A 104,267-nucleotide genomic window follows, 5' to 3' on the forward strand; every position below is an offset into this window, starting at 1 on the left:
GCAGTGAAACGCAGTTGCGCCGATGGTAGTGTGGGAGTTCCCATGTGAGAGTAGGTCATCGTCAGACACTTATTTTGCTTTTATCTTTTTCGAAAAGATGAAGATAAACGTTAGAAAAAAGCCCCGTCCTTTGGACGGGGCTTTTTTCGTTTGGGTGCTTTATTACTTTAGGTTCATTCTTAGCGTCTTTCACGCCATATGGCCAGAAAATCACTCACCGTCCGCTGTGATTGGCTCGTGCTCGATAGCCTGCCAGCTGCAATTGATAATGGGGTTAGTGGGTGCTGCTGAAGGCTTCGATGTGGATCTGTTGGCGTTTGGCCCCTTGGATAAAAGCAGATTTAGCAACGGCATTCAGTAAAGGTTCGCTGCCTGCTAACCATAAACGCTGTAGCTGCAGCTGTGGCCAGTTGAGCTTAAGGTAAGTGGCAATTTCAGCTGTGGGGTTGTCGAACAGGGGCAACTGATGAAGGTGAAATTGTGGGTATTGCTGCGCGAGGGTGCGCAGTTCTGATTCTAGGTAGAACTGTTGCGGCTGGCATGCGTGGATCAGGTTGATGTCGGCTTGATGACCATGCTGCAGTGCTTGCTGTGCCAGACCATACAGCGGCGCTAAGCCGGTGTTGTGGCCAATCAACAGCAGCGGTTGTTGTGCTGAAACGGCGTTGTAGGTGCAATCGCCGTGGGCGCTAGAAAGCAGAATCGGATCCCCAACTTGCAGCTGTTGCGCTAGGTGGCTGAATTGACCACTGGGGCGACACTCAATATGCACTTCGATATACGCTTGCTGTGGCGGCACGCTGGCGATTGAGTAGCGTCGTTGGACATTGTTGATGTTCAGCTGCAACGATTGGCCTGGCTGGAATGGAATTGGGCTGGAAAAGCGTAACCGCAAGACATTGGCGGTCAGCTGATCTGTGGCGAGTATTTTGCTGTGGTAACGGCAGGCTAATGGTGGGCGCTGCACGGTTAGATCGGTTGTGGGTACACAACTGCATGGGAGAAAGTATCCCTGAGCTTGTTGCTGGCTGCTGAGCCCCTGCTGAGCGGTTCGCCCTGGTTGGCCTTGCGTGCATTGCATTAGGCAGGCTTGGCATACGCCTGAGCGGCAGCCATAGGGTAACTCGATGCGCTGCTGGAGCAAGGTGTCGAGTACGGTTTCGCCTTGAACGTTGGGGTAGTCTTGCTGTTCAAAGGTGATGTTAGCCATTGGAGGAAGCGCCGCTGTTGTCCATATCCGTTAATGGTGGGCGAGGTGTGATGAAATTGCAACGGATCAAAAAAGGGCCCTTTCGGGCCCTTCTGGTTAACCGTTATCGGCTTAGACTGGCTGGTAGCCACCTTCGATGCCTTTGGTCGCGATAGCGACAGCATCGTGGGCGTGCAAGCTTTCTAAGTGATTTACTTGTAACCAAAAATCCAACATTTGTGGCTGCTGCTCAAGGGCGTATTTAACCCGGCGAGCGGCATCTTCAACGAACATCAGGTTTTGACCATTCAAGCGCGCAAACTCTTGCTCATCTTCTCGCTTTACCGTGGCTTGAACTGGCGTTTTGAGGGCGTGTTCAACCGCAGTTACGATGCGGGCGATAGGTAAGCCGCTGTCATCATCGGCCAGTTTTACTTTTACCTGTGCGATGGAACGCTGGCTGTGCGGCGTAGCCACAATCCCTTGGGTGCTACCAAGCCACTGCTTAACGACTTCCATATCGACCTGCTCTTCGCCGTGGAACTTGTGTTCGAAGGCTTCTTGGATCAGCTGGCGTGCTAAGGCGGCAGAACATGGGCAGGTTGAGGAGTAGGCAATATCAACCTGCATCTCGATAGTAAGTTGCCCCTGCTCCATCCGGCCAGTGAGTACAACGGGGTAGTTACGCCAGCCGTGGTTATTGGACAGCAACGCTTTACTGCGAAGATGGTAATCGAAGCTGAAACGAACGAACGCTTTATCAGACAGGTCGTCGTGGCTGCTCAAAAAATCCTGCAGCAACGCTTTCAGGCTGCTCAGATCTAAGGTGCTGTCCATCGACATCTTGTCGAGCGCCACGTACAAACGGGACATGTGGATCCCTTTGGCGTGGGCTTGCGGCAAGTTGACGTATGCTTCTACACGGGCGCTGACTTGGCGCGGCGCTTCGTTATCGGCGGTAACCAGAATTGGCAATTCAATCTGGCTCATTCCTACCCAATCCAGCGTGCCACTGATTTGGGCTTGGCTGCTGCTGGCCACATCGGGCATCGCAGTGGGTAGAGTAGGGTTTTCTGTCATCGTCACTACCATCAAACTTCGTTAGGGCGGCAAGTATATCACGGGGGAAAACAAGGCTCATTGGGAAAAACCGAATGAGCCTATAGCTTTTGCTGAGAAATGCGTGCGGTTAACGTACGGCCGAGAACGGTCGCAGCCACGGCTGATCCGGTGCGGTCGTAAGTTGTTCTAACGCTTGTTGGGCTTGCTGCTCATCGCTGAAGCTGCCCCAAAGCACCTGATACCACCCATTGCTTTGTTTAATTTGCCAAGGTTGTGGCAGCTGATGCTGCTTAATAAAGGCGCTGGCGCTGTCCCGTGAGCGGGCGGCAGCCACTTGCCAGGTTAGGTGATCACTCGGTTGTTGGCTTAACCAATCGTCGCCAGGTGCCGCTGGGGCACTGACTGCTGCCGGGATTGTCTGTGGTTTAAGGTTCGGTACCGATGGCGTGGCAACTGGCGTTGGTGCCGTTAGACTTTCGCGACGCAAGTCGGCTACTCGGCGCGGGATCGGCTGACCATTACTGAGATCCGATGGCATATCACGGCGGCCTAATTCGGCCGAACGTTCGCTGGGGTACTGCCCTGCTAACAGTAAGTACACCGGTTTACCGGCGCGCATTACCTTAGTTTGAGTTAACGACATCTGTGGGTATTGCTGTTGCAATGACGCCAGTTTGAAGGCTTTGCTACTGGCGGCGACTTGCAGCACGTAGTCGTTGGCCGACATGGTATTAAGCCGATCTGAGCTTGGACGCAAGATCAGGCGGGGATCGGGTTTGGGGACGACAACTGGCGTCGGCTTTGCGATGGCAACGATGGCTTTCCCATTGGCATCTTGCAGCTGGATCTGCCAGTTTTTGCGATCTTCACCGCTAGGGCTGATGTTCAGTGGGTACAGTGGAATGGCGCTGCTTAATTCCCGCTTGCGCATCTGCTCTGGATTGGCGATTAAGTAATACTGACCGGGGCGCAGTCCAGGAAAGAAGAAGTTCCCTTCGCCATCGGTACTTACCGAGGTGATCCGCCGCTGCGACAAATCGGTAATGTTGAGTTCCAGTTGAGCGATGCCGTTGCCGTGTTGATCGGTTACTTGGCCGTTCACGCTGCTGATCATCACTAAAGCCAGATCAACCACGTTGCGTTCGCCGGCGATAGGCATAATTTCCATTACGCCGTTACGCAGGGTCATGCCTTGTGGCAAAGCTCGACCACTGATCCCAAAGCGATAGAGGTTGTTGGCGGGCACCTGCTTGAGCATGACGGTGCCGGTGTCATCACTGACTTGGCGCGGCCAGCTTGGGGCGGCATCAATGGTGATCCCGGGTAGGGGTTGATCGGTGCGATCGAAGCGGCCGTTGTTATTGCTGTCGCGGTACACCCGCACGGCAATATCTGCCACCTGGGGGCGGAAGCCCGCGCTCAGATCGCTGTTGCGGTTGTCACGATAGTTGTAAGCAAAGGTGGCAGTACCGTTGAGCTGCCAGTCGCCGCGGTTATCAATGCCACTTTCTAACCCTAGGGTCAGCCACTGATAGCGATAGGCAATTTCATGGGCAAAGCCAAAGGTGCTTTTCGCCTCGCCGGGCTTGTCGTAATACAGCTTGGAATGGTTATTGACTGGGCCTAATGGGCGCCAGCGCAACCGAGTTTCCATATCCCGTAAGCCTTCGCCCCACTGGTAATTTAGGTGGGTCGACAGGTTCCAATCAAAACCGTTGGTGGCCAGCAGCAGTTCGCCACGGTGGCGGCTTAAGGTGTCGTCGCTCCGGCCATCGTAGCGATAGATGTGGCTGAAGCTTACCGGGCCAAATTGGCTCGATAATCGATTGGATAACACGCTGTAGTTGTCGCCGACTTTGGGGGAAGCCAACTCGCCGCCTAAGGCGTATTGCCAACCGCCAAAGCGCCAAGTTTGCCCCTCTAACCACAGTTCACTGTTGCTGCTTAGGGCAGGGTTTAAACCGCTATTGAGATCGGTGGCCATGTCACCGTTGTTGCGGTGGCTGGCCCGAATAAATAGGTTGTCGCCAAGAGGGCGGCTAAAGCCAGCAAAGTAAGCGGTTGCGTCGTCGCCATTGATCAGTTCTAACTCCAGCTGGCTTTTCCACAAACTGAAACTGGAATTGATGCCGTAATAGCTTTCAGTGCGATCGGGGTAGCGGGTAACGGGCTTCAGCGGGCTATCCGGATCCTCTGGATCCTCCGGTAGCTGCTCTTCAAATGTTGGCAACGCTAAGGTTTGGCTTTGGACGATGACGCCCAGATCCCACCAGTCGGTGATGCCGTAGCTTAAGCGCAGCCCAGTTTGGCTCAGCGAGCCTAAATCGTCGCGTTCATCGGGCTTACGGTCATTAAAGACGAAGGACTCGTTGTCCATGTAGAGCACGTTATAGCTGAACTGGCCAGCATCCAACTGATTGCTGTTGTTGATGGTTTTACGGCGTACCTGGTGCTCGCCATTAACCCCAAACAGGTGCATTTCAAATACGTTAGCGCCGGCCAGTAAGGGCTGTTCACTAAAGAAGTAGCGACCGGAATTTGCTGCTTGGGTGATCGCCATCAACACGCCATTGCGGTACAGGTGCACTTCCCAAAATGGTGGTGCGTTGCCCTCGATGGTGGTGACTCCAAACTGGTGTTGGCGACCGTCGCCAATTTGAAAACCAAAGCCTTCGTTTGCCCCTTGCAGCAAGTTATCGCCAAGGTAGCTGATGTCGCCTAATTGATACTGGCCTAAAGCAAAGCCCCAGTCGCGGCTGTAATCGTTCAGATCACGGCTAAAGCGCAGCCGATATTCGCTGCGTTCTTTGGCTAATTTATTGTAATTAAATTCGTAGCTTTGCTGGGCCAGATCGCCACTGGCGATAAAGCCGAAACGATAGTCTTGAGTAAGGATGTCGTCGCCAACGATGGCGGCATTACTAAAGCCCAGTACGGTTGGCTTACTGGCGGCAGCGTAGTTGTGGGGGTGGATAGGATCAAAGCCACCACTGTGAAAATTTTGCTGTAGCCCTAATCGAGCACTATTGGCTTGCTGGGCTTTTAATTGCTCGACTGCGGGCAGCGGGTTGTCGCTGGCCACCATCAAACGGTTCGCGGACTGATTGAAGTTGAGCCGCAGTGGCAAGATGCGTTCAATTAAGCGGGCGTCGATGTACAGATCGGCGCTGTCGCGGCCCCAAACTTGCTGCGGATCGATGTCGAAGCGTTCAAAGCCACGGCGGGCTTCTTCGGCAAAGATATCTAATAGGAAATTACTGTTCTCGCCACCGATCCAGCCATTGGCTTTGGCTTGCACGGCATCTACCCGAATGTCTAAGCCGACGGCAGCGCTTAACGCTTGCAGTGGCACCAGATTTTGGTTGCCTTGACGGTAGACGACGATCGCTTGCGGCAGCTCTTGTTCTTGGCTAACCAAGGTAAAAGTGCGCGAGGTCGATGCCTGCAGGGGGATCTCTTGGGCTTGGGCTGGACCACTGAGTAACAGCAGGCCAAACAGCGCTAAAGTGGGAGCTCGCATCAAGTAATTTTACATCAATCGGTGGAATAGAGGTTCGGGGCTAAGGATACCAGTTAATCCCTGCCCAAACAGTACGCCAATAGGACTTTTGCTAAGGAGCTAAAGATTCTACACTAGCGTTGATTACTATAACTAAAACATCGACGTTTCAAGGGGAAGCACTATGGCTCCAGCAGGATATGAGCAGCTCGATACGGTAACTTTAGATCAATATTGCGATGCAATTGGTGCGGCGGTTTTAATGAAGTCGGTCACCTTGTTTGAACAGATGGCACCGGAGTACCTAAACACCGTGGCGAGCGCCATTGCGGCCGACGACAAAAAGGCGATCACCTCTGAAGCGCATAAGCTCAAAGGGGCGGCGGGATCGGTTGGGTTAAAGCGGATCCAGTTGCTGTCGGAAAAACTGCAGTGCGGCGATGAGCCCGAGTGGCCAAGCCAGTTTAAGCAGTGGTTTAGCCAAATTACTGAGCATTACGATGCCGATGTTGCCAGCCTAAAAGCCTACCTTGCTGAGAAAGGCTAACCATTGCCCATAAAAAAAGACCGCCGATTGGCGGTCTTTTTTGTGGGTGCTGGATACTTACTCGTTACCCAGATCACCACAGAAACGGTAACCTTCGCCGTGGATGGTCGCGATGATTTCCGGCGTCTCTGGGTTGCTTTCGAAGTGCTTACGGATGCGACGAATGGTTACGTCAACCGTGCGGTCATGAGGCTTCAGCTCACGGCCAGTCATCTTCATCAGCAGATCACCCCGAGACAAAATTTTGCCTGGGTTTTCAACGAAGTGCAGTAAAGCACGGAATTCAGAGCGCGGCAGTTTGAACGGTTCGCCCAACGGGCTGATCAAAGAGCGGCTGTTGATCTCTAAAGTCCATTGGTTGAAGTGGTAAAACTCAACCTGTGGGCGTTCTTCAGTTTGACGAGACGCATTAACGATGCGGTTTAACAGGTTACGTGCGCGGATGGTCAGCTCACGTGGGTTAAACGGCTTAGTGATGTAATCGTCGGCACCGATTTCCAGGCCCAAGATTTTATCTACTTCGTTGTCGCGACCGGTCAGGAAGATCAGCGCAATGTCGTCTTTTTCGCGAAGTTCGCGAGCCAGCAACAAGCCATTTTTACCTGGCAGGTTGATGTCCATGATAACAAGGCTGATTTTACTGCTCTTCAGCGCGTTGTGCATCTCCTCACCATCAACTGCAACGGTAACGTTGTAGCCTTCGGCTTCGAAAATGCTTTTCAGAGTGTTGCTAGTAACAGCTTCGTCTTCGACGATAAGGATGTGCGGATTTTGCATTTGGGCTACCTAAAAAGCACGATTCAATACAGAACTACGACGCGCGAATTGTGTGGGCGTCGTTAAGCATAGGCAAAGTCCCTTTTGATGCCACAATTGGCACGTCCTACTGCGTCATCTGTATTGCAGATGAAGAGGCGTGGCGCTTGTGCCATGTCGATAGGCATAAAATACCGAAAATCGATTAACCGTTGTTCGTTTTTGTTAACAGATTACTTAAATCGTTAACTCGGTCACATCTCTGATGCCACTGCCAGCAGACAGGATGATCAGGAGATCGGCAAGACACGGTATTGGCAAATTCCTTTCGCCACTAATGTGTTGTTGGGCAATATTTTACGGTGAGAATGTTACAAAGTCACAAACTCTTGCGAATGCTGCGACAAGATGTGATCAAGTTCCGTATTTGATGTGGCCGAGCAGAGGGTAACTCTAGCGAACTCAGTAATTTACAGTTACTTATAATTTGCATTTCTGGTTTGATTCACCGCTTGAGTTTGACTTAGCTCACGTCAATACGGTTTATTGAGTTGGTAAAAAAAGCATCAACAGAAGAGGTGCAGTGCCTAGGTAGCCCCAATGAAGCGCGAATGAGCTGATGATTTGGGGTGAGGGAGCGTACTGCCGAGGTTGGCGATGGCATGCGACATCATCAATCGACCACTGGGGCTGAATCCTCAGGGTTGTCACCATTATGGATTAGGTGGAGAGCTTCTGGAAAGTCGAACCAAGCCAAGTGCTTGGGGCGCGGCCCAGACTCTCCGAACACTTAGGGTTCGGAGCATGACACAACACACATCTTATACCGTCGCCAAGTTTGGCGGCACCTCCGTGGCGGATCACCTCGCCATGCAACGCTGCGCTGACATCGTCATAAATGATCCCGCCGTAAAAGTGGTGGTGGTCAGTGCCTCCAGTGGCGTGACCAATCTGCTGGTTGCTTTAGCGGCAGGTCGGTTGACGGAGCCACAGCGGCTTGACTGCCTCGCCCAGATCGCCACCATTCAATATCAGATCCTTGATGCGTTAGCGCGACCGGCGCCATTGGCGGCGTTGATTGATCAATATCTGGCCCAGATAGATAAGCTCAGTAAGCAGCGCCAACAAGCCTGCGAGGATGGCGCGGTGAGTGATGCGCTGTTGTCATTGGGGGAAGCCTGTTCTTCGGCGTTGTTTGCGGAAGTGCTGCGGCAGCGACATCATCCGGCGATCTGTTTTGATGCGCGCCAAGTGATGCGTACCGATAGCCATTTTGGCCAAGCCGAGCCGGATCTGGTGCTTGTGAGCGATCGAGTGCAACAGCTGCTGCAGCCGCTCTTGGCGCAGCAGGTTGTGGTTACCCAAGGCTTTGTGGGGGCCGACAGTGATGGCCACACCACCACCCTTGGTCGTGGTGGTTCCGACTACAGTGCGGCGTTGTTAGCTGAAGCGCTGCAGGCGGAAGTGCTGGCGATCTGGACCGACGTGGATGGGATCTACAGTTGCGATCCTCGTCTGGTGCATGACGCCAAGCCGATCCCCGAGCTCTCTTTCGATGAAGCCGCGGAAATGGCCACCTTTGGTGCGAAGGTGCTGCACCCTGCCACGATATTGCCGGCGGTACGCAGCGGTTGTGCGGTGTTTGTGGGTAAAAGCCGCGCCCCAGAGCAAGGCGGCACTTGGATCCGCCAACAGGTGCAATCCACCCCAGGATTTCGAGCACTCAGCCTGCGGCGGCAACAAACGCTGCTCACGGTGCACAGCCTCAACATGCTGCACGCTCGCGGCTTCCTTGCCCAGCTGTTTGCCATCTTAGCCAAGCATCGGTTGTCGGTGGATCTGATCACCACATCGGAAGTGTCGGTGGCGCTAACGTTGGATAACACCGGCTCCAGCAACAGCGGTTCATCGTTGATCAGCGCTGAATTGCGGGCCGAGTTGGAAACCATGTGCCGCGTGGAAGTCACCGAACAGCTGGCGCTGGTGGCGGTGATTGGCAATCAGTTGGCCACGACCGCGGGCGTAGCTAAGCAGGTATTTGAGGTGTTAGAGCCCTTTAATATGCGGATGATTTGCCAAGGGGCCAGCCCACATAACCTGTGCTTTTTAGTGGATGGCGACGACGCTGATGCGGTGGTGCAAAGCCTGCATCAGCGTTTATTGCCAACTTAAGGGGCTATCTGGCGATCGATCGGTTGGCTCAGTGACAGCAGGGTTTCGGTGGATTGGATTTCGGTAATGGCCTGAATTTGATCCACCAGCAATCGGTGTAAGGCGTCAATGTCGCGACAGCGGATCTTAATAAACAAGCTGTAATGGCCGGTGGTGTAATACGCCTCGGTCACTTCACTGAGGGCCTCTAACTTGGCCAGCACCGCAGGGTAGTCACCAGCGGCTTTCAAGTTGATGCCAATAAAACAGCAAACCTGATAACCCAGTGCTCGTGGTTCGAGCAGCACTTGGGTGCCACTGATGATCCCCGCTTGTTTTAACTTCTCGATCCGCACATGAATGGTGGCGGCGCTGACCTGAAAACGCTTGGCCAGTTCGGCGTAGGGGATCCGTGCATCCCCTTGCAGCGCATTCAGGATCTGTTTATCCAAATTGTCGATTCGATGGGAATTGAGTTGGTTTTGGTCACTATTTTGAGGATTCATTATCAGATGAGCTTTGTTTTTCAATAAACCAAACTATACAAGCTTATTTGTTGTTGGATCTATTGTTTAATTGGCCTTTTGGTTTGAGTATAGATCCCAGAACGCAATATTTATTAAGGGATCGCCATGAAACACTCCTACATTGAAACCCAACGCCAAATTCAATTCGCTCGCCAGTTTTTCAGTGAGCAACTGGCGCAGCAATTGGGGCTGGTTGAAGTGCAAGCGCCGATCCTGTGTGAGGCCGACAGTGGCATTCAAGATGGCTTGGCTGGGCACGAACAAGCGGTGCAGGTGGCGGTAAAAGCGATCCCAGATAAGCGTTATGAAGTGGTGCATTCGTTGGCCAAATGGAAGCGTGCCACCTTAGGTCGTTATCAGTTTGCGGCTGGCGAGGGCATCGTGGCACAGATGAAAGCCCTGCGCCCCGATGAAGACAGCATTGGTGCCAAGCATTCAGTTTTTGTTGATCAGTGGGATTGGGAACAAGTGATGGCCACCGACGAGCGCAGCATCGCGGGATTAACCAAGCGCGTTGATGCCATCTGGGCGGGGATTAAGGCCACCGAAGATGCCTTAGCGCAACGGTTTCAGTTGCCACTGCAGTTGCCGGAGTCACTGCACTTTATTCATGCGGATCAGTTGCGGGCGCAATACCCAGAGCTAACGCCAAAGCAGCGTGAAACGGCGATCTGCCGCGAACATGGGGCGGTGTTTGTTGTAGGCATTGGGGCCAAATTGGCCGATGGCGAAGCCCACGATGTACGTGCCCCAGATTACGACGACTGGAGCAGCGAAGGTGAGTGGGGCCAAGGCCTGAACGGCGATCTGCTGGTGTGGCACCCGCAGCTGCAAGATGCGTTTGAGTTATCGTCGATGGGGGTGCGCGTGGACGCCAGCGCGTTGCAGCGTCAACTGGCACTGGCCGAGCGTCAACAAGATGCGACTCTGCCCTGGCACCAAGCGTTGTTGGCCGGTGAGTTACCGCAAACCATTGGCGGGGGCATTGGTCAATCGCGGTTAATGATGTTGTTGCTCGGCAAAGATCACATCGGCCAAGTGCAGTGCGGTGTGTGGCAAGAGGCGTGCGCGTTGCGATTGTAACCCCCCCGCAACTAATCAATCCTTGCGCGGATAAGGCGCAGCCCATTACCGCGCAGGGGGTTACACAGCCATAAAAAACGCCAGCATCATTGCTGGCGTTGTGGTTGGTGCGTGGTTGTTGGTTGCGATTAACCGCGACGACGACGCGCTAACAGTGGCAGTAACAGCAAGCTGAACCAGCCTAAGCTACCGCTGGAAGAGCTGCCCCCATTGGCTTGGATCACCGGTTGATCGGCAACATTGGCGGTAACGGTAACGGCATTCGAATCCGCGGTGCCATCGTTGGCTACAGCGCTAAAGCTGAAGGTCGTGGCGGCATCAACGTCCGGGGCGGTAAAGCTTAAGGTATTGCCTTCCACGTTGAAGTTTACCTCTGGCCCTTCGGTTTGCGTTACTGTCCAAGTTAAGTCATCGCCATCCACATCGGTTGCTAAGAGCTCGATGGTGGTAATGCTGCGTTCGCTAACGGCGGCGGCCTCTGGTGCTGTCGCGACCGGCGCATCATTCACATTCGCGACCATCACTTCAACGGTGGCGCTGCCAATCACATTGCCTTCGGCGTCAGCGGCTTCGTACTCAAAGCTGTCGGTACCAAAGAAATCCGCGTTAGGCAGGTAGTTGATGGTCAGATCGTCGTTAACCGTGGCAGTCCCGTTCGCCGCAGCGGTTTTAATGCTGATGGCGGTAGGTGCTGGCCCGGTGATGTTCAGCAACTGCAACGATTCCATGGTTTGACCGTTGTGGCTGGCGTGCATGGTCAGTGGCACGGTAACCACATCGCTGTCGTTGCCAATCACATCAAGGGTTGCAGCCATCTCTTCGGTGGCGTCTGCCACGTCGTCCATGGCGACATCAAGCTTATCCCCAGTCACATCAACTTCGATGCCAACGGTGCCACCCACTACGTTCGCGATCTGCACGTAGCTGTCAGAAACCGGAGCATCGCCAGTGCCGTTGTAATACACGCTGGTGCCTAAGCCACCACTGATGTCTTCCACCCCAACGGTGAGCGAGGTAGGCAAGGCGCCTAAATCAACGTAGTTAAACCAGTTATCACCAATCTTATCGCCGTAGCCTAAGAACACTTGGAAGGTGTAGCGGTTGTCGCTGCTGTCATTCCAAACCGCAACGTTATTCCACTCGACCACGATGTAGTCGCCTAAACCAAACAGGTGAATGCTGCCGTCGCCGCTGTCGCCCTCGGTGCCGTCATTAAGATCAAAGTCGGTCCAAAACGGCGCAATAACATTGTTTGGGGCAATGTCACTGGGTAAATTTTGGTTGGCGAAAGTGCCCGTGGTGTCTTGGCCGACCCCTGGGATCAGTAAGCCGTTATCCGAAATCGTGATGCCAGTGTAGATCTGACCGTTGTATTCAAACGGTGGCAGGTTGTAGCTGGCGGTAAATTCATCACAGCCATCGCTACAAGGTACTTGGTTGGCGGCTGAGCCAAAGCTACCAATGCCCGTTGCTCCTTCTAAGGTGGCCGTTAGCACGGACGGATCAAGGCGTCCCACCCAGCTGATGAATCCGGCCTCTTCGTTGATCTGCTGACCGGTGGTGGTATTGCCCGTGGCAGTGATGGTGGCAGAGTCCGCCACCATACTGGCCCCTTCGGCCACACTCAGACGCAGCGAGATGGTATCGGCAAAGTTTTTGTTGCTGAAATTGGCGTTAATGGTGGTGCTTTCGCCATACGCAACGGTGTTGGTGTCGGCGCTGAAGCTTAAGATGCTGGCGTCATTGGACGACTCTGGGTACACCGCAATTGGCATGTGCGCATTGGTGTCGCCGCTCAGCATCACTTGGCCAAATAACCAACCGTCTTTGTCTGAATAGGTGGTATCCAGTGAAACGGTAAACTCGGCGGAAGCCCCAGGGGCTAAGGTGACCGAGGCCGGCATAATGCTGACCTCGGCGCCTTCGGCTACGGCGCTCAGATCCCAGCTGCCCTCAGCGTCACTGCGGTTGGTTACGGTAGCGGTAAAGGTGCAGTTAGAGACACAAGATGCGTTGGCAAAGCTGGCTTTGTCGAACGTTAAGGCCGCGTCTTTGGCCGCATTCAAGTCAAGACGACCGGCACCAACATCGAAGGGATCGGCTGGCGTCGCAGCGTCTTCTTTGGTGAGGCCAGTAGCCATCGAACTTGAGGTCAGTGCGGTTTTAATTTCAACAGCGGACCAATCTGGGTGCATGGCACGCAGCAGAGCCGCAGCACCAGCAACGTGTGGGCTGGCCATTGAGGTGCCAGATAAGGTGGCGTACACGTTGCCTTCTTGGCCAATTTCATCTGGCGACATTGCAGACAAAATGCTGCTGCCTGGGGCAGCGATGTCTGGCTTCAAGATATTGGGGTTGCCGTTGGGGCCACGGGAGCTGGTGCCAGCGGTGTTATCGGCAAATTCCGGATCAACAATGCGGCTGGTGGTGGCACTGATGGTGGCGCTGATGCCTTCCCCCGTCAGTTCGGCCAGAGCGGAGGTGCCGCTTTTCTGGCTGATCATCACTGCAGGAATGGCGGTGTCACCCAGCGCCATCGTGATCGGTTGTCCGTCGCGGTTGTTGTATACCACAACCGCGACGGCACCGGCTGCAGCCGCGTAATCCACTTTATCTTGGAAGTTACAACTGCCCCGGCTGATCATCGCGATGGCGTCTTTAAAGCTGTCATCGGCAAAAGGTTCACAACCTTCAAAGTTGGCTTCTGCGACGGCCAAGGCGCTGATCACCGGCGCGGTGACGTCTTCAGACAGCTGTACGGAGCCACTGCCTTCAATGGAAAGCACACCGGTTAGGGTGCCAACCGCAACTTCATTGGCAAAGAAACGGCCATGGGTGGTGTTCGCAACGGTGATGCCGGATTCGATGCAACCGGGGCAACCGATGGTTTGAGCCCCGGCGCCATCGTTACCCGCGGCACTGACCACCACCACACCGGCGGCTTCGGCGGCTTCAAACGCTTGTGCGTATGGCGAGGTGGCAGGATCGGCACCCGCACCGCCGCCCCAAGAGTTGTTGATGACGTCGGCGCCATCATTCACCGCGTGCTCCAGAGCTTCGAGCAACATGGCATTCGAGCCGGATGCGCGGGTAGGATCCGAGGCGGTGGCGTACAGCGCTTTGTACGCCATCAAGTACGCGCCAGGAGCCACACCAGAGATGGTGACGTCTTGCCCCTGGAATTGAATGTCGGTGGTGTTACCCACTGCGGTACCGGCAACGTGGGTACCGTGGCCATCAAAGCCCAACGGGCTCATGTTTTCTTGCGCGGCCACAGGGAAGGTCGGTGCCGACCAGCGTGCCACGATCAGTTTGTTGTTACAGAAGCTTTGATCGAAGGTGGCACAGTAATCGTTGCCCGGTAGATTTGCGGGTGCCTCGAAGCCTTCGTCATCAAACAGATCGCTTTCAGGGCGGATCCCAGAATCGATCACCGCAACTCGAACGCCTTTACCGGCGTTATCACGATCGCCCAGCTCAGCCCAAGCTGCGGCGGCGTTGATCAGTTCCAGAGATTGATCCATCTGGGTGTAATACATCCGTTCTGGATAAACGGCGGCCACCCCAGGCATGGCTGCAATCTGCGCCATGGACACGCCAGGCGCATGAATGCTCATGCCGTTAAATACGGTTTGGAAGTTACGCTCGACTTTGGCGTTAGGTAAGCGTTGGCGTAAATCGCTTTGGAACTGCTTTTGCAGGCCGATCAGGTGCTGGCGATAGCTCGCCGCAGCCGGAGATTGCAATTGAATCTTATCGCTGCCGCTGGCCGCAGTTGCGGCGAAACCGGGCACATTGCCTTGGTAGGTCGCCAGTGGCTGATCAGCCAACTGAACAATAAAGCGACTGCGACTTTGGTTGATGGCTTGGCGGGTTTCTGGCTTGTGATTTTGAGTGTAAGACAACACTTCAAAGGCATTGTTAGTAACGGGAGCGAGGTGGGTGGTCGGGCCTGCGACAGCAACCCCAGACAATCCCATGGCAACCGCCAGTGCAATTTTTGTTTTCATCCGTTTTCCTTCCTTGTTGTTGACCAGAGCGACCGCAAACTGCACTGGGCGACTCGTTATAACTACGAGTAAAATGTTTTTAACACACTGGCAACATGGATGCGATAACAGAATTTGGGATAAGAAAATGCTAATAGATTAGTGCTTCTGTCTGTGTTTTGTTGAATTACGAAGGAATGACGCTGGCAGGACGTGGGGTAGGAAAATAACGGCGACCCCTTTCGGCGCGGCGACAGTGGTTTGCGCCGAAAGGGGAAGAGCGCAGCGCGGCGTTGCTGACGCAGATTGTCAGCGAAAGCCAAATTGGGGCTAGTCGAATGGGCAGGGCGCCACCAGCTCGATCCGTTCACCGCTGCTGGGCTGATCGAAACAGAGCGTATGGGCGTGCAAAGTTAATCGTTCGCTGGCGGCAAACGCTTGCTCGTGGGCGTAGAAGTAGTCGCCCAGAATCGGGTGGCCAAGCTGCTGCATGTGCACCCGCAGTTGGTGCGAACGGCCAGTAATTGGGGTGAGTTCGACCATCGAGCTGTGCTCATCTTGGCTCAGTACCTTGTACTGGGTTTGCGATGGCTTGCCGTTTTCGTAGCAGACGATCTGTCGGGGGCGATTGGGCCAGTCGCAGATCAGCGGCAGATCCACTTCCCCTTCGCTGTGCTGTGGGTGGCCCCATATGCGCGCCAAGTAAGTCTTGCTGGGGGTGCGCTCGCGGAATTGGCGTTTTAAATCGCGCTCGGCGTCTTTGGTTAACGCCACGATGATCAACCCCGAGGTCGACATGTCCAAGCGATGCACTTCAAAAATCTCGCCAAACTGCTCCGTGGCGCGGCTGTAAACGCTGTCACGGTGGGCAGGATCGCGGCCGGGTACCGACAACAGTCCAGAAGGTTTATCCACCACGATGATGTCTTGATCTTGATAGAGCAAGGGCAGGTAGGGATCGGTGGGTGGCTGGTAACAAAATGGCTGCATAACGGGCTCCACAACGGCTGAGGGCGGTCACAGTAGGGAAACTGCGGCGTTGATGCAAGCCTTTAAAGCAGGTCGCTGCCGTTGGCAAACAGGATGGCGAAGGTCCACACCACAAAGGCCAGTGGCAGGTGCACTAGGGCGTAGAACAGGGCGTCGAGTTTGGTCATGCTGCGCTCGTCCAGCATCAGCAATATGTGCAGCAGTGCCACCAATGGCAGGGCGGCGTACAGTGGCCACATAAACAGTGGCGCACCGGGCCAGAATAACCGTGCTGTAATGGCAATCAACACCATCAATATCGTTACCGCTGGGGCGGCGCCGATCCGTACTTGGCTGGGGTACCATTGCAACATAGTGAATTCCTATTTCGGTTTGCGTGCCACCAGTTGCGCGCTGCAACGTTGCGGTGCTGGGTGGATCCCTTCACGGTAGTGGATTTGTTCCCAGCTGGCAAAGGCGGCAGCCAGTTCATTGGGCTGCAGCAGGAAGTTTGGGTTGCTGGGACGGCCAAAGTGTTGGGGGTGCGCTTGGGTGAAAGTTTCATACACGATAAGGCCGCCGGGCAGTATCGCTTGCGCCAGCCACGGCAGCAGCGGCCGGTGCAGATAGTGAAAGCCTAAGATGGCGGCAAAGCGGCGTTCAGCAAAGGGGTTGTGGCCATCTTCTAAGTTCTGCTGCCAGATCACCGCGCTGCTGCCTTGGGCCAGTGCTTGCTGCTCAACCCGTGCAAGGGCATCGCGGTCACGGTCAACAAACCACACGCTGTGGCCCGCCGCCGCAACGCGCAAGCCGTTGCGGCCACTGCCACAGGCCAGATCCAGCACTGGCCCATCCGGCAAGCGGTTAAACAGCTCAAGGTGATCCAACAACAGGGCGCTGGCGGTGGGGTTTTGGTGGGGCATTAGCCTTTGATCTCCTTACCGCGCAGCACACGTCGATGCCACAGGGAATAGTGGCGAAATTGGCTGGGGCCGTGGGCGATAAAGACCGACAGCAGCGCGATAAAACTAAAAATATAAGGGGCGAATTGTGGGTAGGGGTAACACAATGCCAGCAAGCCGACTTTGCCGATGGTGCAGGCGCCTTTCAGTTGCACCGCCCATAAGGGCGCCCGCCAGATCTCCCACGCCATCAGCAAACAGCCGCTGCTCATCGCCACTATCCACCAGTTACGCCACAGGGCGTTGTCTAAGCCATACAGAAAGCCTGCGGCGGCGCCCATCAATCCCAGCACGTGGGCGGCTCGTAGGCTGGTTTTCCCCAAACGCAGCACATAAAACTCAAAATCGCTGACCGGTTTGCTCATCGAACTCTCAGATATAAAAAAGGCAAGGGGCCATTGTCGGTGCCACCTTGCCTAAGCTCAAGTGCGTTGAAGGCTTCTGCCTTCGTTAAGCGCTAAATTGGCCGGAAGTTTGCTCTAGCTGCGCCAATACTTGCAGTCCCAATTCCAGCCAGCCTTCGGCGTTGAGGGCGATTGGGCGAACTTGCTTCACCTGTTCAATCGCTTGCTCTGGTGGCAACTGTTGCAGCTGCATCACCAAATAGGCCATCAACAAGCCGGTGCGATCCTTGCCACTGCGGCAGTGGATCAAGATGGTTTGACCGGCGTCCAGGCGGGGCTTAAGCAGGGCCCAAGCGTGGGTTAAGCCCTCTAGGCAGCGCTGGGGATCACCGGCCTGAGGGGGAATGTTTGCAGGCAGCTCAATGTGCAGGTGCTCTAACTGATGTTGTTCTAGCTCGGCGCGATCCACGCCAGTGGCGTCGTTAAGCGACACCACCAGCTCAATGCCGGCATCGGCAAACTCACCGGGTTGCCACGGATCTTTATTTGGGCCACTGCGCCCAGCGATCTGCCCTGGTACCAACCAAAACAACTTATCCATTACTGCGATTCCTTTAACATTAAAAAACCGGTCAATTATGACTGGGTTAACCGCTCTAGACTGGCACTTAATCGGTCCAGTTCCAATCGCAACTCGGTAATGTGATCCGGTTCGCCATTTGGGGCTATCCGTTGGTAAAGCTGTTCACGGGCGGCGAACAGCGGCGCCTTCAAATGGTGGCCAGCGACGGTTAAATAGGCCAGTTTGGCTCGCTCATCGTCGGGATCACTGCGCCGCTCAAGCAAGCCTTTGCCCTCTAGGCGTTTCAAGATTGGCGTGACCGTGGCGGCCTCCAATTCGGTTTGCTGCGCCAAGGTTTTCAGTTTCACCCCATCTTGTTGCCACAGTGCCAACAGCATCAGGTACTGCGGGTAGGTGAGATCAAACTGCAGCAGCAGTGGCCGAAACAAGCGGCTCATGGCGTGGTTGGCGCGATACAGCGAAAAACACAGCTGGTTAGCGAGGGTGGGTTCGGTCATGGCGGGATCCTTGTGTGATGCCGCCACTATATCGAGAAAAATGATCTTCGCACAAATAGTTTGCGCCCTAACTAATTTGTCGGATAGAGTGATAATCAATAGCGTAATTGATAACGCCTTACCCTTCGTCAAAGGAGCGACACCATGAGTCAGCAGTTTAAAGGATGGCAGTTTCAGCAGTACCCGGTCGGTTTGCCGGATCACAGCACCGTCAGTTTGGTTGAGCAACAGCTGCCGCCAATCGCGGCGGGGCAGGTGTTGATCCGCAACCAGTGGTTGTCGGTGGATCCCTACATGCGTGGCCGTATGATTGATGCCAAAAGCTACGTGCCGCCGTTTCAGCCGGGGCAGCTGTTGGAAGGCGGCGCCGTTGGCGAAGTGATTGAATCCAATCACAACGATTTCCCCGTCGGCAGCCAAGTGATGCACATGCAGGGTTGGCGAGAACTGGCGATCAGTGACGGCAGCGATTTAACCCCAGTGGGTGGCCACGGTTTGCCGCTGCAAAGCTACTTGTCGATCATGGGCCTGACCGGCTTAACCGCTTGGGCTGGCTTGAATAAAGTGGGCCAGCTAAAAGCCGGTGATGTGGTGTTTGTGTCCGGTGCGGCCGGTGCGGTTGGTTCGATTGTGGTGCAGCTGGCGAAACTGGCGGGCGCCAAGGTGATTGGTTCGGCGGGCAGCGATGAAAAAGTGGCGTGGTTGACCGACACCTTAGGCGCCGATGCGGCCTTTAACTACAAGCACAGCACCGATTTAGGCCAAACCCTGCGTGAGTTAGCGCCAGAGGGGATCAGCCTGTTCTTCGATAACGTGGGGGGCGCGCATCTGCAAGCGGCCATGGCCAACATGCAGGACTTCGGTCGCATCGTTTCCTGCGGCATGATTGATCAATACAACGCTGCAGCCCCAGTGGCGGGGCCAAGCAACATGGCCGAATTTATTCGTCGCCGCATTCGCATGCAGGGCTTTATCGCCTTTGACTTTATGGCCGACTTCAACGAGTTTGCCGCCGAAGTGGGGGGCTACTTAGCCAGTGGCAAGTTGCACAACCCTGAAACGGTCCTGACCGGAATCGAATCCACCTTTGATGGTTTCTTGGGGCTGTTTAGCGGTGCCAACACCGGCAAGATGCTGATCAAGCTGTAACTCTCGCGTTAGGCAAGGCCAACACGCCGCGATCTGATCGCGGCGTTTTTGTGCCTGCGTTCTATTCTTGTTGCAGGAACAATTACTCAGGCAGGGATCGCCATCTGGTGGCTGGCAACAGTGCTGGCGCTTAGCGCCACCGTAGAGCCGGAAAACAAATTGGGCAATCGCTCGCAGATCTCCGGCGGTGAAGTGGCGGAGCATCTGCTCGATCCCGGCCTGAATGTGCGTGGCATTGTGCCACTGACGCCAGCGGCCAGCGCGGAAGTCAGCCCCACCATGGAAGCGGCGAACCCAGTATCCCCAACGGCCGACACAGCATCCGCTGTCGCCGCAACTTCTGTCGTTAGTGTGGCGCCACCGAAGCGGCTGGGAGAGGGCCAATTTAGCCAGTGGTTGCCGCAACATCTGGCGATGGCAAAGGCGGCCTGGCGCTATTTTGAAAAACAGTACCAACCGCAAACGGGGCTGGTGAACTCGGTGGCTGGATACCGCGAAGCCACGCTGTGGGATGTGGCCAGTGTGCTGGCGGGCAATCTGGCGGCGCTGGAGTTTGAACTGATCACCCCGGCGCAATTTAGCCGCCGCACCGACACCCTGCTCACCACCTTAATAGAGCTGGCGTTGTACGACGAACGGCTGCCCAATCGCAGCTACCATACCGACAGCGGCAAGCCGGTGGTGTCGAACCTTTCTAAAGTGCGCAACGGCAACGGTTGGTCGGCGTTGGACATCGCTCGCACCTTGGGCTGGCTGCACATTTTGCAGCAGCGGCAGCCGCAGTATGCGCCGCAGGTGGCGAAGATCCGCGCCCGCTGGCACACCCAAGAGCTGGTGAACGGCGGCGAACTGCAAGGGGCGCGCTACTACAGCAAATCTGGCGAGCGTCGCTACCAAGAGGGACGCATTGGTTACGAACAATACGCGGCGCTGGCGTTGTCGTTGTGGGGGTTAACCCCCAATAAGGCGTTGCATCGGCAGGCCAGTAAGCGGGTGAGTGTGGCTGGGGTGTCGTTGCCGGTCGACATACGGCCACGGCCATTTTTAACCAGCGATCCTTTCTACTTGGCGATGTTGGAATTTGGGCAGCAGGCGCAACCGCTGCGGTTTGAAACCGAAGCGATCTATCTGGCGCAAAAACAACACTATTTAGCCAGCGGCGAGATCCACTGCTTTGGGGAAGACGCCATCAGCTGGCCGCCGTGGTTTCTCTACAATAACCTGCACTTTTTCGAACACGGCTGGCACAGCACCGATTATCGCGGCAGCAGCAGTAAGCAATCGCAGCCCCTGAGCGCTAAGTGCGCGGTGGCCTTTGGGGTGCTGGGCAGCGACGAGTTTGCCACCGCGTTATGGCAGCAAGCCAGCCAGTTGTACCGAGACAAAGGCTGGTACAGCGGGGTGATGGCCGATGGCCGTGTGAACACCAGCAGCAACTTAAACACCAATGCGGTGATCCTGACCGCGCTGCTGTATGTGCATAACGGCAATCGGGGCTTACTGCTGCCGCCGTTAACCGCCACTGCCGCGTTGGCGCAGCAACCCGCCACCGTTGATTAGCCCGATGGTGGCGAACTCGTGCTTAGGGGGGCGTAGCCCAGTTGCTTTGCGTTATCGCTTAGAACTGGCGTTGAAGCCACTCGTTCAGCGCTTAGAACCACTCGTTCATCACCACATGGGTGGTGATCTTGGTGACCTCATCCCAGCTTTCTATCTGTTCGCGAATGCTGTGTAAGCGTTGCATGGATGGCGCCCGCACCAGCAACAACAGATCAATCTGGCCGCTGATCCCGTGGCAGCTTTGCAGTTCGGGGTAGAGCCGCAGCTTTTGCGCCATCAGCTGGCAACTTTTCTGATTGTGCTCAATCTCAAAATAGGCGCTAACGTCGCTGGCGGCACTGGCACGCACCGAGACGCGATAGCCTTGGATCACTCCGCTTTGTTCTAACTTCTTGAGCCGATCCGCCACTGCACTGCGAGACAAATTCACCTGTCGTGCTAACGCCGATGTGCTTTGGCGGGCATCCAAACGCAGGGCGGCGATGATCCCCTGATCGTACTGATCCAGCGGTGACATATTGGCTCCTTAACATTCACGGCCACAACCGTGAAATTAACGGTCAGTTCCGTCAACTTGGTGAAGAGATAGTCCGTATACTGTGCCTCACAATGTCCCCATCTGGAACCCCAATGACACAGTTAACCCCCACTATTACCCGCTGGCAGGGCGTCGGCTTGCTCTCAACCGCGTTGCTGGGCACCAGCGTCTTTCTCCTGCCGCAGCTAACCGTGAAAATGGCGGCGGATGGGGCGCTGTTGGCGTGGGGGATCTTGCTTTTGGCGATGTTGCCGGTGGCGTTGGTGTTTGCCAAATTAGGCCAGCGTTACCCCGATGCTGGCGGCCCCGCCACCTTTGTTGGCAACGCCTTTGGGGAGCGTGCCGGTGCGGCCATTGGCTTGCTGTTTTTAGCGGTTGCGCCGATTGGGTTGCCAGCGGCGATGATGATGACCTTGGCGTTTGCGGATGCGCTGGTGCCGATGAGCGCGGCCACGAAGTTGGCGCTAGGTCTGGGCCTTAACGGACTGATGCTGGCGCTGAATTACCGTGGCCTGCAGCTGTCGGGCAAGCTGCAGTTTGGCTTAACCGTGGTGATCATGGCGATTTTTGCGCTACTGGCTCTGACCCACGGCGACAGCCTGCGTCTGCCCCAGTGGCCGGGGCAAGCGATGTCGCCCGTATTGGCGGCGACTGGGGTGGCGATGTGGGCGTTTTTGGGGATTGAAGCCTTCGCCCACCTGTCGGCGGAGTTTCAGGATCCCAAGCGCGACTTTTTGCCTGCGATGATGTGGGGCACGGTGATCGTGGGGCTTATCTATCTGCTGGGTACCGCCTTGGTGCTGGATCTGGGCGCGGCTCCATTGGCGATGGCAACGTTGTTTGATCAAAGCTTTGGCGCTGGTGGGGCGTGGGTCATCGGTGGCCTTGGGGTGCTGGCAGGGTTTGCCACCATGAACACCTATTTCAACTCAATGGCGCGGCTGCTGTGGAGCCTAGCAGGCCAAGGCTATCTGCCCCAAGGCTTAGCGCAGCTAAACAGCGCTGCGGTGCCCGCGCGGTCGATGTGGGCACTGGCGCTGCTCCAAGCGGGCTCGTTGCTATTGGCGTATCTGCTGGAATGGGATTTTGAACATCTGTTGGCGCCATCCAACGGGATCTTTGTGTTGGTGTACTTACTGGCAATGCTGGCGGGCTACCGCTTATTAAGCCGCAGTTTCAAATGGGTGGCCGCCTTTGGTGCGGTGCTGATCATGGTGTTGGGTTACAGCATCGGCATGCAGATGTTGTATGCCGTGGTGGCGCTGGCCGTGGCGATCGGGTTGCTGTGGCTGCAACCCAAGCTGAAAGCGCGCGCCGCGCCAAGTGGCAATTCGGTTTAAATAGAGTTGGTGAAACTCAAAAATCAGCGATAATGCTCGCTGATTTTTTTAGGTAGCCCACCCGATGCGTTTAGATAAATACCTGGCCGACAACACCGAACTGAGCCGCAGCTTGGCCAAGCGCGAGCTGAAAAACGGCACCATCACCTGCGATGGCGTCATGGTGAAAAGTTCCAGCTTCCAAGTAACCGAAGACACCGATGTGTGCTGGAACCATGAAACCGTTGGGGTTATTCACACCCGCTACCTGATGCTGAATAAGCCGGTGGATACGCTCTGCTCTAACATCGACGAAGTGTACCCGTCGGTGTTGGGGTTGATTGATCTGCCGTTAACCGAACGCCTGCGTATTGCTGGCCGCTTGGATGCCGACACCACGGGGTTAGTGTTGCTGTCGGAAGATGGCAAGTGGTGCCATCGCATCACCTCACCCAACTACCAGTGCCCGAAGTGCTATCGAGTGCAACTGGCCGAGCCACTGTGCGCCACGGCCGAAGCGCAATTAGCGCAGGGCATTGAACTGCACGGGGATGGGTTAACGCGCCCAGCCAGTTTAGAGCGCCTAAGCGATACCGAGGTGCGATTAACCATCAGCGAAGGCAAATACCACCAAGTGAAGCGAATGTTCGCTGCCCTTAACAATCGCGTGGTGGGCTTACACCGTGAGCAAGTGGGCGCGGTCACCCTAGATGAATCGCTGGCTCCGGGCGAATGGCGAGCGTTAACCCAAGCGGAGATCGACGCCTTTAATCGCTAATTTCTACCGAGTGCGCCATTAGGGTATAGGGTTAAGAGTATGGTTAACCTTGTAGGAGCTGCGGTGATGACCCAATGGCAGCGTGTTGTGATCCCGCTACTGCTGTGCAGCAGTCCCGCCTTGGCCGATACCCTAGTGGATGCCAGCGATCCCGATAATCTGATGGTGCTGATGCAAGCCCACGGCGATGCGGTGGTGGAACGGGATGCGCAAGGGGATCCACTGATTGTGGGGCAATACAACGGCGCCATCTACACCGTCAGTTTCTATGGGTGCGAGCAGGGCCGCGATTGCCGCGATCTGATCTTCAACGCCGCATGGCAGAACAACGGCGTTGATATTATCGAGCTGAACGATTGGAACAGCCGCAGCCGTTACGGCAAGGCGTTTTTTGATGAGCTTGGGGATCCCACCATCGAGATGGCGGTTAACCTGAACTGGGGGGTGAGCCGCGATAACTTCAAAGACACCATTGAATGGTGGTTTGCCTCGATGCACCATTTCTCAGAACAGATCGGCTATTAAGGCGCCAGTGGTTTGTCGAATCCCTTGCCGCAGAGCGAACTTAGCAATCCTGTAACCCTGTAACCCTGTAACCCTGTAACCCTGTAACCCTGTAACCCTGTAACCCTGTAACCTAGGTATACGAGGGCACCGCTTGTGCCCCGAGTAACAGCGGCGTTTTGGGCCCTGCTTCATACGCTGCCCAGCTCACTGGCAGCCCAGTTTCAGTTCAGGAAACGCAATTCTTTCTCGCCAAGCCAAGCCAAGCCCATTTAGCCAAAACTCAACCCAAGCTCACTGAGATAGCCCCAACGTTGCCGAACTAACCTCAGCATCGGCCGGGTTATTGGCCGTGCCAATCCAGTTGCAGTTGATGCTGGCGGATGGCGCCGCTGCCGTTGGCGTTGTGCCCCTGTTCGTACCACGATAACGCGCCTTGATGGGACAACCGCAGCACCGTTGAGTTGCGGGTGCCGTACTGTTCCGACTGAATAAACACCGACGACAACAGCTGTTCCATCGGTTGGGCTAAGCCGGTGTTGGGCAGCTGCTCCGGATCCGCTTGGGCGCGATCGTGCAGCAGTGCCAACAGTTGTGGATCGCTGCCGTGGGGCCGCAATTGGGCAAAGCCCTGTTTTAACCGCGCGAGCTTAGGCCACGGGGTATCCAGCAGGTGGTTACACAGACCATATTGCCCAGGGCTGAGAGTTTGGATCTTAGGCTGGGTTGAGTCGCTGCGATTGGAGTGATAGTGCAAGCCGCCGCCATCCAACAGCAGCAGGTTATAACCTTGGTAATCTTGGCCGTGTAAGCCAGCAACAAAATCCACGGCGTTGATGTCGCTGCTTAAGTAATCGCGGATCAGATCGCCACGGCTGCGTGGGGCATCCTTAGGCGGAAAGGCACGAAAGTTCGTCACCAGCGCCAGCTTGCCCCCTAGGCTGGCGCCCATCCAGCTGCCCCCAGCCTGTAAATCTTTGCCGGCAAACAGCCGTGGTTGCTGCGGCCAAAAGTGCGGTTCTTGGCTTGGGCGTTGATAAAACTCATCGCGGTTGGCGATCAAAACCAAGGGCGTTTGTTGCTGTGGTTGCCAATCCCAGGCGCAAATACACATAGCAATCCTTGTTAGCGAATATGCTGTTATCGAACCAAACTGAAGCTGTTATGGCAACCGCTATGATGGCGTTGGATTGTAAGAGGAGTCAGCCATGTCTGCAGAATATTGGGAATGGGTGGGCTATGCCGCCTCGGTCTTAGTGGCCATCTCACTGATGATGTCCGACATAAAAAAACTGCGCTGGTGGAATCTATTGGGCTGCTTGCTGTTTGTTGCTTACGGCAGCGCGATTGGTGCTTGGCCGGTGGCGTTGGTGAATGGCTTTATTGTCTGCATTAACATCTACTTTTTGTTCCAGATCTACCGCGGCGAATCGGAACAGCACTGATCCTACAGCGTGGCGCTGCCGCGGGGGCCGTTAGCGCGCATGGCCATGCCGTTCGCTTAAACAGCACGGCAGCGGCAAGCGGCAGCAAAATCGCTTAGATCCCAAGGGCAGCAACCGGATCGGGATGAATAAAGCGGTAGCCCAAACGCTGTTTTAGCTTGTCGCAGTTGATCAAGCGGTAGGGCTTGGGCTGGGTGTTGAACAGCGGTGGCGGCAGCTGCGCCATCGCGCAAGAGGCGCCATACAGGGCGCGGCGAGACGGGTGTTGATCGGCACAGGCGTTAAAAGTGTCGCCCCACGCTTTGTGCTCAATGATGGCGCGGATCACGCCGATGCAGTCATCGCGGTGGATCATGTTAACCGGATCGTCGGCACCGGACAGAGGCTTGCCGGAAAAGTAGCGTCCGGGTTGGTAATCGCCGCCAATCAATCCAGCAAAGCGCACAATGGTACTGACAAAGCGCGGATCGGCGCTAAACGCCTGTTCAATATCAAGCCAGGGGGTATCGCTGAACGGCGATTCAATGCGTACCGCATCGGCTTCCACTACGGCCTGATTGGCTTGGGGGTAAACCGCGGTGGCGCTGGTAAACAGCACTTTAGACACCGGCGAAAGGGCGATGGCCTCAGCCACGTTTTGCAGTTGGCGCAGGTAAAACTGAGGTTGGTCGTCGCCGCTGCTTGGCGGCAGCGTCACAATGGCGATGTCGGCTTGCAGGGCTGGCTGCAAGGCGGTGGCGTTGCTGGCGGTTACGTTGAGCAGATGCGGTTGCATGCCCGCCGCTTGCAACAGTTTCACCTTGGCGGCGGTGGTGGTGGTGCCGTGAACGGCGTAACCGGCGCGCACCAGTTGTTGCCCCAGTGGCAGTCCCAGCCAGCCGCAGCCGATGATAGAGATGGTGGTCATAGGTGTTCTTCTTTAACAAGGCGGTGTGATGATTACGTGCGCGGTTGCCGCTTGGGGTCAGCGGAGGTCGCGCCTTCAGTGTGTGAGTGCGGTGAAGGCCCAAGCGAGGCCGTCGCACGGTGCCACACCGACAAAAAAGGGGGCCGAGGCCCCGCTTAACTGGTCGAACTTGCAGTGGATGATGCAGCAGACCGTGCCGTGCGGCAGGGCTTAGCCTGCCGCGATGGCTGGGGTTAGAAGCTGTAGCTCACCGACAGACCTAAGTTACGGCCAGGTTGGGTGTAGCGATCCAGATCGCTGCTGCCCGCTTCGCGGCCAATCACGTCGTTCCACACCCAGTACTTCTTATCGGTGATGTTAAAGAGCCCGCCGCTGATCTTCAGCTGTTCGGTGACGTTGTAGAAGGCGGTTAAATCCACCACGGCGTAGCCCGCGCTGGCGAACGGTTCGGCGCTGGCGGTGGCGATGTCGCTTTTGTCTTTGCCTGCGGCCGCGACCACGGTAAGGGCGCCACCGTAGGTGCCGTCGACGTTAAGGTAATCCAAGCCAACCACGCCATTCAGTGGGCTGACGGTGTTCAGTGGTTGGTTGTCGGTGTCGTTATCGCCTTCGGCGTAGGCCACGGCCATGTTGACGCTCAGCCCTTCCAGTACTGAATCCAGCCACCACTGGCCTTTAAATTCGACCCCTTTGATGCTGGCTTTATCGATGTTCTGGTATTGGGTTACGCCGTAAGGGAACTCTGTGGATGGCAGGCCAACATCCACAATAAATTTGTCGTATTCGTTGTTAAACAGCACCAATTCCGCTGCGCCTTGGTCACCATTAAAGCGCAAACCTAATTCGTAAGAATCGCTCTCTTCCGCTTCCAGATCGGGGTTTGGCATCCACGCGTAGCCAACCATGCGGTTTTCAAAGCTGTAGTACAGCTCTTTCAGATCCGGCGCACGGAAGCCTTGGGCGTACTGAGCAAACGCGCTCCAGTTATCGTTGAACTGGTACAAGGCGCTGATGCGGCCAGTAACGGCGTCGCTGTTGTGATCGTCAAAGCTGTCGAAGTCGCCGTTGTACTTGTCGTCGATGGTGGCTTCAACGTTGGTGTCGTCGTAGCGCAAACCGGCGGTCACGGTCAGCTGCTGCCACTGGATCTGATCCTGTAAGTAGAAGCCAAACACGGTGGATTCCGAGGTGGGTGAGTAACGCTCGTAGCTCACCTCTTCAAAGCGGCCATCCAGATCGCGGTCGTGGCGGTTGGTTTTCAGATCTTCCATTTCGGTGATCTCAACATCGCCACCGTAGCTGAAGGTGTGGGTTACGTTGCCGCTTTGCAGGGTTTTGCTGAAATCGAGCTTGAACTGCGTGTTGGTTTCACCGTAATCGCGGCGCAGCTGGCGATCGTAAGGAGCGCCGCCAAATGGGCTGGTGTAGAGGTTGTCGGTGGCTTGTTCCGATTGGGTATCTTGGTAGCCCAACTGCCACGCCAAAGTATCAAACAAGACGGTGTTGGCATCCCAATCGTGGTTGAGGGTGATGCGGTAACGGCTGATGTCATCTTCGTTGTGGATGTTCTGGTAGGTTGTGCCTTGTTGGCTTAAGAACGCGCCTGTGCCGGTGCTGCTGTAGTGCTCGCCGGTGAAACCCAGCTGATGCTCACCCAAGGTGATCTTAACTTTGCCCAGCAGCGAATTGGATTCGTTGTCCAGCGGGTTGGCTTTGGTGCGGCTGCTGCCTTCCCCGCCCACGCTGCCTTGGTTCTCCAGTTCGTCGCCGTCACGGCGCACGTACTGCAGCATGCTTTCGACATTGCCGCTGCGGTTGGCGACCACCAGAGTTTCCGCAAAGCTGTTGTCTTCGCTAAGGTAGCCCACTTTAAATTGGCCACCAAACCCATCGCCTTGGCCAAGGAAGTCGGCCGGATCCTTGGTGGTGTACGCCACGGTGCCGCCGATGGAATCACTGCCATACAGCGACGACGACGGCGACTTGGTGATCTCAACCTGTTTCAGGGTTTCCACATCCACAAAGTTGCGGCTGGATTCCATCAGCCAGTGGCCCGAGTCGTAGCCATTGGCTTGGCTAACCCCATCCACCATGATCTTAACGCGGTTGCCTTGAATGCCACGAATGTTGAAATCCTGCAAACCACCACGGCTGCTGCCGGTAACGCTTACGCCCGGCTCGTAACGCACTAAGCGGCTGATGTTGCTTACCTGCTGCTCGGCGATCTGTTCGGCGTCGACGACGGCCATGGCGGCGGCGACGTTATCGGTGGTTTGCTCGCTGGTGCGGCTAGCAGAAACCACCACATCATCAAACAAAGTGGCTTTGGTTTGCTCGGCAGCAGCGGCACCGCTGGCGAGTGCAGCAACAATGGCAATGGCCAACGGCTTCGGGGTGATAGGCATGATAATTCCTTTAAATGACAACAACGGCTAAACAATTGCGGCTGATAATAAAAACGATTCGCATTTAGATCAAGTTACTTTGCAAATATTTTTATTGAGCAAAAAAATCAACGATTTAAATAGAAGGTGAGCCTTGCAGGCCACGCCCAAGTGGCAGCCAATTGGCCACCACTATGGGGTTGGGTACCGGGCAACTGGCGAACGCCAGTGGGGTTACAGCACTACGGGGGTGCCGTGGTTGGGATCGGTTACTAGGGTGGGTTGGTAGTGCCACACTTGTTCGATGGTGTGTTCGGTTAACACGCTGCTGGCGCTGCCTTGGGCCACGATCTGGCCTTGGCTTAACACCACTAACTTATCGGCGTAGCGTGCCGCCTGGTTGAGATCGTGCAGCACCGCAATCACGGTGTAATGGCGTTGGTGTGCCAACTGCTGCGCCAAGGCCAACACCCGATGTTGCTGGGCCAGATCCAGCGCCGAGGTGGGCTCGTCCAGCAACAGCAGCGGTTGCTTGGCTTGGGCCAGTTGGGTTAACACCCGCGCCAGCTGCACCCGCTGTTTTTCACCGCCAGAAAGAGTGGGGTAACGCCGTGTCAGCAAGTGACCCACGTCCACCTGCTCAATGGCATCGGCCACGTACTTAGCGGATTGCGCTTGGCTGGCCTGCAACGGAAACAGCCCCATCTCGACCACCTCTTGCACGGTAAACGGGAAGCTAAGGCTGTTGTGCTGGGGCAGCACCCCCAGCTCGCGCGCCAGTTCAATGCGCGGCCATTGCTGCATCGGCTTGCCGTGCATGCTGATGTGGCCCGCGCTGCAGGCCACATCGGCACTGATCGCTTTGAGCAGGGTACTTTTGCCAGCGCCATTGGGGCCAAGCAACGCCGTGACCTTGCCGGCTTCAATCTGTAAATCCAGCCCCGACAGCAGGGGTTTATGGCCAATGTTTACGTGCAGATCAGAAACGCTGAGTAAGCTCATCATCCCCCCAAGCGGTTGCGTTGATTCAATAACAGCGCCAAGAAGAACGGCGCGCCCAAGATGGCGGTGACTAAGCCCACCGGCATCTCTGCCGGGGCCATCCAAGTGCGTGCCCCCAGATCCGCCAGCAATAAGATGGCTGCGCCCAAGGCGGCACTGAGTGGCAATAACGTGCGGTGATCGGGGCCAATCATCATCCGCACCAAGTGCGGCACCACCAGCCCAACAAAGCCGATCATGCCGGCGGCGGCCACGGCAATGCCAACCCCAAAGGCGGTCAGCATGATCAGTTTGATCTTCAGTTTTTCCACTTCAATGCCAAGGTGACGGGCTTCGGCTTCCCCCAGCAACAGCGCATTTAACGCCGCCGCTTGGCGCTGAAACTGCCACGCCAAAATCACCAAGGCGACAAAGCACAGGGCGATGGAGTGCCAACGGGCGGCGGATAAGGATCCCATCTGCCACAGGGTCAGATCCCGCAGCGCGGTTTCATCGGCGATGTAGGTTAAAAAGCCGATGCCGGAGCCGGTCAGCGCCGAGATAGCGACCCCCGCCAGCAGTAGCATGGTGACGGAAGTGCCGTTGCGGCTGTGGGCCAAACGGTAGATGGCTAAGGTGGTGACTAAGCCACCGGCGAAGGCAGCAAAAGGCACCGCGAATTCACCGGCGTTAGGGAACAACACAATGAATATGGCCGCGCCCAACGCCGCACCGGAGGAGACGCCGATGATGCCGGGATCGGCTAAGGGGTTACGAAACAACCCCTGCATGACCGCGCCACACTGCGCCATTAAGGCGCCAATGGCGATGGCCAGCAAAGTGCGCGGCAGGCGCACATTGCTGATCACCAGCTGTTCGTGGGGCAGCAGATCGGGGCTTTGGCTTTGCGCGGCCCAGGCCAGTACCCCTTTCAGTCCAGCCAGTGGCTCGATCGCCAACGGGCCGGTTACGATCGACAGCAGGCTTATCAACAACAGGCTTGCCAGCAATGGCAGCCATAATAAGCGGGCGTTTGCGGGCATTAGTGGATCTCCACCAAGCGCTGTGCCAGTGCTTCAACTTCGGTTAATGCGCTTGGGCCTAAACCGCCCATCAGCGCGCTGGCAGGCAATTTGTGGATCTGTTGCTGTTGCCCGGCGGCGGTGAATTTCAGCAGCGGCAACTCTTTTAACAGCAAGTTGGCGCTGTCTACCTTGTCGCCATCTTCGCTTGGTTTGGTAACCAAAATCAGATCGGGGTTCATCTTCAACAGGGTTTCTTGGTTAATGGTTTTGTAGCCGCTAAAACCGGCGCCATTGATGCCACCCGCCAGCTTAATTAACCGATCCGCAGGGGTGCCATCGCCGCCTAAGCGCGGGCCACGATCGCCACGCAGCAACATAAACAGCACCGTGGGTTGGCGCTGCAGTGACTCGCGCAATGCCACGATGTGATCCAGCTGGCCCCGCAGTTGCTGTCGCAGTGGTTCGGCTGCGTCGTTGCGATCCAGCAGATCCGCCACCACGCCAACGTTATTCAACAGCTGCTCTGGGGTGTCGGCGCTTGGCAGTACCTGCACGTTAATGCCCGCATCGCGCAGCACATTTAAGCTGGTTTCTGGGCCCATCTCTTCACTGCCCATCACCAGATCCGGTTTGGTGGTCAGCAAGCCTTCAGCCGACAGGGCGCGGTGGTAACCCAGCTCGGCGATGTTGTCGCGACTGATCGCGGTTTTACTGCCCATGTCGATGCCCACCAATTTGGTTTCGGCGCCCAAGGCCAACACCAGTTCGGTTAAGCCATAGCCGACACTGACCACGCGTTCTGCGGCGACGGTTGGCAGACTGGTGAGGGCGAGTAAAACGGCGCTGCTGGCCAGTTTGGTTATTGAATTCATGATCATTCCTCCATCACGATTTGGGTTTGGTCGATCCGCTGCGCTTGCAGCAGTGCCAGTAATTTCATTAACGGTTGCACCGGCGCTTGGCTGTCGGCAGCCACCACCACGGTGCGTTCTGGGTGGGCTTTATGGGCGGCGATAAAGGCGGCTTTGAACTGGTCAAAATCGCCAAAGGGTTGTTGGTTGAGGGCGTAGTAAGGCGCTTGCGGCAGTACGTTTACCGCCAGTGCGTGACCGTCGTTCAAGTTCACTAGGCTGGTTTCTTGCTGCTGCGGCACGTCAACCGGCAACGCCATCAGCTGGGTGTTGGCGGTTAACAGCAGAAACACCAACACGATAAAGATGATGTCGATCAGCGAGGTCAGATCGATCTGCTCGCTGAGGCCCGAGGACGGCGGTTGACTGCGGATCACGCCTGCATCTCCTGTTGGCTGCGCGGCGCGATCCCGGCCAACCACAGATTGAGGTGATTCAGTACGTGTTCCATCTTCGCCAGTTGGCGCTCGGCCCACAGATTCAGCAGATGGGCCCCGCCAATGGCAGGCAGGGCGATGCACAGCCCTGCGGCGGTGGTGTACATCGCTTGGCCAAGGCCGCTGGCCAGCAGTGCGGGGCTGACTGGGCCATCGACGCTGCCGATGGCGGCAAACATGTCGATTAAGCCCAACACCGTGCCCAGCAGCCCCAACATCGGACTGATGATGCCAATCACCATCAACAAACGCAGGCCACTGCTTAGGCGGCGGCGCTGCTTTTGCAGCCACACTTGGGCGATCTCTTCGCGCAGGCTTTTCTCTTGCTGAGCGTGGCTGAGCAACATGGCGGCCCCTTGGCACAGCAAGCTGGAATGGCTGGCCAATTGCTGCTGCAGCACGTCAATCTGCAGCGGCTGGCGGCACTCTAAGCGCTTCAGCCATGGGGCGCGGCGCCCGCTGGTGAACAGCACCAGCACGGTGCGTTCAAGCAAAATAATTAAGCTAAGACTCAGACAGATAAACAGCGGCCAGGCCATAGGGCCAAGCTGTGCGATGGAGTGTTGAATAAACGCCATGGGGTGCTCGTGGTTCAGTTAAGGGCGAAACGCACTGGGATCTGCACCCGAGATGGGTGGCCGATGCCATTGCGGGTTAGCGGCATAAATTGCCACTGCTGTACGGCGGCAAGCGCGGCGCGGTCGAGGCTGTTAAAGCCACTGCTGCTGAGCATCACCAGTTTGGTTTGGGCGCCTAATTCATCCAGCCACACCTCGATTTGGGTGGTGCCTTGCTGGTTGCGTTTGCGCGCCAAACGCGGGTATTTCGGTGGCGTTGGTGGCTGGCGGAATACCGGCTTATCCAGCTGTTCAGGTTGCAACTTGGCGCCTTGTTTACTGGCGCTTGGGGTTGCGACGGGCTCGGCTACCGGTTGCGGCTTGGGTTCTGGCTGTGGTGCCGGTTCGGGCTCAGGTTTCGGCTCAGGTTTGACGATGGGCTTCGGCACTGGCTTCGGTGTTGGTTTTGGCTGAGGTTTCGGCTGCGGCTTGGGTTCCGGCTTGGGTTCTTGCTGAGGCGTTGGCTTAGGCTTGGGCTCGGTGGCCAACCGGGCGGTGGTGATCGCCACGGTAACGCTATTACTTACCTGACCGCTGGCCACGGCGGCAGGCGTTGGGGTATCGAATGAGGCCACCACACACCCTTGGATCAGGACGGTGGTAAGGGCAGCGGCAAGGTAGCGTTTTGGGGTCACGGTAATGGCAGTTGCAAGCAATGATGGCGGCAGCATAGTCGCAAATGGAGATCAAATGCAAATACAAATAATTCGTATTTGATCTAAATCTAAAAGTGTTTTACATTGCGCCCCACTGACCACCCTAGAGCGCCGTTTTAGCTTGTTGCTTGGTATATCAAGTTGATAGCAGCAGCAAACGCCGCCGTTGTTCGGAGTGACGATGCCAAATTTGGCTTTGCAGGACGACACCATTACCGGCAAGGACTCGCCGGATCCGCTCAAATTCGCCTTTGAGCAAAAGCGCAGCGCCCACGCCGGTGGCATGAGCATGCCGCCGCTGACGGCCGACGCAGCCCAGCACAAACTGACCGAGCTATTAGGGCAACCTGGCCGCGCCGGTAAGCGCCGGGCGCTGTACATTCACATCCCTTTTTGCCGCGTGCGTTGCACCTTCTGCAGCTTTTTTCAGTACGCCTCTAGCAAGAAGCTGGTGGATCACTACTTTGAGCTGTTGCTGATTGAACTGAAGCGCAAAGCCAACACCGAATACGCCCGCAGTGCGCCGTTTCAAGCGGTGTACATTGGCGGCGGCACGCCAACGGATCTGAGCGCCGAGCAACTGCGGATCTTAGGCCAAGCGGTGCGGGATCATTTCCCCTTAAGTAACGACTGTGAATTCACCCTAGAAGGGCGCTTAAACCGCTTCAGCGACGACAAATTTGTTGGGGCGTTGGATGGCGGCATCAATCGGTTCTCGTTTGGGGTGCAAAGCTTCAATACCGAGGTGCGTAAAGCGGCCAAACGCTTAGACGACCGTGATTACATCATCAATCGTTTGCAGCAGTTAAGCGCCGCCGACGAAGCGCCGATCGTGATTGATCTGCTGTTTGGCTTGCCTTACCAGAGCGAATCGATCTGGCGCCAAGATCTGGCCGATGTGATTGAATCGGGCGTCCACGGGGTCGATCTGTATCAACTGATCGACTTGCAAGGCACGCCCATGCTGACCCACTGTGAACAGGGCAAGGCACCGCCACCGGCCAGCACCACCTTTAAATCCGAGCTGTATCGCCTTGGCGATCAGCACATGGCGCAAGAGCGTTTTCGCCAGATCAGTTGCAGCCACTGGGCGCGGGATCACCGCGAACGCAGCCTGTACAACTCAATGGTGAAATTTGGGGCTGAGATCCTGCCGATTGGCGCCGGAGCAGGTGGCAACTTTGGCGGCTTTGCCACCATGCAGCCACGGGACATCGACCAATACCAACAGCTGCTCGACGCCCAGCAATGGCCGAGCGCGATGGTGCTGCCCAAAACCGAAAATGGCCTGAAAGCCAAACTGGTTGGGTTGTGCGATGAAGGCGGCATTGCCAGCCGTGCCATTGGCGACACCCTGTTTAAGCAAGCTAAGCCGCTGTTTGCCGTATGGCAGCAACGAGGGCTGGCTACCGTGACCGATCGTCGAGTGGATTTCACATTGGCGGGCCGTTTTTGGCAGGTCAACCTGTGCAACGGCTTACTGAAATTTTTAGATACCACCAAGCAACACGCGCCACAGGGCGCCATGGAGAAAAGCGCATGAACCCATTATCGACTCAGATCGCCGAGCAACTGGACGGCAACCCCGGTTTGATGCCCGCCCAGATCGCCGCCGAACTGAACTGCAGCGAATTTGATGTGGTCGCCAACCTGCCTGCGCCGATGGTGGCGCTGCTGCCACGGGATCAACTGGATCCGTTACTTGCAGAGCTGCCGCAGTGGGGCAACACCACCACCATTATCTCGGTGGCCGGTTGCATCTTTGAATTTAAAGGGGCGTTTCCTCGCGGCAAATATGGCCACGGTTACTACAACCTGATCACCAAAGGCGACGGTTTGCATGGCCACCTAAAACTGGACGTGGTGACCGACATCGCCTTGGTGAGCAAGCCATTTATGGGATCAGAAAGCCACAGCATTCAGATGTTCGATGGCAACGGCGCCATCGTCTTTAAAATCTACTTAGGGCGCGATCGCAAACGGGTGTTGATCCCAGAACAAGTGGCTCGCTTTACCGAGCTAAAAGCCGAACACAGCAGCCAAGCCGCCTGATAAGCGCCAACCGGACGAGGTTATTGATGGACCAAGCACAAAAAAATGAACGCTTAAGCGGGCGCCTGCTGCCAGAGATTGAGGCGTTTAAACACAGCCGCCAAACCCTGCTGCTGGCCAGCATCGATGACGCTGGGTTGCCGAGCGTAAGCTACGCCCCTTATGCGGTAGATGAAGCGGGCTTTTATATTCAGATCAGCGATTTGGCCAAGCACGGCAAAAACCTAAAACAGTGTAAAAGTGTCTCGGTGATGCTGCTGCAAGATGAAGCGGAAGCCAAATCGGTGTTCGCTCGCAAGCGCTTAACCTTTGACGTGACCGCAGAGCACTTAAGCCGCGATAGCGACGATTTTGTGGCCGGTCGGGCGGCGTTAGTGGCGCGCTTTGGCGAGATGGCGGAAAACCTGTCGGCGCTGGGGGATTTCAACATGTATCGGTTGGTGCCAAGCAAAGGCTTATACGTGAAAGGCTTTGGCCAAGCGTTTGAGATTGGCGGCGCAGACATGAGCCAAATCAACTGGAAAACCGGCGAAGGCAAAGGCCACGGCCACGCGCAACCCGCGTAACCCTCGCCACTGTTGGTTACGCTAGGGCGCCGACCCTCCCTTAGGCGCCCTTGGCATTGCACCACCTCTCTTCCCCCCCCTGTTTATCTTGAGATCTGTTATGTCCCACACCACCTCCGTTCCTGTTTGGATCTTGGCGTTGTTGCGCCCTCATTGGCGCCAAGCGTTGTTGGCCGCCATCGCCTTGCTGCTTGGTTCGCTCAGTTGGTTGGCGCTGGGGCAGGGAGTGAAGTATCTGGTGGATCAAGGCTTTGGCAGCAGCAACGGCAGTGGCAGCGACACCATTGATGCGGTGATGCTGGGGATCTTAGGGCTAAGTGGGATCAGCGGCGTGGCGGCGTTTTTTCGCTTCTACCTGATGACGTGGTTGGGGGAGCGGCTAAGCGCCGACATTCGCCAAAGTGTTTACGCTCACCTGCTGACACTGTCGCCTCAGTTTTACCAAAACACTCGCACTGGCGAGGTGATCTCGCGTTTCACCAGCGACACCACGGTACTGCAACACGCGGTGGGGATGAGCCTGTCGATGGCGCTGCGTTCCAGCGTCACCATTATTGGCGGCTTGGTGATGATGCTGCTGGCCAGTGTCGAGCTTACCCTCTACGTACTGTTAGCGGTGCCAGCGGTGTTGGTGCCGATTAAGTTGTTGGGCAAAAAGGTGCGCCGTTTTGCTCGCCGCAGCCAAGATGCGGTGGCGCAGATCAGCGTGCATGTGGATGAAAGCCTGCACGCCATCCACACGGTGCAATCCTATGGCCACGAAAGCGAAGCCCAGCGCGGGTTTGAGCAGCGGGTTGAGGCGGTGCTGAGCGCGGCCTCGAAACGGATCTATTACCGCGCGTGGCTGGTGGCCAGCGTAATGACCCTAAGCATTGGAGCGATCACCATCGTGGCGTGGTTAGGGGCGCATAAAGTGCTTAATGGCGCCATGAGCGCCGGTGAGATCTCCGCCTTTTTGTTTTACGCCCTGGTTACCGCTGGTGCCGTCGCCACCATCAGTGAAGTGTTGGGGGAAGTACAGCGTGCCAGCGGCGCCGGCAGCCGCTTACTGGAACTGTTGAATAGCCCGGTAGACATTGTCGCACCAGTGCCAGCCACGCCATTGCCGCAACCGCTGCAGGGGCAACTGATCCTGCGGGATCTGTACTTTGCTTACCCCAGCGATCCACAGCAGCACGCCTTGGCGGGATTAAATTTGCAGCTGCAAGCGGGGCAGCGCACCGCCATTGTTGGCCCCAGCGGCGCGGGCAAATCCACCTTGCTGCAACTGTTGCAGCAGTTCTATCGGCCGCAGCGGGGGCAGATTTTACTGGATGGGATCGATCTGGCCACGGTGGATCCTCATCCGCTGCGACAGCAGTTTGCCTTGGTGCCACAGCAGCCGGTGATTTTTGCCAGCAGCGTGCTAGACAACATCCGTTATGGCCGCCTAGAGGCCAGCGACGACGAGGTGTATGCCGCCGCCGCTGCCGCCAACGCCAGTGAGTTCATCGAACAATTGAGCAACGGCTACCACACCGAACTGGGCGAGCGCGGCGTGCGCTTATCCGGCGGCCAAAAACAGCGCATCGCCATTGCCCGAGCCATGTTGGCGCAGCGGCCTTTGTTGCTGTTAGACGAAGCCACCAGTGCCCTAGACGCGCGCAGCGAACAACTGGTGCAGCAGGGGCTTGGCCGGTTAATGGCAGGCAAAACCAGCTTAATCATCGCCCACCGCCTCGCCACCGTGATGGACGCCGATCGCATCGTCGTGCTGAATCAAGGCCGCATTGAAGCCATCGGCACCCACCAACAGCTGCTGCAACAAAGCGCCCTGTACGCCGAATTAGCGCAACTGCAATTGGTGGGGTGATGTTGGCAGAGTGCCGAGGTTCGATGAGTGCGCAGGTTTGATAAGTGCGTAGATTCGATGAGTTCGTAGGTTTGATTAGCCGCAGGCGTAATCGAACAAGGGGTGGGCGCAGCGGCAGCGGATTGGCACAAGGGTTATGCACATCAGCTTGGTACGTGCGCCATGCCATCGCGCTGCTGTCCGTTACCCCCCACTCGGCCGTTTTTGCAGTTTGCGCTGCAGGGTGCGGCGGTGCATGCCCAGCTGGCGGGCGGTGGCAGAGACGTTGCCGTTGTTGGCGCTGAGGGTTTGATGCAGGTGCTCCCACTCGAGCCGTTCTGGCGACATCACGATCTCGGTTAGATCCTCAACCTGTGGGGCATCGCCGTTCAGTGCTTTTAACAACGATTTGGTGTCGGCGGGCTTGGCGAGGTAGTCGTCGGCGCCGCGGCGCATCGCTTCTACCGCGCTGCTGATGCTGGCAAAGCCGGTTAACAGCACCAGCCGCACTTTGGGCAGGGCGCAGCGCAGCGGTTGGATCAGTTCTAGGCCGCTGTAACCGGCCAGGTTCAGATCCAGCAGGATGTGGCTGGGCTGGGTTTGCCGCGCTTGCACCAGCGCATCGCAAACCTGATGCACCTGAATGCAGTCGTAGCCGTGCTGGCTTAAACGCCGTGCCAGCGTACCCGCAAAAACAACATCATCTTCAATAATTAACAGCTTCATGGCCGTGCTCGATAGGGCAGGGTTACGGTGGCGATAGCGCCACGGGCGGCGTGGTTGTTGCCCAGCTGCAGCTTGCCGCCCAGCCGTTCAATGCTGGCGTTGCTTAGCATCACGGCCATGCCAAACCCGTGGGGGTTGTCTACTAAGCCTTGGCCGAGCGCCTGTAAACGCTGTGGATCGATGCCGCTGCCCTGATCGGCAATCGATAAGCTGATCTCATCCTTCGCCAGATGCCACTGCATCATCAAGCTGTTTTGCTGTTGCTGCTGATTGGCGTTAACCGCATTTTGCGCCAAGTTCAGCAGTGCAGGCAGCAGCATCGCATCGGTTTTCAACTGCCCTGTTGGTACGGATGATGGCCACTGTTGCTGCTGTTCGGGGTATTGCAGAGTGATGATGGCGGCCAGTTGCTGCTGCAGTTCGCTGGCGTGAACCCAGCGCTGCTGGTTGTGGCGCACATCATTGGCCAACTGGCGAAAGTAATTAAGGTGATCGCCACACTGGGCGATTGGCTGTGCTAATTCGTTGATGGCGGGGCTGTTTGGGTATTGCTCGGCCAGTTCTTCGTACAGCAGTTGGATGGTGGCGAGCGGCGTGGCGAGGTTATGGGTAACTTGAGCCGATGCGGTGCCCAGCGCCAGCAGCTGTTCTTGCTGTAACTGCATTTCGCGGCTTTGGGCTAAGCGCCGTTCGCGACGGACGATCATCTTAGCCATGGTGCCAACCACTAAGCTCACCACCACGGCCGACAACAGAAAACTGACCCACATGCCAAGGTAGTGTTCGGTCATGTCCATTTCATGCATCACCATCATTTTGGGCATGTTGTACACCAGCAGGCTGTACGCGCCGATGGCAGACAAGGTAACCACAAACAGGTGCAGCAGCGGCAGGCTTACCCCAGCAAACACCACTGGCAGCAACAACACCGAAACAAAGGCGTTGGTGGCGCCACCGGAATAGGCCAACAGAGCGGTGTAAAGCACCAGATCGAGCATGATTTGCAGCAGTTGGGTGGTGCGCCCCAATTGGGTTTGGCGCCACAGCAACATCATGCTGATCAGGTGCAGCACCGTGCCGCTGGCCACGATAAGCGCGCGGGCTTGGTCGATGCTGTTGCTGCCTTGCCACCAAGGCAAAAGCGCCAGAATTATGGCCACCAAGGGCAGCCAAATTGAACGAAAAACGAGTAGTTTATGGCAGCTGCTGGCCGCGATAAGTGACTGGTTTAAATGGTGAAAAGAAAGGTTCAAAATCAAGGCCAGCGGGTGAAAGAACGCTCATTTTAAAGCAAGCAATGGCACTTACAATGGCTGGGGTGCGACCAATTGTCGCAGTTGTTTAGGTTTTGCTTTGGGTCATGGCCAAGATCCGTATTAATGCACCGAATTGGTTGAGTTGATAGGGATGTAGCGCCAAATGATGAAGGCAAAAATGATCAGCGTCGCCGTGGCTGTGCAGTGGGCTTTGTGGGCCCCCACCGCGCTGGCGATGATACAAGATAAGGCCATGTTGGGCGGCGACGAGGCCACGGTAAAGGCCGCCGCCGATGCGCCGCAACGCTGTGATAAGCACAGCTGCGACGAAGTGATTGTGATTGTGGCAGACACCATGCAACAAGCGTTAACCACGGTTGCCAACCCCAAGCTGCCACGGCAGCCGATCCCCACCTTTGATGGCTCTGGTTTTTTGAAAACCATCCCCGGCTTTAACGTTACCCGCAAAGGCGGTGCCGGTGGCGACATCAGTTTGCGCGGCATGGCCGGTTCGCGCATCAGCGTGCTGAACGATGGCCAGCAGATTGGTGGCACCTGCGGTGGCCGTATGGATCCCCCCACCAACTACATCGCCCCCGATACCTACGAACAGGTAACGGTGATTAAGGGGCCGCAAACGGTGAAATACGGCCCAGTAGGCAGTGCCGGAACGGTGCTGTTTGAGCGGGATCATTACGGCATGGATCAAGCCGGATCAGAAGGGCGAGCGGCGTTAACCTTAGGCAGTTTTGATCGACTGGATTACGTGACCGAAATTAAGGTGGGCGACGGCCAGTACTACAGCAGCTTGGATCTGAACGGATCAGAAAGCGATCACTATAAGGATGGCGACGGCAAGCCGATCCAATCCCGTTACGATCGGGACAATTTAAGCGCTGCCTTTGGTTGGGCCCCTAGCGACGATCAGGTGGTCGAGTTGAGTTACGGGCAATCCAGCGGCAGCGCCGAATACGCCGATCGAACCAATAAGGCTCGGGTTATTGATAATGAAAACGGGTCGTTGCTGGCGAAAACCGCGCTGGATCAGCCGCTGCTGAAGCAATTGGAGTTCCAAGGCTACTGGAACGAAAACGACCACATTATGGATAATTTCGATAAGGGCGGCGATGACGCGATGGGGATGAACCCGCGCCGCACCACCTACGGCGCGCACCTGTGGGCAGAGCTGGAGTTCGACCGGAATTGGCAAGCGACCGTGGGCGTTGATTTTATTGATTCCACCCAAGAGATGCGCGGCGGTAAAACCTTAACGCAACTGCACGCTGCGGCCTTCAATAAGGTGTTTAACCAACAAAATGTCGGGCTGTTTGTGGAGGCTGAACACCGCCTCGGCACTGGCACACTGTTCAGTGGCGTGCGTTACGATAACTGGCAAACCACGTTGCTGGGTTCGTGGGCGAGCGGCGCTAAAGCCACCGACAACAGCGATGATCTGTTCAGCGGTTTTGTGCGCTATCAGTACGATATTGGCCAGCATCAATACTACGCTGGGTTGGGCCATTCCGAGCGGATTGCCGATTACTGGGAAGTGATGCGCGCGGGCAAAACACTGACCCTAGAGACCGAACAAACCAATCAGTTGGATATTGGCTGGATCTATTCTGGCGCGGTTGAGTTAACCACCTCATTGTTCTACGCCGATCTGCAGGATTATATTCTGATTGATGTGAATGCTGCTCCGGCGGCGCGCAACATCGACGCTACTTTGTTTGGTGGCGAAGCCTCTGCCAAGTACGACTTTGCTGATAATTGGAATGCACTTGCCACCGTGGCCTACAGCCACGGCGACAACGACAGCGATGATGTGGCCTTGGGGCAGGTATCGCCGCTGGAAGGCCGCTTGGCGCTGAATTACCAACGGCAGAACTGGTCGTTTGGTGCTCTGTGGCGATTGGTGGCGCAGCAAGATCGCGTAGCGGAAGGGCAGGGCAATATTGTGGGCCAGGATCTTGGGGAAACTGCCGGCTTTGGGGTGGTGTCGTTCAACGGCGCTTGGCAACCGTCGGATCAATTTCGGCTGAGCTTCGGCATTGATAACGTGCTGGATAAGCAATACGCAGAACACATCGCCAAAAGCGGCGCTGGTAATGATGCGTTGCCGATTAACCAGCGCACTCGGCAGGTGAACGAACCCGGCCGCAGTGGCTGGATCAAGCTCGGTTACGAGTTCTAACTCGGCACATCAGCGCGACCGTGCATCACACTAAAACGTCGCTAACGCGGCGTTTTTTCTTGAAGGTCATTGGTGGCGTGGTGGCGCTGGTGATGTTAGGGCAAAGGAGTCGGGCGACGGTTATCCGTTGCTGCGGTGATGCACCGCGCGGCCTTTATGTCGATGTGTCAGCGGTTGGCATGAGGTACCACAGCACCAAGGCCACCAAAAATAGGGCGGGAATGTCGCCAAGCATATTGGCATGCTCGGTTTCATCGATAATGGCTTGCACCAGCATGATGCCGCCATGAACAATGCTCGACCAAACGGTGAACCAAATCAGGCTGGCGTGGGCCAGTGGATCTTTGCCAGCCCGAATAAGAAACACCCCTAATGTGATGTAGATCCCCATGATCATCTGTTCATATTCCGGCTGAGCTGGGGTCCAGCTCCAGCCTGAAGGCCAAATCACCATCATCATGGCGGGCACGGCGACAATGAACATGATCCCAATGGCATAGAGTGCAATTTTAAGCAGCTTAATGTTTCCTTTCGGGTTCATCACTTTTCCTATTGAGATCAGTTCAGTTTTACAGGATCGGGCGGTTTATAAGCGCAAAGGTGCCGATGAAGTGGCAGGGGGTTTTTTACGCTGACGCTGGTAGCCATAAAGGGTGACAACAGTTGCTGTGTTGCTGGGTAAGATGTTGATTAACGGTTGTTATTTAAGGGTTTGTTATGTGAGTGCGAATAACAGATCCCAGCCAGAATCATTCCCCTTTACGCAGAGGATTAATTATAACGGGGAATAATCAGAGTGCAGGTTTATTAGAGGGGAAAATAACCCACGGCTTTTTACGGTGATTAAATAAATCGATTTAACCACCCATTTTATTTTTCTAATTAAGCGCTTAGTACTCACAGCGAGGCTTGGCGCCCGTGTTGCGAGTTACTGTAGGCATAGCTGATAGCTGGTAACTGATAGCGGTGTCGGGCAAAGGCAGCCAGTGGCATAGCGTAAGTGCTGCACGCAGCATATTGGCCACTGGCTTCGACGCAGATTATCCGCCGCAATGGGCAGGCACTGGCATTAACGCCGCCGTTAGCGGGAAGAGGGCACCATTGGCAGCGGCACCACCAGTTGCATTAACAACAGCGGCAGGGCGATCAAGTTGGCCATTAGCCACAGCAGCTGTTCCGCCAAGGCGTCCAGTTGCAGATAGAACAGAGTGCTGGCGATCGCCATCAACATGACCGCAGGGGTACGCCAATAGGACGGCAGTAGGCCGTGATCACCATTGGCTTTGGGGCGGCTTAACAGCAGCAGGGTGATGCTGGCGAGCAGAATAATGACTGAACTGTTCATGGTGTCGATCCTTATTGGTGATGGGCTCAAGATCCGTTTGAGTCGTTTGTGGTGCAGCCCATCGTTACTCACTCTGAAAAGGCTGTAAATGATAACAGTTGTCATTTGTTCGATGGTGGCTTCAATTTGTGATCCGGTCGTCGTCACCAAGGCGGTTGCAGTAGCTTTTTTCAACAATATCGCGCGCACTCGCTTGATTGTGGTGGTGACTTTCAGGCAGGGCGATGCCACCCAAGCCGAGCTAATGGGCGTCATGCCACTCGCTCTTAAGTGAGCGGCATGACGCCAATCGACTCAGCTTGCTGACTGGCGGGGATCGACGCCGTGCGTTAAGCGTGTTGGCATTGGCGCTGGATCAGGGCTCTTAGCCAGCGGTGGGCGGGATCGTTCCCGCGATGTTTATGCCAAAACAGGGTGTAACTCAGTGGCGATAACGACAGTGGCAGCGGCAGTATGGTCAGCGGATGCAGGCTGGCCATGTAGTGGGCGTAGCGCTGGGGCAGGGTGGCGATCATGTGGGTGTGGCTGCACAGCTCGGCGGCGCTGTACAGATCCGGCACATACAGCGCCACGTCCCGCGGTGTGCCTTGCGCTGCTAGGGTGGAATCCAGCAGCCAGCGCTCCTGTTGGTAAGACTTGATGGCGATGTGGCGCTGCGACAGGTAGCCGTGGCGATCCCAGTTGGCGCGTAACAGCGGGTGGTTGCTGCTAACCACACAACACAGCGGATCTTGAAACAGCTCGAGGGCATCGATGTCGTCTGGTTTGGCGAGGGTTGGCACGCCGTCACCGGGGTCGCGATCGGTGCCGGTAATGGCAAAATCCAACTGCCCTTGTTGCAACCGCTCAAACGTATCGGCGCCCCAATTGCTGCCCTCAAGGGTGATCCCCGGGGCTTGGCTAAACAGCGTGCCAATAAATTTGGGAAACAGTAACGCATACAGGCTTTCCACGGCGGCGATGCGAAAGCTGGCGCGGCTTCGGCTGGGATCGAAGTGATCGGCGCGGGTGAGGTTGTCTATCCCAAACAAGAGCTCGGCCAGCAGCGGCTGCAACCGTCTGGCTTTGGCGGTGGGGGCCATGCCATAGCCGGCGCGGGTGAACAGCGGATCATCAAACAGTTGCCGTAATCGCGCCAAATTTTTACTGACGGCGGATTGGCTTAAATGCAGCCGCTCGGCGGCTTTGGTGACGTTGTTGCACTCCAGCAGCACATGCAAACACACCAGCAGATTGAGATCGATCCGGGCTAATTTCTCAAACGACATAAGCGGTTAAATAACTATTCCTGACAGGGATTGTTATGCGGATTATGTATCATTATTGCGACTTTTACCGCTGGGTTATGCTGCGCCGCATCGATTGCCTGATCTTAAGTGGAGTTCTTATGTTGGATCTGATGATTACCGTTGCTATTGGCCTGATTGGTGGCATTGCGGTGGGGACACAAGCGCCGATTGCGGCGGCGATGTCGCAGCGCGTGGGGGGCGCCGCCAGCAGCGTGATCGTCCACGCCGGTGGCTTGGTGGCGTCGCTGTTGTTGCTGTTTGGCCGCGGCGGCGAAGGCATGAGCCAATGGCGGGAGTTGCCGTGGTACATGCTTGGTTGCGGCGCGTTGGGCTTGGTGCTGTATTTGACCATCAGCCACACTATGCCCAAATTGGGCGCGGTGGCGGCCATTGCGCTGATCATCATCGGCCAGCTCGTGGCTGGGGTGGTGATCGATTCCCTTGGGGCCTTTGGGGCTGTGCCCAAAGCGTTGGATCTGACTCGATTAGTGGGGATCGGCGTGTTGTTGCTGGGCGCCTACTTGGTGATCAAATAAGGCCAGAGTTGGTCGCGTATTAAGGACAGGAGCAGCGCATGAAAGTGCTTATTACCGGCTCGGCCGGGCGCATTGGCCGTCATATCTATGTGCAACTGATGGCGCAGCATGAGGTGGTGGGGTTTGATCGTAGCCCCTGCTCCACCACCGATGTGGTTGGCGATCTGCGCGATCGGGCGTTGCTGGATAAGGCGCTAATTGGGGTGGAGGTATTGATCCACTGCGCCGCCTTGCACGCGCCGCAGTTGGGGCATTGCAGCGACGATGAATTTACCGACATCAATGTGCAAGCCACCGAGCAGTTGCTGCAGCTGGCCGCCAAGCATCAGGTGGCCCACATCATCTATACCAGTACCACCGCGCTTTATGGCGAGGCATCCACCCCCACCGGGCGCGCGGGTTGGATTAACGAAGCGACGTTGCCGCAACCGAAAACCATCTACCACCGCAGTAAAGTTGCCGCCGAGCAGCGTTTGCAACAATTCGCTGTGGCGCAAGGGCTGCCGGTGACGGTGCTGCGGATCGGCCGCTGCTTTCCCGAAGCGGCGGATAAGATGGCGGTGTATCGGTTACACCGCGGCATCGATGCCCGCGATGTGGCCTCGGCTCATTGTTGTGCGCTGAATCAGCGCTTATCTGGTTTTAACTGCTTTATTATCTCGGCGCCAACGCCGTTTCGTCAGCGCCATTGTCAGCAGCTGTTTGAGGGGGCGGATCAACTGATCACTGAGCTGGAGCCGCAACTGGCGGCGGAGTTTGCGAGGCGTGGCTGGTTGCTGCCGCGGCGCATTGATCGGGTTTATGACTCGTCGCTGGCGCAACAACGGCTGGGCTGGCGGCCGCGTTATGGCTACCAAGGGGTACTGGATCTGTTAGACGAGCACATCGCCGAAGTGCTGCCGGTGCGCCGGTGCGAGCGGCACTGAATGGCGTTAGCCTTTGTGGAAGCGGCCGTGGCGCAAAAACGCATCGCATTGGCTGGCAACGTCGTCGGCGATCAACATGCTGGTGTGGGTAACGTCGAGGGTGAGGTGATCGCGCATGCCTTCAAGCTCGGTTTCGCTGATCTGCACGGTGCCATCGCTGTGCGTGTCGGTGGCCCCCACCACCGTGCCCATGCCAAAACTGTTGTGGCCGGCTAAGCTGCCCAGCGCCACGGGGCTGGTCCAGCGTTGCGGCGCATTATCGGTGAGGCCGTGCTCGGCGGCGTTGCCCAGCAACAGCCCCAAGCCCCAATCGCTGAGCTGCTTGGCCATGCGCGAACTGCGTAATGGGCTGCCTAAGGTGACCACTTTGGAATCGGGATGCAGCTGGGTTTGATGGACGTAGTGGGTCAACATCACCCCACCCAAACTGTGGCCAATCAGGTAACAGGGCTGGGTTTTATCCAGACTGGCGTCCAGCTTGGCAAACAGCGCGTCGGGGTCGATTTTCATCGAGTTGTAGCTGATGCACTCGGTTTGCCAGCCCGCTTGCTGCAACTTCTTCGCTAGTGGCCACATCACTAAGCCGTTCATGTAAAGCCCATGCAGTAACACCACTTTGGCCATCTTTGCCGATCCTTTGCTGACGAGTAAGCGGATGCTACTAACAATAGCGCCTTAACCCAAGGGCGTGACCTGCGGTAAGCCGTCGCTTTTGCTTATGCGTTCATTAGTGTGGCGATGCCAAACAGCACGAACAGGGCGGCGCTGATGCGATGGATCCACACCATGGGCAATTTGTCGGCACTGTAATTGGCGGCCCAGATCACCGGCACATTGGCCAGCATCATGCCTAAGGTTGTGCCGGCGACCACCCAATAAAAATCGCTGTACTTGGCGGCCAGCAGCACCGTGGCCACTTGGGTTTTGTCGCCAATCTCGGCCAGAAAAAACAGCACCGTGGTGGCCACCAAAGGGCCGTAGCGATAGAGGCTGGACTCGTCGGCTTCGACGTTGTCGGGGATCAACATCCACGCGGCAACGGCAAAGAAGGAACCCGCCAACAGATAGCTCAGGGCGTTGCCGCTCAGCCATTGCTGCGACCAGCCATAGAGCCACTGGCCGAGCCAAGCGGCGCCAAAATGGTTAACCACGGTGGCCAGTAAGATCCCTAAGCAGATCAACCACGGGCGCCGAAAGCGACTGGCTAAAATAAAGGCTAATAGCTGGGTTTTGTCGCCAATTTCGGCAATGGCGACGGCACCGGTCGAGGACAAAAACGCTTCCAAGACTGACTCCAATAGTGAAAATAAGCGCGCAGTGTAAAGAAAATGGATGCCAATCGCTAAAAAATGCAGCAGTTGAATGCGCGCCAACAACAAACTGTGACGCTGATCACTTGTGGCGTTGGCGGCTGGCAACGTAGTCTGAATGCGCTTCCTTTTTGAGAGAAATCTGATGACTTGCGTAATCTATTATTACGCTCGATTTTGCCAGCCCTAATGGTAATAGTTGAGTGTAAGTAACCAAACTATTTGCCATTAGGGCTAATTGAACTCCCGACCGACGGTCGCGGATCAATTGGCAAGATGGTGATGGTTTCGGACGCGCAACCTGTCTCTCCTCCTCTTCTCAATACTCCCCGCCCTGACGTCATCCATTTTCTGATGTGATGAGCGACAAAATGAACACTCGCAGTAAATTAATAGGCGCCACCCTAATTGTGGCAGGCACCTCGATTGGTGCCGGCATGTTGGCCTTGCCATTGGCAACCGCCGCGATCGGCTTTTGGCCAGCGATTGCGATGATGCTGATCACCTGGGGCTTATCCGCCTACAGCGCGCTGCTGATGTTGGAAGTAAACCTAAAAACCGGCGACACCCTGAATCTGCACAGCATGACCGGCAAGGTGCTGGGCCGCAAAGGCCAGCTGCTGGGCATGGTGTCGATGCTGGCGCTGTTGTACGCCCTAACGGCGGCCTACTTAAGCGGCGGCTCGTCGCTGCTGATGCTGAAGCTGGCAGGCATCTTCGAGCTGTCTCCGGCGTTTGCGGCGGTGCTGTTTGCCGCTTTGGTGGGCTCGTTCGCGGCCTTTGGGGTGAAGTACGTTGATGGCGCTACTCGCCTCTTATTTGCCATCAAAATGGTGGCCTTGGTGCTGGTGGTTGCTGGGCTGTTGCCACAGGTTGAACTCACCCAGATCAGCGCGGTGGCGCCCGTTGAAGGTTCGGTGTGGGCGGCGGTGATCCCGGTGTTGATCACGTCGTTCGGTTTCCATGTGTGCATCCCACCGTTGGTGAAATACTTAAATGGCGATGTGGCGGATCTGCGTAAAGCGTTGCTGGCGGGATCGCTGCTGCCCCTGTTGTGTTACGGCCTGTGGCTGCTGGTGGCACTGGGCAGCTTAACCATGTTGGAACGTGCAGCATTAAGCGATGGCGATGCCTTGGCGGCGTTGATCTCCAGCCTGAGCGACAAAGCCCAGTGGAGCGGCATCGCACAGGCGCTCACTTTGTTTGCTGATCTGGCGCTGCTGACCTCATTCCTGGGGGTGAGTTTAAGCCTGTTCGATTACCTGTCTGAGCTGTTCCGTTTAGGCAAAAGCGCGGGCAGCCGTGTGATCAACTGGGGCTTAACCTTCTTGCCACCGCTGGCGCTGGCGCTGTTTTTCCCCGGTGGCTTTGTGGCGGTGTTGGGCTACGCTGCGGTGCCGCTGATTGTGCTGATGGTGCTGTTGCCGGTGGCGATGGCGCGTAAGCTGCGCGATGGCAACGGCGGCTACCAAGTTTGCGGTGGCAATGGCGCGTTGGCCGTGGCGACCTTGGCAGGGTTACTGGTGATTGCCGCGCAAGTTTACACAACTTGGTAACAAGGGGGTGTTAATCCCTTAACCGCAGGGCGGGCTTCATGGTAGATTCGAACGGTTTGATAGAATCTGACTTGGAGCTCGTAATGAAAAAATGGATGTTGCCGCTACTGGCACTCACCAGCAGCGGTGTGGCGCAAGCCACGGAAGGGATGTGGCAGCCGTACCAACTGCCGGCATTGGCAGACAAAATGGAGCAGCTGGGCTTCAACATGGACGCCAACAAGATGGCGGACTTAAGCAAATTCCCAATGAACAGCGTGATCAACTTTGGCGGGTGTAGCGCTTCGTTTGTGTCGCCAAAAGGCTTGGTGGTCACCAACCACCACTGTGGCTACGGCGCCATCGCTTACCACTCCACCCCGGAAGACAACATTCTTGAAAATGGCTTCTTGGCGAAAACCTTAACCCAGGAAAAGAAGCCGGTGCCGGGTTACAAGATTTGGATCACCGAATCGATGAACGAAGTCACCGAACAGGTGATTGCCCCTGCGGCCAAGTTAACCGGCAAAGCTTACTTTGAAGCGATTGAACGCAATAAAAAAGCCTTGGTTGCCGAGTGTGAACAGGCTCCTTCTAGCCGTTGTGGCGTTTACAACTTCCACCACGGTGCCAGCTACTTCTTAGTGAAAGAGCTTGAGATCAAAGATGTGCGCTTGGTGTACACCCCGTCGATGTCGGTGGGCAAATACGGCGGCGATATCGACAACTGGATGTGGCCGCGTCATACCGGTGATTTCGCCTTCTTCCGCGCCTACGTGGGCAAAGACGGCAAGCCAGCAGAATACAGCGAAGACAACGTGCCCTACGTGCCGCAGCGTTTCTTGAAAGTGTCGAGCGCAGGCCTGAAAGACAATGATTTTGTGATGGTGATGGGCTACCCCGGCCGCACCAACCGTTACCGCACCGCGGCTGAGGTAACCAACGCCTTTGAGTGGACCTACCCGACCGCTCGCGATCTGCGTAACGAACTGATCGAGGTGATCAAAACCAATTCTGAAGACGGTTCTAAAGCACGCCTTGCCTACGAAGGCACCTTAGCGGGCTTGGCCAACTACGCCAAAAACTACCAAAGCATGATCGACGGTTACCGTAAGTCGGATTTTGCCGATCGCAAGCAAGCGGGCGAGCAAGCGCTGACGGCGTGGATCAATGGCAAGGGCGATCGGGCGGCGAAGTACGGCAACGTCACCACGGAACTCAGCGGTTTGATTGAACAATCCCAGCAGCATCAGCAGCGGGATATGATCTTGGGTTACCTGCGTTACAACCAGATGTTTGCCACCGCGCAAAAGTTGTACCGCTTGGCTAACGAGAAGCAAAAAGACGATTTAGACCGTAAACGCGGCTACCAAGAGCGCGACATGGATAATTTCAAAGCGGGCTTACAACGGATGGAACGCCGTTACGACGCCACCGTGGATAAGGCGATGTTGCTGCACCTGCTAGAGCGTTACGCCGCCTTGCCTACGTCAGAACGCTTTGCTGAACTGGATCAGGCCTTTGCCATTGGCGACCGCTTCGATAAAGCGGCAGTATCCGCGCGCTTAGAGCAGATGTACGCCAACACCGAATTGGGCGATGCCGATACCCGTTTAGCTTGGGTCAACAAAACCATTGCCCACTTTAATGTGTCGAAGGATCCGTTCATTAAGCTGGCCGTGGCCTACTACGACACCGCCTTAGCGCAAGAAAACCAAGAGAAAAGGTTAGACGGCGAGCTGTTGAAAGCCCGCCCGGCTTACATGAGCGCCATCATCGCCCACAAGCAAAGCCTGGGTGAGCAGGTGTACGCCGACGCCAACTCAAGCCTGCGCGTAAGTTTTGGTACCGTGAAAAGCTACAGTCCGCAAGATGGCTTGGTGGCTACCCCCTTCACCACCATGGAAGGCTTAGCGGTAAAGGCCACCGGCGAAGAACCGTTTGATGCCTCTGCTAAACAGCTGCAGCTGATCAAAGACAAGCAGTTTGGTGCCTACGCCGATAAAGCGGTGGGCTCGGTTCCGGTTAACTTCCTCTCTACCGTGGATACCACCGGCGGTAACTCTGGCTCTGCCACCATCAATGGTGATGGCGAGTTGGTGGGGCTGTTGTTTGACGGCGTGTATGAAAGCATCATCGCCGATTGGGATTACAACCCCGCCAGTGCCCGTTCCATCCACGTGGATTCCCGCTACATGCTGTGGGTAATGGATGAACTGGACGGTGCCGACAACCTGCTGCAAGAGATGACCATCGTTAAATAAATCGCGATCGGTTAAATAGTCAGCGAATGGCTTATGAATTGGGGTTAAAGGTTATGGTAATCATATACTTTGGCCTTTAACCCCAGTACTATCATTGGCGTTCACCAGATGCGCGACCATCGTATAATGGTATTACCTTAGCTTCCCAAGCTAATGACGCGGGTTCGATTCCCGCTGGTCGCTCCAACTGCTTCCCCAGCGGTTGTGGTTACCCCCTTACCTTGCTTTACCTTCCCCAAGATATGGATTGCAACGCCCCCTTGCGTGGTAACTGCGCCCGGATTGCGTCTGTTTTTTGATCGCGCTGGCCCCCGTTTTAGCTGCACAATTGCCCCCGCAGCCCCTGCACTTGGGTTGGCGCACACCGCGTGGATGACGTTATTTACAGCGGAGTGCCGAAAGCAACGCCAATTTTAGCTGCATGGCGCTGGTGAATTCATCGATGTCCGTTCATGCTTATTGGTTCTTAATTTCGCACTTCGTTACGGATAACGGCAATGCAATTTGAACAGATGCTGGCACAGCTGGCCGAGCAAGATGGCTCGGATCTTTACCTTACTCTGGGCGCCAAACCGGTGGCCAAATTCCAAGGGGCGTTACGGCCGCTGCACGACCAAGTGATGGATCGGGATAGCCTACGCCAGATCGCGCTCGGCATTATGGACGCCGAGCAGCAACAGGCGTTTGAGAAAGATCTGGAGATGAACTTGGCCATCGGCTTGGATGGGGTTGGCCGTTTTCGGATCAACATTTTTCAGCAACGCAACGCCATTGCGATAGTGGCGCGCAACATCAAAACCGACATTCCTCGCTTTGACGATCTGGGCCTGCCGCAGGTACTGAAAGAGGTGATCATGAAGCAGCGCGGCTTGGTGCTGTTTGTGGGCGGCACCGGATCCGGCAAGTCCACCTCGCTGGCCAGCTTGATTGATCACCGTAATCGCAACAGCGATGGCCACATCATCACCATTGAGGATCCGGTGGAGTACGTGCACGACCATCAACGCTGCATTGTTAATCAGCGCGAGGTGGGGGTGGACACCCGCAGCTTCCAAGCGGCACTGAAAAACACCCTGCGCCAAGCCCCGGATGTGATTTTGATTGGTGAAATTCGCGATCAAGAAACCATGGAACACGCCTTGGCCTTTGCCGAAACCGGCCACTTGGCGATCTCAACCTTGCACGCCAACAACGCCAACCAAGCCCTGGATCGGATCGTGAACTTCTTCCCCGAAGAGCGCCGCAGCCAGCTGTTGAATGACTTAGGCAATAACCTGCAGGCGTTTGTGTCACAGCGGTTGGTGCCCACGGCGGATGGCAAACGCTGCGCCGCGGTGGAAGTGATGCTTGGCACGCTGACGGTGCGGGATAAGATCAAAAAAGGCGAAAGTGCCGAGCTGAAAGAGATCATGAATAAATCGAAGCAGCTGGGGATGCAAACCTTTGATGGCGCGTTGATCGATTTGGTGCAATCGGGCCGAGTGACCGAAGAAACGGCGCTGAAATTTGCGGATTCCCCCACCAACTTAAAGCTGGAGCTGAAGCTGCAACGTCAAGGCCAAAGCGGCACGACCGAGCCCAGCGCGGGCGGCTTAAGTCTAGAGCTGCAACCGCTGCCCCAAGTCGAGACCGAAGAGGACGAAGACGATCGCTTTTAATCTCTCGCGCGACTAAGGTAGCCAAGAACAACGCCAGTCTGAGACTGGCGTTGTTGGTTGTTGCGGCGGGCTGGCGGGCTATATATCAGCTCGGCCAAGGATCCGCCAACGAACAGCTCTGCCTAGCTCAGTAATGCCACGGGAACTTGCTGAAGTCCTTGGCGCGCTTCTCTAAGAAGGCATCGCGCCCCTCTTGCGCTTCGTCGGTGCCGTAGGCCAAGCGGGTGGCTTCACCGGCAAACAACTGCTGCCCAACTAAGCCATCGTCTGGCAGGTTGAAGCCGTACTTGAGCATCCGCATGGCGGTTGGCGACTTGGAGTTGATCTCGGCCGCCCAACGCAGTGCTTCTTGTTCCAGCTCGGCGTGATCCACCACCTTGTTGACCATGCCCATCTCGTACGCTTCTTGCGCCGAGTAGTTAAAGCCACAGAAGAAGATCTCACGGGCGCGCTTTTGGCCAATCATCTTGGCTAAGTAGGCGCTGCCGTAACCGGAATCGAACGAGGCCACATCCGGATCGGTTTGCTTGAATACCGCGTGCTCTTTTGACGCCAAAGTCAGATCGCACACCACGTGCAAGCTGTGGCCACCGCCAACGGCCCAGCCGGGGACCACGGCGATCACCACCTTGGGCATAAAGCGGATCAGTCGTTGCACTTCCAGAATGTGTAAGCGACCCATGCGAGCGACGTCGGCGCTGCCTTCTTCGCCTTCATATTTGTAGCCATCTTTGCCACGAATGCGCTGATCGCCGCCAGAGGAGAACGACCACTGGCCTTTGGCCGATGGGCCGTTGCCGGTGATTAAAACACAGCCAACATCAGACCATTGGCGAGCGTGATCCAGCGCGGTGTAGAGCTCGTCTACGGTGCGGGGGCGAAACGCATTGAGGCAATCCGGGCGGTCGAGGGCGATCCGCACGGTGCCTTGGTCTTTGGCACGGTGGTAGGTGATGTCTTCAAAATCAAAGCCAGGGACCTGATCCCACTGTTGTGGGTCAAAGATCTCGGATACGGATTGGGTCATGGTGGGGATCCACTGCAAGTTAAGTTAAACCAAGGCTAGGGAGAGTTGCTCTAAGGGTCAAATCCAGTCGCTGCTTTCGCGGTGCAGATCAGTTATTTGTACGCGACGAATGGCGGCTAATTGCGGTGCTCTTGCTGTTGCAGTAACGCATCGAGCAACGGCAGATCCGCCGGCGCCAGAAATTGACGGTCGATCTGCTGGGCTGGCAGCCAACGGTATTGATGGTGGCTGCCGGTTAGGCGGATGGGATCCCCATGCCAGTGGCACAGGTAGCCGTGTAAGTGGATCACCTTGTCGCCATAGTCGTGGCGCGAGCTGGCCAAGTAGTCGCGAACGCTGGCCCGTATCGACAGCTCCTCTTGCAGCTCCCGTTGTAAGGCCTGCTGCGGGGTTTCACCGGCATCAATTTTGCCGCCGGGAAACTCCCATAAGCCCCCTTGGCTGCCTTTGCTGTGGCGCTGGGCAATAAAGACTTGCTGCTTGTGCACCATAAGGGCGGCGACCACGTCGATAATCATCGCTTATCTCTCCTGCTTTATCGCCAAAACGGCAACAAGATGTTGCGTTAATGTTAAAATGCAATGCTTTGCTGGCTTATTATTTACTGTGGCTGCCATCAGGCTTTAATTCATTGTTTTACTAGAATAATTCACTGAATTAGAGCCTGTGCTTTATTTGCGACGGCGGCGGTAGCGTGGCATGGTTGCCGCAGCTCGAGGGCGCTTTGCCTGGATCCGATTCTAAGCAACAGCAATCTCCGCTGGCTTTGTGCCCGGCTTATTGAATAGCCGGGCTTTTTTTGCGCCTTGTTCACAGGCAAGGGGCAAGGCCAGTCATCGCGCGGTCTACACTTAGGCAAATGTACTGCCTAAAAGGCCGGATCATGCCGCATCACATCTATGAAAAAATTGAACTGACTGGATCATCCACCCTCAGCAGCGATGATGCCATTGCGAACGCCATCGCCTCGGCCAGTAAAACCCACCACAACTTACGCTGGTTTGAAGTGGTTGAGAGCCGTGGCCATGTGGTTGATGGCACCGTCGCGCATTGGCAGGTAACGATAAAAGTAGGCTTTACCCGCACTTAGGCGTCGCGCGGTAAGCCTTTTTCAACCACGCGGATCAACCGCTGTTGCTGGCGGTTACGGTACTCGCCTTGGCGTTGCTGCAGTTGATTGAGCGCCCAATGGATGTGTTCATCCACCATCTCGTCCACCCGCCCCAGACCCTGAGTTAACGCGCTGATCACCTCGGCGCTGGCAGGGCCATTGCCCAGTGCGACCGCCAAATTACGCTGCCAGCGACGAAAACCAATGCGGCGGATGGGCGAGCCTTCCATCTGTTTTAAGAACGCGGCTTCATCCCATTGCCATAGGGTCAGCAGTTTAGGCTGTTGCAGCGCATCGCGAATGTGGAAATCCGATTCGCTGGTCAGCGGCGCGGCGCGATTCCACGGGCACACCAATTGGCAATCATCGCAACCGTAGATGCGGTTGCCGATGGCGGCGCGTAAGGGCTCTGGAATGGCGTGATCCGATTCGATGGTGAGGTAACTGATGCAGCGGCGGCCATCCACTACGTAGGGCTCGACAATCGCTTTGGTGGGGCAGATGGTTAAGCAAGCGCTGCAACTGCCGCAATCTTGCTGGTTGGCTTCGTCGTTGGGCAGCGGCAGATTGACCAGCAGCTCGCCAAGGAAAAACCAGCTTCCGGCTTGCTCGTTCAGCAGCAGTGAGTGTTTGCCAACCCAGCCCAGCCCGGCATTACGGGCCAGCGGCCGCTCCAACAGGGGGGCGGAGTCGACAAAAGGGCGAAAGTTATGGTCGTCGCTTTCAGGCAGTTCCGCTTTAATCCAATCCCCGAGCTTTTTCAGCCGATTACGCATCAGTTTGTGGTAATCGCGGCCACCGGCGTAGCGGCTAACGTAGGCGCTGTCGCTTTGCTTTAAGTTGGCGGCAAAGCCTGCTTCTGGGGGGAGGTAATCCAGCGCAACGCAGATCACCTTCAAAGTGCCCGGATGCAGTTGCTCTGGATGGCAGCGCATGTCGCCGTGGCGTGCCATGTAATCCATGTCGCCGTGGTAGTGGTTCTCTAGCCATTGTTGCAGCCGTGGCCACTCTTGGCTGAGATCAATATCGGCGATGCCTACGGCGCGAAAACCGAGCTGTTGCCCTTGCTGTTTAATGCGGGCGGCAAAGGCCGCCCAGTCGGTACTGTTCATGGGCGCAAGGGTAGCAACCGCAACGTCTTTTGCGTAGAGCTAATTGCGATTACTTACGCAGGTTGAGATCGCCGCTGACGGTGTTCAAGCGCACCTGCTGTGGGCCATTGCCAAACTGCAGGGATTTGTTGCCGCCGTATTTGCTTTTGCTGGCACGGTGTTCGCTCCAGTCGTTGCGAATGGAACCGCCACCACCGGCGTGGGCGCTAACGTTAACGTCGCCTAATTGGTCGATCTGCAAGGTCACGTCGCCGCTGACGGTTTCCAGTTCAAGCTCGATGCGTGCGGCTAATCGATCCGCTTCAATCTTAACGTCACCACTGACGCTGCGCCCCTGCAGCGACACCAGTTCATCGGCATCGATGTTGACGTCGCCGCTGACGGATTCCAGCGTCAGTTTGCCACTGAGTTGCTGGGCGTTGGCGTCGCCACTGACGGTCGATAATTCAATCTCGCCTTGGCAATTGTTGGCGCTGATGTCGCCGCTGACCGCTTCGATGTCGAGCTCACCACTGAGGTTGGCAAGGCGCACGTCGCCGCTGACCGCATCAATCTCAAATTGGCCTTGGCCGTCCGTTACCTTGATGTCGCCACTGACGGTTTCCAGCGCCAGCTGGGTTAGCTGATTGATCTCGACATCGGTGCTGACGACCTCGATTTCAACGCCGGCTTGTTGTGGCAAGGTGATCACCAGATCGCTGTATTGCTTGTTTTTGTCTTGATGGCTGCTCCACTGCTTGGGCAGTTTGACTTCGATCAGCAGTTCATCACCGCGTTGTTCAAAGATAAACGCCTTGGTGTCGTCATCCAGTTGGCCGCTGACGTTGATCTGCTGGCTGTCGCTGCCGCGCACTTGCAGATCGCCACGGGGCAGTTCAATCACGATGGTGCTGCCAGTGGCCCAAGTCAGGCTTTGGTCGATGGTTTGCGCCCACAGGCTGCTAGGGGCCAGCAATGTGAGGGCGGCGAGGGCGGTAAGTTTCATCATAGATTCCTTAAAGCGATTGATGCTGAGGAAGGGGGATCTGCAACAGCTCCAGCTCCCGTTGTTGAGTCCAAAGCCACAGTTCAAGCAGCGCCTGATTGTTCGGTTGCTGCTGCAGGGCTTGCTGCAGTTCGGCGGTGCCGCTGCGTAGGGTTTGCAGATCCGCGGCGGGCACCAGCGGGTTGCTGCTGGGCAGTTGCGCTAATCGCTGCTGATGTTGGCTGGCAATCACCTGCAGTACCCCGTTCAGCAATTCCGGTTGCAGCATCGGCTGATCGTTTAAGCGGTAGCCGCCGATCCCCCCCAGTAAGATCCCCAGCAGCAAACTGGCGGCCAGCGCCCACTGTTGGGGGTGGTGCTGCTGTTTCAGTTGGCGGGCCACGTGCGGCCACAGCGGTTTAGCCGGGGCGATCTCCCGGGGGGTCTGTTCAAGCAGTTCGGTTAATTTGTCGGTCATTGCAGCCACTCCTGCAGTTGGGTTCTGGCGTGGTGATAATGGGCTTTGCTGGCGCCGCTGCTGATCCCCAGCAGTTCGCCAATTTCCTGATGTTGGTAGCCTTCGATGGCATGCAGCACAAACACTTGCCGGCGCCGCACGGGCAACTTGGGCAACAGTCGATCAATCCCCTGTTGTGGGATGGGGTTATGGCTGGGTTCGTGGCTGCTGTCGTGGTTTAACCGCTGCCGCCACCATTGACCTTTGCGGGTAAAATTGATGGCGTGATTGACGCTTAAACGGTGCAACCAGGTGCTGAAGTTGGCTTCGCCTTGGTAGCTGTCGAGTTTTTGCCACAGCCGTAAAAACACCTCTTGGGTGGCTTCTTCGGCACAGTTAGGGTGCTGACATAGGCGCAAGCACAGGGCATAGACGCGGCGATGGTGTTGTTCGAACAGGTGCGCAAACGCCGCTTGATCCCCTGCTTGGGCAAGGGCAATCCAATGGGATTCGATGGCGTCAAAGTTGTCCTTGGGCAGTTGGCTCACGGCTGACTTCCATAATCAGTTGAAGGCAACTTGGGCAGAGCCCACAACAAGTGCCAATCAGAAGGTATTTTCTAATTAGACAGAGGCACCAGCGCAAAAGGTTTAACGGCAACATGATTTTTTCTGCCGTGGGCGCTGCAAAGGATCAGATCTGTTCGGGTTGAGGCTGCTCGCTGTAGGGTTGAGAACCGGCGCATTCCACCCGATTACGGCCACGGCGCTTGGCCAGATAAAGGGCGCTGTCGGCGCGGTTAAGCAGTTCGTTTTCAGTGAGGCTGCTTTGCTGTACCAGCGACGCACAGCCGATACTGATGGTGACATACAGCTCGACCCCGTCGGCCAGTTTTATCGGTTTCTCAGCGACTTTTTTCAGCACGATTTCGGCCACATGCAAGGCGCCTTGCTCGCTGGTTTGCGGCAATAAAATGGCAAACTCTTCACCACCGATACGGCATAGGGCATCGGCTGGGCGGCGCAAACTGTAATACAGGCGTTTGGCTACCTGTTGCAGCACTTGATCGCCGCCAGGGTGACCGTAGGTGTCGTTAATTTTCTTAAAGTTATCCAGATCCAGCATCAGCAAACTGGTGGGGGATCGCTCCCGCGCACTGCGGGCGACTTCGGTTTGGTACTGCTCGTTAAAGAACAAACGATTGCGAAGGCCAGTGAGGGCATCCACCCAGGTTTTTTCATGCAGGATCCGGTTTTTGTCTTCCAGCGTCTGCACCTGTTGTGACAGCGATTGCAGCTGCTGCTCTACCCCGGGCTTGGGTTCATGGGCGCGTTGCTCATGCAGTTTCTTCAGCCGATTTTGGTACAGCGGCAGCTGACTGAGCGGCCGCAGCAGTTGGCACAGTTGCCAGATGGCAATGCAGCTGAGGCTCAGCCAGAGCGGCATGTCGGCACGCACAGGCAGCTCTAAACACAACACAAACAGCGCCAACCAGCCCAGTTGCTGATACCAGCGGTGGCTTGGCCGCAGCACTTGATAACAAAGTACCGGAGCAATGGCGGCCACGCAGCCCCACGCCAGCCACGGTTCTGGGATAAACACGCCGAGCCCCGTGGTGATCAGCAGCACCGGAATGATCCAGCGGATGTTAAAGGTGCTGGCGGCGATGGTGGTGAGCACCGCGCAGGTGGCGAGCAGCGGCAGGAAGGGGCTCAGCAAGAGCACTGGCCCGGCAATGGCGCCATAGCGAACGCTGTCCCACTGAATGGTGGTGATCAGCCACAGCAGCAACTGCGTAGCCAACAGCGCGCCGAGCAGCATAAACAGCACCGGATTGGGCAAGAAGCCGCGAGAGACGCGGGCGCTGTCGTCAATGGAGTGATAGATCTGGATGGGGCGCGAGAGGCTGTTGATCTGTTGGTACTGCAATGGCGACTGCCACTGCGAGGCTGGCAGCTCGAAGACCTCAACGTGCTGCTGATCAACCTTCACTAAGGTGATTGGCTGTAACGATAAGGCACTGAGGGTAAAGGATTGATAGGGCTCTATTTCATGGCGGTGCCAGGTGGCGGTACTGGAGCTGATCTGATGCCACTGCTGGCTGGGCAGGGTGCTCTCTGTGCCGGCCGGCAAGACCGGATCACCGTACTGCACATGTTGATTAAGTTTGGCGATCAGTAACGCTAGCACAACCGTGATGATTGTGGCCGCAAAGATCCTGAGCCAGCGTTTGCTATTTTTTGCCATAGGAAGCAATAACTTACTTTGCTAAGTTGGAGTAGAGATTACTGCTAGTTTCGCATAGACGAACGAAAAGTAGGTAGTTAACTCATTTAAATTTAAGAAAATAATCTGGAGGTAATGATGCAGCCGGTGTTTTTTGCGTTGATGTCGAGAATGCAGAACGTTCAGCGATGGGGCAAGTCGAACCCAACCCGCGCTGAAAATGTGGCAGAGCACAGCATGCAAGTGGCGTTGTTTGCCCATGCCTTGGGGTTAATTCGCAATAAGGTGTTTACCGACCAGCCGCCATTGGATGAGAACCAATTGGCGGTGATGGCGCTGTTTCATGATGCGCCAGAGGTGCTCACTGAAGACGTAAACAGTGGCATTAAGTACTCGGCACCGCGAATGTTGGCGCTGTGTCGTGAGATGGAGTCGATCGCCAGTGATCTGTTGCTGGGCACCATTCCAGAGCCATTGCAGGCCAGCTACGAACCGCTGCTGCAGCACGGGGATGGCGGCGAACTGGCGCAGTTGGTTAAGGCGGCGGATCTGTTGTCGGCTTATACCAAAGCGTTGGGGGAGTTACGGGCGGGCAACATGGAATTTGAAGGCACCGAGCGGAAAGTGCTGCTGGCACTGCAGCCCTTCATTGATGACCTGCCGGAAGTCGCGTGGTTTATGGATAATTTTGTCGCTTCGTTCCAGTTGACCATCGATGATCTGGTGGAAGCGGCCTTCGAGCCTAAATAAATCACCGTAATGTAAAAATTGTGAAGCGAATTGTGACCAGCTCGGTCAAATATGAGATAAACGCTTTTATCGATTAAAAGGGCCTACCTTCATTATGACCAAGTTACCGAGCTTAAAGAATCTGTACTATTTGGTGCAGCTGCACCGAGAGCAGAACTTTAACCGTGCCGCCAAAGCCTGCCACGTGAGCCAATCCACTCTCTCCTCTGGGATCCAAAATCTGGAGGAACAGTTGGGGGGGCAGTTGATCGAACGGGATCACAAGTCGTTTATGTTTACCGCCTTGGGCGAAGATGTGGTTGGCCGCTCGCGCCACCTGCTGGCTGAAGTGCAAGAGATGACCGAACTTGCGCGCAGCGCTGGCGAGCCAATGGCGGGCACCATCCGTTTGGGCTGCATTCCAACCATTGCGCCGTTTTTGCTGAACCGAGTGGTGAAAGAAACCCAGCTGCAATTTCCACAGATGAGCTTGCTGCTGCGGGAAGACACCACCGATAACTTGATTGCGGCCTTGGGCAGTGGCGAACTGGATCTGTTGTTGCTGGCGCTGCCAGTGGACACCAGTGGCTTCCACAGCATGTCGGTTGGGGTCGACCCATTTAAGTTGGTGGCGCATCAAGATCAGCAGCTGGACGGCAGCGATTTGGTGTATGAAGAGTTCCCAGATCAGAGCATCTTCTTGCTGCAACGCGAGCACTGCATCACTGGCCACGCGATCAGCGCCTGTGATTTGAAAAACAGCGCCAAGATCAATCCTTTCGCGGCAACCAGCTTGCACACTCTGGTGCAGATGGTGGATTCCAAATTAGGCACCACTTTCTTGCCACAGATGGCGATCGATTCGGGCATTTTGCAGGGAACGGAATTAAACGCCTATCAGCCACAAGGCTCGGCGCCGTATCGTGAAATTGGTTTGGTGTGGCGTCAAACGTCGAGCCGCTTACGCACCTTTAGAACCTTGGGTCAAATGATCCAGGGGCTACTGCCGTCGAAGGGGCAGTAACCGCATACACCTCGACCTCATGCTGCTTGCCTTTCAGGCGCATGGGGCCGATGGCTTCCAGCTGATAGTTGGGGTTGTCGCCTAGACGGTGGCGGATCTGGCCAGAGATCAGCAGGTTCTTCTTCAGTGGCCCACACTGATCCTGCAAGCGCGCCAAGGTGTTAATCACATCAGAGAAGTAACTGATCTCTTGCTTGTTTACCCCAACCACGGCAGTCATTACTCGGCCACCATGCACCGCACCTTTAAAGCGAGGCACAAAGCCGTACTGTTCTTCGAAATAGTCTTTATGCCAGCTGATCAACTGCACAAACTCATGGTACAGATCTAAGCTGTGTTCGAGATTACGGCTGGGGTTGAGATCCCAGCTGATCATGGCGGCATCGCCAATGTAACGGTAGATCTCGCCGTGCTGTCGAGTGACGCAGCCCGACAGCAGATCAAAGCAATCCTGCACCAAGCGGGAAAACTGGAAATCCCCCAACACTTCCGCGTGGGCAGTCGAGCCCACCATGTCGATAAACAGAAAGACCCGCTCCTCTTGCCGTGGCCGGTGGTAGTTACCCAGCCCCATATTGAGCAAGTTACGGGAGCCGACCAGCAACACCATCTGCTCGAAGAACGCCAAACACAGCCGCACCCACACAAAATAGGCCAGCAACACTTGGGTTGAAGAGCTATCAAGCAGGCTTTGGGTCAGTTCGTTGTAGTGGCGATCGAGCTCGGGCGCGGGGGTCCAGGTGTTGATCCAGATGGTGATCTTAACCAGCCCTAAGGCTCCAACTAGCAAAAATACCCCTTTAAACACCACAATGGTGAGGTAGTTCATGCGTCGCAGTGGGCTTGTGGCGGCAATCAGGTTAGACAGCCAATGCAGGCACCCCAATATGGTGCCCAAATAAAGCACGATCGTCGCCACATCGGCCACCGTTGCATCCCAATCGGTGCCACCTTGGGCGAGGGAATAGCGGAGTGCCACAAAGAGCATCATCGCGGCGGTCCAGGCGATAACGGCAAAGGTGAACTTTTTTAATTCTTGGCCTGCTTGCAAGGGGGGAGTTCGCTACTTCTTTAAAACGATGGGATGGGTTCGAGTGTGAGCGCACGATTGTAATGAATAATGTGAACTTAAACCAGCGATGCGAAGGGGGTAGGGCAGTCAAAAGTTGATGCGGATCATAGAAAATGCCGCTGTAACAACTGCCTTGTGAACCTAGTGCGCAAATAAAAGCCGCGAGGTAGGGTCATTATCTTACGTCCGTCGGGGCCAATCGCCTCGGTGAGTGCTTTGCGGTTGGCGGCTTTAGGGCGTAATTGCAGTAATTCCCCTTGGTGGGCGGTGATCTGTTCCACTTTACCCAGTGCCACTTGTTCGATCAGTTCTTCCCAATCGCGCTGCAGTTGCTGCTGTTCATTATCATCGGGTTGCCACAATAACGGCATGCCCACTTGACGCTGCGCTGGTGGAATGGATTTGTCCCCTTGCACTGGGATCCACAGCACATGCTGCAACTTATGACACACCGCAGAATCTTGCCAACCCAGGCCGTGCAAACCCGTTAATGGGCACACACTGACGTAGGTTGACTCTAAGGGACGGCCTTGGGCATCAATGGGGATGGTTTTTAACTCAACCCCCAATTGCGGAAAGTCGGGCTCTGGCCGTGAGCCGGCACTGGCACCCAGCCACAGTTCTAATAGCTGGCCGACCCAGCCTTTATGTTGGCGGAGGTGGGCAGGGGCTTGCAGATCTAACGCGGCGGCGATCTCGCCCAGTTGCCAGCCGGCAATGTGATGGGCGCGCTGCATGAGTTGATCAATGGTGTCAGGAGGATTGTGCATAACTGCATTGTACCGCCATCGTGGTTGAAGATCCGCCTAAGCGTTTAGTAACGATCGATCGGATTAAGCTGTTCTATACTGATTATTATCGGTTTTATGCACAGCTGCGGCCACAAGATGTAGGGATATACACAATTTCCGCATCAATATCGGCGAAGCGTGGCCAATAATCCCTCGTCAAAACGGGCGTTGTGGATAAAAGTCTCGACTTTTGGTTGGGCTTCTGAGTTGCGCTTGCCTGTTTAAAAAACACCCAAAGTGAGTGCCGATCGGAAAATGATCGCAACCTTCATGTGTAAGTTGCTGTTTAGAAACACTTTTTATTGTTCTTGTGAGCGTTCGCTTAATTCGCGATCGGTGAATTAAGCAGCGCAGGTTTAGATATCTCAGGTTATACACCTAGTTATCCACAGAGTTAGTGGATATCTTCTGTTTATAACTTTAATCACAACTATCCTATTTGGGTGTTTGCCGCATTGTCCCCTTTGTGGAACAATCCCAACAAGTTACGAATTTTATCGGATTATCTTGTGATCGATAGCGACGGCTTTCGAGCCAACGTTGGGATCATTATCTGCAACCGATCAGGCCAAGTGCTGTGGGCCCGCCGTTTCGGCCAACATTCATGGCAGTTTCCCCAAGGGGGGATCAACGAAGGCGAGAGCGCGGAACAAGCGATGTTCCGTGAGCTGCATGAAGAGGTCGGCTTAAAGCGAGACGACGTTCGCATCATCGCTCGCAGTCGCTCTTGGTTACGCTACCGCTTACCCAAACGCTTGGTTCGCCAAGACAGTAAGCCGGTGTGCATCGGACAAAAGCAGAAATGGTTCCTGCTGCAACTGCAGTGCGCGGAAAGCCGCATCAATCTGGCGGCCTCTGGTCACCCAGAATTTGATGATTGGCGTTGGGTGAGCTACTGGTATCCCGTCCGTCAGGTGGTCTCATTTAAGCGTGAGGTCTATCGTAAAGTACTGGATGAATTTACTCTGCCGGCTTTAACGGGTCAGCAACCAAATAAAGGAAAACCTGAGCCGTCGCGTAATCGCCGTCGGCGCCGTTCACGATGATCAACACCCTGCGGCAGATAGTGCAGCAGGTCTCACGGGCCGAAACTGTCGAGCAGTCAGTGACAGACTTGGTCAATTTGACCCGTGCTGCCATGAACACCGATTGTTGCTCGCTCTACCTCTTGGATGAGCTTGGGCTGCTGCTCAGTGCCAGCCACGGTTTGGCGACGGACGCCATTGGCCAAGCTCGGCTGCAGCTGGGCGAAGGCATTGTTGGCACCGTGGCGTTGCGCGAAGAGTTGATCAACTTAGCCGATGCGCCAACCCACCCCGCGTTTAAACGACTTCCTGAAGCACAAGAAGATGAATACCGTGCCTTTTTGGCTGTGCCTTTGGTGCACCGCGCCAATGTGGTGGGGGTGTTGGTTGTGCAGCAACGCATCGCGCGGCAATTCAGTGAAGAGGAAGAGTCTTTCCTTATTACCCTCGCGTCGCAGTTAGCCCCTCGGGTGCACCAACGGGCGCTCGCGGGCAAGGCCAGCGAACCTCGGCGCTGCTTTAGCGGCTTAAGTGCTTCCCCCGGCATCGCCATTGCTCAGTCGATGGTGCTGAAGCCGAAAACCTCGTTACAACAAGCGGAGCAACTCAGTAGCCAACCGGAGCAAGAGTGGCCGCGGCTGCAGCAGGCACTGGCCTCGACCGCCGATGAACTGTTGCAGCTCACCGAACGCCTCGACAGCGATCTGACCGACGACATCCGCATGGTGTTTGATAGCTATCAGATGCTGCTGGTGGATCCCGAGCTGCTGCGCAGTTTTGAACAGCAATGTTTGCAAGGGTGGTGTGCTGAAACCGCGGTATGCCGAGTGATGCAGCAGGCCATTAATCGGTTTGCCACCATGAGCGACGACTACCTGCGCGAACGGGGCAGCGATCTGCAAGATCTGGCGCTGCGGATCTTATCGCAGCTGTCGGCGCCTTCGGCGTTGGCGTCGCAACCGCAGCAGCCACTGATTCTGGTGGCGACTGAGATCAGCGCCACCATGTTATTGGAATACGGTGGCGAGCAGCTGCAAGGGGTGGTGAGCTTGCGCGGTGGGGTCAACTCCCACGCCGCCATTTTGGCACGGGCGATGGGCATTCCGGCGATTGTCGCCGCCGATGGCGTTCGCTTAGAGCAACTCGATAATAAGCTGATCCTACTGGATGCCCTCAGTGGTCAATTTTGGGTGGATCCCGAAGCGGCGCAGGTAGAACATTACCAGCAAACCAAGGCGCAGCGTGATCGCTTCAAAGCGGTGATGCAGCAGCACCTAGGTGAGGCTTGCGTGAGCCAGGATGGGCAAGCGGTGCAGTTGTTATTGAACGCCGATGCGGGCTCCGTGGCTGAGTTAATGGCGCAACAAGGCGTGAGCGGCGTGGGCTTATACCGCACCGAGGCGCTGTTTATGGCGTCGGACCGTTTTCCTTCCGAACAGCAACAACGGCGCCATTATCGGCACATGCTCGAGCAAGCATCGGGCAAGCCGGTGGTGATCCGCACGCTGGACGTGGGCGGGGATAAACCCTTGCCCTATATGCCCATCCGTGAAGATAACCCGTTCTTAGGCTGGCGTGGGATCCGCTTGTGCTTGGATCACCCTGAGCTGTTCTTAGGTCAATTGCGGGCGATGATCAGCGCCAATGCGGATCTGGATAATCTGCGGATCTTGATCCCGATGGTGGCGCGTTTAGATGAGATCCATCAATGCCAACGCTTACTGCATCAAGCGCTTGCTGAATTGGTTGAAGAGCTTGATCGGCCACTGCCGGTGCCAGCGCTTGGGATCATGGTTGAAGTGCCAGCGGCGCTGTTGCAGCTGCCTAAATGGTTGTCACAGGTCGATTTTGTCTCTGTTGGCAGCAACGATTTAACCCAATACTTATTGGCGGTGGATCGCAATAACGATCGGGTGGGGCAGCAGTATGACAGCTACCATCCGGCGGTGGTGCAGGCGATGGCACAAGTGGCCGAGCACTGCCAAGGGCACAGTTTCAGTCTATGTGGCGAGCTGGCCGGTGAGATCAAAGGCGCGCTGATGTTGCTGGCGTTGGGCTATCGCGATCTCAGTATGAATGGCCCCGCCTTAGGGCCAATCCATTACCTAGTACGAAACCTCGATCTAAGCAGCCTGGGCACCTTGAAAGAGCAGCTGTTGGATGCCCGCGATGGTCAGCAGGTGCGACACCTTTTGCATCAGCACTTGGTGCAAGTGGGTCTGGATACCCTCGAAGCCTTCTAATACGCTGGCCTTGGAGGCGGCGGAAGCGTTGCCCCGGCTGAGCTAACTCTCTATGCTAGTGCGAATTTCCATCCCGATAGAGACTGTTACTGCCCATGGCTGAAGCTTGGTTTACCTTCCCTCAGATCGATCCCATTATCGTCGAGATCGGCCCATTAGCGTTGCGCTGGTATGGCCTAATGTATTTATGTGGCTTTTTGGCGGCGTTGGGGCTGCTGAACCGTTACGCCGATCAGCCCAACTCGGGTTGGGATCGTGAGCAAGTTTCGGATCTGCTGTTTTACGGATTCCTTGGGGTTGTACTGGGTGGGCGCATTGGTTATGTGCTGTTTTATGGGTTCGATTGGTTCCTGGCTGATCCTCTTTACCTGTTTAAAATCACCGACGGCGGCATGTCGTTCCACGGTGGCTTGCTGGGGGTGATCACCGCGATGGCCTTCATCGCTTGGCGGCAAAAGCGCAGCTACTGGCAAGTGGCTGATCTGGTTGCGCCGGTGGTGCCAATTGGCTTGGGGTTCGGCCGCATCGGCAACTTCATCAATGGCGAGCTGTGGGGACGAACCACCGACGTGCCTTGGGGCATTGTTTTCCCTGGGGCAGGGCCATTGCCACGCCACCCATCGCAACTGTATGAAGCGTTGCTGGAAGGGCTGCTGCTGTTCTTAGCCTTGTGGTGGTTCAGTAAGCGCAGCAAACGGCCAGGCGCCGTGGCTGGCTTGTTCTTAGTAGGGTACGGTTTAAGCCGTTTTGTGGTGGAGTTTGTGCGTCAGCCCGATGCCCACATGAGCCTCTATGCTGGCATGACCATGGGGCAGCTGTTAACGGTGCCAATGCTGATCTTTGGCTTATTCTTGATGCTGCGACCCCTGCCCCAACGTTAAGCAACACGATCAACGTCACAAAACCCCACATCTGCTGTGGGGTTTTGCTTATCCAATCATGTGGCATTGCTTATTCCCCCTTCCAGCCATAGCTCGAGATCCTCGATTCACTTTTTGGCTTTGCTCACCTTACCAGCAAAATAAACCAGCCAGCCCTCTGTTGTCAGCATGATCTTTGGTGAATGCGCTTCGTTCGGGGTTTCGGTGGATCGTGGCTGTTGCCGTTGAAACTTTGCTGAAAACTGCTGCTTTTTTAATGGATTTTTTCGATGGTTAGATCCCTTAGTAATGGACTAGACAGGGGATAAACAGCATTTTACCCTAGCCGCAAATCAGGGCATTAGCAGGAGCTAATTATGCGAATTGCGATCGCGCTAATTTGGGGATTATGGAGTGTGATTGCTGTGGCGGCGCCGTCATTAACAATCACTCAAGGGCAACAGCAGTGGGCGTTATCACTTGCGCAGTTGCAACAGTTGCCGGTCACTGAGATCACCTCGCCGATGCCGTGGCAAGCAGAGCCCAGCCCGCAACATTATCGTGGGGTGCGTTTACTTGAGCTGCAGCGGCATGTTGGCTTGAGTGCCATTAAGCAGCTGAAAATTACCGCTCTGAATGGTTACCAAGTGATGATCAGCGCTGAGGAGTTAGCGCAGATAGATTACCTATTAGCCTATCAGCTGAATGGCAGACCGATCTCGGTGCGGGAAAAAGGGCCGCTGACTTTGGTGGCGGATGTTAGCCATTTAATTGATACCGAACAAAGTCATTTGATTGATCTCAATTACGATATGGTGTGGTTCGTTAGCCAGATCGATCTGTATGAATAAATTTTTGATGTACGCCTTATTCCCGCTGCTGATGCTGGCTGCGGCCCTGAAGGTGACCTACGACTACCAGCACAGTCAGCAGCGGATTGTGGCGTACATTGAGACCGTTCGAGCAACCCAGTGGGCCAGTTGGCGCTTTAGTCGCGATCTATATCGGTTGGATCTGATGCTAGAACAGCAGCAATTCAGTGCTGACGATGAAGTTGAGTTGGAGAATCGACTTGCCTTTCTCTTGGTGAGCTACGACTACTTTTCGACCAATGCGAAAGTGTTGCCGCAGCTGCAGCATCAGATCACTGGGCAGTTACAGCGGCAAATGCAGCAGATCGAGCAACTGGAGCTTACCGCCTCGCCGCAGTCCAGCACCTTACGTCAATTGGATCGGTTGCTGCATCAGGTGCAACAGCGTTATGAACAAGTGATTTTCAGCAACGTGCGTTCGGCAGAGTTGAGTAACTTTGTTGCTGGCATTGAGCGGGATAAGCAGCAACTGCTGATGATCATCTACTCGGCGTTTGTGTTTGGGGTGATTGCGTTGCCGATTTGGATGGCAACCGTATTCCGCTTTCGCCGCGCCAATTACCTTTCTTCCATCGATCCGCTGACCCAATTGCCCAATCGCGCCCAGTGCACACAACACCTTGATAACGTATTAAAACGCAGCCAGCCGGTGGCCTGCGTGTTCTTTGATTTAAACGGCTTTAAGGCCATTAATGACAATCATGGCCACCATGTTGGGGATGCCTTGCTGCAAGCGATAGGCAATCGTTGTCGCCGCCAGATCAAACCGCGGGATCGGTTTTGTCGTATTGGTGGCGATGAATTTGTGCTGGTACTGGTTAACTTTCGACAGGCCAATGATGTGCTTGCCGTGGTGCAGCGTTTGCTGGAGCAGATTGAGCAACCGGTCGTGGTGGACGAGCAAAGTGTGCAGGTCGGGGCGGCAGTGGGCGTGGCCTACCGTTCGTTGCAACTGACAAGCTCTGAAGAGTTGCTGGCGGCGGCGGACAGTGCGATGTACTGCGCCAAGAAACAAAAGGCGCTGCATCGCAGCGCCGTTGAGGTGTTTGTGTCGTCGCCTATACCGAAAACGGGTACTTAATGGCGTCGTGGTGTTGGTAATCCACCACGTCAAAATCATCCATGGTGACCCAAGTTTCCAGATCCCGCAGGGATTTGATTTTAGGGTTTATCTTCAGGGTAGGCAGCGGCAGCGGCTCGCGTTTTAATTGCACCTGCTGCATCAACTCCAGCTGATCTTCATAGATGTGGGCGTTCACAATCTTGTGGTAGGCCTTACCCGGCTTATGCCCGGTGATCTGCGCCACCAACGCCAACAACACATACACCTGCACCATGTTGAAATTCAGCCCCAGAGGCACATCACAGCTGCGCTGGGTGCTGTTGAGGTACAGGGTGTCGCCTAACAGGGAAAAGTGATGGCTGTACATGCAGGGACGCAGGCACCCCATGTGAAATGCGCCGGGGTGATAGAAGGTAAGGATCTCACCGCGGTTGTCGTTGCCGCTGCTTAAGTCATCAATGATTTGCTGCAGCAGATCGAGACTGCCGCCATCGGGTTTCGGGAAGTTGCGTGCGATCGCCCCATAGATAAAGCCACAGTCATCGTCGCCTTTACGGTAGGGGTTATTCAGCCACGCTGGATTGTCGTTGGCGTTGGCATCCCAAGTTTTGGTGCCCAATTTGCGAAAATCGGCGGCGTTATCGTAACCGCGCAGATAGCCGATGATCTCGGCAATAGCCGATTTATAGAAGCTTTTACGGGTGGTAACCAGCGGGAACTGACCGCCACCAACATCGTACTCCAAATCCGCATTAATCACTGTTAGGCAGCGTTTGCCGGTGCGCTCATTTTCGACCCACTGGCCTTGATCGACAATCCGTTGGCACAGATCCAGATATTGTTTCATGGGCAGAGCATTCCTAACTGGGGGATAGAGTGGCGCCGATCCTAGCAGATCAACGGCTTAAAAATCGACGTGCGCCAGAATTGACGCAGCCAATGGTGCGCAGAGGATCGATTTCGCGCCCATTAAAACATCGGAATTTCCGAGCTATGATGCAGTTAGAAACGATTTTTACTGTCTTAGCAGCTTCTTTAGACTCAACGCTCTTTAGATAGGAGTGAGTTATGCCACAGCGGATCAAAAACTTTTTAGGGCAGCCAGCAGCGGGGGGAATGATCCTGTTGTTGATGGTGGCGATGGCGATGACATTAGCCAACTCGCCATTGGCGAACTGGTATCAGAGCGTGTTAGAGCTGCCGGTGCAGATCCGCATTGGTGCTTTAGATCTGGATAAACCGTTGCTGCTGTGGGTGAACGATCTGTTGATGGCGCTGTTCTTCTTGCTGATCGGGCTGGAAGTGAAGCGCGAACTGTTGCACGGTGCGCTGTCCAGTTGGCAGCAAGCGGCTTTGCCTAGTTTTGCGGCCATTGGCGGCATGGTGGTGCCGGCCTTGCTGTTTTTAGTGATTGCCGGTGACGATCCCGTTGCCGCCAATGGCTGGGCGATCCCAGCGGCTACCGACATCGCCTTTGCCTTGGGCATTTTAGCGTTAGTGGGCAGTCGTGCTCCGGCAAGCTTAAAGGTATTCCTGTTGGCGCTGGCGATCATTGACGACCTGTTGGCGATCATCATTATTGCGCTGTTCTACAGTGGCAGTTTATCAACCACCAGTTTGGTGATTGCCGCCGCCGCCATTGCTGCCCTGTTTGCCCTTAATCGCCTTGGCGTACGCCGCCTGACGCCGTACCTGCTGATCGGCATTATTTTGTGGGTCGCGGTATTAAAATCTGGGGTGCACGCCACCTTAGCCGGTGTGGTGTTGGCGTTTATGATTCCGTCGGTGCCCAAAGCGGGCAAACAGTGCCCTAGCGATGTGTTAGAGCACAGCTTGCACCCTTGGAGCACCTATTTCATCCTGCCGCTGTTTGCCTTTGTCAATGCGGGGGTCACCTTAACGGAGGTGAGCATCAGCGACTTGATGGCGCCGTTGCCGTTGGGGATCGCGATGGGACTGTTGTTAGGTAAGCCGTTGGGGATCATGGTGTTCAGTGCTATTGCCGTTATCGCAGGGTTGGCGCGTTTGCCTCAAGGGGTTAATTGGCTACAGATGTTGGGCGTGGGCTGGTTGTGCGGCATCGGCTTTACCATGGCGATGTTTGTGGCGTCGCTGGCGTTTGAAGTGGGCATGGTGGAGTATGGCGCTATGGCGCGACTGGGGATCTTGATTGGTTCAGGAGCCGCCGCCGTGATCGGTTTTGTTTTGCTGCGCTGGGCAGGCCGCGAGCCGCAGCCTAACGCCAAGCAGACCTTTCATCAGACCCACCACGACAGCGGCGTGAGCCAGAGCGTGTAATCATAATCACAACGAAAGGACGCTGATGGCGCATCTGAACTACAACCATCTGTATTACTTCTGGATGGTGCAAAAAAAGGGCTCGGTGGTGGCGGCCGCGGCGGCGTTATTCTTAACGCCGCAAACCGTTACCGGCCAGATCCGGCAACTCGAGCAGCGCTTAGGCGGCAAGCTGTTTGATCGAAAAGGGCGGCAACTGCAAGCCACCAAATTGGGGCTGCTGGTGTATCGCTACGCTGATCAGATGTTTAATTTGGCTTACGAGATGCAGGATGTCCTCAACTACAGCAAAGATGAATCGATATTGTTTGAAGTGGGCATTGCTGAAACGCTGTCGAAGCCATTGGCCAGCCGTGTGTTGCTGTCGGTGATGCCCGCCGATGGCAGCATCCACTTAAACTGTTTTCAAGCCGCCGACGATCAGCTTGCCGCACGGTTAGAACAACATAAACTCGACATGATCCTATCGGGCAGTGATGCCGAATCGCTGAACTACTCCACCATCTTGAGCCAAAAGCTGGGCAGCTGCGATGTGTGCTTCTTCAGCCGCGATCCTCTGCCCGGTGAATTCCCCGCCAATTTAGCCAATGCGGCGATGTTGCTGCCGCAGCGGCAGTCGGCGTTAGGGCAACAGTTGCTGCGCTGGTTTGATGGTTTGGGCTTTATGCCCAAGGTGTTGGGCGAATTTGACGATGCGGCCATGATGAAAGCCTTTGGCCGCAACAGCCACGGCGTATTCGTTACGCCGGTGCTGCAACAGCAAGAGATGCTGGATGCGGGCATGGTGTTGATTGGCCGTACGAGTCAGGTGCAGGAGGAGTATCACGTGATGTTTGCAGAGCGGATGATCCAGCACCCCGCGGTGAGGCGGCTGCTGAACACCGACTTCGCCCCATTTTTTGCGGGCCAAGAGTCAGCGCAAAATTAACAACAGCAGTCGCTGCTGACGAATTACTGTGCTTGTGTTGTGCCATGGCTGGTGAGATCATTCCTCTCTTGCCTTATGCGCTCCACTTGAAGAAGTAGTAAAAGTGAAACCTGCAGCCTCCTACCCGTTAGTTATTGCCATTATTGGCGCCATCACCGGTTTGACTCCGCTGGCGATCGACATGTATCTGCCAGCGATCCCCACCATCGCTGAACATTTTGGCACCGCAACCGAGCGGGTGCAGTTTTCGGTCAGTATCTATCTGCTGTTCTTTGGGATCGGCCAGCTGCTGTTTGGGCCGATCACCGACGCCCTTGGCCGCCTGAAGGTGATGGCCGCTGGCTTGCTGCTGTTTGCGCTGGCGTGTCTTGGCTGCCTCTGGTCGCAAAGCATCGAATCGCTTTTGGTGTGGCGGGCGGTGCAGGCCCTTGGGGGGGCTGCGACGTCGGTAGTCGCAATGGGGATGATCCGCGATCGTTTCGAGCGCGATGAATTTGCCCGTGCAATCAGTTTTGTGATGTTGGTGATGCAGCTGGCGCCGTTGCTGGCGCCGATTTTAGGCGGCTACTTGCTGCTGTTTTCCGGTTGGCAGAGTCTGTTTGTGGTGCTGGCAGTGTCTGCGGTACTGATGCTGATTGCGGTTACCTTTGGCATTGGCGAAACCTTACCGCCCCAGCGCCGAAACAAGTTATCGTTTGCGAATGCGTTGGCCACCTACGCCATGATCCTGCGTCATCGCCACTGCATGAGCTACCTGCTTATCGGCATCATGACCGCCGGCACGCTGTTTTCGTTTATCACCACCGCCCCCTTTGTCTACATCGAATATTTCGGCGTGGCGCCACAGCACTTTGGCTACCTGTTTGGTTTGAACATTGTGGTGATGATGCTGTGCACCAGCTTAAACGCTCGCTATGTGGCCCGTTATGGTGCCCGTAAGATGCTCAGCATTGGCTTATCTATCGCTCTGGTTGGGGCGTTGCTGCTGTTGCTGTGCTATTGGTTGGCGCCGTTATGGCTTTGGGGCTTAACCCTGCCAGTGACTTTGATCTTAGGGCCGTTAGGGCTGATCTCAGCCAACGGCACCAGCTTAGCGCTGGAACCTTTTCCGCAAGCGTCCGGCTCGGTTGCGGCCCTAGGTGGCTTCTTGCGTTTTGGTTGGGGCGCCTTAGCGGGCGGGGTGATCAGCAGTTTGCACACCGGTACCCCGCTGCCATTGGTGTTAATGATGGCCAGTTGCAGCATTATTGCTATCGGGATTTTTCTGCTACAACAGCGTGGTACACTGAACCGCGAGCAAAAATGAGAAGTAAGGAACAAGGATGACGCAACCGCAATCAGAGCAATTGGCTCACGATATTCGCCGCCTAAAATGGGCCTGCCGCCGTGGCATGTTAGAGCTGGATGTGCTGCTAGAACCTTTTGTTGAGCGCCATTACGCTGATCTGTCTGAGCAGGATAAAATCACATTTGAACGGTTGCTGACCTGCGATGATCCAGAGATGTTCGCGTGGTTTATGGGCCACGAAACCTGCCCGCAACCGCAGTTAGCGGCCATGGTGCAACTGATCCTTGCCCGCAACAGTTTATAGTTTCGCGCCCATACCCTCCCAATTAGCCCAGCGTTTACGCTGGGCTAATTGGGTACTGCTGTTGGCGTTGGTGCTGATCACCCCGCGTTACAATGAGTGGCAGCTGCCGCTGTTACTGCTGTTGATGGCGTATTTAGGTTGGCAGCAATGGCATCGTTCCCCACCGCGGATCGCCCCATTTACGGTTGATGCCCAAGGGCAGGGGCGACGTTTGCAAGATGGGTGTGTTTTTAGCCTGAGTCGGCGCTGTCGATTGCTGCCGCAACTGTTGCTGCTGCACAGTGAGACTTTAGGGTGGCAATGGCTGTGGCAAGACAGCGTTGACGACGCCAGTTGGCGCCGCCTGTGCCGAGTTGCCCTGCAGGTTCAGCGGGGTGACAATATCGTTGGTGCGGGATCGGACGTTAATTCCGGGTAATCCAAGGTGAAGTGCAAGCCGCGACTCTCTTTGCGGTTCATGGCACAGCGGATGATCAGCTCAGCAACTTGCACCAAGTTACGCAGCTCCAGCAGATCGTTGCTGATCTTAAAGTCGCTGTAGTATTGCTGGATTTCAGTGTTAAGCATCTCGACCCGTCGCAGCGCTCGCTGCAGCCGTTTATCGGTACGCACAATCCCCACGTAATCCCACATAAACAGGCGCAATTCATGCCAGTTGTGGGCGATCACAACCTGTTCATCGGAATCCACCACTTGGCTGTCATCCCAGCGCGGCAGTGGCGGCACGGGCCGTTGTTGTACCTCGGCCAATTGCGCTTCGATGTCGTGGGCGGCAGCGCGGGCAAACACCAAACATTCCAACAACGAGTTGCTGGCCATGCGGTTGGCGCCGTGCAAGCCGGTATAGGCCACTTCGCCAATAGCATACAGCCCGGGTAGATCGGTGGCGCCGTTCAGATCGGTGACCACGCCGCCACAGGTGTAGTGGGCGGCGGGTACGACTGGGATAGGCTCGGCGGTGATGTCGATCCCCAGTTCAAGGCAGCGTTCGTAAATGGTGGGAAAATGCTTGGTAATGAACTCGGCCGGTTTGTGGCTGATGTCCAGATGCATGCAATCGGCACCCAAGCGCTTCATCTCATAATCAATGGCGCGGGCGACAATGTCCCGCGGCGCCAGCTCTTCACGATCATCAAAGTCCGGCATAAAGCGGCTGCCATCAGGGCGGCGCAACAAGGCACCTTCACCGCGCAGCGCTTCGGTCAGCAGAAAGTTACGGGCTTCTGGGTGAAACAGGCAGGTTGGGTGGAATTGGTTAAATTCCATGTTGGCCACGCGGCAGCCAGCACGCCATGCCATGGCAATGCCATCGCCAGAGGCAACGTCGGGGTTTGAGGTGTACTGATACACCTTGGACGCGCCGCCGGTCGCCAGAGTCACAAAGTGCGCCTGCACGGTTTCCACCTGACCGCTGTCGCGGTTAAGCACATAGGCCCCCAACACGCGGTTGGATTGCTCGGTGCCGAGCTTATCCGCAGTGATCAGATCCACCGCGTTATAGCCTTCCAGCACGGTGATGTTCGGGTGCTGTCGTGCTTGTTGCTGCAGGGTTTGCTGGATCTCTTTGCCGGTGGCATCGGCGGCGTGCAAGATGCGCCGATGGCTGTGGCCGCCTTCGCGGGTTAGGTGAAAGCGGCTTTGACCGTCGCTGTCGATCTCGGTATCAAAATCCGCCCCTTGGCCGATCAGCCATTCCAGCGCTTTGCGTGCGTTGCTGGCGGTAAAGTGCACCGCCTGCCGATCGCACAGGCCTGCGCCAGCAATTAAGGTGTCGTCCACGTGGGAGTCGATGCTGTCGTCTTCATCAAACACGGCCGCTACGCCGCCTTGGGCATAGTAGGTTGAACCATCTTTGAGTTTGCTTTTGGCGATGACGGTTACTTTGGCGTGTTGCGCCAATTTGATCGCCAACGTTAAGCCCGCGGCACCACTGCCAATAATTAACGCGTCGGTGCGGTGTTCAAGCCCTTGAGTCATCCGGTATCATGGTGGGAATTGAAGTGATTCGATAATGTTACCGCGAGTTGCCGTAAACGCCCAATGTTTAACGAAGTAGCTGGTTTTTGTAAATTGACAAAAATATTTACGAACTTTCTCTGAGGGCGGCAGTCTTACTTAGTGCGCTTGAGACGAGTAAGCAAAAAATTCAACAGGTTAGTAGGAGTGACGACTCGAGTGAGTGAGCCGTTAAGTGATCAACAACTGGTCGAGCGCGTGCAGCAGGGTGATAAGCAAGCTTTCAACCTGCTCGTTGTGAAGTATCAGCATAAAGTGGCCAACTTGATTGGTCGCTACGTGAAAAACCAAGGTGACGTGGCGGATGTGGCGCAAGAAGCGTTCATTAAAGCTTACCGTTCTTTGCCAAATTTTCGCGGTGATAGCGCGTTTTACACATGGTTGTATCGCATTGCGGTAAACACGGCCAAAAACTATCTGGTTAGCCAAGGGCGTCGCCCGCCGGCCAGTGATGTGGATGCCGAAGAAGCCGAGTACTACGATGGTGCAGATGCTTTGCGCGACGTAGCGTCCCCAGAACGCCAAGTGTTATCGGACGAGATCAAAACCGTGGTGTTTAACACCATTGATAACTTGCCCGAAGAGTTAAAAGTGGCCATTACCTTGCGAGAGATCGAAGGGATGAGCTACGAAGAGATTGCGGCAGTGATGGACTGCCCGGTTGGCACAATCCGCTCGCGGATCTTTCGTGCCCGGGAAGCCATCGAACGGAAAATTCAACCGCTGATTGAGCGGTAACAACAAAGGTACTTCATGGTGACAGATAGAAAGGAACAGTTGTCGGCTTACGTGGATGGTAACGATCACGACGGCATGTTGGACCAAGTCTTGTCCGATCCACAGCTCAACCAGCATTGGCAAAACTACCATTTGATTGGTGATGCCATGCGCAACGAACTGCCCAATGAGCTGAATTTCGACATTGCCGCTGGCGTGGCTGCGGCATTAGAGCAAGAGCCAACAGTATTGGCACCTAAGCCGACCAAGCAACGCTTTGCTCTGCCCGCGAAAGTGGTGCAACTGGGCAAGCAATTTGGCCAATACGCCATTGCGGCGGGTGTGGCAGCGGTTGCCGTTGTCGGCGTACAACAGTACGGCGTACAAAACAGCGTAAACCCAACCCCCGTATTGCAAACCACGCCGTTACTGGGGGCGCCAACGCCAGCCAGTTACCAAGTACCAGGCATGGGCCAGCAAAACGAGCGCAGCGCCGAAGAGGAAGCGAAAGAGCAGCAGATGCGCGCTAACGCCTTCTTACGGGATCACCTGCTGCAGCAGCGTTTAAATGGTATCGTGGTACAACAGTGATCCTTAGCTGACAGGACCTTACATTGCAGCGTATTTTGTTTTTAGCGGCGCTGATCTTCTCTTCGATGATCAGCGCGGCCCCCGCCGATACACCCACCGAATCCTCCAGCGACGTCGCCAAACAGTGGCTCAGCCGGATGGAAACCGCCCTTAACACCAGCAACTATCAGCTCTCGTTAGTGCAGATGCAGCGCGAGCAGATCCGCCCTATGCGCTACCACCATGGCGTCCTGAATGGCGAACAGGTGGCGTTCTTAGAGCACTTGAACGGTTCGATTAAAAGCGCCGCTCGGGTTGCCGATAAAGTGGTTTACCTTGAGCAAGACAGCCAACCTTACAGCGTAACCAGCAACCGGATCCCTGGGGTTGTCCCCGGCGCCTTTGCCGGTGGGCTGTTGCAGTTGCAAGACAACTACCGCTTTGTTGCCGGTGGGCGTAACCGCGTGGCGGGGCGCAGTGCTCAGCTGATCCGCATCGTTGCCGCAGATCAATACCGCTATCAATACCGCGTCTGGATCGACATCGATACCGCGTTGCCGTTGCGGGTCGACTTGGTTGATCCCAACAATGCCCTGCTGGAACAGATGCTGGTGATTGAGATCCACGTATTTGGCGAACCGCTGCCAATCCTATCCGAGCTGAAAGCCCAACCGTGGCCGGAAGTGGTGATGGCGCCAGCCAGCAAAGCGGAGCACCCGTGGCGTTTCGGTTGGTTGCCGCAAGGGTTTGAAGTACGTCATTACGATCAGCACATGCTGTTGGGCTTGAACGAGCCGGTGGAATACCTGGCGTTAACCGATGGCCTCAGCGATTTTTCGGTCTACATTGGTCGTACCGGCAAAGTCGAGCTGCCGAAGAACATCACCGCCGGTAACGGCTTATCGCTGGCCTCGGCCATTCACGGCGACTTTGAAGTGGTGGTGGTGGGTAAAATGCCTGTCGAAGCCTTGGCTAACGTGGCCGACAATATCTATCCCGCCCAAGAATGATTGAAGCCATCGCAACCGTCGAAGGTTACCACCACGGCCAGTTGACCATCAGCTGGTTTAGCCAAACCGCCTGCGGCCATTGCGAGCAGGCGGATGAGTGCGGCTCAGGCGTGGTGGCCAAAGCGATGGCCCCCAAGCAAAATCGTCTTACCCTTGATAGCCCAACCTCATACCCCGTAGGCAGCCAGTTGCGAATTGGTATTGCCGAGCAAGATCTCTTACGCGCATCCGCGGCGGTCTATTTGTTACCGCTGATGACAGGACTGTTACTGGCCGTGCTGGCACAAGCTAGTATTGGGCTCGAGGGGATCACAATTTTGGCGTCGTTATTCGGCGGTGTTGCTGGCTGGGCAGTGGCTCGACAGTGGGCCGCCAAACAGCCGAAACCGTTGACCATTCTGGGTCAGTTAGGGCAACCGATCGCAGGCGCATAGCCCAGCGGCCAAAAATCCGTTAAAATCGCCCCCCTTAGTTGTGCCAACCGTAGTAAATAAGGGTTTTGCTCGGCCAAGTCAGGCAGCGCAATTATTTACTCCGATTGGCATTTAGACACAGTTATTTAGCGAAGTAGCGGCACAGATGAAGCACATTCGAAATTTCTCGATTATCGCCCACATTGATCACGGCAAGTCCACCTTGTCCGATCGACTGATCCAGCATTGCGGCGGCTTGTCCGAACGTGAAATGGAAGCGCAAGTTTTGGATTCTATGGATCTGGAACGCGAACGCGGCATTACCATCAAGGCCCAGAGTGTGACTCTGGATTACAAAGCCCAAGATGGCGAAACCTACCAGTTAAACTTCATTGATACCCCAGGGCACGTGGACTTCAGTTACGAAGTCTCCCGCTCCTTGGCGTCCTGTGAAGGCGCGCTATTGGTGGTCGATGCTGGTCAAGGCGTAGAAGCCCAGACGTTGGCCAACTGTTACACCGCCATCGAGATGGACTTGGACGTATTGCCAATCCTCAACAAGATCGATCTGCCTCAGGCGGATCCAGATCGGGTGGCCCAAGAAATTGAAGACATCGTTGGCATCGATGCGGTGGATGCTACCCGTTGCAGCGCCAAAACCGGCATCGGCATCGACGACGTACTGGAAACCATCGTGCGCGATATTCCAGCACCAGAAGGCGATCCAGAGGCGCCGCTGCAGGCCTCAATCATCGACTCGTGGTTTGATAACTACCTTGGCGTGGTGTCTTTAGTTCGCATTAAAAACGGCAAACTGAAGAAGAACGACAAGATTAAAGTGATGAGCACCGGTCAGGTGTGGGGCGTGGATCGCTTGGGGATCTTTACGCCGAAGCAGGTGGATAAAACCGAGCTGCTTACCGGCGAAGTAGGCTGGGTGGTGATGGGGATCAAAGAGATCCTTGGCGCCCCTGTGGGCGATACCTTAACCCACGCCAAGCATGGCGCAGAACATCCCCTGCCAGGCTTTAAGAAAGTAAAGCCGCAGGTGTACGCGGGCTTGTTCCCAATCTCTTCGGAAGATTACGAAGCGTTCCGTGATGCACTGGCGAAGTTATCGCTGAACGACGCATCGCTGTTCTTCGAACCAGAAAGCTCAACCGCACTGGGCTTTGGCTTCCGTTGTGGCTTCTTGGGCATGTTGCACATGGAGATCATCCAAGAGCGTCTTGAGCGCGAATACAACTTGGATCTGATCACCACCGCGCCAACGGTAGTGTACAAAGTAACCACCACCGCCGGCGAAGAAGTGATGGTGGATAACCCATCAGGTTTGCCCGCCATCAACAGCATTGAAACCATCGCCGAGCCGATTGTGGAAGCCAACATCTTGGTGCCACAAGAGTACTTGGGGAACGTGATCACCCTGTGTATTGAACGTCGCGGCGTGCAAAAAGACATGTCCTACCACGGCAACCAAGTGGCGGTGCGTTACGACTTGCCAATGGCGGAAGTGGTGTTGGATTTCTTCGATCGTCTGAAGTCGACCTCTCGTGGCTTTGCGTCGCTGGACTACAACTTTGTTCGCTTCAACGAAGAGAAGATGGTTCGAGTGGACGTACTGATCAACGGCGACCGAGTGGATGCCTTGGCGATGATCACCCACACCGACAACGCCCAGTTCCGTGGCCGTCAGTTGGTTGAGAAGATGCGTGAGCTGATCCCTCGGCAGATGTTCGACGTGGCGATTCAGGCTGCCATTGGCAACCAAGTGATTGCGCGCTCAAACGTAAAAGCCCTGCGTAAAGACGTAACCGCGAAGTGTTACGGCGGCGACGTTTCTCGTAAGAAGAAGCTGCTGCAGAAGCAGAAAGAGGGTAAAAAACGAATGAAGCAAGTGGGCAACGTTGAAGTACCACAAGAAGCCTTCCTCGCCATTTTGAAAGTCGGAGACAGCTAATACATGGCCACCCTGTTTTCTCACATTTTAGTGATCCTAACCCTTGCCAGCGGATTGGTGTGGGCGTTTGACCATTTTGTGTTGTTGCCGAAACGCCGCATGGCGGTGGCAACGGCAGAAGCCAGCAATGGTGCGCCACTGGGCGACGATGCACGCCACAGCATGTTGCGTGAAGGCGCCATTGCCGAAAACTGCCACGGGGTGTTTCCGGTGCTGTTTGCCGTGCTGATCTTCCGTTCGTTCATCTTTGAACCATTCCAGATCCCATCGGGTTCGATGATGCCAACCTTACTGGTTGGCGATTTCATCTTGGTCGAGAAATACGCCTATGGCCTCAAGGATCCGGTATTGCGCTCTGAATTGGTGGCCACTGGCAGCCCAGAGCGGGGCGATATTGTGGTGTTCAAATACCCAAAAGATGAGCGCGTTGATTACATCAAACGTGTGGTTGGCCTGCCAGGCGACCGCATCGTTTACCGCAATAAAACGTTATACATCCAGCCGAAGTGTGACCGTGGCCAAAGCCCATGCCCGCAGCTGCAAGAGGTGGCTCAGGCCAGCGTCAACCAAGGTGAATTTAGCCAAGGTAAACTGCCGCTAACCCGCTTGAAAGAGCAACTGGGCGAAGTCACCCACGATCTGTTAGTGAACCCATCGCGGCGCGAGCCGGTGGGCTACTACCACAGCCAGCCTGGAACGCGTGTGGGCGAATGGATTGTGCCAGAAGGCAAATACTTCGCCATGGGCGACAACCGCGACAACTCAACCGACAGCCGTTTCTGGGGTTTTGTTGATCAGTCACAATTGGTTGGTCGTGCCACCTTTATCTGGATGTCATTTGAATTTGAACGTGACGCCGATAGCGTATTGCCAAGTTGGGTTCCAACTGGCGTCCGTCTTGATCGCCTTGGAGGCATCGAGTGAGCCAAGCCAAGCTAAACCGCTTGCAGGATGCACTGAATTATCAATTCAAGGATGAAGCTCATCTGCAATTGGCGCTAACCCACCGCAGTGCGGCGGGTCGCCACAATGAGCGTCTCGAATACTTAGGCGACGCCATTTTAGGCTTCGTTATTGCTGACGAGCTGTACCACCGTTTTCCGAAAGTCACCGAAGGCGACATGACCCGCATGCGCGCCAGCTTAGTCAAAGGGGTAACCTTGGCTGAGCTTGGCCGCGAGCTGAACCTGCCGGAAGTGATCAAGCTTGGCCCTGGCGAGCTGAAATCCGGCGGCTTCCGTCGCGAGTCGATTTTGGCCGATGCGGTCGAAGCGATTTTTGGCGCAGTGTACCTTGATGGTGGCACCGAAGCGGCGCGGGAACTGATTTTAAACCAGTACCAAAGTCGCTTAGCCGCAATTGAGCCGGGCCGCCGTCAGAAAGATCCGAAAACCAGCCTGCAGGAATACCTGCAAGGACGCCGTAAAGCGTTACCGCTGTATACCGTGCTCACCGTTGCCGGTGATGCCCACGATCAAACCTTTACCGTAAGCTGTGAAGTAGAAGATCTGACCGACACCATCGTTGGTGAAGGATCTTCACGCCGCAAGGCCGAGCAGGATGCTGCAGCCAAAACTCTGGAGCTGTTACAAGCATGACCGATACTACCTACTGCGGCTTTGTGGCCATTGTTGGCCGCCCAAATGTGGGCAAATCCACTTTGCTTAACAACATCTTGGGTCAAAAAGTCAGCATCACTTCGCGCAAGCCACAAACCACCCGCCATCGCATCATGGGCATTCATACCGAAGGGGCACGTCAGACCATCTTCGTTGATACCCCAGGGCTGCACATGGAAGAGAAGCGCGCCATCAACCGTTTGATGAACCGCGCTGCGGCGTCCTCCATTGGTGACGTTGAGATGGTGATCATGGTGGTGGAAGGCACCAAGTGGTCGCCCGACGACGACATGGTGTTGAATAAGATCAAACGCGGTGCCAGCGAGCGCAAAACCGTGTTGGTGGTGAACAAGGTTGATCAGGTTAAGAACAAAGAAGAGCTGTTCCCCCACCTAGAGTGGATCCAGAACAAGTTTGCCTTTGACGCCATCATCCCAATGTCGGCAGGCAAAGGCGACAAGCCGGATCAGCTCATCAGCATGGCGCAAGAGCTGCTGCCAGAAGGCATTCACTACTTCCCAGAAGAGTACGTTACCGATCGCAGCCAGCGCTTTATGGCGGCGGAAATTCTGCGCGAGAAACTGATCCGCTTCTTGGGCGACGAACTGCCTTACTCACTTAACGTTGAGATTGAACAGTTTGGTGTGGACGAGAAAGGGATCTTTCACATCAACGCCTTGATCTTGGTTGAGCGCAGCGGCCAAAAACGGATGGTGATTGGCAGCAACGGCGAGAAGATCAAAGTGATTGGCCGTGAAGCCCGCATCGACATGGAAGAGCTGTTCGACAACAAAGTCTACTTAGAGACTTGGGTCAAAGTGAAATCCGGTTGGGCCGACGATGAACGCGCCTTGCGTAGCCTTGGCTACGGCGACGATTAATCGTTTCGGTTGCGCGCAGGGGTGAGTAATCAGACCGAGCCACGACTGACTCGTGCTTATCTGCTGCACGCTCGCCCCTACCGCGAGAACAGCCTGCTGCTGGATCTGCTCAGTGAAGAACACGGCCGCATTGCGGCCGTTGCTCGTACTGGCGGCAAAAGTGGCCTCGCTAAAAAAGCCCAGTTGCAGCCGTTTCGGCCACTGCTGATTGGCCTTGGCGGTCACGGCACCTTACGGAAATTAGCGCAGCTCGAAGCCCCAACCATGCCACTGCCTCTCAGCGGCACCTCGCTCTACAGTGGCTTATACCTTAACGAACTGTGCCAGCGTTTGCTGCCCGAGTGGCAAGAGCTGACCCATCTGTTTGAACAATATCAGTGCTGCTTGATGGCCTTGGCGGGCGACAATCAAGTGGAAGCCAACCTGCGTTACGTTGAACTGTTATTGCTGCAACACCTTGGCCAATTGCCCAGCATCGAATACGATGCCAGCGGCGATCCCTTGCACGTTGACGCCAACTACCTGTGGCGACCGGGGCAAGGCTTTATCGCCACGGCTCAACCGAACCATCGCGCCGTCAGTGGTGCCATGTTGCTGGCCTGGAGCCAACAACAACTGCTTGAGCCAGAGCATCTGCGCCAAGCCAAAACCCTAATTCGAACCCTATTGCAGCCGCTGCTCGGTAATAAACCGCTGCACAGCAGGACGCTATTTAGCCGACAACGAGGACGACATGAGCATACTTCTGGGCGTTAACATCGATCACATTGCCACCTTGCGCCAAGCCCGTGGCACCAACTACCCCGATCCCGTCCATGCCGCAGCCGTGGCAGAGATGGCCGGTGCCGATGGCATTACCATCCACCTGCGCGAAGATCGCCGCCACATCATCGATCGCGATGTTGAAGTGTTGGCGCAGACCATCAAAACCCGCATGAACTTAGAGATGGCGGTTACCGAAGAGATGCTGGCCATTGCCGAGCGGATCAAACCGGCTTACGTCTGTTTGGTGCCGGAAAAACGGGAAGAGCTGACCACCGAAGGCGGCTTGGATGTGGCGGGGCAGCAGGACAAGATGGAAGACGCGTGCCAGCGACTCAAAGCCGCAGGCATTAAGGTGTCGCTGTTTATCGATGCTTGTCCGACGCAGATTGAAGCCGCGGTTGCGGTTGGCGCGCCTTACATTGAGATCCACACCGGTGCGTATGCTGATGCCAGCACCGAGGTGCAGCAACAAGCGGAACTTGAGCGGATCGCCAAAGGCGCGAAGCTGGCCGCTAGCCTTGGCTTGGTGGTGAACGCAGGGCATGGCCTGCACTACCATAACGTTCAGCCGATTGCCGCCATTCCAGAGTTCTACGAGCTCAACATCGGCCACAGCATCATCGCCCGTGCCGCCATCGAAGGCTTGGCTCCGGCGGTGCAAACCATGAAGCAGCTGATGCTGGACGCCCGCCGCTAATGGCGATCAAGGGGCTGGGCACCGACATTGTCGAGATCCCGCGTTTTGCCGCTCGGTTCGATAAGTTGGGCGACAAACTGGCGCAGCGGATCTTAACCGCGGCCGAGCTGAATGAGCTCGCCGCAGCCAACGACAAGCCCCGCTTTGTGGCCAAACGCTTTGCGGTGAAAGAGGCGGCCTCCAAGGCGCTGGGCACCGGCATTGGTCGCGGTGTCTCCTTTCACCATATTGAAGTCAGCCACGACGATTGGGGCGCGCCCAAGTTGCAATTGACTGGCGGTGCCGCCGAGCGCATGGCGCAACTTGGCGCCGATAGCGCCCACCTGTCGCTGTCGGATGAACAAGCCTACGCGGTCGCCACCGTGGTGATCGAAGGCCCTTAGTCTCAGCCTTTGTTTTAGCTCGCTGTTGGTATGGCTGTGCTGAAGCTATTGTCGCCTGCAGCCCAATCCAGCACATTGCTTTTAAGTGGTTATGTCGCGGTGGCGACGACACCCAAAGGGGTTCCCCCTTTGGGATCCCACTGCCTTAAACACAGCGTCACTTTCGCTCCTTGCACTGCGCCATTCGGCACTGCATCGATGCGCCATCCATGGCTTAGCGATGCATCCACAACATCCTGTTGTTCCGCCTCATTTTGCAGTACATCGCGCAACGCTGTGATGCGGCAATAAAGCCGAAGCGGCTTTGCTCTCATCGCCGCCTATCGCATCAACGCCAGCCATTGCGCTGGCGTTGTGCGCTGGCCACTTCGGCGTGAAGCGTGATGGCAGCAACAGCAATTGCGGCCAGATCCTACGACAATAATCGCCATTTTTTTGCAGGAGTGACGTTAATGCTGTCTTGGTTACGCCAACGGAGTGCACCGATCCCAACGCCATTGGCGGGGCTGGCTTTGGCCATCGCCAGTGTGGGCATGCAGTGGGACTTGCGCCTTGGTTTGGGGTTGCAGCTGCAAACGGCAATGGCGCTGCTGGCCACGGCGTTGCTGCTGCCGCTGGCGCTGAAGTTTACGCTGAACAGCCCATTACTTAACCAAGAGCTGCGTCATCCGGTGCTGGCAGCGGTAATGCCAACCTTTGCGATGGCGCTGATGATGCTGTCGGTGACGCTGGCCAGCGTGAGCCAATGGGCCGGCGCCTTGCTGTGGAGTGCGGCGGTGGTGCTGCATCTGTGGCTGTTGTGGCGTTTTATCGTCAATGTGCGTAAGCGATGGGGCGTGGAGCAGATGGCACCGCCATGGTTCATTCCCACCGTTGGCATTGTGGTGGCACCGCTGACCAGCCCGGCGGGGTTGGCGTGGCTGGATCTGGCGCTGATGTGGTTTGGGCTGATCTGCTGCATGGCGCTGCTGCCGTTGATGCTGTATCGGCTGATCTTTCTCGATTTTAGCGATGGTGCGTTGCAACCCACCTTTGGGGTAATGGCGGCGCCAGTCAGCATGGCGTTGGCGGGGTACTTAAAGGTGGTGGCCGCGCCGCATCCGGCGCTGGTGCTGTGGTTGTTAAGCGCCGCTTTGCTGTTTACCTGCTTGGTGTACCTGCTGTTGCCCAAGCTGCTGCGGCTGCCATTTAGCCCCAGCTTTGCGGCGCTGACCTTCCCGTTGGTCGTCAGCGCCACGGCGCTGGAGTTGCTGGTGGCAAGGTTACCGCAGTTAGGCTGGGATCAACTTGGCTGGGGCTTGGTGTGGGCGATTCAGGCGATGGCGGATCTGCAGTTGCTGATCGCCACGGTGATGGTGACGATAGTGGCAGTTCGCTTTGCTCTGCACGGCTGGGGCAGAGCCGCTCTTCGTTAGCGTTTAAAGTGGCGATCCAGCAGGGCAAACAGCAGCGTTTGCGCGTCGCGGTGATCAAATTCTGGCAGTGGCCCAATCAACTGCTGATACATCGACTGCGTCCACTCTAGGTGGCATTGCAGCCCCAGCACCCGTGTGGGCGCATGGTGATAGATCTGCTCGGCACACAGGGCAGTGCTGCCATGCAGGGTCGCGCCTTGGGGCAGCGCCACGTGATAATGGTGGGCTTGCAGCACTTGCAGTTGTTGGCCGTTGTCTCGGGTTAAGGTGACCGCCCCAAATTCCGGCGTCGACAGCGGCTTTACGGTGCTGCCCAGCAGATGTGCCAGCATCTGCGCCCCTAAGCAGATGGCCACAATCGGTCGGTTCGCGTCCAGCGCCTGCTGCAGCCAAGCCAATTCCGCTTGCATCCACGGGTGCTCAGCGCGGTCTTTCACGTTGTATTCGCCACCCAGCACGATCACCCCATCAAACGCCGTAACTGCGGCGAACGACGGCTGCTGTTCACTGTGCCAATACACCAACTCAATCTGTTGCTGCTGCGCCCAGTCGCGGATCAGGCCAGGGTGTTCCTGTTGATGGTGTTGCAGTACCGCCAGTTTCATTCGCGCTCCTGAAAATCGAGGGTTTCTAAGTAAACCGAATGCAGCGGATAGCCGCCTTTAAGCTGCTGGTATGGCGTGGTTGGCTGACCCTCGGTCAGCTGCACCGGGGTGGTGCTCTCAAGGGCAGTGTCGACCAACAGCAGTTGATCGAAGCTGGGCAAGGCGCCAATGCGGTGCACCAGCAACGTTTGTTGCCCCAAGGCTATCGGGTAATAGCTGCCACTGGCCAACTCGGTTAAGGGTTTATTCAATAGCACCTTGTCCACGTTAAATGTCACCTGAGTGAGGCGGGGCTGGCCGCCGCGTTCAAAATGGCCAGCGACAACGGTGGCGCTGAAATGGTTGAGGCTGCCGTGCATCAACTGATGCAGATCGAAGGTTTCTGGATTGAGGGTGATCAGCGGGTATTGCGCCAGCAGCGCATCGATTTGGGCTTGGGCGCTGGGATCAGTCGAGAGGGTTAACAGCAACTGATGTGAATGCATCGAACCATGCAATGGCATGTGGCTTGCCACCAACCCCTGTTTGGTTTGCACCAGCGCCATGCCATGGGTACCAATGGCGGCGCCGACGCTGGGCAGTGAGAGCAGTAGCAGTACAGTAGCGAGCAGGGTTTTCATGCTTATCCTTAGCGATGCAGTCTAGAGAGGAAACACTGCGTTATTTCCCCATGGGGAACAACCCCGCTCTTGGAGTGCACGGTTGCCACCAATGTAACGTTAATTATACGTTTTGGGTGTATTTCTATGCAGGAACAACGTGCTGAGCCTAACCGTGGCGTTCCCTAACACGGCGGTGAGTTAAGTACAGCGGCTGGCGTGATTAAGTTGCGCTAAATCAAATTCAGCGATGTTAATAATCGGGGGTGTTTCAATTGGCGCTGTGGCTGGCTAGGGTGTGGCTTGGGTTGTTGGGCGGAAAAGGGTAAGGCGCTTGAAGCGAGATAAAGTGCCGTTGCAGCGGCAAGCAAAATGGGATCTTGGGATCGCGCTGTTGGGGTTACTGGCGAGCAGCGTCCTGTTGCAGCAACTGGATGGCTTTGAATGGTTATACCAACTTAGTCGGCAACACGAAGCCTGGCAGCTGGACGAGTTGCTGCTGAGCATGATGTTGATGCCATTAGTCTTAAGCTGGTTTTCCTATCGACGCTGGCAAGAGGCGCAACAAGCGAGCGCAGAGTTGCAGCATCAAGCGCTGTTTGATCCGCTCACCCAGCTGCCGAACCGCACTCACTTCACCCAATTATTGCAAGACGCCTGCAACCAAGATGACGGTGGCAACATCAGTGTTATGTTGCTGGATCTGGATAACTTTCAGGCGCTTAATCGGCGTTATGGCGCCGCCTTTGGTGATCAACTGTTGTTGGTGATCAGTCAGCGCCTGTGGGGCTGCCTTGATCTGTGCGATCAACTGGCGCGTTTTGGCAGTGATGAGTTTGCCTTAATTTCTGGCCATTGTGATTCGCAGCAACGGGCCATCAATATGGCTGAGCGGATCCTGCTAATGTGCCGCACGCCGGTGCACATCGACGGCGTCGAAGTGCGGCTGAGTGCCAGCATTGGGATCAGCAGCCGTTCGGCGGAGCTGGGGCAACAGCAGCCCGAGCACCTGTTGCGCCAAGCCAACAACGCGATGCACGACGCCAAGCTTAACGGCAAAGATGGGTACGTTTGCTTCAATGTGGACGACAGCCAGTGTAAGCAGGTGCAGCAACAGCAGCGGCAGCGCTTCAAGCGGGCGCTGCAACACAACGAACTGCAGCTGTATCTGCAACCGCAGGTGGCGTTGGGCAGCGGCAAGGTGATTGGTGCTGAAGCATTACTGCGCTGGCATCACCCGCAACAGGGGCTGCGTTTTCCCGATAGCTTTCTTACGGCGACCGAGCAGCACCCGCTGGCGGTAGAGTTGGGGGAATGGGTGCTAGAGCAAGGGTTGCAGCAGTTGCTTCGGTGGCAGCAACAGGGGATCCAGTTGAAGCTCAGCGTGAACATCACCCCATACCACCTGCTGCAGCCGGATTTTCTTAGCCGTTTGCAGCTGCTGATAGCCCGCTATCCCGATGCGCCGCGCCACCGGTTGCAAATTGAAGTGGTGGAAACCAACAACCTGACCGATCTGCGTCATGCGGCAGACACCATGCGCCAGTGTGGCTTATTGGGGGTCAAGTTTGCCCTTGATGACTTTGGCAGCGGTCACTCGTCGTTAACCTACCTGCGTGAGTTACCGGCCCAAGTGCTGAAAATCGACCGCAGCTTCACCCGCGACATTATGGAAGATTACAACGATCTGGTGGTGGTAAAAGCGATGATCCGCTTGGGCTATACCTATGGCCTAGAAGTGTTGGCCGAAGGGATAGAAACCGAGGCGCAGCAGCAGAAACTGCACAGCCTCGGTTGCGGCTATGGCCAAGGCTATCTGTACGCCAAAGCGTTGCCGCCACAGGAGTTTGATGCTTGGTTGCAAACGCAACCGTGAAGCCGCCAGCGGTTAAGGCGCTGCCGTCTCTGCGGCTTTGATAAACCGCGCAGGGTTGCCACCGACGACGGTATAGGGGGCAACGTCTTTGGTCACCACCGCGCCGGCGGCAACAATGGCGCCTGCACCAATGGTGATCCCCGGCAGCACAATCACGCCGGCGCCCAGCCACGCTTTGTCGCCAATGTGGATTGGCTTTGCGATTTCGATGCCAGCAAGGCGCTGCTCGGCGTCGTTGGCGTGATTCACGGTGATCAGCTGCACCTTGGGGCCAATCAACACATGCTCGCCAATGGTGATCCCCGCGTGATCCAGCAGCACACAATCCCAGTTAATGAACGACATCGCCCCGATTTTAGTGAAGCGAGCGTAGCAGGTTCGCAGCGGTGGCTGGATCATGGCGCTGGGGTGAATGTCCATGCCCATCTCTTGCAACAGCTGTTGGCCCTCATGACCACTGGCCCCTTGGTTAAATCGCTGCAATATGGGGTAGACCTGTTTGCGGATGCGGTCCATGTCGGCATCAAACAGGTTGTAGGGCAAACCCGCTTGCATTTTTTCTATTTCTGTCATGATGTTACGTCCACTTCTTGGGGGCATTGATGCTACCCCGATTCGGCTGTACGCACCATATGTTATCGGCGCTAAGCGGACTAAGCGGACTAAGCGGCGCAGGAGATCGCCTAAGAGTGCGGGCGGTTCAGAGCGGCGCTAACGGTTGCGGCAAAGTCAGAGCGCGGGCAAGGGGAAAGCGTAAGCGAAAGGGATCGATGTAAAAGCAGGCCAATGGCGACAGCTGCGCCAGCGGCGTTAATGGCCCATCGTGAGGATGAAAGTCGACCAAGGTGGCGGGGTAGGCACGGCCGTAGCCGATGTAATCGGTCAGCAGCAGCTGTTCGCCGTTGGGGTGCGCCAGTGGCATCGGCAGCAGCTTGGTGTGCATCGGCAGTGGCATGGGGTAGTGGTGCAGCTGCCAGTGGCCAGCGAGTTTGCCCTGTTGATTGATGCTGATAAAGCCGTCACGCCCCTGTTGTTGCCAATCAAACTGCGCCAGCCGTTTGGGAATGGCCCAATTGGCGCGGCCGCTGGCGACACTTTGTTCGGTGGAGACCACAATGTGGCTGATGCAGTGGCGCCGACACACCCCAAAATCAAACTTGCCCGGCAGCAGCAACATCTCTTGGTAGGGATTGGGATCGCCGTGCTGGTAATCCACCAACATCAGCGCCCCTAAGCCCCCGCGCGACAATGGCGCTAAGGTGTTGGGCAGCAAACCGGATTGTTGCAGCCACTGGCGTGAAAACCAGTACAGCAGCAGATAGCCACGGCCTTGCAACGACCAAGGCGCGGGGAGGATGTTGGCAGCAGTCATGGCAGTTCCTTAGCCAAGCAGTGATAACGCAGTCCGTGATGGATCCCAAGCTAACATTAACTGGCGTAAAAATGAGCGCCATTTTTTGTGGCGGCGCTTGCCTGTGCCGTTGGCGCAGCGGAGCAGCAGCGGCCATCAGCAAAAAGGGCGTCCGCAATGGACGCCCTTTTTTATGGTTACGGGATAAGTGCGCTGCGCTTACCGGTTACCGGATTGGCTGCGGCCTTGGCCACCACGATTGCCGCTGCGGTTTTGGCCGCCGCGATTGCCAGAGTTGCCTTCGCCGCCACCTGGGTTGCTGCGGTTGCCACTGTTGCTGCTGCGACGACGCTGACCAGCCGGCTTGCTGTCGCCGCTGTGAGCGCCTTGGCCGTTGCGATTGCCTTGGGGCTTGCGACGTCGCGGGGCATCACCGTGTGGCTGCTCGTCACGTTCGCCTTGTGGCTGTGGCTTTTTCGGCTTCTTTGGCTTCTTCGCTTTCAATGGGCGGATCGGCTTAGAAGCCTCCAGCGGGTTTTGTGGATCAAAGCCTTCAATGATCTCACGCTCTAGGTGCTTCTGGGTCAGCTGTTCAACGGCAACCAATTGCTCCCATTCGTCGGCACACACCAAGGAGATCGCGTGGCCACTGGCGCCAGCACGGCCAGTACGGCCAATGCGGTGCACGTAGTCTTCGGCCACCTGTGGCAGCTCGAAGTTCACCACTTGCGGCAGCTGATCGATGTCCAGACCACGGGCGGCGATGTCGGTGGCGACCAGGGCGCGTACTTCACCGGATTTGAAATCAGCCAGCGCACGGGTACGAGCGCCTTGGCTCTTGTTGCCGTGAATGGCCGCTGCGGTGATGTTGAATTCGGTCAGGTACTTGGTCAGCTTGTTCGCGCCGTGTTTGGTGCGGGTAAACACCAACACTTGCTGCCAGCTGTTTTCGCCAATCAGTTGCGCCAGCAGCAGCGGCTTACGCTTTTTGTCTACTGGGTGAACCACTTGCTCAACGGTTTTGGCGGTGGCGTTGCGCGGGGTGACCGAGATCTCCACCGGGTTGTGCACCAAGCCTTTGGCTAAGTCGCGGATCTCTTCTGAGAAGGTCGCTGAAAACAGCAGGTTTTGGCGCTTGGCTGGCAGCAGCTTTAAGATCTTTTTGATGTCGCGAATGAAGCCCATGTCGAGCATCCGATCCGCTTCATCCAGCACCAGCATTTCGAGGTGATCAAAGCGAATGGCGTTTTGCTGGTACAAGTCCAGCAAACGACCTGGGGTGGCCACTAACACGTCAACGCCACTGCGCAGCTTTTGCAGCTGTGGGTTGATCTTAACCCCACCAAAAACCACGGCGCTGCGCAGGTTGGTGTTTTTGGCGTAGGCCTGCACGTTTTCCTGCACCTGAGCCGCTAATTCGCGGGTTGGGGTAAGCACCAAAGCGCGGCATTTATTGCTGCGGGCACGGTCGCCTTTATTAAGCAGATGCAGGATCGGCAAGGTGAAGCCAGCGGTCTTACCGGTGCCGGTCTGCGCTGCCGCCATTACATCTTTACCCTGCATGACTGCGGGGATGGCTTGCGCCTGAATGGGGGTTGGGGCGTCATAGCCCGCGGCGGTGACGGCATCGAGGATCGGTTTGGCTAAACCAAGATCAGAAAACTGCATAGATGGGAATTACTCTGCTTGCACAAGCGAGCCAGGATGGCGCTTGAATGAGGCGGAAGTGTACCCCAAGCCTAGCGCGGCTGCCGAGATTTCTTGTGGTTTTGCTGCAATAGCAAGCCATCGCAGCCACTTTATCCGATGGGTGATCTGCTGGTGCTGTGGCGGGGTTAGGCGGGATTGCTCAGATTGCATCCGGCTGGTTGAATTTTGGTCTTGCTTGGCAACACATTGTGCTGGTTAAAAAATGTCAAAATCTCATTTCTGTGAGCGACTATTGTGACCGCGGTCGACGGTTGATTCTTTTACCCCCTAATGGGTATAGAGCAACTAATATAGGCATAACGATACTTAGGTCATCTTAATCCCTGATAAGGCTCTGAAAGTGGAACAGGAATATCACGTTGTGAGTTTGGTGGTACACGCCAATCCCGAAAAACACGAGCAGGTGGTTAGCCAGCTGAGCGCGCTTCGAGGGACTGAACTGGTTACCCACACCGAAGACCATAAATACGTTGTGGTTATCGAAGGGAGTACCCGTCAGCAAGTGTTGGATGGCATTGAAGCCATTCAGGCGATGAACGGAATCCTATCCACCACTTTGGCTTATCACCAAGTTGATCAACTAGACAGCGAGAACGCCGCATGAGCATCAGTCGTCGCGATTTTATTAAAGCAAACGCCGCAGCCGCCGCTGCTACCGTGGTTGGCGCTACCCTGCCAATCAAAATGGTAGAAGCCGCCGAAGCGGGTAACTCCACCTTAAAATGGCAAAAAGCCGCCTGTCGCTTCTGTGGCACCGGTTGTTCCATCATGGTGGGTACCCAAAACGATAAAGTGGTTGCCTCTAAAGGCGATAGCGAAAGCCCAGTAAACAAAGGTTTGGCCTGTATTAAGGGTTACTTCCTGCCGAAGATCATGTACGGCAATGACCGTCTGTCTTCGCCACTGCTGCGGATGAAAGATGGCCAATTTGATAAATCTGGCGAGCTGACTCCAGTGGATTGGGACACCGCCTTTGATGTGATGGCCGACAAATGGAAAACCGCGCTGAAGAAGAAAGGCCCAACCTCGGTCGGCATGTTCGGTTCAGGCCAATGGACCATCTGGGAAGGCTACGCAGCGGCCAAGCTGATGAAAGCCGGTTTCCGTACCAACAACATCGATCCAAACGCCCGTCACTGTATGGCGTCTGCGGTAGTGGGCTTCCTGCGTGCTTTCGGTATTGATGAGCCAATGGGCTGTTACGATGACATCGAACACGCCAACGCCTTCGTGCTGTGGGGCTCTAACGCCGCCGAGATGCACCCAATTCTGTGGCAGCGTCTGTCTGATCGCCGTCTGACTCACCCGAAAGAGACCTCCGTTCACGTTCTGTCTACTTACGAGAACCGTTGTTTCGAGCTGGCTGACAACAAGATGGTGTTCAAGCCACAGTCTGACTTGGTGATCTTGAACTTCATCGCCAACTACATCATCCAGAATGATGCGGTTAACCATGATTTCGTCAACAAGCACACCAAGTTTGCGGAAGCAACGCCAGACATCGGTTACGGCCTGCGTCCAGAGCACCCGCTGGAACAAGCCGCCAAGAACCCAGGCAACAAGAAAACCAAGCCGATGAGCTTCGAGGAGTACAGCAAGTACATCTCTAAGTACACCGTTGAGATGGCGTCTGAAATGTCCGGCGTGCCGGTAGAGAACCTGATCGAACTGGCTAAGGTTTACGCCGATCCAAAGCAGAAAGTAATGAGCTTGTGGTGCATGGGCGTGAACCAGCACACCCGTGGTGTGTGGGCCAACAACTCCATCTACAACCTGCACTTGCTGACCGGTAAGATCTCCGAGCCGGGCAACAGCCCATTCTCGCTGACGGGCCAGCCATCCGCTTGTGGTACCGCTCGTGAAGTGGGCACCTTTGCTCACCGCTTGCCAGCCGACATGGTGGTCATGAAAGAAGCGCACCGTGATATCGCCGAGAAGAAGTGGCAGCTGCCGAAAGGCACCATTCCACCGAAGCCGGGTTACCACGCGGTACTGCACAGCCGTAAGCTGAAAGATGGCGACATGAACGTCTACTGGACCATGTGTACCAACAACCTGCAGGCCGGGCCAAACATCAACGAAGAAACCCTGCCGGGCTTCCTGAACCCAGAAAACTTCATCATCGTTTCTGATCCGTACCCAACCGTCACCGCGCTGACCGCCGATCTGGTGTTGCCAACCGCCATGTGGGTAGAGAAAGAGGGTGGTGTGGGTAACGCGGAACGTCGTACTCAGTTCTGGCACCAGATGGTTAACCCGCAGCCAGGTTCCAAATCGGATCTGTGGCAGATCATGGAATTCTCTAAGCGCTTCACCATGGAAGAAGTGTGGCCAGAAGCGCTGTTGGCGCAGAAGCCAGAGTACCGTGGCAAAACCATGTTCGACGTACTGTACGCCAACGGTGTGGTCGATAAGTACCCACGCAGCGAGTGTACTTCTGAGCTGAACGACGAGTCTGATGACTTCGGTTTCTACGTACAGAAAGGCCTGTTCGAAGAGTACGCCGACTTTGGCCGTGGCCACCATCACGATCTGGACCAGTTCGATGTGTACCACGAAACCCGTGGTAAGCGCTGGCCGGTAATTGATGGCAAAGAAACCAAATGGCGCTTTAAAGAAGGCATGGATCCGTACGCTAAGTCCGGTTCTGATTTCGACTTCTACGGCAAGCCAGATGGCAAAGCGGTGATCATCGCTTCCCCATACGAAGCCCCAGCGGAAGAGCCAAACAAAGAGTTCGACCTGTGGTTGTCTACCGGTCGCGTGCTTGAGCACTGGCATACTGCTTCCATGACGGGTCGTGTGCCAGAGCTGAACAAGTCAATGCCTGCTGCCAAGGTGTACATGCACCCGCAGGACGCGAAGTCGCGTGGTTTGAACGATGGCGACGAAGTGGTTGTGTCCAGCCCACGTGGCGAAGTACGCACTCGGGTTGAAACCAAAGGCCGTAACAAGCCGCCGGTTGGTCTGATCTTCATGCCATTCTTCGACGCCCGCGCCTTGGTAAACAAGTTGATTTTGGATGCGACCGATCCGCTGTCCAAAGAGACTGACTTCAAGAAATGTCCGGTTAAAGTGGTTAAGGCATAAGGAATTGATCATGAAAAAGACTCTGATCTCTGGCGTACTGGCCGCGTTGGTATTAACCGGCTGTGGTATGACCGAAGCACCAAAGCAAGTGGAAGCCCCTAAAGGGATGCGCGATGGCACGCCTGTTGCCGTAACCATGGTTCGCGATGCGGATCCGGTTTACGCCAAAAAAGGCACCGCCATCGAGCGCAACTGGGACGGTCAGCCACCGTTGATCCCGCACGCGTACAAGAAGCCAACCAACCTGAAACGCAACGGTTGTACCACCTGCCACAAGCCAGCCAAACCGGGTAAGAAAGCACGTGCTACCCCAACCCACGCGTCTCACTTTGAAACCGATGGCAAACTGGATAACCGTTTCTACAACTGTCACCAGTGTCACGTAGCGGTTTCCGATCAGCCTGCGCGCATCGGCAACAACTTCTAACGGCCGCTTGTTAGCCGCCGTGCTCCGACACGGTTGGCTCAGCAACCCCAAAACCGACGGCAATGCCGTCGGTTTTTTTATGCCCGGCATCTGTTATGGCTTGATAGCCAGCGCCCTAGGCTACAGCGGCGCAGCACCTCGATATGATGTGGGCTAGGGCCGTTGAAGGAGTAAGCCATGAAAAGCCGCTGGGTACTGTTGATCGACACCGTTGATAAAGTGGGGCTTATCCACCTGATCACCGGTGTGCTGCATCAACACAACATCAATATTGACCTCAACAGCGAGTACGTGGATAAAGCCCGTAACCTGTTTTTTATGCGCAGCGAAATCGAAGGGGCGTTTGACGCCGAAGCGGTGCTGAGCCAGTTGCATCAAATCATTCCCAGCGCCCACGTTGAGCTAAAACCCGTGGCGAAGAAAAACATCGTTGTGCTGGTAACCAAAGAGTCTCATGCCATTGGTGATCTGCTGATTAAACATCAGTTTGATGCCTTAAACGCCAACCTGCTGGCCGTCATTGGCAATCACGATGTGCTGCAATCCTTGGTGGAAAAGTTCGACATCCCTTTTCACCACGTGAGCCACGAGGATCTCAGCCGCGCGCAGCACGAAGCCGCAGTGCAGGCCGTGATCGCCCAATACCAACCGGATTATCTGGTGTTGGCCAAATACATGCGGATCCTGTCGCCGCAGTTTGTGGGCGCCCACGCCGATAAGATCATCAACATTCACCACTCCTTCTTACCGGCTTTTATCGGGGCCAACCCCTACAAACAAGCGTTTGAACGAGGGGTTAAAATCATTGGTGCCACCGCCCACTTTGTGAACAACGATCTGGATGAAGGGCCGATCATCTGTCAGAAGGTGATCCCAGTTGATCACAGTGACAGTTGGCAGCAGATGGCCAGCAAGGGCCGCGATGTTGAACGCAGTGTGTTGGCCAACGCGCTGCAGCTAGTGTTTGCCGATCAAGTGTTTGTCAGCGGCAATAAAACCGTGGTGCTCTAAAAGCGGTTCTTGGTTGCGGTAAAAGGCAGCAACCAAGTCAATAACCGTGCCCGTAAGCTTGGGTCAGTCGCCGCAGTTTGTTAGTCTGTACTATCGACCAAGCCCCCGAATTTTCGTGGGCTTGGGCAATGGTGTTACAGCGAACAAGGTAAGAACGGATGCAAGCGTGGTATCTCTTGTACTGCAAAGGGCGAAAAGAAAAAGCGGTAAAACAAGCCTTTGAACAGCTAGGGGTCACCAGTTTTTTGCCACAATTGGATGTGGAAAAAATCGTCGCGGGGAAAAAGAAGCTGGTGGCAACGCCGCTGTTCCCTAACTACATTTTTGTGCGTTTTGATCCGCACATCACCCCCTATTCTCACATTACGCGTGTGCCCAATGTGGCGGCCATTGTGCGCCCGAACGGCCAGCTGGCACCGGTTGAACTGTCGGTGGTGGTGACGTTGCGTGAGGCGTTAAAACAGCGCCAAGCACAACAGCAACGCGACCAAGCCACGGCGCCAGAGCCTGCGCCAGAACCGCGGCCCAATAAGGGCGATAAGGTGAAGATCCTCGGTGGTGCCTTTGCCAATCTCGACGCCGTGTTTGACGAACCCGACGGCGACAAACGCAGCATCTTGCTGGTGAAGATGCTGGGCAAGCGGCAGCGCTTGCCGATGGATAATCTCGGCTTTCGGCGGTTGTAACAGCTTGACTCTGTGATCGAAAAACGGCGCCCTGTGGCGCCGTTTTTTATTGAAGCCTCGCGACTTATGTAAAGCTCGTGCGTCGGCATTGCTGCAATCTGTTAGCGAACTGTGGGGCGCTTACCCCAGCCACAACCACACGCCCAGCAGCACCATGATTGAGCCGGAGATGCGGTTCATCAGTTTGACGTTGTCGCGATTGAGCAGTCGGCGCAAAGTGCTGCCGCCGCTGGCGTAGAGGCTCATGCAGATGAATTCAGACACCACGATCACCGCCAGCAGTGCCGCCATTTGTGGCAGCAGCGGCGCTTGTTGGTTCAGAAACGGCGGCAGCAGCGCCACCATAAAGGCCCAGCCTTTGGGGTTGGCAATGGCGGTGGTGAAGCCACGCAGCGCCAAGCTGCGGCGGCTGATGTCGGTGATGTCGTCTGTGGTCACCAAGCCGCCACTGCTGCGCCATGAACTTAGCCCTAAGTAGATAAGGTAAGCGCCGCCCAGCGCTTTTAAGCCGGTAAACAGAGCCGGGTGGGTTAATAGCAATGCGGCCACGCCAAAGGCGGCGGCCAGGGCAACGGCAGTCACCCCAACCAACTCCCCTAGCATCATCGGCAGGGTGCGCCTAAGCCCCACACTGATGCCCAAGCTGAGCGCCAATAACATGCACATGCCCGGGGTGATCGACACCAAAAAGAAGGTGGGAATGAACAGGGCGAGGGTGTGCATCTCTGGCATGGCGGGCTCTTTGGTTGGGGGCGAAGCCCGTGGTGTTGGATGGCGTAAAACGCAATAGGCCGCGGACAATGCCGCGGCCTATGGATGGTAACCCTGAACTTATTTCAGTTCGATACCATCTTTTAATATGGTGATGCGGCCATTTTTGTATAAGCCGCCGATGGCGCGTTTAAACACCGCTTTGGACACCCCAAAGGTTTGCTTGATGGTTTCTGGATCGCTTTTGTCGTAGATCGGCGCAAAGCCGTTAGGCTGCTTTTTCAGGTAGCTGATGATGTGATCGCCCAGCTGATCCGCCTGCTTGTGTGCCGGTGGGTTGATGGACACATCAATGCCGCCGCCTTCGCGTACTTTTTTGATGAAGCCCGGCATCCGCATGCCCGGTTTCAGATCTTTAAATACGCTGTCGAAGTAGAGCACGCCCCAGTGTTCGTTGTTGATGATCGCTTTGTAGCCCAAGTCGGACTTACCGGCGATCAGCAGATTCACTTTGTCGCCATTGCTGTAGGTGGCGGCGTTGTTATCTAAGAAGCGATCGATCTTAGCGGAAGCGGCGATGCGGTCGCTGTGCTTATCCACGTACAGGTAGACGATGTAGTAGCGGCCCACTTCGAATGGCTTCTTCTGCTGGTTAAATGGCACCAGCAGATCTTTCTCTAAGCCCCAATCGAGGAAGGCACCAAAATCGGTCATCGAGGTGCACTTTAAGCTGGCGAACTGGCCCACCTGCGCCTTAGGCTTCATGGTGGTGGCGATAAACTGATCTTCCGAATCAAGGTAGATGAACACCTCAACCATGTCGCCCATTTCGGTGCCCGCTGGCACCCATTTGTTTGGCAGCAGGATCTCACCTAAGTCATCGCCATCGACGTAGACGCCAAAGCCCACTTTTTTCACCACCTGTAAGGTGTTGTATTGACCGATTTCGACCATGCTGACTCCACAAAAGGGTTAAGAACTAAAAAGGGCGCCGAGTATATCGACTTTGTCGTTAAATTGCCGTGATTTCTGCGGCAGTTAACGGCCGTGATTGGCCGCAAGTTAAGTTGGGATCGAGCGCGATCGGCCCCATGGTTTCCCGATGCAATGCCACCACCGGATTGCGAAAGCGACCAAACATCCGCTTGATCTGATGATAGCGCCCTTCAAAGATAGTTAATCGTGCTTGATGGCTGCTCAGTTGCTGCAGCTGGGCGGGGCTGGTGGTGATGTTTTCATACTCGAAGTGGATCCCTTCGGCAAAGCGTGCGGCGGTGTCAGGATCGATGGGATTGCCCAGCGTAACTAAATAGGTTTTGGGCTTTTTTAGCGCGGGCTCGGTGATGCGGCGCGACCACAAGCCGTCGTTGGTCAGCAGCAGCAAGCCGGTGCTGGCTTTATCTAAACGGCCTGCGATGTGCAATTGCGGCTGCAGCTCTGCTGGCAGTAACGCCAGCGCGGTTGGGTGCTGCGGATCGCGGGTGGCGCTCACCACACCGGCGGGTTTGTTCAGCATCCAGTATTGCGGAGCCACCCCCGCTTGGATGATGTGGTGGTTCACGCACACCTGGGCAAACTGATCGGCTTCAGCTTCGGCATTGCGAATGACGCTGCCATTGATCCGCACCTGACCCTGTGCCAGCAACAACAGCGCTTGGCGCCGATTCCACTGCGGCTGGTTGGTTAATAATCTGTCTACTCTCATAAGCGCATATTGTCGCACTACCATAACCACTTAGCCATTGAGAATCGCTTTGGTCGCAGCGGCGTTTGCGCTAGAATACGGGCGATTTTATCTTCGGGCTGAGGCCCGCGCATAACAAGGCAGTCATGACTTTACGCGTTGCCATTAACGGCTATGGCCGGATCGGTCGCTCTACATTGCGTGCCCTCTACGAGAGTGGCCGCCGCGAGCAGATCGAGATTGTGGCCATCAATGAACTGGCTAAGCCCGAAGGGATGGCGCACCTGACCCAGTTTGATACCACCCACGGTCGCTTCCATCTGCCGGTAACCACCGCCGCTGGCGAACTGTTGGTGGGCGAGGATCGCATTGCGTTGCATCACCAAAGCGACGCGCGCTTACTGCCTTGGGCTGAATTGAACATCGACATAGTGTTTGAATGCACTGGCCGCTTTAAAACCGCGTTGGCTTGCCAAGCCCACATTGATGCTGGTGCCAAGCAGGTGATCATCTCGAATCCCGCCGACAGCTGCGTCGATGCCACCGTGGTGTATGGGGTAAACCATCAAGCCCTGACCGGGGACGAGCGCATTGTCTCGAACGCCTCTTGCACCACCAACTGCAGTGTGCCGGTGCTGAAACTGATCGACGATGCCTTTGGCATTGAACGTGGGGCGATCACCACCATCCACTCATCGATGCACGATCAACAAGTGATCGACGCCTACCATGACGATCTGCGCCGCACCCGTGCCGCCAGCCAATCGATCATTCCAGTGGATACCCGCCTTGCCCGTGGCATTGAGCGGATCTTACCGAATCTACACAACAAATTTGAAGCCATCGCGGTGCGTGTGCCCACCACCAATGTGACCGCGATGGACCTGTCTTTGACCCTGAGCGAACGGGTCGATATTGGGCAGGTAAACCGTTTGCTCGAGCAAGCGGCACAACAATTTCCCGGCATCGTGGGTTTTACCCAAGCGCCGCTGGTCTCCATCGACTTTAATCATGATGCACGCTCTTGCGTTATCGACGGCAGTCAAACCCGAGTAGCCGATGGTCACTTGGTGAAATTACTGCTGTGGTGCGATAACGAATGGGGCTTTGCCAATCGGATGTTGGATACCGCGTTGGCGCTGCGCGCTGCCAAATCAACTTTATAAACCTTGAGGTAAATTATGACCATTCTCAAAATGACCGATCTGGATCTGGCCGGCAAACGCGTATTGATCCGCCAAGATCTGAACGTGCCTGTAAAAGAGGGCAAAGTGACCTCGGCTGCACGTATTGAAGCGTCCTTGCCAACCATTAAGCACGCGCTGAACGCGGGCGCTACCGTCATGGTGATGTCGCACTTGGGGCGCCCAACCGAAGGTGAATTTGAGCAACAGTTCTCGCTGGCACCGGTAGTGGATTACTTGGCAGAAAAACTGGATGTGCCAGTGGCGCTGCAGGGCAGCTACCTGAACGGTTTTGAAGCCAAGCCAGGGCAACTGACGGTACTGGAAAACGTGCGCTTTAACCGCGGCGAGAAAAAAGACGACGAAGGTCTGTCTAAAGCCTACGCCAGCCTGTGTGACATCTACGTGATGGACGCCTTTGGTACCGCCCACCGCGCCCAAGCGTCTACCCACGGTGTTGGCCTGTACGCCCCAATCGCTTGTGCTGGCCCACTGCTGGCTGGCGAACTGGATGCACTGGGCAAGGCGCTGGATAACCCAGCCCGACCAATGGTGGCCATCGTTGGTGGCTCTAAAGTGTCAACTAAGCTGACCGTATTGGAATCACTGGCCACCAAAGTGGACCAGCTGGTTGTTGGTGGGGGTATTGCCAACACCTTTATCGCAGCGGCGGGTCACCCAGTGGGCAAGTCGTTGTACGAAGCCGATCTGGTGGCGCAGGCGCAGAAACTGACTGCCGATGCCCAAGCCAATGGCGGCGACATCCCAGTACCTACCGATGTGGTGTGTGCTGATAAGTTCGCTGAAGACGCCACCGCAACCTTGAAAGGCGTAGCGGATACCACCAGCGAAGACATGATTTTTGATATCGGCCCAGACAGCGCTGAAGCACTGGCTGAGATCCTCAAAAACGCCGGCACCATTGTTTGGAATGGCCCAGTGGGCGTATTCGAATTTGACCAGTTTGGCAAAGGCACCGAGCGCGTGGCTCGTGCCATTGCTGAATCGAACGCCTTCTCTATCGCAGGCGGTGGTGACACCTTGGCAGCGGTTGATAAGTACGGCATCTCTGATGACGTGTCTTACATCTCTACCGGTGGCGGCGCGTTCCTTGAGTTCCTGGAAGGCAAAACCTTGCCCGCCGTGGCGATGCTGACCAAGCGTGCGGCCAAGTAACGTTTCATAAGGCAGGAAGTCACTGACAATTGCCTTCGTGGCGGGGTTAACCGAGCCCGCCACGTAAAACTTTAAAACATAATAAATAATTGGAGCCCATCATGGCCTTGATCTCCCTACGACAGTTACTGGATCACGCCGCCGAGCACAGCTACGGTGTCCCAGCGTTTAACGTAAACAACCTAGAGCAGATGCGTGCCATCATGCAGGCGGCTGAGCAGACTGACTCACCCGTCATCGTTCAGGCCTCTGCCGGTGCGCGTAAATACGCTCGCCCACAGTTTCTGAAGTACCTGATGAACGCGGCGCTGGAACAGTACCCAGACGTGCCAGTGTGTATCCACCAGGATCACGGCACCTCGCCAGACGTGTGCCAGCGTTCTATTCAGATGGGCTTTAGCTCGGTAATGATGGACGGTTCTTTACGTGCCGACGGTAAAACCCCAGCGGATTACGGTTACAACGTTCAAGTAACCCAGCGCACCGTGGCGTTTGCCCACGCGTGTGGTGTGTCGGTGGAAGGTGAAATCGGTTGTTTGGGCAGCTTGGAAACGGGCATGGCCGGTGAAGAGGATGGCGTTGGTGCTGAAGGCGTATTAAGCCACGATCAGCTGCTGACCGATCCAGAAGAAGCGGCTCGCTTCGTAGCGGCCACCAAGGTGGATGCTTTGGCTATCGCTATCGGTACTTCCCACGGCGCTTACAAGTTCTCTAAGAAGCCGACCGGCGAAGTGCTGCGTATGGATCGCATCAAAGAGATCCACGCTCGCATCCCAGACACCCACTTGGTGATGCACGGCTCCTCTTCGGTGCCACAAGAGTGGTTGGAGATCATCAACCAGTACGGCGGCGAGATCCCAGAAACCTACGGCGTGCCAGTGGAAGAGATCGTGGAAGGCATCAAGTACGGCGTTCGCAAAGTGAACATCGATACCGATCTGCGTTTGGCCTCTACCGGTGCGGTGCGTAAGTTCTTGGCGGAAAACCCAGCGGAATTTGATCCACGTAAATTCCTGCAGGCGTCGATGGATGCCATGGCTGGGATCTGTACCGATCGCTTTGAAGCCTTCGGCTGTGCCGGTAACGGCAGCAAGTTGAAGCCTCTGAGCCTGCAAGCGATGTACAAGCGCTACCAGACCGGCGAACTGGATCCAAAAGTAAACATCTAAGCCTAAGGGCACAGTGATTACTTGAAAAAACGCTCACCTTGGTGAGCGTTTTTTTTGGGGCTGTGTACCAATGAGCTGTTGAACTTATTGTGGATGACCCGCTGCGGCATAAAGGTCATTGCCGGGACCGCCCGGCGGCGGGCAAGGGACTCGTCCCTTTGCAATCCCAAGCGCCTTGGAGTGACGCTGACTCTCCAAACTTAGCCTCGTTCTCGCCGCATTGCGTTGCAGCAACGGCCAGATGCGCCATCCATGGCTTAACTGGCCTCTACGGCATCCTGCCTTCGGCTT

102 protein-coding genes, 1 tRNA gene and 1 riboswitch are annotated in these 104,267 nt (G+C 55.9%); of the genes, 55 read left to right on the forward strand and 48 right to left on the reverse strand.

Going from position 1 to position 104,267, the window contains the following annotated elements; genetic code table 11:
- Positions 1–274: 274 nt before the first annotated feature.
- From Q0796_RS09455 to Q0796_RS09465, 3 genes are all read right to left on the reverse strand, one after another.
- Positions 275–1,210 carry a 2Fe-2S iron-sulfur cluster-binding protein gene (locus tag Q0796_RS09455; protein WP_298442272.1) on the reverse strand — a complete coding sequence of 312 codons (936 nt, stop codon included), beginning with the start codon at positions 1,208–1,210 and terminating at the stop codon, positions 275–277.
- 111 nt (positions 1,211–1,321) lie between these two features.
- Entirely contained in the window at positions 1,322–2,269 is a 948-nt protein-coding gene (gene folE2 / locus Q0796_RS09460) for a GTP cyclohydrolase FolE2 (protein ID WP_298442274.1), read from the reverse strand.
- Positions 2,270–2,378: 109 nt separating this feature from the next.
- Positions 2,379–5,771: an SPOR domain-containing protein gene (locus Q0796_RS09465; protein ID WP_298442275.1), complete on the reverse strand. Its 3,393-nt coding sequence runs from the start codon at positions 5,769–5,771 to the stop codon at positions 2,379–2,381.
- A gap of 163 nt (positions 5,772–5,934) precedes the next feature.
- On the opposite strand from Q0796_RS09465, the gene Q0796_RS09470 reads away from it, so the two are divergent.
- Positions 5,935–6,297 carry an Hpt domain-containing protein gene (locus tag Q0796_RS09470; RefSeq protein ID WP_298442276.1) on the forward strand — a complete coding sequence of 121 codons (363 nt, stop codon included), beginning with the start codon at positions 5,935–5,937 and terminating at the stop codon, positions 6,295–6,297.
- Between the two features lie 57 nt (positions 6,298–6,354).
- On the opposite strand, the gene arcA is transcribed toward Q0796_RS09470, so the two are convergent.
- A complete protein-coding gene (gene arcA, locus Q0796_RS09475) occupies positions 6,355–7,074 on the reverse strand; it encodes a two-component system response regulator ArcA (RefSeq protein ID WP_298442278.1) in 720 nt (239 codons plus the stop codon).
- 544 nt (positions 7,075–7,618) lie between these two features.
- A riboswitch (Lysine riboswitch) is annotated at positions 7,619–7,796 on the forward strand.
- A 61-nt stretch (positions 7,797–7,857) separates the two neighbouring features.
- Here arcA and lysC point away from each other — a divergent pair.
- The gene (gene lysC, locus Q0796_RS09480; protein WP_298442279.1) at positions 7,858–9,225 is read left to right on the forward strand and encodes a lysine-sensitive aspartokinase 3; all 1,368 of its coding nucleotides are present in this window, start codon (positions 7,858–7,860) and stop codon (positions 9,223–9,225) included.
- On the opposite strand, the gene asnC is transcribed toward lysC, so the two are convergent.
- Positions 9,222–9,710: a transcriptional regulator AsnC gene (gene asnC / locus Q0796_RS09485; protein ID WP_298442281.1), complete on the reverse strand. Its 489-nt coding sequence runs from the start codon at positions 9,708–9,710 to the stop codon at positions 9,222–9,224. The genes lysC and asnC overlap by 4 nt on opposite strands.
- A 126-nt stretch (positions 9,711–9,836) precedes the next feature.
- Here asnC and asnA point away from each other — a divergent pair, with 126 nt between their 5' ends.
- A complete protein-coding gene (gene asnA / locus Q0796_RS09490) occupies positions 9,837–10,814 on the forward strand; it encodes an aspartate--ammonia ligase (protein WP_298442282.1) in 978 nt (325 codons plus the stop codon).
- 128 nt (positions 10,815–10,942) lie between these two features.
- Here asnA and Q0796_RS09495 read toward each other — a convergent pair whose 3' ends face one another.
- The 7 genes from Q0796_RS09495 to Q0796_RS09525 form a co-directional block, all read right to left on the reverse strand.
- Entirely contained in the window at positions 10,943–14,824 is a 3,882-nt protein-coding gene (locus Q0796_RS09495) for a S8 family serine peptidase (RefSeq protein WP_298442284.1), read from the reverse strand.
- A 309-nt stretch (positions 14,825–15,133) separates the two neighbouring features.
- Entirely contained in the window at positions 15,134–15,793 is a 660-nt protein-coding gene (rluA, locus tag Q0796_RS09500; RefSeq protein ID WP_298442286.1) for a bifunctional tRNA pseudouridine(32) synthase/23S rRNA pseudouridine(746) synthase RluA, read from the reverse strand.
- A gap of 62 nt (positions 15,794–15,855) precedes the next feature.
- Positions 15,856–16,146 (reverse strand): hypothetical protein, encoded by a 291-nt coding sequence (locus tag Q0796_RS09505; protein ID WP_298442288.1) that lies wholly within the window; start codon positions 16,144–16,146, stop codon positions 15,856–15,858.
- A 9-nt stretch (positions 16,147–16,155) separates the two neighbouring features.
- Positions 16,156–16,695, reverse strand: coding sequence for a class I SAM-dependent methyltransferase (locus Q0796_RS09510; protein ID WP_298442290.1), 540 nt, complete (start codon positions 16,693–16,695; stop codon positions 16,156–16,158).
- Positions 16,695–17,099: a hypothetical protein gene (locus Q0796_RS09515; protein WP_298442292.1), complete on the reverse strand. Its 405-nt coding sequence runs from the start codon at positions 17,097–17,099 to the stop codon at positions 16,695–16,697. Before Q0796_RS09515 ends, Q0796_RS09510 begins: the two co-directional genes overlap by 1 nt.
- Positions 17,100–17,184: 85 nt before the next feature.
- Positions 17,185–17,679, reverse strand: coding sequence for a tyrosine-protein phosphatase (locus tag Q0796_RS09520; protein WP_298442293.1), 495 nt, complete (start codon positions 17,677–17,679; stop codon positions 17,185–17,187).
- A gap of 35 nt (positions 17,680–17,714) precedes the next feature.
- Positions 17,715–18,158: a MarR family transcriptional regulator gene (locus Q0796_RS09525; protein WP_298442295.1), complete on the reverse strand. Its 444-nt coding sequence runs from the start codon at positions 18,156–18,158 to the stop codon at positions 17,715–17,717.
- A 144-nt stretch (positions 18,159–18,302) separates the two neighbouring features.
- On the opposite strand from Q0796_RS09525, the gene Q0796_RS09530 reads away from it, so the two are divergent.
- Together Q0796_RS09530 and Q0796_RS09535 are read left to right on the forward strand one after the other, a co-directional pair.
- The gene (locus Q0796_RS09530) at positions 18,303–19,307 is read left to right on the forward strand and encodes an NADP-dependent oxidoreductase (RefSeq protein WP_298442297.1); all 1,005 of its coding nucleotides are present in this window, start codon (positions 18,303–18,305) and stop codon (positions 19,305–19,307) included.
- A gap of 48 nt (positions 19,308–19,355) precedes the next feature.
- Entirely contained in the window at positions 19,356–20,867 is a 1,512-nt protein-coding gene (locus Q0796_RS09535; RefSeq protein ID WP_298442299.1) for a DUF3131 domain-containing protein, read from the forward strand.
- 91 nt (positions 20,868–20,958) lie between these two features.
- Here the strand turns inward: Q0796_RS09535 and Q0796_RS09540 are convergent, their stop codons facing one another.
- Positions 20,959–21,375 carry an Lrp/AsnC family transcriptional regulator gene (locus Q0796_RS09540; protein WP_298442464.1) on the reverse strand — a complete coding sequence of 139 codons (417 nt, stop codon included), beginning with the start codon at positions 21,373–21,375 and terminating at the stop codon, positions 20,959–20,961.
- Between the two features lie 122 nt (positions 21,376–21,497).
- Between Q0796_RS09540 and yjeH the strand changes: the two genes are divergently transcribed.
- The 3 genes from yjeH to Q0796_RS09555 all read left to right on the forward strand — a co-directional run bounded on the left by yjeH (position 21,498) and on the right by Q0796_RS09555 (position 24,027).
- Positions 21,498–22,745: an L-methionine/branched-chain amino acid transporter gene (yjeH, locus tag Q0796_RS09545; RefSeq protein WP_298442301.1), complete on the forward strand. Its 1,248-nt coding sequence runs from the start codon at positions 21,498–21,500 to the stop codon at positions 22,743–22,745.
- A gap of 64 nt (positions 22,746–22,809) precedes the next feature.
- Entirely contained in the window at positions 22,810–23,502 is a 693-nt protein-coding gene (rsuA, locus tag Q0796_RS09550; protein WP_298442303.1) for a 16S rRNA pseudouridine(516) synthase RsuA, read from the forward strand.
- 66 nt (positions 23,503–23,568) lie between these two features.
- Positions 23,569–24,027 carry a YbjN domain-containing protein gene (locus Q0796_RS09555; RefSeq protein ID WP_298442305.1) on the forward strand — a complete coding sequence of 153 codons (459 nt, stop codon included), beginning with the start codon at positions 23,569–23,571 and terminating at the stop codon, positions 24,025–24,027.
- Between the two features lie 322 nt (positions 24,028–24,349).
- Here Q0796_RS09555 and Q0796_RS09560 read toward each other — a convergent pair whose 3' ends face one another.
- The gene (locus Q0796_RS09560; RefSeq protein WP_298442307.1) at positions 24,350–25,120 is read right to left on the reverse strand and encodes an NRDE family protein; all 771 of its coding nucleotides are present in this window, start codon (positions 25,118–25,120) and stop codon (positions 24,350–24,352) included.
- Positions 25,121–25,214: 94 nt separating this feature from the next.
- Between Q0796_RS09560 and Q0796_RS09565 the strand changes: the two genes are divergently transcribed.
- Positions 25,215–25,451 carry a YgjV family protein gene (locus tag Q0796_RS09565; protein WP_298442309.1) on the forward strand — a complete coding sequence of 79 codons (237 nt, stop codon included), beginning with the start codon at positions 25,215–25,217 and terminating at the stop codon, positions 25,449–25,451.
- A gap of 94 nt (positions 25,452–25,545) precedes the next feature.
- Here Q0796_RS09565 and Q0796_RS09570 read toward each other — a convergent pair whose 3' ends face one another.
- From Q0796_RS09570 to Q0796_RS09605, 8 genes are all read right to left on the reverse strand, one after another.
- A complete protein-coding gene (locus Q0796_RS09570) occupies positions 25,546–26,358 on the reverse strand; it encodes an NAD(P)-binding domain-containing protein (RefSeq protein WP_298442310.1) in 813 nt (270 codons plus the stop codon).
- 233 nt (positions 26,359–26,591) lie between these two features.
- Positions 26,592–28,763 (reverse strand): TonB-dependent hemoglobin/transferrin/lactoferrin family receptor, encoded by a 2,172-nt coding sequence (locus tag Q0796_RS09575; protein ID WP_298442311.1) that lies wholly within the window; start codon positions 28,761–28,763, stop codon positions 26,592–26,594.
- Positions 28,764–28,976: 213 nt separating this feature from the next.
- A complete protein-coding gene (locus Q0796_RS09580; RefSeq protein WP_298442313.1) occupies positions 28,977–29,744 on the reverse strand; it encodes a heme ABC transporter ATP-binding protein in 768 nt (255 codons plus the stop codon).
- Positions 29,744–30,766, reverse strand: a complete 1,023-nt coding sequence (locus Q0796_RS09585; protein ID WP_298442314.1) for an iron ABC transporter permease — start codon at positions 30,764–30,766, stop codon at positions 29,744–29,746. The genes Q0796_RS09580 and Q0796_RS09585 overlap by 1 nt, the downstream gene beginning before the upstream one ends.
- Positions 30,766–31,620 carry an ABC transporter substrate-binding protein gene (locus Q0796_RS09590; RefSeq protein WP_298442315.1) on the reverse strand — a complete coding sequence of 285 codons (855 nt, stop codon included), beginning with the start codon at positions 31,618–31,620 and terminating at the stop codon, positions 30,766–30,768. Before Q0796_RS09590 ends, Q0796_RS09585 begins: the two co-directional genes overlap by 1 nt.
- A gap of 2 nt (positions 31,621–31,622) precedes the next feature.
- Positions 31,623–32,036 (reverse strand): biopolymer transporter ExbD, encoded by a 414-nt coding sequence (locus Q0796_RS09595; RefSeq protein ID WP_298442317.1) that lies wholly within the window; start codon positions 32,034–32,036, stop codon positions 31,623–31,625.
- The gene (locus Q0796_RS09600) at positions 32,033–32,674 is read right to left on the reverse strand and encodes a MotA/TolQ/ExbB proton channel family protein (protein ID WP_298442318.1); all 642 of its coding nucleotides are present in this window, start codon (positions 32,672–32,674) and stop codon (positions 32,033–32,035) included. Before Q0796_RS09600 ends, Q0796_RS09595 begins: the two co-directional genes overlap by 4 nt.
- A 14-nt stretch (positions 32,675–32,688) precedes the next feature.
- Complete coding sequence (locus Q0796_RS09605; RefSeq protein ID WP_298442320.1) at positions 32,689–33,348, reverse strand: energy transducer TonB; 660 nt, start codon at positions 33,346–33,348, stop codon at positions 32,689–32,691.
- 202 nt (positions 33,349–33,550) lie between these two features.
- Between Q0796_RS09605 and hutW the strand changes: the two genes are divergently transcribed.
- From hutW to Q0796_RS09625, 4 genes are all read left to right on the forward strand, one after another.
- Entirely contained in the window at positions 33,551–34,912 is a 1,362-nt protein-coding gene (hutW, locus tag Q0796_RS09610; RefSeq protein WP_298442322.1) for a heme anaerobic degradation radical SAM methyltransferase ChuW/HutW, read from the forward strand.
- Positions 34,909–35,421 carry a heme utilization cystosolic carrier protein HutX gene (gene hutX / locus Q0796_RS09615; protein ID WP_298442324.1) on the forward strand — a complete coding sequence of 171 codons (513 nt, stop codon included), beginning with the start codon at positions 34,909–34,911 and terminating at the stop codon, positions 35,419–35,421. The genes hutW and hutX overlap by 4 nt, the downstream gene beginning before the upstream one ends.
- Positions 35,422–35,447: 26 nt before the next feature.
- Entirely contained in the window at positions 35,448–35,987 is a 540-nt protein-coding gene (locus Q0796_RS09620; protein WP_298442326.1) for a pyridoxamine 5'-phosphate oxidase family protein, read from the forward strand.
- Between the two features lie 100 nt (positions 35,988–36,087).
- The gene (locus tag Q0796_RS09625) at positions 36,088–37,839 is read left to right on the forward strand and encodes an ABC transporter transmembrane domain-containing protein (RefSeq protein ID WP_298442328.1); all 1,752 of its coding nucleotides are present in this window, start codon (positions 36,088–36,090) and stop codon (positions 37,837–37,839) included.
- Between the two features lie 183 nt (positions 37,840–38,022).
- Here the strand turns inward: Q0796_RS09625 and Q0796_RS09630 are convergent, their stop codons facing one another.
- Positions 38,023–38,544: a response regulator gene (locus Q0796_RS09630; RefSeq protein ID WP_298442330.1), complete on the reverse strand. Its 522-nt coding sequence runs from the start codon at positions 38,542–38,544 to the stop codon at positions 38,023–38,025.
- Positions 38,541–39,704, reverse strand: coding sequence for an ATP-binding protein (locus Q0796_RS09635; protein ID WP_298442331.1), 1,164 nt, complete (start codon positions 39,702–39,704; stop codon positions 38,541–38,543). Before Q0796_RS09635 ends, Q0796_RS09630 begins: the two co-directional genes overlap by 4 nt.
- A 259-nt stretch (positions 39,705–39,963) precedes the next feature.
- On the opposite strand from Q0796_RS09635, the gene Q0796_RS09640 reads away from it, so the two are divergent.
- Entirely contained in the window at positions 39,964–41,994 is a 2,031-nt protein-coding gene (locus Q0796_RS09640; protein ID WP_298442333.1) for a TonB-dependent copper receptor, read from the forward strand.
- A gap of 154 nt (positions 41,995–42,148) precedes the next feature.
- On the opposite strand, the gene Q0796_RS09645 is transcribed toward Q0796_RS09640, so the two are convergent.
- Positions 42,149–42,535 carry a DUF6632 domain-containing protein gene (locus Q0796_RS09645; protein ID WP_298442335.1) on the reverse strand — a complete coding sequence of 129 codons (387 nt, stop codon included), beginning with the start codon at positions 42,533–42,535 and terminating at the stop codon, positions 42,149–42,151.
- A 540-nt stretch (positions 42,536–43,075) separates the two neighbouring features.
- On the reverse strand, positions 43,076–43,339 hold the full coding sequence (locus tag Q0796_RS09650) for a hypothetical protein (protein ID WP_298442337.1): 264 nt from the start codon (positions 43,337–43,339) through the stop codon (positions 43,076–43,078).
- 88 nt (positions 43,340–43,427) lie between these two features.
- Here Q0796_RS09650 and Q0796_RS09655 point away from each other — a divergent pair, with 88 nt between their 5' ends.
- A complete protein-coding gene (locus Q0796_RS09655; RefSeq protein ID WP_298442339.1) occupies positions 43,428–43,613 on the forward strand; it encodes a hypothetical protein in 186 nt (61 codons plus the stop codon).
- Between the two features lie 55 nt (positions 43,614–43,668).
- On the opposite strand, the gene Q0796_RS09660 is transcribed toward Q0796_RS09655, so the two are convergent.
- A complete protein-coding gene (locus Q0796_RS09660; RefSeq protein ID WP_298442341.1) occupies positions 43,669–44,607 on the reverse strand; it encodes a LysR substrate-binding domain-containing protein in 939 nt (312 codons plus the stop codon).
- A gap of 119 nt (positions 44,608–44,726) precedes the next feature.
- Between Q0796_RS09660 and Q0796_RS09665 the strand changes: the two genes are divergently transcribed.
- The gene (locus Q0796_RS09665; RefSeq protein WP_298442342.1) at positions 44,727–45,164 is read left to right on the forward strand and encodes a DMT family transporter; all 438 of its coding nucleotides are present in this window, start codon (positions 44,727–44,729) and stop codon (positions 45,162–45,164) included.
- Positions 45,165–45,202: 38 nt separating this feature from the next.
- Positions 45,203–46,090 (forward strand): NAD(P)-dependent oxidoreductase, encoded by an 888-nt coding sequence (locus Q0796_RS09670; RefSeq protein WP_298442344.1) that lies wholly within the window; start codon positions 45,203–45,205, stop codon positions 46,088–46,090.
- 6 nt (positions 46,091–46,096) lie between these two features.
- Here the strand turns inward: Q0796_RS09670 and Q0796_RS09675 are convergent, their stop codons facing one another.
- Together Q0796_RS09675 and Q0796_RS09680 are read right to left on the reverse strand one after the other, a co-directional pair.
- Positions 46,097–46,714: a hypothetical protein gene (locus Q0796_RS09675; protein WP_298442345.1), complete on the reverse strand. Its 618-nt coding sequence runs from the start codon at positions 46,712–46,714 to the stop codon at positions 46,097–46,099.
- Between the two features lie 92 nt (positions 46,715–46,806).
- Complete coding sequence (locus Q0796_RS09680) at positions 46,807–47,376, reverse strand: TMEM165/GDT1 family protein (RefSeq protein ID WP_298442347.1); 570 nt, start codon at positions 47,374–47,376, stop codon at positions 46,807–46,809.
- A gap of 395 nt (positions 47,377–47,771) precedes the next feature.
- On the opposite strand from Q0796_RS09680, the gene Q0796_RS09685 reads away from it, so the two are divergent.
- The 4 genes from Q0796_RS09685 (at position 47,772) to Q0796_RS09700 (ending at position 52,857) form a co-directional block, all read left to right on the forward strand.
- Positions 47,772–48,956: an aromatic amino acid transport family protein gene (locus tag Q0796_RS09685; protein ID WP_298442349.1), complete on the forward strand. Its 1,185-nt coding sequence runs from the start codon at positions 47,772–47,774 to the stop codon at positions 48,954–48,956.
- An 83-nt stretch (positions 48,957–49,039) separates the two neighbouring features.
- Positions 49,040–51,199 carry a S46 family peptidase gene (locus Q0796_RS09690; RefSeq protein WP_298442351.1) on the forward strand — a complete coding sequence of 720 codons (2,160 nt, stop codon included), beginning with the start codon at positions 49,040–49,042 and terminating at the stop codon, positions 51,197–51,199.
- 112 nt (positions 51,200–51,311) lie between these two features.
- Positions 51,312–51,385 (forward strand) — tRNA-Gly (locus tag Q0796_RS09695).
- 311 nt (positions 51,386–51,696) lie between these two features.
- Entirely contained in the window at positions 51,697–52,857 is a 1,161-nt protein-coding gene (locus Q0796_RS09700) for a PilT/PilU family type 4a pilus ATPase (protein ID WP_298442353.1), read from the forward strand.
- A gap of 127 nt (positions 52,858–52,984) precedes the next feature.
- Here the strand turns inward: Q0796_RS09700 and Q0796_RS09705 are convergent, their stop codons facing one another.
- Both Q0796_RS09705 and Q0796_RS09710 read right to left on the reverse strand, forming a co-directional pair.
- The gene (locus Q0796_RS09705; RefSeq protein ID WP_298442355.1) at positions 52,985–53,884 is read right to left on the reverse strand and encodes a 1,4-dihydroxy-2-naphthoyl-CoA synthase; all 900 of its coding nucleotides are present in this window, start codon (positions 53,882–53,884) and stop codon (positions 52,985–52,987) included.
- 116 nt (positions 53,885–54,000) lie between these two features.
- Positions 54,001–54,402 carry a (deoxy)nucleoside triphosphate pyrophosphohydrolase gene (locus tag Q0796_RS09710; protein WP_298442356.1) on the reverse strand — a complete coding sequence of 134 codons (402 nt, stop codon included), beginning with the start codon at positions 54,400–54,402 and terminating at the stop codon, positions 54,001–54,003.
- Between the two features lie 365 nt (positions 54,403–54,767).
- On the opposite strand from Q0796_RS09710, the gene Q0796_RS09715 reads away from it, so the two are divergent.
- A complete protein-coding gene (locus Q0796_RS09715; protein ID WP_298442358.1) occupies positions 54,768–54,974 on the forward strand; it encodes a dodecin in 207 nt (68 codons plus the stop codon).
- Here the strand turns inward: Q0796_RS09715 and queG are convergent.
- The 5 genes from queG to Q0796_RS09740 all read right to left on the reverse strand — a co-directional run bounded on the left by queG (position 54,971) and on the right by Q0796_RS09740 (position 59,718).
- Entirely contained in the window at positions 54,971–56,107 is a 1,137-nt protein-coding gene (queG, locus tag Q0796_RS09720; RefSeq protein ID WP_298442360.1) for a tRNA epoxyqueuosine(34) reductase QueG, read from the reverse strand. The two genes, Q0796_RS09715 and queG, sit on opposite strands and share 4 nt — an antisense overlap.
- Before the next feature lie 49 nt (positions 56,108–56,156).
- Positions 56,157–57,092 carry a DUF4097 family beta strand repeat-containing protein gene (locus Q0796_RS09725; RefSeq protein WP_298442362.1) on the reverse strand — a complete coding sequence of 312 codons (936 nt, stop codon included), beginning with the start codon at positions 57,090–57,092 and terminating at the stop codon, positions 56,157–56,159.
- A 10-nt stretch (positions 57,093–57,102) separates the two neighbouring features.
- The gene (locus Q0796_RS09730; RefSeq protein WP_298442363.1) at positions 57,103–57,549 is read right to left on the reverse strand and encodes a hypothetical protein; all 447 of its coding nucleotides are present in this window, start codon (positions 57,547–57,549) and stop codon (positions 57,103–57,105) included.
- Positions 57,546–58,076 carry an RNA polymerase sigma factor gene (locus tag Q0796_RS09735; RefSeq protein WP_298442366.1) on the reverse strand — a complete coding sequence of 177 codons (531 nt, stop codon included), beginning with the start codon at positions 58,074–58,076 and terminating at the stop codon, positions 57,546–57,548. The genes Q0796_RS09730 and Q0796_RS09735 overlap by 4 nt, the downstream gene beginning before the upstream one ends.
- Before the next feature lie 145 nt (positions 58,077–58,221).
- Positions 58,222–59,718 (reverse strand): GGDEF domain-containing protein, encoded by a 1,497-nt coding sequence (locus tag Q0796_RS09740; RefSeq protein WP_298442368.1) that lies wholly within the window; start codon positions 59,716–59,718, stop codon positions 58,222–58,224.
- A gap of 174 nt (positions 59,719–59,892) precedes the next feature.
- Between Q0796_RS09740 and yfbR the strand changes: the two genes are divergently transcribed.
- A complete protein-coding gene (gene yfbR / locus Q0796_RS09745; RefSeq protein WP_298442370.1) occupies positions 59,893–60,504 on the forward strand; it encodes a 5'-deoxynucleotidase in 612 nt (203 codons plus the stop codon).
- 94 nt (positions 60,505–60,598) lie between these two features.
- The gene (locus Q0796_RS09750) at positions 60,599–61,507 is read left to right on the forward strand and encodes a hydrogen peroxide-inducible genes activator (RefSeq protein WP_298442372.1); all 909 of its coding nucleotides are present in this window, start codon (positions 60,599–60,601) and stop codon (positions 61,505–61,507) included.
- On the opposite strand, the gene Q0796_RS09755 is transcribed toward Q0796_RS09750, so the two are convergent.
- Together Q0796_RS09755 and mutH are read right to left on the reverse strand one after the other, a co-directional pair.
- Positions 61,455–62,558, reverse strand: coding sequence for an adenylate/guanylate cyclase domain-containing protein (locus Q0796_RS09755; protein ID WP_298442373.1), 1,104 nt, complete (start codon positions 62,556–62,558; stop codon positions 61,455–61,457). The genes Q0796_RS09750 and Q0796_RS09755 overlap by 53 nt on opposite strands.
- A 125-nt stretch (positions 62,559–62,683) precedes the next feature.
- Positions 62,684–63,349 carry a DNA mismatch repair endonuclease MutH gene (mutH, locus tag Q0796_RS09760; protein WP_298442374.1) on the reverse strand — a complete coding sequence of 222 codons (666 nt, stop codon included), beginning with the start codon at positions 63,347–63,349 and terminating at the stop codon, positions 62,684–62,686.
- Between the two features lie 530 nt (positions 63,350–63,879).
- Between mutH and rppH the strand changes: the two genes are divergently transcribed.
- From rppH to Q0796_RS09785, 5 genes are all read left to right on the forward strand, one after another.
- A complete protein-coding gene (gene rppH / locus Q0796_RS09765; RefSeq protein WP_298442375.1) occupies positions 63,880–64,416 on the forward strand; it encodes an RNA pyrophosphohydrolase in 537 nt (178 codons plus the stop codon).
- Positions 64,413–66,638: a phosphoenolpyruvate--protein phosphotransferase gene (gene ptsP, locus Q0796_RS09770; RefSeq protein ID WP_298442376.1), complete on the forward strand. Its 2,226-nt coding sequence runs from the start codon at positions 64,413–64,415 to the stop codon at positions 66,636–66,638. Before rppH ends, ptsP begins: the two co-directional genes overlap by 4 nt.
- Before the next feature lie 95 nt (positions 66,639–66,733).
- Positions 66,734–67,519 (forward strand): prolipoprotein diacylglyceryl transferase, encoded by a 786-nt coding sequence (gene lgt / locus Q0796_RS09775; protein ID WP_298442378.1) that lies wholly within the window; start codon positions 66,734–66,736, stop codon positions 67,517–67,519.
- Positions 67,520–67,875: 356 nt separating this feature from the next.
- Entirely contained in the window at positions 67,876–68,349 is a 474-nt protein-coding gene (locus Q0796_RS09780; RefSeq protein ID WP_298442379.1) for a molybdopterin-dependent oxidoreductase, read from the forward strand.
- Positions 68,342–69,451, forward strand: a complete 1,110-nt coding sequence (locus Q0796_RS09785; protein WP_298442381.1) for a diguanylate cyclase — start codon at positions 68,342–68,344, stop codon at positions 69,449–69,451. The genes Q0796_RS09780 and Q0796_RS09785 overlap by 8 nt, the downstream gene beginning before the upstream one ends.
- On the opposite strand, the gene Q0796_RS09790 is transcribed toward Q0796_RS09785, so the two are convergent.
- Complete coding sequence (locus tag Q0796_RS09790) at positions 69,429–70,280, reverse strand: thymidylate synthase (RefSeq protein ID WP_298442382.1); 852 nt, start codon at positions 70,278–70,280, stop codon at positions 69,429–69,431. The genes Q0796_RS09785 and Q0796_RS09790 overlap by 23 nt on opposite strands.
- 221 nt (positions 70,281–70,501) lie before the next feature.
- Between Q0796_RS09790 and nhaA the strand changes: the two genes are divergently transcribed.
- The 5 genes from nhaA (at position 70,502) to Q0796_RS09815 (ending at position 74,669) form a co-directional block, all read left to right on the forward strand.
- Positions 70,502–71,731, forward strand: a complete 1,230-nt coding sequence (gene nhaA / locus Q0796_RS09795; protein WP_298442383.1) for a Na+/H+ antiporter NhaA — start codon at positions 70,502–70,504, stop codon at positions 71,729–71,731.
- Between the two features lie 25 nt (positions 71,732–71,756).
- Entirely contained in the window at positions 71,757–72,659 is a 903-nt protein-coding gene (gene nhaR / locus Q0796_RS09800; protein WP_298442385.1) for a transcriptional activator NhaR, read from the forward strand.
- A 103-nt stretch (positions 72,660–72,762) separates the two neighbouring features.
- Positions 72,763–73,965, forward strand: coding sequence for a Bcr/CflA family multidrug efflux MFS transporter (locus Q0796_RS09805; protein ID WP_298442386.1), 1,203 nt, complete (start codon positions 72,763–72,765; stop codon positions 73,963–73,965).
- 16 nt (positions 73,966–73,981) lie between these two features.
- Positions 73,982–74,251, forward strand: a complete 270-nt coding sequence (locus Q0796_RS09810) for a succinate dehydrogenase assembly factor 2 (RefSeq protein WP_298442387.1) — start codon at positions 73,982–73,984, stop codon at positions 74,249–74,251.
- Positions 74,232–74,669: a protein YgfX gene (locus tag Q0796_RS09815; protein WP_363322313.1), complete on the forward strand. Its 438-nt coding sequence runs from the start codon at positions 74,232–74,234 to the stop codon at positions 74,667–74,669. Before Q0796_RS09810 ends, Q0796_RS09815 begins: the two co-directional genes overlap by 20 nt.
- Here Q0796_RS09815 and nadB read toward each other — a convergent pair.
- Positions 74,618–76,228 (reverse strand): L-aspartate oxidase, encoded by a 1,611-nt coding sequence (gene nadB / locus Q0796_RS09820; RefSeq protein WP_298442391.1) that lies wholly within the window; start codon positions 76,226–76,228, stop codon positions 74,618–74,620. The two genes, Q0796_RS09815 and nadB, sit on opposite strands and share 52 nt — an antisense overlap.
- Before the next feature lie 198 nt (positions 76,229–76,426).
- Here nadB and rpoE point away from each other — a divergent pair, with 198 nt between their 5' ends.
- The 12 genes from rpoE (at position 76,427) to Q0796_RS09880 (ending at position 86,697) form a co-directional block, all read left to right on the forward strand.
- Positions 76,427–77,005, forward strand: coding sequence for an RNA polymerase sigma factor RpoE (gene rpoE / locus Q0796_RS09825; protein WP_298442393.1), 579 nt, complete (start codon positions 76,427–76,429; stop codon positions 77,003–77,005).
- An 18-nt stretch (positions 77,006–77,023) separates the two neighbouring features.
- A complete protein-coding gene (locus Q0796_RS09830) occupies positions 77,024–77,575 on the forward strand; it encodes an RseA family anti-sigma factor (RefSeq protein ID WP_298442395.1) in 552 nt (183 codons plus the stop codon).
- A gap of 23 nt (positions 77,576–77,598) precedes the next feature.
- Positions 77,599–78,564: a MucB/RseB C-terminal domain-containing protein gene (locus Q0796_RS09835; RefSeq protein ID WP_298442398.1), complete on the forward strand. Its 966-nt coding sequence runs from the start codon at positions 77,599–77,601 to the stop codon at positions 78,562–78,564.
- Positions 78,561–78,998 (forward strand): SoxR reducing system RseC family protein, encoded by a 438-nt coding sequence (locus tag Q0796_RS09840; RefSeq protein ID WP_298442401.1) that lies wholly within the window; start codon positions 78,561–78,563, stop codon positions 78,996–78,998. Before Q0796_RS09835 ends, Q0796_RS09840 begins: the two co-directional genes overlap by 4 nt.
- Positions 78,999–79,143: 145 nt before the next feature.
- A complete protein-coding gene (gene lepA, locus Q0796_RS09845) occupies positions 79,144–80,937 on the forward strand; it encodes a translation elongation factor 4 (protein ID WP_298442404.1) in 1,794 nt (597 codons plus the stop codon).
- A gap of 3 nt (positions 80,938–80,940) precedes the next feature.
- On the forward strand, positions 80,941–81,861 hold the full coding sequence (gene lepB / locus Q0796_RS09850; protein WP_298442406.1) for a signal peptidase I: 921 nt from the start codon (positions 80,941–80,943) through the stop codon (positions 81,859–81,861).
- 20 nt (positions 81,862–81,881) lie between these two features.
- Positions 81,882–82,535, forward strand: a complete 654-nt coding sequence (gene rnc / locus Q0796_RS09855) for a ribonuclease III (RefSeq protein WP_298442467.1) — start codon at positions 81,882–81,884, stop codon at positions 82,533–82,535.
- Complete coding sequence (gene era / locus Q0796_RS09860; protein ID WP_298442408.1) at positions 82,532–83,437, forward strand: GTPase Era; 906 nt, start codon at positions 82,532–82,534, stop codon at positions 83,435–83,437. Before rnc ends, era begins: the two co-directional genes overlap by 4 nt.
- Positions 83,438–83,458: 21 nt before the next feature.
- Positions 83,459–84,193: a DNA repair protein RecO gene (gene recO / locus Q0796_RS09865; RefSeq protein WP_298442411.1), complete on the forward strand. Its 735-nt coding sequence runs from the start codon at positions 83,459–83,461 to the stop codon at positions 84,191–84,193.
- The gene (gene pdxJ / locus Q0796_RS09870) at positions 84,171–84,899 is read left to right on the forward strand and encodes a pyridoxine 5'-phosphate synthase (protein WP_298442413.1); all 729 of its coding nucleotides are present in this window, start codon (positions 84,171–84,173) and stop codon (positions 84,897–84,899) included. Before recO ends, pdxJ begins: the two co-directional genes overlap by 23 nt.
- Positions 84,899–85,282, forward strand: a complete 384-nt coding sequence (acpS, locus tag Q0796_RS09875; protein ID WP_298442414.1) for a holo-ACP synthase — start codon at positions 84,899–84,901, stop codon at positions 85,280–85,282. The genes pdxJ and acpS overlap by 1 nt, the downstream gene beginning before the upstream one ends.
- 452 nt (positions 85,283–85,734) lie before the next feature.
- Positions 85,735–86,697 (forward strand): TDT family transporter, encoded by a 963-nt coding sequence (locus Q0796_RS09880; protein ID WP_298442416.1) that lies wholly within the window; start codon positions 85,735–85,737, stop codon positions 86,695–86,697.
- Here Q0796_RS09880 and Q0796_RS09885 read toward each other — a convergent pair.
- Both Q0796_RS09885 and Q0796_RS09890 read right to left on the reverse strand, forming a co-directional pair.
- Positions 86,694–87,302, reverse strand: coding sequence for a type 1 glutamine amidotransferase (locus Q0796_RS09885; protein ID WP_298442419.1), 609 nt, complete (start codon positions 87,300–87,302; stop codon positions 86,694–86,696). The two genes, Q0796_RS09880 and Q0796_RS09885, sit on opposite strands and share 4 nt — an antisense overlap.
- On the reverse strand, positions 87,299–87,922 hold the full coding sequence (locus Q0796_RS09890; RefSeq protein WP_298442422.1) for a hypothetical protein: 624 nt from the start codon (positions 87,920–87,922) through the stop codon (positions 87,299–87,301). Before Q0796_RS09890 ends, Q0796_RS09885 begins: the two co-directional genes overlap by 4 nt.
- Positions 87,923–88,235: 313 nt before the next feature.
- Between Q0796_RS09890 and Q0796_RS09895 the strand changes: the two genes are divergently transcribed.
- Positions 88,236–89,777, forward strand: a complete 1,542-nt coding sequence (locus Q0796_RS09895) for a bifunctional diguanylate cyclase/phosphodiesterase (RefSeq protein WP_298442425.1) — start codon at positions 88,236–88,238, stop codon at positions 89,775–89,777.
- Positions 89,778–89,789: 12 nt separating this feature from the next.
- On the opposite strand, the gene Q0796_RS09900 is transcribed toward Q0796_RS09895, so the two are convergent.
- The 3 genes from Q0796_RS09900 to Q0796_RS09910 all read right to left on the reverse strand — a co-directional run bounded on the left by Q0796_RS09900 (position 89,790) and on the right by Q0796_RS09910 (position 92,796).
- Complete coding sequence (locus Q0796_RS09900; RefSeq protein ID WP_298442428.1) at positions 89,790–90,350, reverse strand: DapH/DapD/GlmU-related protein; 561 nt, start codon at positions 90,348–90,350, stop codon at positions 89,790–89,792.
- 127 nt (positions 90,351–90,477) lie between these two features.
- Positions 90,478–91,149 carry an acetoacetate decarboxylase family protein gene (locus Q0796_RS09905; RefSeq protein WP_298442429.1) on the reverse strand — a complete coding sequence of 224 codons (672 nt, stop codon included), beginning with the start codon at positions 91,147–91,149 and terminating at the stop codon, positions 90,478–90,480.
- Between the two features lie 198 nt (positions 91,150–91,347).
- A complete protein-coding gene (locus Q0796_RS09910) occupies positions 91,348–92,796 on the reverse strand; it encodes a DEAD/DEAH box helicase (RefSeq protein ID WP_298442430.1) in 1,449 nt (482 codons plus the stop codon).
- A gap of 382 nt (positions 92,797–93,178) precedes the next feature.
- On the opposite strand from Q0796_RS09910, the gene Q0796_RS09915 reads away from it, so the two are divergent.
- From Q0796_RS09915 to rfaH, 5 genes are all read left to right on the forward strand, one after another.
- Positions 93,179–93,442, forward strand: coding sequence for a chaperone NapD (locus Q0796_RS09915; RefSeq protein ID WP_298442433.1), 264 nt, complete (start codon positions 93,179–93,181; stop codon positions 93,440–93,442).
- On the forward strand, positions 93,439–95,928 hold the full coding sequence (gene napA / locus Q0796_RS09920) for a nitrate reductase catalytic subunit NapA (protein WP_298442436.1): 2,490 nt from the start codon (positions 93,439–93,441) through the stop codon (positions 95,926–95,928). Before Q0796_RS09915 ends, napA begins: the two co-directional genes overlap by 4 nt.
- A gap of 10 nt (positions 95,929–95,938) precedes the next feature.
- Positions 95,939–96,355, forward strand: coding sequence for a nitrate reductase cytochrome c-type subunit (locus Q0796_RS09925; protein WP_298442439.1), 417 nt, complete (start codon positions 95,939–95,941; stop codon positions 96,353–96,355).
- A 177-nt stretch (positions 96,356–96,532) separates the two neighbouring features.
- On the forward strand, positions 96,533–97,366 hold the full coding sequence (purU, locus tag Q0796_RS09930) for a formyltetrahydrofolate deformylase (RefSeq protein WP_298442442.1): 834 nt from the start codon (positions 96,533–96,535) through the stop codon (positions 97,364–97,366).
- Positions 97,367–97,524: 158 nt separating this feature from the next.
- A complete protein-coding gene (rfaH, locus tag Q0796_RS09935) occupies positions 97,525–98,052 on the forward strand; it encodes a transcription/translation regulatory transformer protein RfaH (protein WP_298442445.1) in 528 nt (175 codons plus the stop codon).
- A gap of 120 nt (positions 98,053–98,172) precedes the next feature.
- On the opposite strand, the gene Q0796_RS09940 is transcribed toward rfaH, so the two are convergent.
- From Q0796_RS09940 to Q0796_RS09950, 3 genes are all read right to left on the reverse strand, one after another.
- Entirely contained in the window at positions 98,173–98,784 is a 612-nt protein-coding gene (locus Q0796_RS09940; RefSeq protein WP_298442447.1) for a LysE family translocator, read from the reverse strand.
- 99 nt (positions 98,785–98,883) lie between these two features.
- The gene (locus tag Q0796_RS09945) at positions 98,884–99,717 is read right to left on the reverse strand and encodes a S1-like domain-containing RNA-binding protein (RefSeq protein ID WP_298442450.1); all 834 of its coding nucleotides are present in this window, start codon (positions 99,715–99,717) and stop codon (positions 98,884–98,886) included.
- 58 nt (positions 99,718–99,775) lie between these two features.
- Positions 99,776–100,468 carry a pseudouridine synthase gene (locus Q0796_RS09950; protein WP_298442453.1) on the reverse strand — a complete coding sequence of 231 codons (693 nt, stop codon included), beginning with the start codon at positions 100,466–100,468 and terminating at the stop codon, positions 99,776–99,778.
- Positions 100,469–100,593: 125 nt separating this feature from the next.
- Between Q0796_RS09950 and epd the strand changes: the two genes are divergently transcribed.
- The 3 genes from epd (at position 100,594) to fba (ending at position 103,976) form a co-directional block, all read left to right on the forward strand.
- Positions 100,594–101,613: an erythrose-4-phosphate dehydrogenase gene (epd, locus tag Q0796_RS09955; protein WP_298442456.1), complete on the forward strand. Its 1,020-nt coding sequence runs from the start codon at positions 100,594–100,596 to the stop codon at positions 101,611–101,613.
- Positions 101,614–101,628: 15 nt separating this feature from the next.
- Positions 101,629–102,807 (forward strand): phosphoglycerate kinase, encoded by a 1,179-nt coding sequence (locus tag Q0796_RS09960; protein WP_298442459.1) that lies wholly within the window; start codon positions 101,629–101,631, stop codon positions 102,805–102,807.
- Between the two features lie 101 nt (positions 102,808–102,908).
- The gene (gene fba / locus Q0796_RS09965; protein WP_298442461.1) at positions 102,909–103,976 is read left to right on the forward strand and encodes a class II fructose-bisphosphate aldolase; all 1,068 of its coding nucleotides are present in this window, start codon (positions 102,909–102,911) and stop codon (positions 103,974–103,976) included.
- Positions 103,977–104,267: the final 291 nt, after the last annotated feature.

The organism is uncultured Ferrimonas sp., from assembly GCF_947489035.1.
Taxonomy (GTDB): domain Bacteria; phylum Pseudomonadota; class Gammaproteobacteria; order Enterobacterales; family Shewanellaceae; genus Ferrimonas.

Bases quoted from the DNA above. Each gene is read 5' to 3' on its own strand.
- Q0796_RS09675 (WP_298442345.1), bottom strand. From the start codon at position 46,714: ATGGCCAAAGTGGTGTTACTGCATGGGCTTTACATGAACGGCTTAGTG.
- Q0796_RS09590 (WP_298442315.1), bottom strand. From the start codon at position 31,620: ATGAATTCAATAACCAAACTGGCCAGCAGCGCCGTTTTACTCGCCCTC.
- rfaH (WP_298442445.1), top strand. From the start codon at position 97,525: ATGCAAGCGTGGTATCTCTTGTACTGCAAAGGGCGAAAAGAAAAAGCG.
- Q0796_RS09710 (WP_298442356.1), bottom strand. From the start codon at position 54,402: ATGATTATCGACGTGGTCGCCGCCCTTATGGTGCACAAGCAGCAAGTC.
- nhaR (WP_298442385.1), top strand. From the start codon at position 71,757: ATGGCGCATCTGAACTACAACCATCTGTATTACTTCTGGATGGTGCAA.
- Q0796_RS09690 (WP_298442351.1), top strand. From the start codon at position 49,040: ATGAAAAAATGGATGTTGCCGCTACTGGCACTCACCAGCAGCGGTGTG.
- Q0796_RS09640 (WP_298442333.1), top strand. From the start codon at position 39,964: ATGATGAAGGCAAAAATGATCAGCGTCGCCGTGGCTGTGCAGTGGGCT.
- folE2 (WP_298442274.1), bottom strand. From the start codon at position 2,269: ATGACAGAAAACCCTACTCTACCCACTGCGATGCCCGATGTGGCCAGC.
- Q0796_RS09685 (WP_298442349.1), top strand. From the start codon at position 47,772: ATGAACACTCGCAGTAAATTAATAGGCGCCACCCTAATTGTGGCAGGC.
- Q0796_RS09645 (WP_298442335.1), bottom strand. From the start codon at position 42,535: ATGAACCCGAAAGGAAACATTAAGCTGCTTAAAATTGCACTCTATGCC.
- Q0796_RS09520 (WP_298442293.1), bottom strand. From the start codon at position 17,679: ATGGATAAGTTGTTTTGGTTGGTACCAGGGCAGATCGCTGGGCGCAGT.
- Q0796_RS09585 (WP_298442314.1), bottom strand. From the start codon at position 30,766: ATGCCCGCAAACGCCCGCTTATTATGGCTGCCATTGCTGGCAAGCCTG.
- Q0796_RS09715 (WP_298442358.1), top strand. From the start codon at position 54,768: ATGCCGCATCACATCTATGAAAAAATTGAACTGACTGGATCATCCACC.
- queG (WP_298442360.1), bottom strand. From the start codon at position 56,107: ATGAACAGTACCGACTGGGCGGCCTTTGCCGCCCGCATTAAACAGCAA.
- Q0796_RS09505 (WP_298442288.1), bottom strand. From the start codon at position 16,146: ATGTTGCAATGGTACCCCAGCCAAGTACGGATCGGCGCCGCCCCAGCG.
- yjeH (WP_298442301.1), top strand. From the start codon at position 21,498: ATGACACAGTTAACCCCCACTATTACCCGCTGGCAGGGCGTCGGCTTG.
- Q0796_RS09750 (WP_298442372.1), top strand. From the start codon at position 60,599: ATGACCAAGTTACCGAGCTTAAAGAATCTGTACTATTTGGTGCAGCTG.
- hutW (WP_298442322.1), top strand. From the start codon at position 33,551: ATGCCAAATTTGGCTTTGCAGGACGACACCATTACCGGCAAGGACTCG.
- Q0796_RS09555 (WP_298442305.1), top strand. From the start codon at position 23,569: ATGACCCAATGGCAGCGTGTTGTGATCCCGCTACTGCTGTGCAGCAGT.
- Q0796_RS09560 (WP_298442307.1), bottom strand. From the start codon at position 25,120: ATGTGTATTTGCGCCTGGGATTGGCAACCACAGCAACAAACGCCCTTG.
- nadB (WP_298442391.1), bottom strand. From the start codon at position 76,228: ATGACTCAAGGGCTTGAACACCGCACCGACGCGTTAATTATTGGCAGT.
- Q0796_RS09655 (WP_298442339.1), top strand. From the start codon at position 43,428: ATGATAACAGTTGTCATTTGTTCGATGGTGGCTTCAATTTGTGATCCG.
- Q0796_RS09730 (WP_298442363.1), bottom strand. From the start codon at position 57,549: ATGACCGACAAATTAACCGAACTGCTTGAACAGACCCCCCGGGAGATC.
- yfbR (WP_298442370.1), top strand. From the start codon at position 59,893: ATGCAGCCGGTGTTTTTTGCGTTGATGTCGAGAATGCAGAACGTTCAG.
- era (WP_298442408.1), top strand. From the start codon at position 82,532: ATGACCGATACTACCTACTGCGGCTTTGTGGCCATTGTTGGCCGCCCA.
- lepA (WP_298442404.1), top strand. From the start codon at position 79,144: ATGAAGCACATTCGAAATTTCTCGATTATCGCCCACATTGATCACGGC.
- Q0796_RS09455 (WP_298442272.1), bottom strand. From the start codon at position 1,210: ATGGCTAACATCACCTTTGAACAGCAAGACTACCCCAACGTTCAAGGC.
- Q0796_RS09600 (WP_298442318.1), bottom strand. From the start codon at position 32,674: ATGGCGTTTATTCAACACTCCATCGCACAGCTTGGCCCTATGGCCTGG.
- Q0796_RS09575 (WP_298442311.1), bottom strand. From the start codon at position 28,763: ATGCCTATCACCCCGAAGCCGTTGGCCATTGCCATTGTTGCTGCACTC.
- Q0796_RS09495 (WP_298442284.1), bottom strand. From the start codon at position 14,824: ATGAAAACAAAAATTGCACTGGCGGTTGCCATGGGATTGTCTGGGGTT.
- rsuA (WP_298442303.1), top strand. From the start codon at position 22,810: ATGCGTTTAGATAAATACCTGGCCGACAACACCGAACTGAGCCGCAGC.
- Q0796_RS09525 (WP_298442295.1), bottom strand. From the start codon at position 18,158: ATGACCGAACCCACCCTCGCTAACCAGCTGTGTTTTTCGCTGTATCGC.
- acpS (WP_298442414.1), top strand. From the start codon at position 84,899: ATGGCGATCAAGGGGCTGGGCACCGACATTGTCGAGATCCCGCGTTTT.
- Q0796_RS09810 (WP_298442387.1), top strand. From the start codon at position 73,982: ATGACGCAACCGCAATCAGAGCAATTGGCTCACGATATTCGCCGCCTA.
- Q0796_RS09900 (WP_298442428.1), bottom strand. From the start codon at position 90,350: ATGACAGAAATAGAAAAAATGCAAGCGGGTTTGCCCTACAACCTGTTT.
- asnC (WP_298442281.1), bottom strand. From the start codon at position 9,710: ATGAATCCTCAAAATAGTGACCAAAACCAACTCAATTCCCATCGAATC.
- Q0796_RS09700 (WP_298442353.1), top strand. From the start codon at position 51,697: ATGCAATTTGAACAGATGCTGGCACAGCTGGCCGAGCAAGATGGCTCG.
- Q0796_RS09890 (WP_298442422.1), bottom strand. From the start codon at position 87,922: ATGAAAACCCTGCTCGCTACTGTACTGCTACTGCTCTCACTGCCCAGC.
- Q0796_RS09650 (WP_298442337.1), bottom strand. From the start codon at position 43,339: ATGAACAGTTCAGTCATTATTCTGCTCGCCAGCATCACCCTGCTGCTG.
- Q0796_RS09580 (WP_298442313.1), bottom strand. From the start codon at position 29,744: ATGAGCTTACTCAGCGTTTCTGATCTGCACGTAAACATTGGCCATAAA.
- hutX (WP_298442324.1), top strand. From the start codon at position 34,909: ATGAACCCATTATCGACTCAGATCGCCGAGCAACTGGACGGCAACCCC.
- Q0796_RS09960 (WP_298442459.1), top strand. From the start codon at position 101,629: ATGACCATTCTCAAAATGACCGATCTGGATCTGGCCGGCAAACGCGTA.
- Q0796_RS09925 (WP_298442439.1), top strand. From the start codon at position 95,939: ATGAAAAAGACTCTGATCTCTGGCGTACTGGCCGCGTTGGTATTAACC.
- purU (WP_298442442.1), top strand. From the start codon at position 96,533: ATGAAAAGCCGCTGGGTACTGTTGATCGACACCGTTGATAAAGTGGGG.
- arcA (WP_298442278.1), bottom strand. From the start codon at position 7,074: ATGCAAAATCCGCACATCCTTATCGTCGAAGACGAAGCTGTTACTAGC.
- Q0796_RS09510 (WP_298442290.1), bottom strand. From the start codon at position 16,695: ATGCCCCACCAAAACCCCACCGCCAGCGCCCTGTTGTTGGATCACCTT.
- Q0796_RS09910 (WP_298442430.1), bottom strand. From the start codon at position 92,796: ATGCAGTTTTCTGATCTTGGTTTAGCCAAACCGATCCTCGATGCCGTC.
- Q0796_RS09945 (WP_298442450.1), bottom strand. From the start codon at position 99,717: ATGGTCGAAATCGGTCAATACAACACCTTACAGGTGGTGAAAAAAGTG.
- epd (WP_298442456.1), top strand. From the start codon at position 100,594: ATGACTTTACGCGTTGCCATTAACGGCTATGGCCGGATCGGTCGCTCT.
- lgt (WP_298442378.1), top strand. From the start codon at position 66,734: ATGGCTGAAGCTTGGTTTACCTTCCCTCAGATCGATCCCATTATCGTC.
- Q0796_RS09660 (WP_298442341.1), bottom strand. From the start codon at position 44,607: ATGTCGTTTGAGAAATTAGCCCGGATCGATCTCAATCTGCTGGTGTGT.
- Q0796_RS09470 (WP_298442276.1), top strand. From the start codon at position 5,935: ATGGCTCCAGCAGGATATGAGCAGCTCGATACGGTAACTTTAGATCAA.
- Q0796_RS09780 (WP_298442379.1), top strand. From the start codon at position 67,876: ATGCGAATTGCGATCGCGCTAATTTGGGGATTATGGAGTGTGATTGCT.
- Q0796_RS09570 (WP_298442310.1), bottom strand. From the start codon at position 26,358: ATGACCACCATCTCTATCATCGGCTGCGGCTGGCTGGGACTGCCACTG.
- Q0796_RS09725 (WP_298442362.1), bottom strand. From the start codon at position 57,092: ATGAAACTTACCGCCCTCGCCGCCCTCACATTGCTGGCCCCTAGCAGC.
- Q0796_RS09790 (WP_298442382.1), bottom strand. From the start codon at position 70,280: ATGAAACAATATCTGGATCTGTGCCAACGGATTGTCGATCAAGGCCAG.
- Q0796_RS09530 (WP_298442297.1), top strand. From the start codon at position 18,303: ATGAGTCAGCAGTTTAAAGGATGGCAGTTTCAGCAGTACCCGGTCGGT.
- Q0796_RS09705 (WP_298442355.1), bottom strand. From the start codon at position 53,884: ATGACCCAATCCGTATCCGAGATCTTTGACCCACAACAGTGGGATCAG.
- Q0796_RS09940 (WP_298442447.1), bottom strand. From the start codon at position 98,784: ATGCCAGAGATGCACACCCTCGCCCTGTTCATTCCCACCTTCTTTTTG.
- Q0796_RS09565 (WP_298442309.1), top strand. From the start codon at position 25,215: ATGTCTGCAGAATATTGGGAATGGGTGGGCTATGCCGCCTCGGTCTTA.
- Q0796_RS09515 (WP_298442292.1), bottom strand. From the start codon at position 17,099: ATGAGCAAACCGGTCAGCGATTTTGAGTTTTATGTGCTGCGTTTGGGG.
- Q0796_RS09465 (WP_298442275.1), bottom strand. From the start codon at position 5,771: ATGCGAGCTCCCACTTTAGCGCTGTTTGGCCTGCTGTTACTCAGTGGT.
- ptsP (WP_298442376.1), top strand. From the start codon at position 64,413: ATGATCAACACCCTGCGGCAGATAGTGCAGCAGGTCTCACGGGCCGAA.
- Q0796_RS09885 (WP_298442419.1), bottom strand. From the start codon at position 87,302: ATGAAACTGGCGGTACTGCAACACCATCAACAGGAACACCCTGGCCTG.
- lysC (WP_298442279.1), top strand. From the start codon at position 7,858: ATGACACAACACACATCTTATACCGTCGCCAAGTTTGGCGGCACCTCC.
- lepB (WP_298442406.1), top strand. From the start codon at position 80,941: ATGGCCACCCTGTTTTCTCACATTTTAGTGATCCTAACCCTTGCCAGC.
- Q0796_RS09905 (WP_298442429.1), bottom strand. From the start codon at position 91,149: ATGACTGCTGCCAACATCCTCCCCGCGCCTTGGTCGTTGCAAGGCCGT.
- mutH (WP_298442374.1), bottom strand. From the start codon at position 63,349: ATGCACAATCCTCCTGACACCATTGATCAACTCATGCAGCGCGCCCAT.
- fba (WP_298442461.1), top strand. From the start codon at position 102,909: ATGGCCTTGATCTCCCTACGACAGTTACTGGATCACGCCGCCGAGCAC.
- Q0796_RS09785 (WP_298442381.1), top strand. From the start codon at position 68,342: ATGAATAAATTTTTGATGTACGCCTTATTCCCGCTGCTGATGCTGGCT.
- pdxJ (WP_298442413.1), top strand. From the start codon at position 84,171: ATGAGCATACTTCTGGGCGTTAACATCGATCACATTGCCACCTTGCGC.
- Q0796_RS09625 (WP_298442328.1), top strand. From the start codon at position 36,088: ATGTCCCACACCACCTCCGTTCCTGTTTGGATCTTGGCGTTGTTGCGC.
- Q0796_RS09840 (WP_298442401.1), top strand. From the start codon at position 78,561: ATGATTGAAGCCATCGCAACCGTCGAAGGTTACCACCACGGCCAGTTG.
- rluA (WP_298442286.1), bottom strand. From the start codon at position 15,793: ATGCAGCCATTTTGTTACCAGCCACCCACCGATCCCTACCTGCCCTTG.
- napA (WP_298442436.1), top strand. From the start codon at position 93,439: ATGAGCATCAGTCGTCGCGATTTTATTAAAGCAAACGCCGCAGCCGCC.
- Q0796_RS09950 (WP_298442453.1), bottom strand. From the start codon at position 100,468: ATGAGAGTAGACAGATTATTAACCAACCAGCCGCAGTGGAATCGGCGC.
- Q0796_RS09665 (WP_298442342.1), top strand. From the start codon at position 44,727: ATGTTGGATCTGATGATTACCGTTGCTATTGGCCTGATTGGTGGCATT.
- Q0796_RS09880 (WP_298442416.1), top strand. From the start codon at position 85,735: ATGCTGTCTTGGTTACGCCAACGGAGTGCACCGATCCCAACGCCATTG.
- asnA (WP_298442282.1), top strand. From the start codon at position 9,837: ATGAAACACTCCTACATTGAAACCCAACGCCAAATTCAATTCGCTCGC.
- Q0796_RS09620 (WP_298442326.1), top strand. From the start codon at position 35,448: ATGGACCAAGCACAAAAAAATGAACGCTTAAGCGGGCGCCTGCTGCCA.
- nhaA (WP_298442383.1), top strand. From the start codon at position 70,502: ATGCCACAGCGGATCAAAAACTTTTTAGGGCAGCCAGCAGCGGGGGGA.
- Q0796_RS09670 (WP_298442344.1), top strand. From the start codon at position 45,203: ATGAAAGTGCTTATTACCGGCTCGGCCGGGCGCATTGGCCGTCATATC.
- Q0796_RS09630 (WP_298442330.1), bottom strand. From the start codon at position 38,544: ATGAAGCTGTTAATTATTGAAGATGATGTTGTTTTTGCGGGTACGCTG.